We start from the raw sequence: 114131 nt of genomic DNA, 5'->3' as shown, positions 1-114131 counted from the left end.
CCAACCTCGCCATGGCACGCCACCAGCTGACGAGGATCGAGAACGATCTGGAGGTCTGACGGCTGGTGGTCCGACCCCCGGGGAGGCCAGACCCCCGGAGGCCTCCCCGGTGTGGGGCCGGACCGCGCGTCACCCGGCGCGCGGTCCGGCTCACCCCTCGGTTCGGCGTTCCGTCGTGGGGCCGGCCGACCAGACCACCTCGCCACCGGCGAGCCCGTCGCAGACGGCGCCCTCGGGCGTGAGCACGCTCCAGGGCGCGACCACCGCGTGCGGCGGCACCGAGAGCGTGACACCGCCGTCGAACGCCACCTCCAGCCCGCCGGCCATGGTCACCCGGGCGCCGGCGACGGCCCGGCCCACCAGACCCCGCAGCGGACCGGTGGGGCGGAAGGTCAGCCCCGGGTAGTAGTGCTCCACCTCGGACGGCGCGTCGACCCGGAACTCGTGCGCCACCCGCACGGTCACCGGCCCGTCCAGCGTGAGGTCGAGCCGGCCGCCGCCGCTGACCGCCGCCACCCGCCGTCCGGTCAGCACCTCTGCGATCCCGTTCTGCATGCGCCCAGTGTCGCCCAGGAACACCGTTCGGAGCAGTGGACCAGACGAGCACCACGGGACCGCCCCGCGGGTCAGGACACCCGAGGGCGCTCCGGTCGGTCGGCCGGACGGCCCCCGACCAGCTCGGCCGGCCCGCCCGGGCGGTGGCGGGCGGCGAGCGCGGCCGCCGTCCGGGCCCAGGACGACGCCGAGAGCAGGCGCTGTGCCTCCTCCGGGTCGCAGAGCCGCAGTTCCACCAGCTCGTCCTCGGCCAGGACGGCCGATGCCAGCTGCTCCTCCGTCACCGCGCCGCCGTCGAAGACGTAGACCAGGACGGCCGTCTCCCGCCGGCTCGCCGGGTCCGCGGCCCGGCCGGGCAGCCAGTCCAGCGCCAGCAGCCGGCCCGGTTCGCACTCCCACCCCAGCTCCTCGCGGACCTCGCGGCGGGCCGCTGCCCGGGGCAGCTCCCGGTCCGCCTCGATGCCGCCGCCGGGCAGCACCCAGTACGGCTCCTCGCCGCCCGGGCCGTCCCACGGCCGGAGCCGGACCAGCAGCACCCGCCCGTCCTCGGCCGTGAAGAGCGTCCGGGCCTTGGCCCGGATCCGTGGCCGGGTGGCAATGTACGTGGCGCGGTCCAGCGGGGGATCGGCGGCCTCGGGAGTCGGCCGGTCGGCGCCGCCGGTGAGCGCCACGCCCGTCAACCGGGTGTAGGCGACGGGCGGTTCGGCCGCCAGGTGGTCGAGGGTGTGCCCGGCCGGGAGGCTGTCCTCCAGCTCCAGCGGACCGGCCGAACGCGGCGCCCGCAGGCAGGCGCCGACCCGCCGGGAGAGCCGTGGCGGCAGCGCGTGGCCCGCCTGCTCCGGCGTCAGCCACGCCCAGCCGCCGACCTCCGCCGAGTCCGGAGTGAACGCGGCCGCCTGCTCGGGCGTGAGCGGCTCGGCCCAGTAGAGGTGTGCGGCGATCGGCGGCCGGGAGTCGTCCAGCGTCCAGTCGATGCAGGCCAGCGGCCCGAGCCGGGGCGTGAACCCGAGCTCCTCGGCGATCTCCCGGACGGCCGTCCGGCGCGGCGACAGGTCCCCGGGCTCCCAGCCCCCGCCCGGGATCGCCACCGGGTGCTTCCGGTCGTACGGCAGCCGGACCACCAGCACCCGGCCCTGCCCGTCCGGGAAGAGTACCCCGGCGGCGGCCATCAACTCACGCCCCGCACGCCCGTCCTGTGCACCCGCAGGCGATGACGTCACCACTGCGACCACTCCCTCCGCCGGGCCGGGAACGCCCCGCCCGCTGTTTACCACGACATCCGGTCGACCGCCGCGGTTCCCGGACGGCCCGGCCGGCGGCGGGTCTATGACCACACGTCAGGAGCCTAAGCCTCCGTCAGGCCGCTGCCCGCCGGCGCACGAGTCGCACCACGCCGGCACGCCCGGCTCCCGCACGGGTCAGAGGCCGGGCACCGCCTGGCCGGGGAGGTCGGGGATACCGGGGAGGCGGGCCGGGGCGACCGGTTCGGTCGTGCCACCCGGGCCGAGCGAGGCGAGGGCTGCGTCGGCCGCGCGGGCCATCTGCTCGTCGTACCGGGCCGTCGCGCCGCGGAGACGGGCGGCGGTCTCACCCGCGGCCAGCGCGAGCAGCCCCGGCAGCAGATCGGTACTGCGATCGACGACCCAACTGGTGCCGCGGGTGGCCATCCACCACAGGTCGGCCGCCGTGCCGGGCGGCGGCTCGGCGGGCTGGGTGGCGGGCGCGTCGCCCAGCGGACGGCCGGTCTCGGCGATCAGCGCGTGGAAGCCGCGGGCGATCAAGTGGTGCCCCTCGGTACTGGGGTGGAGCCGGTCGACGCTCAGCAGGTGCCGCTTGGCCACCCACGGCAGCTCGGCGACGTGCAGGTGGACGGCCCGGTGGCGGACGGAGAGGGCGTGCACCACGGTGTTCACCGCGCGCATCCGCCGGGCCAGCGGACGTGCGAGTGGTCGGGGCAGCCGCAGCAGCGCGCCCGGATCGGGCAGGCACGCGGTGAGCAGCAGGGCGCCGCTGCCGGACAGTTCGCCGAGCACCGCGTCCAACTCCCTTGCGGTGCGGCCGATGTCGAACCCGGCCCGCAGTGTGTCGTTGCCGCCGACCAGCACGGCCGCCATACCCGGCCGCAGCGCCAGGGCGGCCGGCAGCTGCTCGGTCCGCAGGTCGCCGCTGAGCGCCCCGCTCCGGGCGAGGTTGGTGAACTCGACGCCCGCCTCCGGCGGTGCCAACGCGCCCGCGAGCAGCGCCGCCCAGCCCCGCCACCCGCCGGCCACCGGGTCGCCGACCCCCTCCGTGAGCGAGTCGCCGAGCGCCACGAACCGCACCGGCTCCACCACCCGACCGTCCCCGACCACGACCGCCGTCTCCACCGCGAACCTCCCACACCTCACTGCGGGCGCAGGAAGTCGGCCTGTCCGACTTCCTGCGCCACATGTCTCGTTGCCGTGTCTGTCGTTGCAGCACTTCGGCTGCTGCTCTGCTGCTCTGCTGCGCGCCCGCGTACCCGGCCGGGTGGCCGGGCACGGGGGCGCGGTGCGGGGCCGGCACCGGAAGTCGGCCGGTTCGACTTCTCGTGCGGTGCCCGGTTCGGACGTGCCCGGTACCGGTGCGCGCCCGCTCCTGCTGCTTCCGCTACCGCTGGGCCTGTTCCTGCTGGACGCCGTCCGCTGCGCGGCGCTGTCGCGCGACGGGCGCCGGTTCGGCGCCCTTCGGCTCCGCGCTCTCCTGCGCAGGGCCCCCGGGGGGTGCGCCGTGGGCGGTGAGGAACGCGGCGACCGCGGCCGGCCAGCCGTACTGCTCGGCCTGGGCGCGGGCCGCGGCGCGGCGGGCCCCCTCCGGGCGGTCGAGCAGTTCGCGGACGGCGTCGGCGAACCCCGCACCGGTGTCGTCCGCGGCCACGCCCGCCGGCCCGACCAGCCCGGGGAGGGCCGACGAGCGGCTGACCGCCACCGGCGTGCCGCAGGCGAGCGCCTCCATGGCGGCGAGGCCGAAGGTCTCCACCGGCCCGGGGGCGAGCACCACGTCCGCGCAGCCCAGCAGCCGGGCCAGCGCGTCCCGGCCGGCGACGTGACCGAGCAGGTGCACGGGCAGCGCGAGCCGCGCGGCGCGGGCGGCGAGCCGCGACCGGAGCGGTCCGGTGCCGGCCACCACCAGAACGGCCGGGAGCCCGCCGGCCCGCAGCTCGGCGAGGGCGTCGACGGCCCGTTCGGGGTGCTTCTCGGTGGAGAGCCGCGAGCAGAGCACCAGCAGCACCTGGTCCGGATCGGCGTACCGGGCCCGCTCGTCCGCGCGCTCGGGGGCGGTCGGCGGGCGCAGTGCGGCTAGGTCCACGCCCAGTGGGGCCCGCGCCAGGTTCCGTACGCCCAGCCGGCGGAACTCGGCGGCGGCCCAGTCGGTCGTGCAGATCACGGTGTCGTACGCCCGCGCGGTGCGGGTGTTGAGCCGGTCGCCGGCTGCGCCGGCGAGCGGGGCGGGCAGGCCCCAGGTGCGGAGCAGTCCGGCGGCGCTCTCGTGCGAGACCATCGCCGAGCGGAGGCCGTGCCGGCGGGCCCAGTCGCCGGTCCAGCGCAGGGTGGTGCGGTCGGAGACCTCCAGCCGGTCGGGCGCGAGCCGGGTCAGTTCGTGTGCGACGGCCCGCCGGTCGGTGAGCAGCCGGTAGCCGCCGCTGCCGGGCAGGACCGGCCCGGGGAGGGTGACGACCAGGCCCTGCTCGGTCTCCTGCTCCGTCCGCCGTTCGCCGGGGACGAGGAGGACGGGCGTGTGGCCGGCGGCCCGGTAGCCCGCGCCGAGGTGCCGCAGGGCGGTGCGCAGTCCGCCCGACACCGGGGTGACGAAGTTCGCCACCCGGACGATCCGCAGGGAGTCTCCTCGGCCGGTCATGCCGGCAGGCCCTCGGCCACCGCGGGGGCGTCGGGGGTGGGGGAGCCCACGGTGGGCGCGGCCTGGCCGGCCCCGGGGACGGTTGCGCCGGGGGCGACCGCACTCGGCACGGCTGCCCCGGGCACGACCGCCCCCGCCACGGCTGCGCCCGGCACGGCCGTGCCGCGGTGCTCCGCCAGCACCTCTGCGTAGTGCCGCAGCAGCATGTCCCCGACCGCCTCCCAGGTGCGGGCGGTCACCTCCGCCCGTCCGGCGCGGCCGTAGGCGGCCCGCAGCTCGGGGTCGGCGGCCAGGGTCTCCACCGCCCGGGCGACCGCCGCGCCGTCCCGGGGCGGTACGAGCAGGCCGGTCCGGTGGTGGGCGACCAGGTCGAGCGGGCCGCCGGCGGCCGGCCCGATCACCGGGACACCGCTGGCCATCGCCTCCTGGATGGTCTGACAGAAGGTCTCCAGCGGGCCGGTGTGCACGAAGACGTCCAGGGTGGCGAAGCAGCGCGCCAGCTCGTCGCCGGTGCGGCGGCCGAGGAAGACGGCGCCGGGCATCGCGGCCTTGAGGCCGGGCGCGGACGGGCCGTCGCCGATCACCACCACCCGTACGCCGGGCAGCGCCGAGGCCGCGGCCAGCAGGTCGACGCGCTTCTCGGGCGCGAGCCGCCCGACGTACCCGACCAGCACCTCCCCGCCGGGGGCGAGCGCCCGGTGGAGCGCCTCGTCGCGGTGGCGCGGGTGGAACCGCACGGAGTCGACCCCGCGCGGCCAGAGCTGGACCCGCGGGACGCCGTGCGCGGTGAGGTCCTGCGCGGCCGGGGTGGAGGGAGCGAGCGTCCGGGCCGCGGCGCCGTGGATGGCGCGGATGCGGTGCCAGGCGGCGGCCTCGCCGAGCCCGCGCCCGGCGCGGTACGCGTGCGCGTACCCGGCGAGGTCGGTCTGGTAGACGGCGACGGCCGGGACGCCCAGGCGGGCGGCGACCTGCATGCCGCGCGCGCCGAGCACGAACGGGCTGGCCAGGTGGACCACGTCGGGCCGGTGCCCGGCGATCGCGGCGGTGAGCTGCCGGCTCGGCAGGGCGATCCGGACCTGCGGGTAGCCGGGCAGCGGGACGGAGGGGATGCGGACCACCGGCAGTTCGGCCGTGGTGGACCCGGCCCCGAAGGTGTGCGGCGGGCAGTCGGCACCGCGCGCGGGTGCCGGAGTGACGACGAGGGGCTGATGGCCCCGGCGGACCAGGTGTTCGGCCGTCCGCAGCACGCTGTGGGCGACTCCGTTGACCTCGGGCGGAAAGGATTCGGTGACGATGACGACGCGCATGTCAGTGTTCTGTCCGCGTCCGGCGTGCACCCGGCCAAAGGGATCTGTCGTACAAACGAACGGGGGTCGGCGAATTCCCTCGCTTCGCCGACCCCGCGCCACGCGCGCCCGCACCCGCACCCGGCGGGGCTGCGCGCGGGTCCGGTCAGGCCGTACCCGCGGCCGCCTCCTTGAGCTCCGCGTAGGGCGCGAGCTTCCGGATCGACTCGATGCTCTTGATGCAGTCGTCCCGGCTCTCCTGCGGGTCGCCCGTCACGACGACGGAGCCGTTGCTCGCCTTCAGCCGGAACCGGTGCATGCCGCTCTCGTCGGTGTACAGCTCGAACTTGCCTGCCATGGCAGTAGACACCTCTCGGTCGAGTAGCCCCCTCGCAACGCAACCTAGGGCCAAGTCCCCTCCGCTGCACGCCAGATGATCCATCCGGGGCAACACGGGCCCGGTCGGGGCCGGATCCGCGGGTGGGTCGGGGAACCTCTACCGGGCTCCCCGGCCGCCGGGGCCTGAGCGGCGGGTCAGGTCCGGGCCGTGGCCGGGAGGGGGTCCGTCGCACCGCCGGCGACTTCGACCGTCGCCGTCCCCTCGGCCGGCCGCATGGCGGCCAGACGGCGGAGGCAGGAGCGGCGCTGGAGGAGGGAGAGGCCGGCGACCGCGGTGCCGAGGGTGAGCCAGCCGGCCGGACCGGCGGTCATCACGGCGCCGGTGAGGAGCAGCGGGCCGGCGGACTTCTGGATGGACTGGGACATGCCGGCGACGCCCAGGTAGGAGGCGCGGGAGCGGTCGGGGGCGAGGGAGACGGCCAGCTCCCAGGAGCTGACCGAGCGCATCAGCTCGGCGGCGGTCACCACCGTCGCCGCCGCCAGCAGGGCGGCCGAGGCGGACCAGGCTCCGCCGCCGGTGCCGAGGGCCACGAGGGCGCAGCCGATGAACATCGCCAGGCCGGCGAGCCCCACCGCGCCGGCCGCCCGGTGGGGGCCCTCGGCCTTTGCGGAGAGCCGCAGTTGGAGGAGGACCACCAGCACCGTGTTGAGCACCAGGAAGGCCGGCACCAGGGCGTGCGGGGCGGTGGTGTGCTCGACCAGCCAGAGCGGCAGGCCGACGCCGAGGACGGAGTCGTCGAGGTTCGTCGGGATGTCGAGGAGGACGAAGCGCAGGTAGCCGCGGTCGCGCCAGGGGCGCGGCGCCGGCCCGGCGGGTGCGGGGGCGGTTTCGGAGGCGGGTGCGGGGGCGGCCACCGGGCCGGTCGGCGTCGGGGCGCCCGCTGCGACCCGGCCGGGGGCGGATCGCGGCTCCCGGGTGCGCCAGACCAGCGCGGCGGTCACCGCGAAGGAGAGCGCGTTGGCCAGCACCAGCACCTGGTAGGCGCCGACCGTCCCGACGGCCAGGCCGAGCGCCGCGACCCCGGCGCCCAGGGCGTACCCGGCGTTGGCCGCGCTGCGGGTGAGCGCCTGGTAGGTGGACCGCCGCTCGCCGGCCGCCCGGGTGGCGAACAGCATCTCCAGCGTCTTGGCGCCCCGTTCGGCCAGGCAGGTGACTGCCATCACGGGCAGCAGCGCGGCGAAGCCGTCGCAGGCAAGGAGCAGGCCCATCGTGCCCAGGCGCAGCAGGTGGCAGCCGATCAGCAGCCGCCGGACCGGGAACCGCTCGGCCAGCTGTCCGGCCAGCGGGGAGCCGGCGATTCCGGCCACCGCGGCGATGCCGAGCAGCAGGCCGACCTGCCGCGCGTCGAGCCGGGTCACGAAGGTGAAGTAGAGCACCGAGGAGGCAGCCCACGTCCCGGTGCCGGCCCGGTCCAGGAACTGGGCGAGGAGCATGATCCGCCCGTCCCGTCCGCCCGGCGGCCGGCGCAACTGCGCCAGCAGTCCGTCCCCGCGGTTGCCCATGGTCCGACCCTCCCCGTTCCGTTCGTCCGGGGAGCAGCCTGCCGGACATGAATCTCGACGTCAAGATACTTGATGTCGACATACCCCGCCGGCGGCGGTCGGGGCGACCGGGGACGTCGGCGCATTCGGCCCGGTCGGTCCGAGCGTGGCACGGAGCAGCTTGCGGTCGGGCTTGCCGGCCTCGGTGAGCGGGAGGCGGTCCAGGAGGTGGACGGCGGCCGGCGCGTACATCGCGCCCAGCCGCTCGGTGGCGAGCGCCCGGACCAGCGCGCCGTCGGGGCGGCCGCCGGCCGCGGGCACGACCGCGACGTGCAACTCCTCCGTCCCGTCCGCTCCCTGGACACCGAAGGCGGCGCACCCGGCGACGGCCGGGTGGGCGAGCAGCGCCTCCTCGACATCCGCCGGGTACACGTGGCCGCCGACCACGACCACCATGTCCTTCAGTCGGTCGACCGGGTGGAGGTAGCCCGCCGCGTCGAGGTGGCCGACGTCGCCGGTGCGGACCCAACCCTGTTGCAGCACCTCGGCGGTGAGGTCCGGACGGCGCCAGTAGCCCGCCATCGTCATAGCGGTGCGGACGAAGATCTCCCCGTTCTCGCCCGGGGGCAGTACGGCTCCGGAGGGGCTCCGGATCTCGATCGTCACCCCGGGCGCCGGGCGTCCGGCGGTGATCCGGCCGCCTGGCCCGGTGACGGCGTGCTCCGCCGGTCCGGCCTCGGTGATCGACCCGGCCTCGGTCTGCCCGTACCACCCGTGCAACACGGGCCCGAACAGCTCGGCGGCCCGGCGCAGCCGCTCGGCGGAGGCGGCGGTGCCGCCGTAGAACAGCGCCGACGTCGCGGACGCGCGGGGACCGAGGGGGGACTGGCGGATGGACCTGCCGGCACTGCGGTGCTTCCAGGTGGTGGCCCGGTACGAGCACGTCAGCCGGGCGGCCGAGGAACTGCGGGTGGCCCAGCCCTCGGTGAGCCGGACGATCTCCCGGCTGGAGGCGGAGCTCGGGGTCCGGCTCTTCGACCGCCGGGGCCGCCGGATCCACCTCAACGAACACGGCGCGGCCTTCCTGCGCCGCGTCGATCGCGCCCTTCGCGAACTCGACGACGGAGCGCGCGAGTTGGCCGACGCCGCCGAACGCAACCGCCGGGTGACGCTGGCCGCCGAGACGCTGCTGACCGTCACCGGCCTGCTGGTCCGCTTCCGGGCCGCCCACCCGGGCATCGAGGTGCGGCTGCGCCAGTCGTCCGCCGACGCCATGGCGCGTCGGCTCCGCACCCGGGAGGTGGACCTCTGCGTCGCGTCCCAGCCGCTCGTCGGGCCCGGCCTCGTCTCGGAGCTGCTGCTGCGGGAGGAGGTGCTGCTGGCCGTTCCGGACGGACACCGGCTGGCCGGCCGCGAGGCGGTCCCGCTCTCCGCGCTGGAGGGCGAACCGCTGGTCACCCCGGGCCGGGGGCACTGGCAGCGGGTCCTCGCGGACCGGCTCTTCGCCCGGGCCGGCGTCGAGCCGGTGGTCGTCTGCGAGGGGGACGAGCCCGGCGCCGTCGTCAGCCTGGTCGCCGCGGGTCTCGGGGTGGCCCTGCTCCCGGCGATGGCCCGTACCTCGGAGGTGCGCGGGCCGCTCTCCTGGGTGCGGATCGCCGAGCCCGGCTGCCACCGCGAGCTGCGCCTGGTCCGCGACGGCGGCGCTCCGCACTCGACCGCCGCCCGCCTGTTCGCCGCGTTCGCACTCGACCACTTCCGCACGGTGGGCGCGGCGGCGGCGACGGCCGAGAGCGCAGCCGGGGCCGACGCCGCGGCCGGGGCCGCCGCCGACGCGACCGCCTGATCAGGGAGCAGCCGGCCTCCCGGCGCCTCGCCCCGGGGCCGGTTGTCGGAGGTCGTGGTTAGGCTGGGAGGCTCGCCGTCCCCACCGCCCCGGAGGCCCGCCCCGATGTACGCCCTGCACGCGCTCTGGCGAGCCGACGGCCGCCTCGCGCTCTGGGCGGAGGACGCGGCGGCCTACCGCACCGGGCGGCCCGGCGCAGCCCGGCCCGGCGCGGGCGCGCACCCGTACGCCTGCACGGCGGGGGAGGTCGCCCGGCTGCTGGGGGCGATCGGGCCAGGCCTCGACTGGCTGGCCGGCCAGGCGGACGAACGCTGGACCGGCCTGCTGCTGCCGACCCTCGGCGAGCGGCCCGTCCCCTCGCCGGACCTGCCGGTGGGCAGCGCACCGCGCGGCGTCGCGCTCGGCGCGTGGCGGGTGCCGACGCTGCTGTTCGGCCCCGCGGAGGCGGCCCAGCTGCTGGGGGCGCTGCACGATCCGCGCTGGCCCGGTGCGACGGTGGAGCTGCCCGGCGGCGAGTCCGTCGAGCTCACCTTCGGTGCCTCGCTGCGCTGGCTGTCCGCCGTGCACGACCTCGCCTGGCGGCTGGTCGGGCGGGGGCGGCTGCTGCCCGTCCTCGCCGAGGAGCGGCCGGGCGAGTGGTACGCGCGCTGGCGGCCCGCCCCGGACGCGCCGGCCCGGCGCGAGCTCGCCGCATTGGCCGCGGGCTGTCCGCCGGTCTGCCGGGCCGAGCACCGCCCGGGCGCAGGCCGGCCGGAGGCCCCCGCCGCCGCCCCGACCGGGACCGAGCTGGCCACCGGTCTGCTCGACACCCTCGTCGACCAGGAGGCCCGCGCCGCCCTCGTCGGCCTCGAACCGCCCGCCGAGCCCTGGCTCGTCGCACTCCACGCCGCCGACGGCCGTCTCCGCCGGCCCCCGGCCGCCGACCTGCCGGAGCGCCTGACCGCCTGGGGGGCCGCCCGCCCCGCCGACAGCCCGGTCCGGCTCAACCTCCGCCTCACCGAACCCCTCGGCCCGGACGGCCTCCCGTACGGGGACGACCGCACCGGGGGAGCGGCCCAGGAGGAGGCGGCCCCCGAGACCTGGCGGCTCGACCTGCTGCTCCAGGCTGCCGACCGCCCCTCCCTGGTCGTCCCCGCCGCCGACCTCTGGGCCGAGGACGCGGGGTACGCCGCACTGACGCGCACCGTCGCCGACCCGGCCGCCGCCCTCCTCGCCGAGCTGGAGCGGGCCGCCCGCGTCCACCCGCCGCTGCGCGGTGTGCTGCTGGCGCCCCGCCCCACCGGTGTCGACCTGGACCGTGCGGGCGCCCTGCGCTTCCTGCGTGAGGCCGCCCCCGCCCTCACCCGGGCCGGCTTCGGCGTGCTGCTCCCGGCCTGGTGGCAGCGGCGCCCCCGGCTCGGCCTCGCCCTCGCCGCGGCACCGGCCACCGCCCCGGGCTCGGTGCGGCGCACCGCCCGGGTGGACCGGGACGCCGTGCTGAACTTTCAGTGGCAGCTCTCCATCGGTGAACTGACCCTCACTGAGGAGGAGTTGGCCGAGCTGGTGGCGGCCCAGCAGGGGCTGGTCCGGCTGCGCGGCCGCTGGATCGAGGTGGACCAGGCCCAACTCGCCGCCGCCGTACGCTTCCTGGCCGCGCGAGGTCGCGGCGTGATGGAGCCGGTCGAGCTGCTCCGGCTCGCCCTGGACGACGGCGCCGTGGTGGACGGGCTGCCGGTGACCGCCGTCCGCGCGGCCGGGCCGATCGGGGACCTGCTGGCCGGCCGCCCCGGCCCGGCCGACCGCGTCCCCGAACTGCCCGACGGCTTCACCGGCACCCTCCGCCCCTACCAGCGGCGGGGGTTGGCCTGGCTGGACGCCCTCGGCCGGCTCGGGCTCGGCGCCGTCCTGGCCGACGACATGGGACTCGGCAAGACCGTCCAGACCCTCGCCCTGCTCGCGCTGGAGCAGCAGCGCGGCGCCACCGGCCCCACCCTGCTGGTCTGCCCGATGTCGCTGGTCGGCAACTGGCAGCGGGAGGCGGCCCGGTTCGCGCCGGGGCTGCGCGTCCACGTCCACCACGGCGCCGACCGCTCCGCGCCCGACCGGTCCGCCGACCTGGTGATCACCACCTACGGGCTGGTCCAGCGCGACGCCGCCGAGCTGCGCGCGATCCGCTGGCGGCGGATCGTCGCGGACGAGGCGCAGCACATCAAGAACCCGGCGGCCCGGCAGTCCCGGGCGATCCGCTCGCTGCGCTCCGGGCCGCGGATCGCGCTCACCGGCACGCCGGTGGAGAACCGGCTCGCCGAGCTGCACGCGGTACTGGACTTCGCCAACCCGGGGCTGTTCGGCAGCGCGGAGTCGTTCAAGGAGCGGTTCTCGATCCCGGTGGAGCAGGCCGGGAGCGTCGAGGCGGCGGCCCGGCTGCGCCGGCTGTCCGGACCGTTCCTGCTGCGCCGCAGCAAGAGCGACCCGCAGATCGCCCAGGACCTGCCCGCCAAGCAGGAGTTCACCGTCCGCTGCAGCCTCACCGCCGAACAGGCCGGTCTCTACCGGGCGGTGGTGGCCGATCTGTTGGAGCGGCTGCGCGGCATGCGCGGCGTGGAGCGCAAGGGTGCCGTCCTGGCGGCGATCGGCCGGCTCAAGCAGGTCTGCAACCACCCGGCCCAACTGCTGCACGACGGAACGTCGGTGGCCGGCCGCTCGGGCAAGGTCGAGCGGCTGGTGGAGGTGCTGGAGGAGGCGCTGGCCGAGGGCGACCGGGCGCTGGTCTTCACCCAGTACGCCGAGTTCGGCGCGATGCTGCAGCCCTACCTGCGCGAACGGCTGGGCGAGGACGTGCCGTACCTGCACGGCGGGGTGCCCAAGGGGCGCCGGGACGAGCTGGTCGAACGGTTCCAACGGCCCGACGGGGCAAGGGTCTTCCTGCTGTCGTTGCGGGCGGGCGGGACCGGTCTCAACCTCTCCGCCGCCAACCAGGTGATCCACCTCGACCGCTGGTGGAACCCGGCCGTCGAGGACCAGGCGACCGACCGGGCGCACCGGATCGGGCAGCGCCGCGACGTACAGGTGAGGCGGCTGGTCTGCGTCGGCACGGTGGAGGAGCGGATCGACGACCTGCTGGCCGCCAAGCGCGGTCTGGCCGACGCCGTGATCGGCGGCGGCGAGGAGTGGCTGGCCGAACTGTCCGCCGAGCGGCTGCGCGAGCTGCTCGGCCTGTCCGCCGACGCGATCGGAGAGTGACCCGCCCGATGACCGTCCCCGACCGCCGGCCGTCCGACCGCCGGCCGTCCGACCGCGGGCCCGCACCGGGCCGCGGGCCCGCCCCCGACCAGAGGCTCCCGCCGGGCGACCGCCCGCTCGCGGACTGCCTCGACACCTTCTGGCAGGCCCGCATCCCGGCGGCCCCCGCCGATCCCGCCGTCGGCACCCCTGCGCAGGCACCCGCCGGCAGCCCGGTGCCCGGCACCGTGCTCGCCGAGCTCGGCGCCTCCGGGATCACCGTCCGGGGGCGGCCCCTGGAGGCCGCCCTCGGACCGGCCTACCGGCTCTTCACGGGCGGCGCGTAGCGGCGCCGCCCGTCGCAGCCCTGACCTAGCCGGCCGTCACCGGGTAGTGGTCGGAGAGGTCGTTGTAGGTGTAGCTCTTGCCCCAGCTGCTCACCGTCCACGGCGCGCTGTGGAAGCGGACCACCGTGTTGGTGTAGCTCGCCGGCCGGGCGTGGTCGGTCCGGTAGAGGACGTAGTCCAGGTCCTCCTTGGGCTCACCGGGATACCGGTAGGCGGCGATCGAGTTGTCGACGGTGTCGAAGGAGTTGACCCAGCCGTTGCGGGTGTCGGCCGGCGCGACGCCCGCGTTGGCGAGCAGCGACGGGTACTCGGTGTCGTGCGAGTTGATGTTGAGGTCACCCGTGATGACCACCGGCTCGGCGGCCGGGATGTTCTTGCCGTCGATGAACGACTTCATCGCCTTGAGCTGCGCCGCCCGCACCGCCGCCGGCTCACCGGCGGAGCAGCCGGTGTCGGTGGACTGCAGGTGGGTGCCGACCACGTGGGTGCGCACGCCGTTGACATTCAGCACGGCGTAGACGAAGCCCTTGTTCGACCACCAGTCCGCCCCGCAGGCGTCCTTGAAGATGTACTGCTCCTTGCGCAGGATCGGCCACTTGCTGAGCAGCGTCACCCCGCCGTCCTCCGGCGTGGTGGAGCTGTAGCTGCCGCCGGTGGCGTCCCAGCCGCTGGTCGAGCGGCCGACGACCGGGGTGTGGTACGGGTAGGCGGCCGAGGCCTGCGAGATGAGCAGGTCGGAGGCGGCGTTGTCGAAGGCCTCCTGGAGGACGACGACGTCCTGGCCCTGGAAGAAGTCCGCGGCGGCGATGGCCTTCGCGCGGTAGTCCTGGCCCCAGTTGGGGTAGAGGCTCTTGCTCATCAGGAAGACGTTGTACGTCAGCACCTTGAGCGCGGGCACCGAGCCGGCGGGCACGGTGGCGGCCGAGGCGGTGGGGGCGACGGCCAGCGGGGCGATCAGGCCCGCGGCGACGGCAGCGGCGGCGGCCAGGCGCGAGCCGCGGCGAAGCGTGGAGGGAGTTGGCATGCCCGCAGTGAACGCGCCTCCGGCCACACCTGGCAAGACATCGGACGATCACCGTATGAACTCGGCGGTAACTTAAAGCTGTCTGGCCAACTCGCCTTCCGAATCCACGACTTGCTTGGACAACTTGCTCGGCCACCACATGTGCCGGTCCAGGTCCATGGTGAGGGCGGTGACCAGCACCGACCGCACCACCAGGGTGTCCAGCAGGACGCCGAGGGCCACCGCGAAGCCGATCTCGGCGAAGCCGACCAGCGGCAGCGTGCCGAGCACCGCGAAGGTGCTCGCCAGGATCAGCCCGGCCGAGGTGATCACCCCACCGGTCGCCGCCAGCCCGGTGATCGCGCCCCTCCGGGTGCCCTGGTGGGCGGACTCCTCCCGCACCCGGGTCATCAGGAAGATGTTGTAGTCGATGCCGAGCGCCACCAGGAAGACGAAGACGAACAGCGGGAAGGAGTTGTCCTGGCCCTCGAAGTGGAAGACGTGCTCGAAGAAGAACGCGCTGATCCCGAGCGCGGAGGCGAAGGACAGGACCACGGTGGCGATCAGCACCAGCGGCGCGGTGATCGCGCGCAGCAGCAGTGCCAGGATCACCAGCACCACACCGAGCACCAGCGGGATGATCGTCCGGTTGTCGTTCGTCGCGGCGCGCCCGGCGTCCAGGATCACTGCGGTGCTGCCGCCGACCTTGGCGTCCGCGTCCGGCACCGCGTGGACGGCCGCCCGCACCCGGTCCACGGTGTCCTTGGCGGCCTGGCTGTCCGGTGGATCGGCGAGCGTGGCCTTGAACAGCGCCTCCCCCTCGTGCACCTCCGGCGCCGAGGTCCCCGCGACGCCGGGCGTCGACGTCGCCGCCGCGCGCACGGCGACGACCCCGGCCTCGGTGCTGATCACGGTCAGCGGCGCGCCCGTCCCACCGGGGAAGTGCTGCTGCAGCACCTCCTGGCCGACCACCGAGTCCGGCTTGCCGGTGAAGGTGCCGGCCGTGCTGAGGCCGGTGGCGTTCAGCGAGACCAGGCCGACGCAGCAGGCGGCCAGGGCCAGCGTGGTGCCGATCCACACCTTGCGCGGACGGCGGCCGATCCAGGCGCCGACGTGCGCCCAGCGGCCCGATCTGGTCGGCTCCGGCGTCCCGTACGCGGGCTTGACCGGCCAGAAGACCCACCGGCCGAACACCACCAGCAGCGCCGGCAGCAGGGTGAGCATCGCGACCAGCGCCACCACCACACCGATTGCGCAGACCGGCCCGAGGCTGCTGGTGGAGTTCATCTCGGCGATCAGCAGGCAGAGCATCGAGGCGACCACGGTGGCCGAGGATGCCAGGATGGCGGGCCCGGCCCGGTACAGGGCGAACGCCATCGCCTCGTGCCGGTTCTCGTGCTTTCGCAGCTCCTCCCGGTAGCGGGCGGTGAGCAGCAGGGCGTAGTCGGTGCCGGCACCGAGCACCAGCACGATCAGGATGCCCGCGCTCTGCGCGTTGACGGTCAGTCCGGCGTGGTCGGCCAGCAGGTAGATCACCGCCTGGGAGACGACCAGCGCCCCGGCGGCGGAGAGCAGCGGCAGCAGCCACAGGACGGGACTGCGGTAGGTCAGCAGCAGCAGGATGATCACCACGCTGATGGTGGCGGCCAGCAGAGTGCTGTCGATGCCCGCGAAGACCTCGGCCTGGTCGGCGCCGATCCCGGCGGGGCCGGTGACGTGGGTGACCATGCCCTGGCTGCCGTCGGCGGCGGTGGCGCGCAGGTTGTCCACGGCCGGGCGCAGGTCCTCCCAGCCGCCGGTGCCGATGTCGATCGGCACGATGGTCTGCATCGCCTGGCCGTCGGCGGAGGCCACCGGTCCGACCACCTGGCCCAGGACGTGCGGCGCGGTGGCGAAGGCGGCGGCGTCCCGGGCCGCCTCGACCCGGTCGGCCGGGGTGATCCCGCCGTCGCGCTGGTAGACCACCACGGCCTGCGCGGTGTCCACCGGCTGGAAGGCGCGCTGCTCGTTGAGCACCTGGGTGGACTCGGCGTTGCCGGGAAGCCAGCTGGAGGCCTGGTTGTCCTCGGCGCCGTTGAGCTTGCCGGCGAGCGGACCCGCGACCACCAGCAGCACCAGCCAGAGGGCCAGCACCACCCACTTGCTGCGGCGTCCGCACGGGAGTGCGGCCAGTCTCCGGGTCGGGCTCATCGGAAAACTCCCAGGGGCCTGAGGCGTCAACTCGTTCCAGCCTCTCACCGGCCCGGCGACCCGGCAGCCGGAGCGCGGCCGGGCGGTTCCGGCCCCGCGGCCCGCTCCCCGCCTCCCCGCGGCCCGGCCACCCCGCCGCCGTCAGCGGCGCGAGCGCTGCCCCGGGACGGCCGCCCGCTCCCGCAGCTCCTTCAGCACCCCGATGTCGAGCGCATGGCCCGCCCCCTCCCCGCCGTGCTTGCGGTCCGGGGTCTCGACCACCAGTGGGACGCCGGCCGTCTCCGGGTGCTCGAACAGCTCCCGGAACGGCTCCGCGCCGATCATCCCGGCGCCGATGTTGGCGTGCCGGTCCTTGCGCGCCCCGACCGCGTCCTCCGAGTCGTTGGCGTGGATCAGCCGCAGCCGCCCCGGCCCGGCGGCCGCGACCAGCGCGTCCAGCGCCTCCCGGACGCCGCCCGGCACCGCGAGGTCGTGCCCGGCCGCGAAGGCGTGGCAGGTGTCCAGGCAGACCCCGACCTTCGGGTGGCCGTCCAGCGCGTCCACGTACTCCGCGAGATCCTCCATCCGCGAGCAGAGCGAGCTGCCCTGGCCGGCCGTGGGCTCCAGCAGCAGCCACGGCGCGTCGTCCCCCAGCGCGTCCAGCTCGTCCAGCAGCGGGCGGACGTCCGTGCGGACCTGGGCCATCGCCTCGGCCCGCCGCGACCCGCCGCCCGGCGCCGTCCCGACCGCCGACCCGGTGTGCAGCACCACGCCGAGGGCGCCGATCGCGTGGCCGCGCAGCAGCGAGTGGCGCAGCGAGTCGGCCGAGCGCTCGCGCGTCGCCGTGGTGTCCGAGCCGAAGTTGATCAGGTAGGGCGCGTGCACGTACGCCGGGATGCCCTGCTCGGCACAGGCGGTGCGGAACTCCGCGTCCTGGGCCGGGTTGCCCGGAGGAGTGGCCCAGCCGCGCGGGTTGGCCACGAACACCTGGACCGCCTCCGCGCCCACCCGCCGCGCGTATGCCAGGCCCGTCCCGGCCAGCCCGCGGGCGGCCACCGGCACGTGGGCGCCGATCGGGTTGCGGACGGCGGCCGCCGAGGGCACGGCGGTGGCCGCCGAGGGCGCGGCGGCGGGCGGCAGGACGGCAGCGGTGTTCATGGCTCCGAGCATGCCACGGCGGCCCTCCCGCCCCCGACGCGGGCGACGGCCACAGCCGTCGCGGCGGCCTCCGCAGCGGCCCGGCCCCGCCGCGCCCGGTCGGGTCACCGTCTTGGCCGACGCTCCGTCAGCCCCACAGCCCAGCCCTGGTGGCGGGCCCACCCGTGCGCCCATAGCGTCGATTCGGCCGGACCACCACCGGCCGTCGTCCCCCACACACACCGCGTCACCGCGCCGGAGTCCCGCGGGCGCGCCAGACAGACAGGTCATCACTCATGCCCACGCGACGGGTCCACCACCTCGCCGCGGCCACCGCCGCCGCCACGACCGCCCTCACCACCGTCCTCGCCACCCTGGCCGCCGCGCCCGCGGCCCACGCCGCCGGCGGCCTGCACGTCGTCCGCCCGGGCGAATCGATTCAGCAGGCCGTGGACGCGGCCGCCCCCGGCGACACCGTCCAGCTGCTGCCGGGCACCTACTACGGCAGCGTCCGGATCACCACCCCCGGCCTCACCCTGCGCGGCATCGGCCGGAGCAGCGTGATCGCCCCCGGGAACGCCGCCGCCGGCACCGCCGGCGACACCGTCTGCGCCACCGCCGGCCACGGACTCTGCGTCGCCGGCACCGACGCGGAGCCGCTGCGCGGCATCACCGTCGAGGCCCTCGCCGTCACCGGCTTCCCCAAGAACGGCATCAACATCGCCTCGACCACCGGCATGACCGTGCGCGCGACCTACGTCCACGACAACGTCCAGCAGGGCATCAGCCAGGAGAAGTCGACCCGCGCCGTCATCGTCGGCAACGAGTCGGCCCGCAACGGCCAGTCCGGCATCTTCCTCGCCAACAGCGTGGTCAACGAGGGCGGCGCCACCGACACCGAAGGGACGCTGGTCAGCGGCAACCGGCTCTCCGAGAACCGGATCGGCGTCACCGTCCGCCGGCTGCGCGACCTGAGCATCGAGGAGAACGAGGTCCGCGGCAACTGCGGCGGCGTCTTCGTCGTCGGTGACGAGGGCGTGCCCAAGGCGGGCGCGCTGAGCATCACCCGCAACCGGGTTCTCGCCAACAACAAGTACTGCCCGCCCAACCCGCGGCTCGACTACATCCAGGGCACCGGCATCCTGCTCACCGGCGCCGAGGACACCCAGGTGACCGACAACCAGGTCCGCGACAACGTCGGCGCCTCGTCGATGTCCGGCGGCATCGTGCTCTTCCGCAGCCTGGTCGGCACACCCAACGCCCGGCACGTCATCAGCGGCAACTACGCGGTCGGCAACAGCCCGGCCGACCTGGTCGACGCCGACACCGGCACCACCAACACCTTCGCCCGCAACCACTGCGCGGTCTCCATGCCGGCCGGCCACTGCTGATCCCGTGAGCCCCCGCCACCCCTCCCACCTGCAGAAAGACGGCACATGACCACCACCGCACCCGCCACCACCCCGCAGGCCGCGATGCGCCTGAGGGAGCTCGTCTTCGGCGCCGCCTGCGCCGCCGCCGTCCGCGCGGCCGCCCGGCTCGGTGTCGCCGACGCGCTCGGCGACACCCCGACCGCCGTCACCGACCTGGCGGCCGAGCTCGGCACCGAGCCCAAGCCGCTGCGCCGCCTGATGCGCGCCCTCAGCTGCTACGGGATCTTCCACGAGGTCGGCGACGACCGCTTCGAGCACACCGAGATGTCCCGGCTGCTGCGCGAGGACGCCCCCAACAGCCTGCGCTACATCTCCCTCTGGTGCACCGAGCCGTGGACGTGGGAGGCCTGGCCGAAGCTGGACGAGGCCGTCCGCTCCGGCCGCAACGTCTTCCCCGAGATCTTCGGCAAGGAGTTCTTCGACTACCTGCACAGCGAGGGCGGCGACTCCGCGCGGGTCTTCGACCGGGCGATGACCACCTCCAGCCGGCAGTCCGCGGCCGACTTCGCCGCCTACCTCGACCTGACCGGCATCGACTCGGTGGTCGACATCGGTGGCGGCCAGGGCCATGTACTGGCCAGCCTGCTGGAGAAGCACCCGGCGCTGCACGGCACCCTGCTGGACCTCCCCAAGGTGGTCGCCGGCGCCGACCCCCGGCTCCGCGACGGCGGGGCCTTCGCCGCCCGGGCGCGGCTGGTGCCCGGCGACTGCCGGGTCGACATCCCGGTGCGGGCCGACCTCTACATCATCAAGAACATCCTGGAGTGGGACGACGAGAGCACCCGCCGCACCCTGGCCAACGTGGTCCGGGCCGCCAAGCCGGGCGCCCGCGTCGTGGTGGTCGAGAACCTGGTCGACGACAGCCCCTCGATGCGCTTCACCACGGCGATGGACCTGATGCTGCTGCTCAATGTCGGCGGTGCCAAGCACTCCAAGGAGAGCATGGTGCGGCTGATGGAGGAGGCCGGTCTGTCCGTCGCCGGCGTCCGCGAGGTCAACCCCTACCTGCACGCCTTCGAGGCCACCGTCCGCGGCTGAGCCACCGGCGCCGCGTCACCGGCGCCCGCCGAACCGCCCGCACCGATCGCCGGTGCGGGCGGTTCGGCGCTCCGCCCGTGGCGGTCCGGCGCCGGGAACGGCGGAGCCCCGGCCGGCAGGGGTTCGCCGACCGGGGCCGCGGGGCGGCGGGCTCAGGCCCGCCGCGAGGACTCCAGGTGCGCGAAGACCACCACGTTGTCGAGGTAGTCCTTGCGCTTCTTGTCGTAGGTACCGCCACAGGTGATCAGCCGCAGCTGGGCGTCGGGCGTCTTCCCGTAGACCTTCTGGTCGGGGAAGGCGCTCTTGGAGAAGGTCTCCACCGAGTCCACCGAGAAGACGGCGACCGTGCCGTCCGCGCGCTGCACCTCGACCTTGTTGCCCGGCAGCAGCAGGCTCAGCAGCAGGAAGACCGCCGGGCCCTTGGTGGTGTCCACGTGCCCGGCCACCACCGCGCTGCCGCGCTCGCCGGGGGTCACGCCGTCCCGGTACCAGCCGACCAGGTTCTTGTCGTCCGGCGGCGGCGCGTTGAGCTGGCCGGCCGGGTTGAGCGTCAGCTCCGTGAACGGGGCGTCCACACCGATCTGCGGGATCCGCAGCCGGGTCGGCACGGCCCGCTTCAGCGGGGGAACCGCGGCGCCCTGGGCGGCCTTCGGGGCGGCGGGCGCGGGCGCGGGCGCGGTGGGTATGGGGCTCGCGGACGCGGCGCCGGGCGTCGGGCCGGCGGTGGCCGCCGGGGGAGCGGCCTGGCCCGAGGCGGGCTCCGCCGGGGACCCGGAGTCCACCGAGTTGTAGATCAGCAGCAGACCGGCCGCCGCCGCGCCCATACCCGCGCGCAGCAGCCGGGACGTACCAGGAACCAGACCGGCCATCGTTCCACTCCTCGGCCGTGCGGGACTCTTCTGTCACCACGACTCGCGTCACCACGACCCGGCCGTCACGACCCGGTCGTCACGATCCGGCCGGGGCGACTCGGCCGGGCGACCCGCCGAAGACGGGCCGGCCGGCACCCGTCGGCCGTGACGAGTCGGTGATCACGCGTCGGCCGTCGCGACGAAGCGCCGCTCGTGGCCGATCGGCGGGCCCGGTGGACCCGCGCGCCCCCGCCGCGGACGGCGCGCAGGGGCGGCGGCCACGGCGGGGAGGCGTCGGACGGCGCCGTCGGACGGCGCCCGGCTCAGATCGCGGCGCCGGCCGAGCGACGGCCCTTGCGCAGCGCGATGGCGCCGGCCCCGAGACCGCCGAGCAGCAGGACGGCGCCGGAGGCGAGGCCGCCGCCGGACACCAGACCGCCGCCACCGGTGTGCACACCACCGTGCGGGGCCTTCTCGTCGCCCTTCTCGCCCTTGTCGCCCTTGTCGCTCTTCTCGCTCTTCTCGCCGTAGGAGGAGGAGCCGGACGAGCTGGACGAGCCGGAGGAGCCGGACGAGCTGGAGGAGGTGCCCTTCTCCTGCTTCTCGTCCCAGGTCTTCTGGCCGTCGGGGCTGGCGGCCTTCTCCTGCTTCTCCTGCCAGGTCAGGTTCTTGTCGCCGCCGTCGGCGAAGGCGGCGGGGGCGGTGATGGTCACGGCAGCGGCGGCGATGACCGCCCCGGCGAGCAGCGTGCGTGCAGAACGCATGATGGTGATCCTTCCGGCGCGGAGCCGCGACTGCCGACACGTCGTCGGCCAAGGGGACTCGCGGCGCTGCGCCTGATCCACCGTCAACCACCCTCGGCGCCGTTGCCACCGGAGGAAGGCGGTGGTGGCCGCGGCGGTGCGCCCCTTCGGGTGGTCTCCCGGGCGTGTTCACCCGAGTGCACGGGCGGTCCGGGTGAATCCGCGCCGGGCCCTTGCGCGCGTCGCCCGCCCCGCACTCGTCGCCCGTGCTCCGGGCGCCGGCGGTCCTACCGCGGTCGGCTGTTCCGGAGCCCCGACCTCCCCGTGCCGCGCTCGCCATCGGAGGCCCGGACGTCGCCGGTCCGGGCGCGTCAGGAGGGCAGGGGGAACGACAGGTGCTGGTGCACCATGGCCCACCCGCCGTCCCGCCGCTCGAACACCCGGGTGCCGCGCGACCAGGTCTCCGCGGTCGTGCCGTCCGCCCCGGTACTGCGGATGTGCTCCAGCCCCCAGGTGACGGCGAGGTCGCCGCCGACCCGGACGGTGAGGTCCGGGATGTCCCAGACGACCGGTCCGGGGGAGACGGCCAGCCCGTTGCGGCAGATCTCGCGGACCTCCTCGACACCCCGGTATCCGAGCGGGCCGGCGTGCTCGTAGGAGACGACGTCCTCGGCGACGTGGGCCATCAGTCCGTCGAGGTCCTTGGCGGCGGTCTCCTTCGCCCAGCGGTCGTGGATGGCGCGCACCTCGCGCTCGGCCGCGCCGGACGGCTCTGAGTCGCCGGCTGCGGCGGCCTCCGGCACGGCGTCCGGTGTCGCGGCGGCGTCCGGAGCGGGCTCCGGCGTGGCCTCCGGTGCGACGGAGGTGTCGGGGAAGGAGTGGTGCTCGTGCGTCACCTGCCACTGCCCGTCGGTGCGTTGCAGGCCGAGGGTGAGCCGCAGCCGCAGGGCGGGCCGCTCGGCGAAGTCGCGCTCCGTGCCGCAGCGCAGCAGGGCGTGGGCGAAGGCGACGTCCGCGCCGGCCGTCACGTCGAGCGACTCGATCTCGAACGCCGCCCCGGCGGAAAGCCAGTCGAAGAAGGGCGGCCAGGTCGCACGGTAGGCGTCGAGGCCGCGCACGCCCTCGAACGGGGGCGGGACGTCGAACATCACGATGTCGTCCCGGTGGTGGGCCAGGACGCCGTCGAGGTCGCCGCGCCGCACCGCTGCGGCCCACCGCTCGATCAGACCCCTGACTTCCTGTTCGTCGTCGCGCTGTTCGTTCTCGGTCGGCATGGCGCCGATGCTGTCACCGCTGCCGGGGGCGGCGCCGGGAGGCGCGCGGGCCCGGCCACGCGCCGTCCCGGCGGGTCGGGTGCCGCGTGCGGGCCGTCGCCGGCGGGCAGGATCGCCGCATGGTCGAGATCTCGAAGGACGTCAGGGCCCGGATCGAGGCGGGTCACATCTGGTACCTGGCCACCGTCAACGCGGACGGCTCGCCGCACGTGAGCCCGATGTGGGTGGGGACGGAGGGTGACCTGGTGCTGTTCAACACCTCGGTCGGACGCGTCAAGGAGCGAAACCTGCGGCGCGATCCGCGGGTCTGCCTCTCCTCCGCCGATCCGGCCGACCCGTACGACCGGGTGCAGATCCGGGGGCGGGCGGTGCGGTTCGTCGAGGGGGTGGAGGCGGACCGGACCATGGACCGGCTGGCCGGGGTCTACCTCGGGACGGAGCGCTACGAGTGGCGGGTGCCGGGGGAGCGCCGGGTGGTCGTGCTGGTCCAGCCGACGCGGATCAGCCGGGTGACCGGTGTGGAGCCGTTCCCGCCGGGTGCCCCGGGCAGCCGCGCAGTCGGGTTGGAGTGAGCCGGGCGGACCGGCCGGATCCCCGGGGCGGGGCGTGACCGGACCCCGGGGAACCGGTGGCGCCCGCCCGCGTCTATCTTGATGGTCCACTGACACGAGAGGGAGCGGGCGATGGGCACGGTCGGTCGGAAGGTGGCCGCCGCGGCGGCCGCAGGGGTACTGCTGGGCGTGCTGACGGCCTGCAGCTCAGGGGGGTCGGAGGCGTCCCGGGACGCGGCGAAGGGCGGTGCGTCCGCCACCGCCACCGCCACCGCCGGCGCGGCCTCGGGCCAGGCCTCCGCCGCGGCCTCGCCCGCGGGTGCGGCGTCGGCCCCCGCGGGCGGTGCCACCGCCGCCGGCGGCGCGTCCGCCGCGGCCGGTTCGCCGGGCGCCTCCGGGACGGCCGGGGCGCCTGCGGGTGGTGCATCGACGCCGGGGGCGGGCGGCGGTTCCGGAGCCGGTGGCGCCCTGCCGGCGCCCACCGCGGACTCGGACGCGCTGGTGCTCGACGAGAAGCTCCTCCTGCAGCTGCTGCCCGACGGCAAGGCCATGACCGGCTGGGAGGAGGAGAAGCGGCGGGTCGACTCCGCCGACCACGCCACCACCTGCTCCGGCAGCGGGGCGTGCAGCGGCAAGCCGCTCAGCGGGACGGCCCGCTTCTCGCTCGGCGAGGTGACCGCGCGCTTCGCGATCGACACGCTGCCGACCAAGGCCGCCGCCAAGGAGAAGCTCGCCGAGGTGTACGCGTCGTACGCGGACGGGAGCAGGTACCGGGCGGTGGACATCGTGCCGCTGGGGAGCGAGTACCGCGCGTTCCAGGGCCAGCTGGCCGGCCGGGACGGGGTGAGCATCGTCCTGCGCTCCGGCACGCTGGTCGCCGCTGTGACCACCGAGGGCGGTCCGGCCGACCCGGCGGCGACGCGGAAGCTGGCCGTGATGCTCGTCCAGCGGATCGAGCAGGCCCAGGCGGGCAAGACCCCGGACGCCGCACTCGGCGCGGCCTGAGCCCGCACCACCCCGCCGCCGGCCCCGGCCACCTCCGGGTGCCCGAGGCCCGGACACCTTCCGACGCCCGGACACCTTCCGACGCCCGGACACCGCCGACGCCCGGACACCGCCGACGCCCGGACACCGACGTCCGCCCGACGCCGGTGGCCGGGCGTCGGCGTACCGGCGCGGCGGCGTGGGGAGCGCACGCGGCGGCCCGGGGGCGGGTGCGGCCGCGGGTGGCCGGGTGCCCGATAACACGGCGAGGCCACGTCCGGATGACGAATCGTCACTACTTTGCAGGTTCCGGCCATGTTGAAGGTGGCCGTCCGATGGCCAGATCATGCCCGTCCGGTATTCGGACAATGTGACGCGGATCCTGGTTTGGAATCCGTCCGGTCGGAATGCTGCTGGTCGGACTCCCGGTGGTGGTTCGGTCCGGCGGGGCATCGGGCCGGGGTGGAGCGCGACCGGGCCGGGGAAAGGGTGGAATCCGGCCGTTGTGGCGGAAGGCCGGAAACGAACCGACCGGTTGCCCGGTGTCGAATCGGTAACCGAGAGTCGTACTGATGAACGACATGCCTCGTCCGAACCCCGCCCGCCTGCTGGGTCTGCGCGACTTCCGCCTCCTCCTGTCGGGGGCCGTCGCGGCCCAAGTGGGGAGTCAGGTCACCCTGGTGGCGCTGCCGCTGGTCGCGGTGGTGGAGCTCGACGCCACGCCGTTCCAGGTCGGCCTGCTGACGGCGGCGGAGACCGCGGCCTTCCTGCTGGTCGGCCTTCCCGCGGGCGCCTGGCTGGACCGGATGCGCAAGCTGCCCGTACTGATCCGCGCCGACGTGGTGCGCTGCCTCGCCGTCGGGTCGATCCCGCCGGCCGCCGCCCTCGGCGTGCTGACGATGGCCCAGCTCTACCTGGTCGCCCTGGTCACCGGCGTGGCGACGGTCTTCTTCGACGTGGCCCACCAGTCCTTCCTTCCGGCGCTGCTGCCGAGGGAGCAGCTGGTCGCCGGCAACGGCGCGATCGAGACCGTCCGCTCCTCGGCCCAGGTCGCCGGCCCGGGGCTCGGCGGCGGGCTGGTCCAACTGCTCGGCGCACCGCTGGCGATCGTCGCCGACGCCGTCGGCTACCTCACCTCCGCGGTGGTGCTCGCCCGCATCCGCGCCGAGGAGGAACCGCCGCCCCCGCCGGACCCCGGGCGCTCGCTGCGCACGGAGATCGCCGAAGGCGTCGGGTTCGTGCTCCGGCACCCGCTGCTGCGGGCGATCGCCGCCGCCACCGCCGTCTCCAACCTCTTCGCCGCCGTCCTGATGGCCGTCCAGACGGTGTTCTGGGTCCGGGTGCTGGACCTCTCGCCCGCCGCCATCGGGGTCCTGCTCTCCGTCTCGGCGGTCGGGGGACTGGCCGGGGCGCTCTGCGCGGGCCCGCTGGCCCGGCGGGTCGGACAGGCCCGGCTGATCTGGCTCGCCCCCGTCCTCACCGGACCGTTCGCGCTGCTCTGGCCGCTGACCGGCGGCGGGGCCGGCGTGGTGCTGTTCGCGCTGGCCTCGGGCACGGTGCTGTTCGGCGCGGTGGTCTACAACGTCGCCCAGGTGAGCTTCCGGCAGGGCGTCTGCCCGCCCGGGCTGCTCGGCCGGATGAACGCGACGATGCGCTTCCTGGTCTGGGGCACCCTGCCGCTGGGTGCGCTGCTCGGCGGCGCCGTGGCCGACGCCGCCGGAGCGCGCGCCGCGCTCTGGGTCTGCGCCGCCGGGTTCCTGGTGGTGCCGCTGCCGGTGCTGCTCTCGCCGCTGCGCGGCATGCGGGAGCTGCCGACGGACGCCGGCCCGGCCGAGGCGCACGCCCCCGCAGACGGAGGCTCCGTCGAGGCGGGCGAGGCGGCCGCCCCGGGCGGGCCCGGCAGCGCCACCGTCGAGGCGGCCGCGCCCGCCCCGGAGGACGCCAGACCCGCCCGCTGACCCGCCCGGCCTGCACGTGCCGGCGGCCGCACCGGTCGCCCGGCGGGGCCGCGCTGCCCCCGAGTCCTGCCCCCGATCGGCGGATCCGATCCGCCGACCCGATCCGATCCGCCGAACCGCCGAACCGAAAGCGGAGATCCTTCCGTGCACTCCAGCATCACGGCCGCCTACCTCACCCGGTTCCGCTCCGTCGCCGCCGGCTCCTCCGCCGCCGGCTCCTCCGCCGCCGAATCTGGGGGCGGCGGGCTGCTCCCGCTCACCGGCGCCCAGCGCCGCTTCCTGATCGCCCGGCGGCGCGACCCGCAGAGCCGGACGGACGTCGTGCCGCTGTTCTTCGCCTACCCCCGGGGCACCGTCGACCTGCCGCGGCTGCACCGCGCCGCCGTCCGGCTGGCGGCCTCCCACCCCGCCCTGCGCGGCTCCTTCGCCACCGTGCGCGGCACGCCCGTGCTGCAGCTCGGCGGACCGTCGGTCGCGGTCGAGCGGGCGGAGACCGGCCCGGACGGCACGGCCGAGGAGGCGCTGCGCCGCGCCCTGCTCGACTGGCCGGCCGACGGCCCGGCCCTGCGCCTGCTGCTGGCGGCCGCCCCGGGCGACGAGGAGGAGCTGCTCGCCGTCGCCCTCGACCACGCGGCCTGTGACGAACAGTCGCTCGGCCTGGTCACCGCCGGGCTGGCCGCCGCCTACGCGGAGGACGGGCCGGCCGAGCCGGCCGCGGACGACGGGACGGCGGCCTACCGGGAGACGGTGGAGCTGCAGTTGGCGGCCGAGGACGCCGCCGCGAGCGCCGCCGCGCACGCGTACTGGGCCGCCCGGCTGGGCGGACTCGGCGGGGCCGGCGACACCGGTGACGCCGGCCCGGCGGCCCGGTCCACCGGGATGGTCACCCACCGGCTGCCGGCCGCCACCGGGGCGGCCCGCGGTGCGGTCTTCCCCGCGCTGCTGGACGCCGTCGGGGCCGCCGCCCACCGGCTCGGAGGAGGGGACCGGGCGCTCGCGCTCGGCTACCCGTGGGGCGGGCGGCCGCCCGGAGCCGCACCGGTGGTCGGGTGCTTCCTCAACACCCTGGTGCACCCCGCCGCGGGCCACCGCGCAGATACCGCCCTCGCCGGCCTCGACGAGCTGAGTGCGGCCTGGTGGGACGACCTCGACCACGCCGACACCCCGTTCGACGACGTGGTCCGGGCCGCCCGCTCCGCCGGGGCGCGCTGGTCCGGCGCCCTGGACGGGCTGCTGACCTTCGAGGACCTGCAGCGCCGCCCGCCGCTGGTGCTCGCCGGAACGGCGGGCCGTGAGACCCACCTGGCCGGACGCCCGCTGGCCGCGCCGCTGGCCGTCTCCGCCTCGCACGGCGACGATCTGCTGGTCCGGCTCGCCTGGGACCGCGACCGCTACCCGGACGCCGCCGCCGAGGCCGCCTTCGAGGCGCTGTTGTCGACCCTGCGCCGGCACCTGGGCGGCCCAACGGCCTGAGCCCGGCCGGGACGGCCCGGCGCCGGACCCCGCCGCCACCACCCCCCCCGAACCACCCTTCAGCCCCCGCCGGGCCGCCCGATCCGGGCGCACCCGCCCGGCGGTCGGCCGGCCACGCCCCCACCCCCGGCGCCGGCCGCGACCCGAGCCGGACGGCCACCGCCGCCCGGTTGCACAACCGAACAACCGCCCACCACCACAAGGGAGTTCGTCATGTTCCCGCTCTCCTCCTCGCAGGAGATCGTCTGGCTGCACGAGCAGATGCTGCCCGGCAGTCGCGCCTACAACTTCACCGCCGCCCTCGACCTCTGGGGCCCGCTCGACGCGGACGCGCTGCGCGCCGGAATGGCCGCGGTGCTCGCCCACCACCCCGGCCTGCGGCTGGAGTTGGTGGCCCGGCCGGAGGGTCTGCCCGCCCAGCGGGTCGGCACCCGGACCGAGCCCCGGCTGCGCACCAGCGACCTGGCCGGCGAGGCCGACCCCGAGGTCGCCTTCCAGACCCTGCTCCGGGCCGAGGCCGAGGAGCCGCTGGACACCTCGGCGGCGCCGCTGCTCCGCTGGCACCTCGTGCGCCTCGCCGAGGACCACCACCGGCTGATCCACGTCGAGCACCACCTGATCCACGACGGGCACTCCTTCGCGATCCTGCTCCGCGACCTCTTCACGGTCTACCGCGCACACGTCCTCGGCGAGCCCGCCGAGCTGCCCGCGGCCCGCTCGTACGAGGAGCACGTGCGCACCGCCGAGTCCGCCGCGGCGGACGCCCGGGAGCGCGGACTCGCCTTCTGGAAGCGGGAGTTGCAGGATGCCCCGCTCGACCTCACGCTGCCCGGGCTGGCCCGTCCGGGCGTCGCGCGCCGCCACCGGGGCGGGCAGCTGCGCCAGTCGGTCGGCGCCGACCTGGCCGAGCGGCTGCGCGAGCGGAGCCGGGAGGACGGCCACACCCCGTTCTCCACCCTTCTCACGCTCTTCGCCGAACTGCTGCGCCGCCACAGCGGACACCCGGAGCTGGTGGTCGGCACCGCGGTCGGCAACCGGCCGCAGGGCTTCGAGAGCGCCGTGGGCATGTTCGTCAACACGGTGCCGCTGCGGCTGCGGCTGGACCCGGCCGCCCCCGGCACCGAGGCGGTCGACGAGGTGACCGACGTCCTCTTCCGCGCGCTGCCCCACCAGGACGTCCCCGTCCAGGAGTTGACCCGCGCACTGGGCCGGCACACCAGCGGCGCCGACAACCCGCTGTTCGACGTGATGTTCAGCGCGCACGACGCGCCGCTGCCGGACATCCAGGCACCCGGGCTGGAGGTCTCGCTCTACGAGGGCTTCAACACCGGCACCACCCGCTTCGACCTGGACGTGGTGCTGCTGCCCGACGACCGCCGGGTGGTGGGCGAGAAGCACGGCGCGGCCGGAATGACCCTGGTCTGGGACTACGACGCGGACCTGTTCGGCGAGGAGACCGCCGAACTGCTCGCCGGGCGCCTGCTGGAGCTGCTGCGCCACTACCTCGACCGGCCGCAGGCCCCGATCGCCGAGCTGGCCTCGGCCACGTCCGAGCAGAGCGCCCCCGAGACAGCCCCCGAGCAGACCGCCCCCGAGCAGGAAGCCGCCGCGCGCGCCCTGGCTGCGGCCGCCGTCCTCGACCCCGCCGCCGCCCACGACCCGGCCGCCCTGGCCGTCCTCGCCGGCACCGAGCGGCTCAGCTACGGCGACCTCGACCGCCGGGTCGGCGAGCTGGTCGACCGCCTGCGGGCCGCCGGGGTGATGCCGGGCCAGCCGGTGGCCGCCGTCCTGCCGCGCGGGGTGGACAGCGTGGTCGCGCTGCTCGCCTGCCTGCGCCACGGCGCGGTGTACGCCCCGCTCTCCGCCGAGGACCCGGCGGCCCGCCTCGGCCTGCTGCTGGAGCGGCTGAGCCCGGCGCTGGTCCTCGCCACCCGGCAGAGCGCGCTCGCCCTGCCCGCCGAGGGCGTCACCCCGGCCCTGCTGGACGGCCCGGCGTTCCCCAAGGCCGAGCCGGCCGCCGTCCTCGACGGTGCCGCCTACCTCATCCACACCTCCGGCTCCACCGGCGTGCCCAAGCCGGTCCTGGTCGGCCGGGAGGCGCTGGTCGGCTATGCGGCCGCGATCGCCGGGCGGTACGGGCTGGACCCCGCCGACCGGGTGCTGCTCTTCGCCCGCCCGTCCTTCGACGTGGCGCTGGAGGAGGTGCTGCCCGCGCTGGCCGCCGGCGCCGCCCTGGTGGTGCCGCAGCGCGAGGTGCCGACCGGGCCGGAGCTGGTGGCCGTGCTCGCCGCCCGCGGCGTCACCGTCGCCAACCTGCCGACCAGCTACTACCTCGCCGTCCGGGAGGACCTGGCCGAGGCGCTGCGCGACGGCCGCTGGTCGCCTCGCCTGCTGGTGCTCGGCGGGGAGCGGCTGCCGGCCCGTGCCCTGCGCGGGCTGGCCGGCGCCACCACCGCCACCGTGCTGAACGCCTACGGCGTCACCGAGGCGACCGTCACCTCCACCGTGCACGAGGTCACCGAGGCCGACCTGGCCGAGGACGCCGCCGAGATCCCGCTCGGCACCGAGCTGCCCGGCGTGCGGGTGCACGTCCTGGACGACGGCCTCCACCCGCTGCCGGCCGGCGCCGTCGGGGAGCTGGCGATCGGCGGCGCGCTGCTCGCCGAGGGCTACCTCGGCCTGCCCGAGGTGACCGGGGCCCGCTTCGTGGCGGTGCCCGCGCTCGGGGGCGAGCGGGTCTACCGCACCGGCGACCGCGGCTACCGCGACCTGAAGGGCCGGCTCTGGTTCCTCGGCCGGCAGGACAACCAGGTGAAGCTGCGCGGCTACCGGATCGAGCTGGAGGAGATCGAGGCCGCGGCCTCCGCGGAGCTCGGCGGCCGCTCCTGCGCCGTCGTCCTCCACCACGACGAGGCGTCCGGCCCCCGGCTGCTCGGATTCCTGGAGGGCGCCGAGCAGCCCGACCAGGCCGCCCTGCACCAGGCGCTCGGCCGCCGGCTGCCCGGCGGGCTGGTCCCGGCCGCCTGGACGGCGCTGGACACCATGCCGCTGCTGCCCGGAGGCAAGCCCGACCGCGTCGCCCTGGCCCGGATCGCCGCCGAGGCCGGGCCGGCCGGCGAGCCGGCGCAGGCGCAGCCGCAGGCCTTCACCGACCCCGGACAGGCCCTGGTCGCCGAGGCCTGGCAGGAGGTGCTGGGCCACGACCGCTTCACCGCGGACTCGCACTTCTTCGAGGTCGGCGGCCACTCGCTGCTCGCCGCCCGGCTCGCGGCCTGGCTGGAGCCGCGCCTGGGCAGCCGCCCGCAGCTGCGCACCCTCTTCCAGCACCCCGTCCTGGCCGACCAGGCCCGCGCCCTGACCGGAGCGAACCAGTGAGCACCTCCGCGCTGTCCACCCCCTCCAGCGTCCTCGAAGCCGGCCACCGCGAGCTCGTCGACGCCTTCGAGAGCTTCGTCCGCCGCGAACTCGTGCCGCTCGCTGCCGAGTTGCCCGAGACCGCCGACCAGATCCCGGCCGATCTGCGGGCCTACGTCCGCAAGCGCTCCGCCGCCCTCGGCTTCTACGCCGGCGACTACCCCGAGGAACTCGGCGGCGCGGACATGCCGTTCACCGCCGTCGTGCTGCTCCACCACGCCGCCGGGCGCAGCGGCTGCCCGCTGGCGCCGTACGCGCTGGCCGGTTCGGACGGGCCCAGCCCGCTGCTGCGGCACGGCACCCCCGAGCAGATCGAGCGCCACCTCGTCCCGCTGGTCCGCGGGGAGAAGGCGCGCTGCCTCGCGCTCACCGAGCCGCAGGCCGGCTCCGACGCGTTCCGGCTCACCACCACCGCGGTCCGCGACGGCGACGGCTGGGTGCTGAACGGCCGCAAGACCTTCGTCAGCAACGCCGACCGGGCCGACATCGCCCTGGTCGTCACCGCCACCGACCTCGGTGAGGGCGCCGGCCCGACCGGCGGCGCCACCGCCTTCGTCCTCCCCATGGACCACCCGGGCCTGCGGATCGGCCAGCGCTACGAGGGCATGTCCGGCGAGCCGCTGTTCGAGCTCACCCTGGACCAGGTGCGGGCGCCGATGGACGCGGTGATCGGCGGCGAGGAGGGCGTCGGCGCCGCCACCGCGCTCGCCATGGACAGCCTCTCCCGCGGCCGCCTGGTGGTCGCCGCGATGTGCAACGGCATCGCCGAGTACGCGCTCCGCCTGGGCGTCGAGTACGCCCGGGAGCGGCAGGCCTTCGGCGAGCCGATCGGCAACTACCAGCACGTCCAGGAGCACCTGGTGGCCACCCGGGCCGAGGTGGAGGCCTCCAAGCTGCTCACCCTGGCCTGTGCCCGGCTGGTGGACGACGGCACCGAGGCCCCCGAGAACGCCGCGCTGGCCAAACTGACCGCCTCCGAGACCGCCGTCCGGGCGGTGGACCGCTCGCTCCAGGTGCACGGCGCCACCGGCTGGGTGCGCGGGCACCCGCTGGAGTTCCTGTACCGCTACGTCCGGATGACGACGATCATCGAGGGGACCTCCGAGGTCCAGAAGGTGATCGTCGCCCGGGCGATGGGCCTGGGCTGAGCCGCTCCGCCCTGCGACAACAGCCACGCGACCTTCGGAGAAACCCTCATGACTGATCGTCAGTCCGAGCTCGGCATCGGCTACGGCCGGCCGCACCAGGACGGTGCGGTGCTCGACCTCTTCACCCACTGGGTCCACCGGACCCCGGACGCCCCCGCGCTGGTCGACGGCGCGCGCAGCTGGAGCTACGCCGAACTCGACCGGCTCGCCGCCGAGGCGGCCGAGAGCCTGAAGGACCGGGTGGGCCCCGGCGACCTGGTCGGCGTCTGCCTGGACCACTCGGCCGCGCTGGTCGCCGCCACCCTGGCCGTGGCCCGGCTCGGCGCCGTTCACCTGCCGCTCGGCCCTCGCCCCGGAGAGCGGCGGCTGCAGGCCGTCGCCGAACAGCTCCGCCCGGCCTGCCTGATCGGCGACCCGGAGCTGCTGCCGCCCGCCCACCGGGCCGGCGAGCAGCTGCCGTTGGCGCTCCCGGCGGAGGGGGCGAACGCCGCCGCCACCGTGGTCGCCGCCTTTGCCGCTCCCGCCGCCGAGGCCGACGGCGACGCGGCCGGCGTCCGTGCCCCGGCCGGCACTCACTACGCCGTCCTCACCTCCGGCTCCACCGGCACCCCCAAGGCGGTGGCCGTCGGCGAGTCCGCGCTCGGCGCGCTGCTGCAGTGGTACCGGCAGCTGACCGGCCTCGGCCCCGGCGACCGGCACAGCCTGCTGATCGGCGTCGCCTTCGACCCGCACCTGATGGAGCTCTGGGCCACCCTCACCTCGGGCGCCGCCCTCAGCGTCGCCCCCGACGCCGTCCGGTGGGACCGGTCCGCGCTCACCGACTGGTGGCGCGAGGCCGGCATCACCGTCGCCGTCCTGCCGACCCCGCTCGCCGAGCCCGTACTGGACCGTCCGTGGCCGGCCGGACTGGCCCTGCGTCACCTCTGCATCGGCGGCGACCGGCTGCGCCGCACCCCCGGGCCGGACGTCACCGCCACCGTCCACAACGCGTACGGGCCGGCCGAGGCCACCGTCGTCACCAGCGTCCACACCATGCCGCCGGGCGGTGGCCACGGCACCGACGCGCCGCCGATCGGCCTGCCGATCCCCGGCGTGGTGGTGCTGGTGGCCGGCCCGGACGGCCGGCCGGTGCCGCGCGGGCAGGCCGGCGAACTGCTGGTCGGCGGCCGGGGGTTGGCCATCGGCTACCTGGACGCGGAGCTCACCGCCCGCCGCTTCGTCGAGGCACCGGCCGGGATCGAGGGCGCCGACCGGGTCTACCGCACCGGCGACCGGGTGCTGATGCGCCCGGACGGTGTGCTGGAGTTCCTCGGACGGCTGGACGACCAGGTCAAGGTGAGCGGCGTGCGGATCGAGCCCGCCGAGGTCGAGGCCGCGTTCGAGCGCGACCCGTGGGTGCGGCGGGCCGTCGTGGCGGCCCGGCCCGGCCCGGCGGGCGGCGTGCAGCTGGTCGCCTTCGTCCAGCCCGCGCCGAGCGGGGAGGCGCCGGCCGGCGAGGCGCCCGCGGCGGCCGAGCTGCTGGACGCCGTCCGGCCCTGGCTGCCGGAGCAGGCCGTGCCCACGGCGGTCCGGCTGGTCGAGGCCTTCCCGCTGGACGCCAACGGCAAGGTCGACCGGTCGGCCCTGCTCGCCGCCACGGAGCCGGTCCGCCCGGCCGCCCCGGAGGAGGAGGACGCGAGCCCCGCCGAGCGGACCGTCCTGCGGCTCTGCCGTGAGCTGCTCGGCCGGCCCGACCTCGGCCTCGCCGACAACTTCCTGGACGCGGGCGGGACTTCGATCGTCGCCGCGCGCCTGCTGGCCGCCCTGGAGGAGGAGTGCGGCGTCCGGCTGCGCGCCCCGCAGCTGCTGCGCCAGCCCGACCTGCGCGCCGTCGGGCGGCTGGTCGGGGAACGGCTGCCCAGCGCCGTCGGCTGACGGCCCGGCTGCCCTCCTCCAGGGCCTGTTTTCAAACTCCCGCCTGCCCTCCGGGCGGACGACGGAATTTTGAAACAGGCCCCTGGCCCCGTCCGTACCCCGTAGCAGGGCGCCCCCGGCAGCGACCGGGGGCGCCCGGAAGGGAAGACACCCATGACTGCTCCCACCCGCCTGGGCGGCCCCGCGCCGGAGCGCCCGGCCGCGGCCACCGCCGCCGAGTCCGCCGCCACCACCGTCCCCGCCCTGATCGCCCGGTACGCCGGGCAGCACCCGTGCGCGCTGGCCGTGACCGACGGCTCCATCAGCCTGACCTACCGCGAACTCGTCGACGCCGCAAGCCGGTTGGCCGCCGAGCTGGGCCGCCGCGGAGTCCGCCCCGGCAGCGCCGTCGGCCTGCTCTGTGCCCGCTCCACCCGGCTGGTCGTCGCCGAACTCGCCGTCTGGTGGGCGGGCGGCCACGTCGTCCCGCTCGACCCGGCCTACCCCCGGCCGCGCATCGCCGAGATGACCGGGGACGCCGGCGTCCGGCTCACCCTGGGCGACAAGGCGCTGCTCGCGGACGCCGGACTGGCCGACGACCAGGTCCTCGTCCTGACCGAGACCGGCCCGTCCGAGAGCGGCGCCGCCGGGACCGGCACGGCCGCGGGACCGACGGCCGACGGCCTCGCGGACCGGCCCGCCGCCACCCCGGAGGCGGTCGCCCTGGTGCACTACACCTCCGGCTCCACCGGCCGCCCGAAGGGCGTCCAGGTGCCGCACGCCGCCGTCGCCGACCTGGCCACCGCGCCCGACTCGGTGCGGCTCGGCCCCGGCGACCGCGTGCTCTTCCACTCGCCCGCCACCTTCGACGCCGCCACCTTCGAGCTCTGGGCGCCGCTGGCCCGCGGCGCCGCCGTCGCCGTCTCGCCCGCCGAACGGCCCACCGCCGAGGAACTCGCCCGGGACGTCGAGCGGTTCGGCGTCACCACGGCGTTCCTCACCACCGCGCTCTTCCACCAGCTGGCCGCCCGCAGGTCCCGGATCTTCGGCGTGCTCCGCACCGTCGTGGCCGGCGGCGAGGCGCTGGCCGCCGAGCACGCCGGCGCGGTGCTCCGGGCGTTCCCCTGGCTGACCCTGGTCAACGGCTACGGCCCCACCGAGGCCACCACCTTCGCCACCCTGCACCGGGTGGAGCCGGCCGACTGCGCGGGCCCGGTGCCGATCGGCCGCCCGTTCGGCGGCGCCCGCGCCTACGTCCTGGACGACGCGCAGGCACCGGTGCCGGACGGCACCCGCGGCGAGCTCTGGATCGCCGGAACCCGGCTGGCCCTCGGCTACCTGGGCCGGCCGGAGCTGACGGCCGAGCGGTTCCGGGACCTCCCCGGCATCGGCCGCGCCTACCGCACCGGTGACCTCGCCGTCCGGCGGCCCGACGGCACCCTGGAGTTCCACGGGCGCCTCGACGACCAGGTGAAGGTGCGCGGCTTCCGGATCGAGCCCGGCGAGATCGAGCACGCGCTGCGCGCCTTCCCCGAGGTGGCCGAGGCCGCCGTGGTGGTCCGCCGGGCCGGCCGGGAGGACGCGGCGCTGACCGCCTGCGTGGTGCCGGCCGAGGGCACCCGGCCGGCCCCGGAGGCGCTGCGCCGCCGACTGGCCGAGCGGTTGCCGGCCCACCTGGTGCCGACCGCCTGGACCGTCCTGGACGCGCTGCCGCTCACCGGGACCGGCAAGGTCGACCGCCGGGCGCTCGCCGGGGACGACACCGCACCCGCCCCGGCCGAAGGGGCCGATCCGGCCACGGCGGCCGCGGCCCTGACGCCGATCCAGCAGGTCGTCGCCGAGGCCTGGTCGCGGGCGCTGGAGCGCCCGGTGACCGCGCCCGACGCGGACTTCTTCGCCGAGGGCGGCCACTCGCTGCTGGCCATGTGGGTGGTCGACGACCTGCGCGAGGACCTGGGTGTCGAACTCCCGCTCGGCGACTTCCTCGACCACCCCACGGTGGCCGGCCAGGCCGCCCTGATCGAACGCGCCCTGCTCGCGGCCGACGACGCAGCGCCCGACGACGCAGCGCCCGGCGACACCGAGGCGGGCGAGCCCGCCGCGTACCTCCTGGAGCCGACCCGATGACCTCCACCACCGGCCACCCGGGCGACCACGCCGCCCGCCAGGCCGACCTGCTGGCCCGCGCCCGCCGCCGCTCCGGCGCCGAGCGCGCCCGGACCGCCCCGCCGCTCGCCCACGCGGCCACCGCCGAACCCGCCCCGCTCTCCCACGCCCAGCAGCGGATGTGGCTGATGGACAGCCTCGGCCAGGGCGGCGCCCGCTACCACGTCCCGCTCGCCACCCGGCTGCGCGGCCCGCTCGACCCCGAGGCCCTCGCCACCGCACTGACCGCGCTCACCGCCCGCCACGCCGTGCTCCGCACGCGCTACCGGCAGCGGGACGGCCGGCCCCGTCAGGAGGTCGGCCCGGTCGTCCGGGTGCCGGTCGCCGTGGTCCCCGCCGCCGAGCAGGACGCCCCGGCGCTGCTGCACGAGGAGGCGGCGCGCCCGTTCGACCTCGCCACCGGCCCGGTCCTGCGCGCGCTCGCCCTGCGGCACGCCCCGGACGACCACACCCTGTTGCTGACCGTCCACCACATCGCCGTCGACGGCGGCTCCCTGTCCGTGCTCACCGCCGACCTGGGGGCCCTCTACGCGGCGGCGGTCGAGGGCCGGCCGGCGGACCTGCCCGACCCCGGGCCGCAGTACGCCGACTACGCCCGCTGGGAGCGCGGCCGCGACGCCGAACTCGCGGCCGCGGCCGACGAGCGGGCCGCCCGGCTGGCCGGCACCCGGCCGCTCCCGCTGCTGCGCCCGGTACCGCCCGGCACCCCCGAGCGGCGGGCCGCCCTGCACACCGCCCCGCTCCCGGCCGCCACCCTGGAGGACCTGCGGCAGCTCGGCGCACGCCACGGTGCCACCCTCTTCACCGTCGTCCTCGCCGCGGCCTTCGCCACCCTGCGGATCGCCACCGGCGAGCCCGACCTCACCCTCGGCTGCGCCGGCGGCCACCGCGCCAGGCCCGAACTGCGCCGCCTGGTGGGCCTCCAGGTCAACACTCTGCCGGTCCGCGCGGACCTCTCCGGCGATCCGCGGTTCACCGAGGTCCTGGCGGGCGTCCGGGCGGCCCAGCTGGACGCGCAGCAGCACCAGCACGTCCCCTTCGACCTGGTCGTCGCCAGGCTCGACGCCACCGCCCGCGGCACGGACGGCACCCCGCCGCTCGCCGTGAGCTGCGACGTCGTCCGCCCGGCCGAGCCGCTGGCGCTGCCCGGCCTGACGGCGGAGGCGGTCGAGATCGAGCTCGGGCTGGCCAAGTTCGGCCTCACCCTGCTGGTCGAGGACGGCCCCCGGCCGCGCTGCCTGCTCCAGCACGACCCGGCCGCCCTCGACGCCGAGCCGGCCGGCCGGCTGCTCGCCGGCTTCGCCGAGCTGCTCGCCGCCGTCGCCGCCGACCCGGACCGCCGCCTCTCGGCGCTGCCGGGCACCCTGCTCGCCCCGGCGGCACCCGCCGCGGAGCCCCCGGCAGAGTCCACCGGCACCGGGCCCGGCACCGGGCCGGAGCCGCCGCACCCCGCCGTCGCCGCGCTGCTGGCCGACCCCCGGGTCGCCGACGCCGCCGTGGTGCACCCCGCGGCCGGCCCGGCCCTCGCCTTCGCCGTCGTCCGCGGCCCAGGCGCACCGAGCGGCGCCGACCTGCGCGCCGCGCTGCGCCGCCGGCTCCCGGCGGACCGGCTCCCGGCCGCCGTGACCCTGCTGGACGCGCTGCCGCGCACCGCCGACGGCGGGCTCGACCCCGCCCGTCTCCCCGGAGCGCCCGCCCCGGCACAGCCGTCGGCCGAGACGCCGCGGCTGGAGGCGGTCCGGGACGCCTTCGCCGAGCTGCTGGGCAGCAGGCCGCCGGCGGACGGCGACTTCTTCCAGCTGGGCGGCCACTCGCTGGTCGCCGTCCAGCTGGCCGAGCGCCTGCGCACCCGGGCCGGCCTGCCGCTGACCGGCCTGGACGTGCTGGAGCAGCGCACCCCGCGGGCGCTGGCCGCGCTGCTCGACGAGCGCGCCACCGAGCGCCGGGCGGCCCTGGCCCGGCGCACCGGACCGACGACCGGGACCACCCGGGTCGGGACGGTGCTGCTCACCGGCGCCACCGGAGGGGTCGGCGCCGCGGTGCTGCAGGAGCTGACGGCCCAGGGCCGGCCGGTGCGGGCACTGGTCCGGCCGGAGTCGGCGCACCTGGTGGCCCGCACCGGCGCCGAGGTCGCCGAGGGGGACCTCGGCGATCCGGACAGCCTGCGCCGCGCGGTGGACGGCGTCGACGCGGTGATCCACGCCGCCTGCACCTTCACGGAGCACGCGGTCGACGTCGCCGCGATGCGCGTCCTGGTGGACGGCTGGCGCGGCAGCGGCCCCTTCGTCTTCGTCAGCAGCATCGACGCCTACGGCCGCCCGGCGGCGCACGAGGTCCCCGAGGGCGCGCCGGCCACCGGGCCGGTCAGCCCGTACGGGCAGGCCAAGGCGGAGTGCGAGCGGATCCTGCTGGCCGCGGCCGGTACCGGCGGCCGCGGCCCGGGGGTGGTGGTCCGTTCCCCGCTGGTCTGGGGACCGCACCGGCGGCTGCGCGACCAGCTCCGCTGGGGTGCGACCGGCGCGCTCTACCAGGCCGCCCTGGCGAACCGGCCGATCGCGCTGCCGATGCCGCCGGCGGGCGCCGGCCCGGACCACCACGTGGCCTGCTGGGTGCACGCGGCGGCCCTCGCCCGGGCGGTGGCGGGCTGTGCGGACGGCGGGGCGGGGACGGCCCGCGCGGCCGGCCGGATCGTCAACGCGGTCTCCGGCCACGTCCCCTGGCCCGAGTTCACCGCCGAGCTGGTCCGGCTGCTGGGCTCGTCCAGCCCGCTGGAGGAGACGGCGGACGCGGACCCCGAGCTGCTGCGGCCCTGGCGCTACCGGGCGGACGCGCTCGCCGACCTGCTGCGTCCGGAGCCGGGCGAGGACTGGCACACCGTCCTCGCCGCCATGACCGGCTGAGCCGGGCCCGCACCCGCCGTGCCTCCGGCCCGGCCCCGACGCACGGCACGCCGGTGCCCCGCAGGATCGCCTGCGGGGCACCGGCGTGTGCGGGCGCGTCCGGGCGGCTGCCCGGCGGCACCCGGCGGGGTGCCGGTCGTCCGGGTGCGGGCCGTCCGGCCCCGGTCAGTTGAGGCCGGGACGCTCCCAGCGGTAGAACTCACGCGCCATGGCGTCCTTGGGCTCCCGCCAGGTGGCCGGGTCGTACGCCTGGACGTAGGCGGTGAGGGCGTCGCTGACCGCCCGGAACTCCGGGTGGCCGATCACCTTGGCGACGGCCGGGCCCGGCGGGCGGTCGGCCTCGATCAGGTGCAGGTAGACGTCGCCGAACTGGAACAGGCTCCGCCCGGTGACGCCGATCAGCTGCGGCAGTTCACCGCGGTCGGACTCGGCGAACACCTCGGCGATGCCGTCGGCCGCCCCGGGCTTCATCCGGGCGACGATCAGTGCGCGATGGGTCATCGGACTCACACCTCCGCGGCCTTCTTCTCGACCTTCTCGCGGATCAGCTGCATCTGGATGCGCGAGTTGCGGTTGATGTGGTTGACCATGCCGTCGTCGTCCACCGGTGCGGTCGGCTTCATCGCGAAGTCCTGCACCCAGCGCATCCGGGTGCCGGCCGGGACCTCCGCGTACTCCCAGCGGATGTCCATGAACTCGAACGGACCGGGCTCGACCCGGCGGGCCTGCACCGCGAGCGAGGACCGGTCGGTGGTGCGCTCGGAGACCCAGCTCCACACCTGCCCGTTCTCGTCGGGGTGCATGGTGAGCCGGAAGCGCACGCGGTCGCCGTCGCGCTCCAGCACCTCCACGGACGCGTACTCGCTGAACAGCTGCGGCCAGTTCTCCAGGTCGTTGGTGATCTCCCAGACCAGGTCGAGCGGCGCGGCGATGACGATCTCGTTGTCGGTGTGTCCGGACATCTCAGGCACCAGCCTTCGCGGTGAAGGCGGAGTTGACCAGTTGCAGGAATTCGGCCGGGGTCTTGGCCGACTCGGCGCCGTTGGTGACCTTCACGCCGTGCCGGTTCTCCAGTTCGCCGACCACGCCGAGCAGACCGAGGGAGTCCACGCCGAACTCGTCGAAGCTGGCGCCCGGGCGCTCCAGGTCCACCGGGTCGATCACGACGCCGGCCCGGGCCTGGATCAGCGTGGCCAGTTCGGGATGGGTGAGGGTGTTGCTCACGGGTTGTTCCCTTCCGTAGGTGGGCTCACCGGGTCTGCCGGGTGAGCCGGGTGGGCCAGACGGGGTGCGGTCAGGCCTGCTCGCCGCGCCGGAGCACCAGCGCGGAGTTGGAGCCCATCAGCCCGCGGCTGAGCACCAGGGCGGTGCGCAGTTCGGCCGGGCGGGCACGGCCGGTCACCAGGGCGAGGTCGTGGCAGACCTCGGTGACGTTGGGGGTCGGCGGCACCACGCCGTCCTCCATGGCCAGGACGGCGGCGGCCGTGTCCAGCAGCGGCGCGCCGCAGTAGGCCCGCCCGGTGCCGGACTTGGGCGCGGTGACCGGCACGCGTTCGGCGTACGGGCCGAGGGCGTCGGCCAGTGCGAGTGCCTCGGCGCGGTCGGCGGCCGGGACGCCGAGGGCGTCGGCGAAGACCACGTCGACGTCCTCCGCGGAGATCCGGGCCTGGTCGAGCGCGATCCGGATCGCCGCGGCCAGGCCCTCCCGGGATTCCTCCCAGCGGGAGGCACCGGTGAAGGTCGCGCCGTGTCCGGCCAGATGGGCCCGGACGGCGGCGCCCCGGCGGCGGGCCGTCTCCTCGTCCTCCAGCAGCAGCATCGCGCCACCCTCGGCGGGGGAGAAGCCGGCCGCCGCGGAGGAGAACGGCAGATAGGCCCGGTCGGCCTGCTCGGCGAGGCTGAGCTCGGGGTAGCCGAGCTGGCAGACCATCGAGTACGGCGCCAGCGGCGCCTCGGCGGCGCCGGCCACCACGGCGTCGGTGCCGCGCTCGATGGCCCGGGCGGCGTGGGCCAGGGCGTCAAGGCCGCCGGCCTCGTCGCTGGCCACCACCCCGCACGGGCCCTTGTAGCCGCCGCGGATCGAGACCTGGCCGGTGCTGGCCGCGTAGAACCAGGCGATGGACTGGTACGGGCCGACGAACTGCGGTCCCTGTCCCCAGAGTTGCTGGAGCTCGCGCTGGCCGAACTCGCCGCCGCCGGAGCCGGCCGCGGTCACCACGCCGACGCCGAAGGGCTGCTCGGGGTCGGGGGTGAACCCGGCGTCCGCCACCGCCAGGTCGGCGGCGGCCATCGCGTAGTGGGTGAAGCGGTCGGTCTGCACCAGGAAGCGGCTGTCGATCACCGACGCCGGGTCGAAGTCCCTCACCTGGCCCGCAATTCGCAGGGGGAGGTGCGCGCAGCCCTCCCGGGATATCCGGTCGAGGACGCTCACGCCCTGCGTGGTGGCCTTCCAGAAGGCGTCGGCCCCGACGCCGTTCGGCGCCACCACGCCGAGGCCGGTGACCACCGCCCGGCGGCCCTGTTGACGTGACGTCATGGAAATCACCCCGTTCTGTTCAGCACGACGGCGGACTGGAATCCGCCGAATCCGCTGCCGACCGACAGGATGTGACGGAGCGGCAGCTCGCGCGCGGTGCGCGGCACGTAGTCGAGGTCGCACTCCGGGTCCGGAGTCTCGTAGTTGGCGGTCGGCGGCACCACGCCGTGGGCGAGGGCGAGGGTGCACGCGACCACCTCGATCGCACCGATCGCGCCGAGCGAGTGCCCGACCATCGACTTGATCGAGCTCATCGGCGTCTCGTAGGCGTGCCCGCCGAGCGAGCGCTTCACGGCCGCCGTCTCGTGCCGGTCGTTCTGCTTGGTGCCCGAGCCGTGCGCGTTGACGTAGTCGACGTCGGTGCGGTTCACCCGGGCGTGGGCGAGCGCCTCGTCGATCGCCCGGGACATCTCCAGCCCCTCCTGGGTGAGGCCGGTCATGTGGTAGGCGTTGCCGAAGGTGGCGAAACCGCCGATCTCGCCGTAGATCCGGGCGCCGCGTCGGCGGGCGTGCTCCAGCTCCTCCAGCACCAGGACGGCGCCGCCCTCGCCGAGCACGAAGCCGTCCCGGTGGGCGTCGAAGGGGCGGGAGGCGTGCTCCGGATCGTCGTTGCGCTCGCTGGTGGCCTTGATGGCGTCGAAGCAGGCGACGGTGATCGGCGAGATCGGGGAGTCGGAGGCGCCGGCGATGCAGATGTCGGCGCGCCCCTCCTCGACCGCCTGGAAGGCGTAGCCGATCGCGTCCAGCCCGGAGGTGCAGCCGGTGGAGACAGTCTGCACCGGGCCGTGCGCGCCGGTGCGCTCGGCGACCGTGGAGGCCAGCGTGCTGGGCGCGAACGCCCGGTGCAGCTGGGGCTCGGCCTGTCGGTGGTCGACGTCCCAGCGGTCGCCGCCGGCGCTGACCAGGGCGTAGTCGTGCTCCAGCCGGGTGGTGCCGCCGACCGCCGTCCCGAGGGAGACGGCGATCCGCCACGGGTCCTCCGCGGCCAGGTCGAGCCCGGCGTCGGCGATCGCCTCGTCCGCCGCCACCATCGCGAACTGCACGTAGCGGTCCGCCCGTTGGACCTCCTCGGGGCCCAGCCCGTGCGCCGCCGGGTCGAAGTCGCACTCGGCGGCGATCCGGGAGCGGAACCCGGTGGGGTCGAAGAGCGTGATGCCCCGGGTGGCGGTGCGCCCGGAGGTGAGCAGCCGCCAGAAGGCCGGCACGCCCACACCGCCGGGCGCCACCACACCGATCCCGGTGACGGCGACACGCCGTGTCACGAAGCGACCTTGGCGTGTTCCGGCGGGCCGGAGGCGACGGCCGGTTCGGTCTCCTCGGTGTCGACGTGGCCGAGCTCGGGCCGCGGTGCGAGCGGGCCGAGGTGGAAGACCATCCGGGCCTCGGTGTCGCCGACGTTGCGGAAGCGGTGACGCATGTTGAGCGGGATCATCAGGCCCTGGTTGGGCTTGATCGGACGGGTCTCGCCGTCCAGGTCCACCTCCAGGTCGCCGCACACCACGAACACGAACTCCTCGGAGTACGGGTGGTAGTGCTCGCCGATCCGCTCGCCGGGCTGCACGATGGCCAGACCCATGAACCCGCTGGTCGCGCCGCAGGTGGTGGGGGTGAGCATGGCGCGCAGGTCGCCGCCGCGCCGCCGGTTCTCCGGGGCCTCGTCGACGTGCACGATCCGTGGGTACTGCGTGGTCATGATTGTTCCTCCGAGTGTGGGGTCTGGTCTTCCGGTCCTGCGGGCGGGCTGGTGCGCCGTCAGTCCATCTGCGAGCTGCGGTCGGTGACCGGGCTCATCGAGCGGGCGGCGAGGAGCGCGCTCAGACCGGCGACGGTGCGCAGGTCGCCCTCCGCGCCGAGGTCGAGCAGCCGGCCGAGCACGGTGGCCTCCCGCTCGCCGGCCACGCCGAGCGCGGCGGCCGGGTCGGCCTCGGCGGGCACCCGCAGGTCCACCAGGCGGACCACGACGTCGTCGCGGTGGAAGACCGTGCTCGCCGCGACCGGGCCGGTCGGGTCGGCGGTGGCGAGGTTGTCGTACTCGGCCAGCAGCTCGGCCACCGCCCGCCCGTTGCCCGGCTTCACCGGGTACAGCACGGCGTGCCGGTGCAGCCGGCCGGACGCGGGGGAGCCGGCGATCGCCTGGTGCTCGGCCGGCAGGGCGGCCTTGGCGAAGAAGGCGCGCGCCGACTGCGGGTCGCCCAGCTGCCGGGCCTCCTCCAGGTACGGGTTGATGGCCTCCTCGACGGCCCGGACCTCGGGCTGCATCGCGACGTGGCGCAGCGCGTCGCCGAGGCTGCCGATCACCTCGACCGCCCGGACGACCCGGTTGCCGTGCATGAACAGTGAGGTGCGGCGCAGCCGGGTGGTCTCGTCGACCTCGGCCTTGGGCGAGGTGTAGCCGGAGAGGATCCTGGCCACCTCGTGCTCGCTGCCCGGCTTGACGGTGAAGGTCAGCGCGTGGCGGACCACCCCGTCCGGGCCGGGGGCGGCCTGCGGCGGGCCGACGTGCCCGGGGGTCTGGGTGCGGGGCAGGCCGGGCGGGACCGGCATCGGCGCGCGGGTGCCGGTGGCGCCGGCCGCGGAGGTCTCGCGGAGGATGGAGTAGCGCAGCGAGCGGAACGTGTCGCTGACGCAGCCGTGCATCGGCTTGACCATCTCGCGGTGCGCGGGGCTGTCCACCCACTCCAGGAAGGTCTCCTGGTCCCGCCACTCGCTGGTGATCAGCCACTGCCGCGGGTCGTTGATCGACTGGCAGAGCTGGTCGCTCACATGGCCGGGGACCGAGGCCACCTGGTGGCGCAGCTTCTCGTAGACGTCGAGGAAGCGCTGCTGGGCGCCGTCCTTGATTTCGAGCATCAGCATCACGCGCAGCCGGGTGTCGGTCTCGGCGTGCTGCTGCGCCTGCGGTTCGGACAGAGTCGTCATGATCCACTTTCTGCTTCTGAGCCGCCCGCGAAGGGCCGCGCCGGGCGGCGTCCGGGGGACTGCGCCCGGCGGGGGAGGAGGGCGGTGCGGTGGCGGTCGGCCCTGGCGTTCGGCGCCAGGCCTGAGGTCGATCGTGCGCGGACCCCACGGGTTGCGCGAGATATGCGGGCCATCCGGGCGAAGTGGCGGCAGAACGCCCCCGGCGCGGGGGATGGAAGGACGGGGCCGCTGTCCGTCCGGCCCCGCCGAGGGCGGCGCCGTGCCCCGCAGCCGGGCCGCGAACCCCCGTACAGGCTGGAGCAATTGATGAATCCGAAGGTTGATGACCGGGTGCCGGTCCTGATCGTCGGCGGCTCGCTCGTCGGGCTGTCGGCCTCACTCTTCCTGGGCCGACTGGGTGTCAGACACCTGCTGGTCGAGAAGCACGCCGACACCTCGCATCACCCGCGTGGCCGAGGCAACAACGTCCGCACGATGGAGCTCTACCGGGTCGCCGGGATCGAGCCGGCGATCCGCGAGGCCGCCTCGGTGCTCGCCGCGAACCACGGCATCCTGCAGGCCCCCTCGCTGACCGGCGCGGAGCAGGAGTGGCTGTTCCGGGAGATCGACCCGGGCGGGCGGCTGGCCCGGTTCAGCCCGAGCGCGTGGTGCCTGTGCAGCCAGAACGACCTGGAGCCGGTGCTGCTGCGGTCCGCCCGCGAGCTGGGCGGAGACGTGCGGTTCAGCACCGAGCTGGTCTCCTTCGAACAGGACGCCGAGGGCGTCACGGCGCTGCTGCGCAGCCGGGAGACCGGTGAGGAGCGGACCGTCCGGGCGCAGTACCTGGTTGCCGCGGACGGTCCGCGCAGCCCGGCCCGGGAGCGGCTGGGCATCGGCCAGTCCGGGAAGGGCGAGCTGTTCCACAACGTCAGCATCACCTTCCGGGCCAAGCGGCTGGCCGAGGCGGTGGGCGACCGGCACTTCATCGCCTGCTACCTGACCAACCCGGAGGCGGACGGCGCGCTGCTGCCGGTGGACAACCACGAGGAGTGGGTGTTCCACGCGCCCTGGCACCCGGAGCACGGCGAGCCGCTGGAGGCGTTCACCGACGAGCGCTGCGTCCGGCACATCCGGGCCGCGGTCGGCATCCCGGACCTGGAGGTGGAGGTCACCGGGAAGGCGCCCTGGCACGCGGCCGAGCGGGTGGCCGAGCGGTACTCCAGCGGCCGGGTCTTCCTGGCCGGGGACTCCGCGCACGAGATGTCGCCGACCGGAGCGTTCGGCTCCAACACCGGCATCCAGGACGCGCACAACCTGGCCTGGAAGCTGGCCGCGGTGCTCTGCGGCTGGGCCGGGCCGGAGCTGCTGGAGTCGTACGGGCGGGAGCGGCAGCCGGTGGCGCAGGTCACCGGCGAGCGCGCCTCGGCCCGGTCGGCCGAGCACAGCCACCCCGGGTACGCGGTGGTGCCGGGCGTCGGACGGCAGGCCGGGGTGCTGGCGGTGGCGCTCGGCTACCGCTACCCCGCGGGCGCGGTGGTCGGGACGGACCCGGCCGGTCCGGTGGTGCCGGAGCAGTTCGGGGCCAACGGCGAGCCCGGCAGCCGGGCGCCGCACCAGTGGCTGCTGCGCGCCGGGGTGAAGCTCTCCACGCTCGACCTGTACGAGCAGGCGATGGTGCTGCTCACCGGCCCGGAGGGCGCGGCCTGGCTGGACGGCGCCCGGCGGGCGGCGGACCGGCTGGCCGTCCCGCTGGACGCCTACCGGATCGGCACCGGCGCGGAGGACGACCTGGCACCCGAGCCCGGGGCGGACTTCGCCGAGCTGCACGGGGTGCGCCCGGACGGCGCGGTGCTGGTCCGCCCGGACGGCTTCGTCGCCTGGCGCTCCGAGGGCGCCGCGGCGGACCCGGAGGCGGCGGTGGCGACGGCCCTGCGCGCGGTGCTGAAGATCTAGCGAGCGGGCGCCACCCGCCCCGAGAGCGCACCTTGGGCGAGCGGGCGCCACCCGCCCCGAGAGCGCACCTTGGGCGAGCGGGCGCCACCCGCCCCGAGAGCGCACTTTGGGCGAGCGGGCGCCACCCGCCCCGAGCCGAAGGGGCGCGCCGGTGCCGAAAGTGAGGAGTGACCAGCGAGGTACGAGCGCCGGAGCGACGAGTGTCGGCGCCGGGCCAGAAGCACCCCGGAGACGAGTGGGCGACAAGCGGGGCACGGGCCCGCCGGTGAACCGGCGGGCCCGTGCGTTGGGTGGTGGATCGTCGAGGGGGTGGTGGGGTGCGTCAGTGACCGCCCGCGTCGACGACCTCCACGTCTTCGATGTTCTTCTCGATCACGTCGGCCGGCAGCGCGACCCGGATCGCCCAGAAGTAGATGCCGAGGGCGAAGACCGCGACCACGAGCATGTCCCACCACATCGGGATGTTGCCCTGGCCACCGAAGGTGCCCTGCCAGGAGATCACGCCGAGGCCCACCAGGAAGGCCGGCAGCCACTGGGCGGCCCGCCAGTCCAGGCGCGGGGCGTTCGGCAGGCCCCTGCGGATCGCGTAGACCGCGTAGCCGCCGAGCAGCAGGTAGCCGATCAGGATCGCGAAGCCCAGGCGGTACAGGGTGTCCCAGCCGGACCAGTAGATGATCAGGCTGGCGACCACGAAGGACAGCGGCGAGATGACCGAGCCACCGGGCAGGCGGTAGGACCGCTCGCGGTTGGGCAGGCGGCGGCGCAGCGCGCCGAAGGCGAGCGGGGCGCCGGCGTACATCAGCACGCTCGCGGAGGTGATGAAGCCGACCAGCTCGTGCCAGCTCGGGAACGGCAGGAAGCAGATCACGCCGGTCACGAAGGACATGATCAGGCCGAAGTACGGCACGCCGTTCTTGTCGACCTTCTCGAAGGCCTGCGGCGCGTAGCCGTTCTTGCTCAGGCCGTAGGAGATGCGCGAGGTGGAGGTGGTGTAGATCAGGCCGGCGCCGCCGGGGGAGACGATGGCGTCCACGTAGAGGACGTAGGCCAGCCAGCCGAGGCCGACGGTCATCGCGAGGCCGGCGAAGGGGCGGCTGATGCCCTCGAAGTCCAGGCCGGCCCAGCCGCCGGCGAGGCTCGCGGCGGGGATCGCGGCGATGAAGACGACCTGGAGCAGGACGTAGATCAGGGTGCCGATGCTGACCGAGCCGATGACGGCGCGCGGGATGTCGCGCTTGGGGTTGCGGCTCTCACCCGAGATCTGCAGGGCCTGCTCGAAGCCGAGCAGGGCGAAGATGATGCCGCTGGTGCTGATCGCGGTGAGGACACCCTTGATGCCGAACGGCGCGAAGCCGTGCTCGGTGAAGTTGCCCGGGTGGAAGTTGGTGATGGCCAGGACGAAGATCGTGGCCAGCGGGACGGCGATCTTGAACCACGTGGTGATGCTGTTGGTGCGGGCGAGCACCTTGACGCCGAGGAAGTTGACCGCGACGAAGAGGGCCATCAGGAAGACGGCGACTATGAGGCCGCTGGTGGTCAGCGTCTCGTCGGGCCGCTGCAGGCCCTCGGCGAAGGACCAGTGCGTGGCGTAGTTGATCATGGCGAAGACTTCGATCGGCGCCACGGTCGCCGCCTGAAGCCAGGAGAACCAGCCGAAGGACATCCCCGCCAGGCCGCCGAAGGCGTAGTGCGGGTAGCGGGCGGTGCCACCCGCGACGGGGAAGAGGCCGCCGAGCTCGGCGTGGACGAACGCCAGCAGTGCGATCGCGATGGCGCCGATGCCCCAGGAGATGAGGGCGGCGGGGCCGGCGACCATGGAGGCGTTCTTGGCGCTGAACAGCCACCCGGAGCCGATGATCGAGCCGACCGAGGCCCACATGAGGCCGATCAGGCCGACCTCGCGGCGCAGCGAGCGGTGGTTGGTGGTACCGGAGTCGGTACCGGTGCTCGGCGGGGAGAGCTGGTTGAGGGATGCCATTCGAAATCTCTCTGTGGTGTGGGGGCCCCGGCCATCGGAGCGCGGAGAGTTGCCACACAGTAGGCGTATTCATAGGCCTCTGCACAGATTCCTTTGCTGAATGTTTACCTACTTCGCCCCTACATCGCCGCAGGTAGGGGGCATTCAGTTCATACATGTGTTACGTAACTGATGAGTAGGTTCAGTACTTGAGCGCGAATTGAGGTTCGCTCCGGGATCATGCACTCTTGACGGCGAATCGATTTATAGAAATGGCGGGTCGTGCATAGTGATGCCGACCCGAACGGGTGACGGCTACTGCCGCCGGGGTCGTTCGTCCGCTACGGTATGCGCCACCACCGCGGCACAGCGTCGTGTCCGCGCGCTCTTACTCCCCTCGAAGGTGCGCGCAGATGAAACTCACCCCCCACGAGCAGGAGCGCCTGCTCGTCCACGTGGCCGCCGACGTGGCCCGCTCCCGCCGGGCCCGCGGCCTGCGGCTCAACCACCCCGAGGCGGTCGCCCTGATCACCTCGCACGTGCTGGAGGGCGCCCGCGACGGCCGGACCGTGGCCGAGCTGATGGACTCCGGCCGCAAGGTGCTCACCCGGGACGACGTGATGGACGGGATCCCCGAGATGATCCCGGACGTCCAGGTCGAGGCGACCTTCCCGGACGGCACCAAACTGGTCACCGTCCACGGGCCGATCCAGTGAGCGCCGCCGAGCAGCTGATTCCGGGTCAGATCCTCTACGGCGAAGGCGAGATCGCGCTGAACCTCGGCCTGCCGGTGACCCGGCTGACCGTCCGCAACGGCGCCGACCGACCGGTCCAGGTCGGCTCGCACTACCACTTCGCCGAGGCCAACCCCGGCCTCGACTTCGACCGGGCCGCCGCCCGCGGCCGCCGGCTGAACATCCCCGCCGGCACTGCCGTGCGCTTCGAACCGGGCATCCCGGTGGAGGTCGAGCTGGTCCCGGTCACCGGCCGCCGCGAGATCGCCGGCCTGCGCGGCGAGACGGGAGGGCCGCTCGATGGCTGACCCCGCGGTCGAACGGCCCGCCGGCCGCCCTGTCGCCGGGCGCCCCGCCGCCGGACGCCCCGCGCTGCGCCTCACCCGGGAGCGCTACGCCGACCTCTACGGGCCGACCACCGGCGACCGGATCCGGCTCGGCGACACCAACCTGCTGATCGAGATCGAGGAGGACCGCAGCCGCGGCGGCGACGAGGCCGTCTTCGGCGGCGGCAAGGTCATCCGCGAGTCGATGGGCCAGGCCCGCGCGGGCCGGGCCGAGGGCGCCCCCGACACCGTCGTCACCGGCGCCGTGGTGCTCGACCACTGGGGCGTCGTGAAGGCCGACATCGGCATCCGGGACGGCCGGATCACCGCCCTCGGCAAGGCCGGCAACCCGGAGACCATGGACGGCGTCCACCCCGACCTGGTCATCGGCCCCGAGACCGAGGTGATCTCCGGCAACGGCCGGATCGTCACCGCCGGGGCGATCGATGCGCACGTCCACTTCATCTGCCCGCAGCTGGCCGACGAGGCACTGGCCTCCGGCGTCACCACCCTGGTCGGCGGCGGCACCGGCCCCGCCGAGGGCAGCAAGGCCACCACGATCACCCCGGGCGCCTGGCACCTCGGCCGGATGTTCGCCGCGATGGACGGCCTGCCGGTCAACCTCGGCCTGCTCGGCAAGGGCAACACCGTCAACGAGACGGCGATGCACGACCAGCTGCGGGCCGGCGCGCTCGGCTTCAAGATCCACGAGGACTGGGGCGCCACCCCCGCGGCGATCGACGCCTGCCTGCGGGTCTGCGACCGGACCGGAGCCCAACTCGCCCTCCACACCGACACCTTGAACGAGGCCGGGTTCGTCGGCGACACCCTCGCCGCGATCGCCGGCCGTGGCGTCCACGCCTACCACACCGAGGGCGCCGGCGGCGGCCACGCCCCCGACATCATCACCGTGGTCGGCGAGGCCAACGTGCTGCCCAGCTCCACCAACCCGACCAGGCCGCACACCGTCAACACCGCCGACGAACACCTCGACATGCTGATGGTCTGCCACCACCTCAGCCCGCACGTCCCCGAGGACCTCGCCTTCGCGGAGTCCCGGATCCGGCCCGCGACCATCGCCGCCGAGGACGTCCTGCACGACCTCGGCGCCATCTCCATCATCAGCTCCGACTCCCAGGCCATGGGCCGGATCGGCGAGATCGTGCTGCGGACCTGGCAGACCGCCCACGTGATGAAGGCCCGCCGCGGCGCCCTGCCCGGCGACGGCCGCGCCGACAACCACCGGGCCCGCCGCTACGTCGCCAAGTACACCATCAACCCCGCGGTCGCCCAGGGCCTGGACGGCGAGATCGGCTCGGTCGAACCCGGCAAGCTCGCCGACCTGGTCTTCTGGACACCGGCCTTCTTCGGTGCCAAGCCCGACCTCGTGGTCAAGGGCGGCCAGATCGCCTGGGCGCAGATGGGCGACGCCAACGCCTCCATCCCCACCCCCCAACCCGTCTTCCCCCGGCCGATGTTCGGCGCCACCGGGCGCTCCGCGGCGGCCAACTCGCTCAACTTCACCGCACCGGTGGCGATCGAGCACGGGCTGCCCGAGCGGCTCGCCGAACAGCTGGGCGTGGCCAAGCAGTTCACCGCGATCCGGAACACCCGCGGCGTCACCAAGGAGCACATGGTCAACAACAGCGCCCGCCCGCACGTGCAGGTCGACCCCGACAGCTTCACCGTCACCGTCGACGGCGAGCCCGTCACCCCCGAACCGGCCACCGAACTGCCGCTCGCCCAGCGGTACTTCCTCTTCTGAGCAGCACGCAGCGATGACCGTCGCCGCACTGCTGCTGCTCGCCGACGGGCGGTTCCCCGCCGGCGGCCACGCCCACTCCGGCGGCGCCGAGGCCGCCGTCCGGGCCGGCCGGGTGCACGACACCGCGAGCATGGCGGCCTTCCTCACCGGCCGGCTGCACACCACCGGACTGGTGGCCGCCGCCCTGGCCGCCGCGGCCGCCACCGGACAGGACGCCGTCCTGCTCGACCGGGCCGCCGACGCCCGCACGCCGTCCGCCGCGCTGCGCGCCACCAGCCGGCGGCTCGGCCGCCAGCTGCTGCGGGCCGCCCGCGCCGCCTGGCCGCACCCCGGCCTCGACCGGCTGGCCGCGGAACTCCCGCGCGGCGCCCACCAACCGGTCGCGTTCGGCGTCACCGCGCTCGCCGCCGGACTCACCCCCGTCCAGGCCGCGTCCGCCGCCGCGTACGAGAGCGTCAACGGGCCGGCCACCGCGTGCGTGCGGCTGCTCGGCCTCGACCCGTACGAGGTCACCGCCGCACTCGCCCGCCTCGCCCCGCAGCTCGACTCCGTCGCCGCCGCGGCCGCCGAGTCCGCCGCCCACGGCGACCCGGACGCGCTGCCCGCCGCCTCCGCCCCGCTGCTCGACGTCTACGCCGAGCAGCACACCTCCTGGAAGGTCCGCCTCTTTGCATCGTGACCACGCCGACCCCGTCGACGCCCCCGCCCGCCACACCCACACCGTCAACGGCCCGCGCACCGCCGAGGGTCCGCCGGTCGCCGACGGCCCCCGGACCGCGGACGGCAGCCGCCGGGCCCTGCGGATCGGCCTCGGCGGGCCGGTCGGCTCCGGCAAGACCGCCACCGTCGCCGCCCTCTGCCGCCTGCTGCGCGAGGAGCTGTCGCTGGCCGTCGTCACCAACGACATCTACACCACCGAGGACGCCGAGTTCCTGCTCCGCAACGCCGTCCTGCCACCCGAGCGGATCACCGCCGTCGAGACCGGCTGCTGCCCGCACACCGCCATCCGCGACGACATCTCCGCCAACCTGGAGGCCGTCGAGGAGCTGGAGGCCGCGGTCGGGCCGCTCGACCTCGTCCTGGTCGAGTCCGGCGGCGACAACCTCACCGCCACCTTCAGCCGGGGCCTGGTCGACCACCAGATCTTCGTCATCGACGTCTCCGGCGGCGACAAGATCCCCCGCAAGGGCGGCCCCGGCGTCTCCACCTCCGACCTGCTCGTCGTCAACAAGACCGACCTGGCCCCGCTGGTCGGCGCCGACCTCGACGTGATGGCCCGGGACGCCGCCGCCCAGCGCGGCGAACTGCCCACCGTCTTCTGCTCGCTCACCTCGGCCGAGGGTGTCGCCCCGGTCGCCGCCTGGGTCCGCGAGCGGCTCGCCGAGTGGCGGGCGGAGGCCCCGGCCGGGCAGCGCGCCGACGGGCGTACCGGCCGACCCGCCGGCCGGTGACGGCCGCGCTCACCGCGCAGGCCCGGATCGTCGCCGCACCGGACGGGCGGGGCGGCACCGCCCTGCCCGTCCTGTCCGGCGGCGGGCCGCTCGCGCCCCGCCGCACCCGAGGCACCGGCGGCGCCGCCCACGTCGTGGTCGTCGGCTCGATGGCCGCCCCGCTCGGCGGCGACCGGCTCGCCCTCACCGCCGAGGTCGCCGACGGCGCCGCGCTCACCGTGACCAGCGCCGCCGCCACCATCAGCCTGCCCGGCCCCGGGCCGGCGCACTACGCCGTCGAGCTCACCGTCGGTGCGGACGCCCGGCTGGACTGGCGGCCCGAACCGGTCGTCGCCGCGAGCGGCAGCCACCTCGTCCTGCACACCCGGATCACCCTCGCCGCCGGGGCCCGGCTGCGCTACCGCGAGGAGCAGGTCCTCGGCCGCCACCACGACTGGACCCGCGGCGCCGCCCCCGGACGGATCACCTCCCGGCTCACCGTCCGCCGGGCCGGCCGCCTGCTGCTCGACCAGCAGACCGACCTCGGCGCCGGAGCACCCGGCTGGGACGGCCCCGCCGTCCTCGGCGGCCACCACGCCACCGGCCAGCTGCTCACTGTCGGCCACCCGCCGCCCCCGCCCCCCGGCCCGGGTGACGCCGCCCTGCTGACCCTGCCCGGCCCGGACGCCACCCTGCTCACCGCCGCCGCCCCCGACGCCCTCGCCCTGCGGAGGCTGCTGGGGTAGGGCCCGCGGACCGGGGCGTGGCGCGCCCGCGCCCGCCCCCGGACACGCCCTAGCCTGGGGCGATGACCGATCGCCCGCCCGGTCCGCCGCGACCGGTCCGCTACCACCCGCTCTCGCCGCTGCGCGAGCACCTGCGCGACTCGTTCTGGTTCGCCCCGCTGCTGGCCTGCCTCGGTGCCGTGCTGCTCGCCTCGGCCACGGCCTGGCTGGACGAGCAGGCGGTCTCCGCCACCGTCGCCGAGACCGGCTCGGCCGACGAGCTGATGCGGTTCAACGGCGCGGCCAGGAGCGTGGTCTCCACCGTGAGTTCGGCGATGCTCACGTTCATCGCCGTGGTGTTCTCGATCTCCCTGGTCGCGCTCCAGATGGCCGCCAGCCAGTTCTCCCCGCGCGTGCTCAGGCTCTACGTGCGCAGCCGGCTGACCAAGGCCACCTTCTCGGTCTGCCTCGCCACCTTCCTGTTCTCGCTGCTGGTCCAGCTCAGCTACGACGACTCCACCGACCCGGCCGAGGTCACCGCGGTGCCGCTGTTCTCCGGCCTGACCGCGGTGCTGCTGGTGCTGCTCAGCCTCGGGCTGTTCGTGCTCTACGTCCAGGCGACCATGCGGCTGCTCCGCGTGCCGCACGTCATCGACCGGATCGCCAACGAATCGGTGGCGGTCGTCCGCCAGTACCGGCTGATGCCGCCCGAGGCGCGGCCGCCGGTCGTCCCCGAGGGGGCGCTCACCCTGCTGCACGAGGGCCGGTCCGGGGTGCTGCGCGACATCGACATCGCCCGGCTGGTGCGGATCGCCCGCAAGCACGACGTGGTGCTCCATCTCGTGCCCCGGATCGGCGACTTCGTCACCCCCGGCACCCCGATCGTCCGGGTCGCCGGCGCCGCCGACCGCCCGCCGCGCCCGCGCCGGATCGCCCAGGCGTTCAACGTGGGCGTCGAACGGACGATGCACCAGGACCTCGGCTTCGGCTTCCGGCAGTTGGTGGACATCGCGATCCGCGCGCTCTCGCCGGCCGTCAACGACCCGACCACGGCCGTCCAGGCGGTCGACCGGATCCACCAACTGCTCGGAATGGTGGTGCAGGAGAGCGTCGGCGACCTCTGCTACCGCGACCGGGCCGGCACCGTCCGGCTGGTCGAACCGGTGCCGGACTGGGGCTGCGTGGTCGACCTCGCGTTCACCGAGATCCGCCTCTGCGGCGCCGGCCACCCCCAGGTGACCCGCCGGCTCGCCGCCGCCCTGGACGACCTGCTGCGGATCGCCCCCGAGGCGCGGCGCCGCGAACTCCTGGAGCAGCGCGAGCTGTTGGACCGCGCCGTGGCCGAAAGCCTGGCCGATCCGGACGTCCGCGCCTTCGCCCTGAAGCCCGACCGCCAGGGGATCGGTTAGGAGCTGTCCCGCCGATCTTTTGACTGCCTCGTACTCAGGTCGCTGTCCTGAGTACGAGGCGGATCGATCCCGGGTGATCGACGGCCTTCTGCGCCCGGCGCGGATTCAGGCAGTGGCTGTAGGCCTCAGCCTTTCGCAGTCGGGAACAGCCCCGCGATGATGTGGGGTATGAATGCTGCTGAAGACCCTGTCGCCGCGGTGGCGCGCCTTCGGGACGAGCCGTGGGACCGCAGGTGGAACGACCTTGAGGTGGCGGGCATCGATCTGGTGTCGCTCGACACCAGGCTGGGAGGCTGCACGTACACGTGGGTCGCCAACGGCGGTTCCCTCCACGAGCAGGGAATGGCGACCGTGAGGTTCATCCTCGGCCAGCTTGAGAAGGTCATTCCCGAGCTCACTGAGGATGACAGCCCCCATGTCTGGCATCGGCTGCGCGAGATGGCTCAGCTCGTCGTGGCGCACAACCTCCCCCGGGCCGAGGTGATTTCCTAGAGGCTGTTCGATCGGTCATGTGCGGAGCCAGATGACGAGGCTCGCTGCCGTGACGGTGCCGAGGAAGACGTATCCTCGCTTGTCGTAGCGAGTCGCGACGGCTCGGGAGTTCTTCAGCTTGTTGATGGCCCGTTCGACGGTGTTGCGCTTCTTGTACCGCTCTTCGTCGAAGCCCAGCGGCCGGCCGCCTTGTGATCCCTTGCGCAGGCGGGCGGCCCGGCCGTCAGTCTTCTCCGGGATGGTGTGGCGGATGCCCCGCCGCCTCAGGTACTCGCGGCAGGGTCTGTTGCTATAGCCCTTGTCCGCCGCGACGCTGTTCGGCTTCTTGCGCGGCCTGCCCGACCCGAGTCGGGGAACGCGGGTCTTCTCCAGCACGGGCACGAACTGCGTGCAGTCCGCCCGCTGGCCTGCGGTGATGACCAAGGACAGCGGGCGGCAGCGACCGTCGGTACTCAGATGAATCTTGGTGATGAAGCCGCCGCGCGAACGGCCCAGGCCCTCGCCTCGCTCACCACCTCCACCAGGCGGCCGACGAGGCTCTGCCACGGCGGCTCGTCCTGATGTTCTGACGCCTTGTCCGCCTTTGACGCGCCCGGTGCCGGCGGCGGGTCGGTCCGTGCACCGGCCGCGTGCTGGTGCGCGCGTACGACCGTGGAGTCCACCGAGACGTCCCAGTCGATCTCGCCAACCGCATCGGCCGCGGCCTGGACCTGTTCCAGCAGCCGTTCCCAGGTGCCGTTGGCCGACCACAGCCGGTGGCGCTCGTAGACCGTCTTCCACGGCCCGAACCGCTCCGGCAAATCACGCCAGTGAACCCCGGTCCGGACCCGGTAAGGGATCCCGTCGATCACCTGCCAGTGATCACGCCACCGTCCACACCGACCATTACTCACCGGCAGGAACGGCCGCAATCGCTCCCACTCCGCGTCCGACAGATCACCGCGTTCTCCCCGCCCAATGCCCGACACAACGAGCAAATCAGGCGACAGTCACATGATCGGCCGGACAATGCCTAGCCGGGCGGTGTCGTCACGCGTCCGCTCTTCCGGACAGGGCGAGTTCGGCGACAGGGCAAGCTTCGTCAAATGCCGGGTAACAACGTTACCCGTGGGATACGGTGTTACCGTGAACATGCCTTACCAGGAAGCTCAACGCGCCGGCCAAGCGGCCGTGCGCACCGCGATCCTCGACCACGCCATCGACCTGCTGGTCACGGAGGGGCCGGCCGCGCTGACGATGCGGCGGATCGCCACAGGGATCGGCGCCTCGACCAAGGTCCTGTACACCATGTTCGGTAGCAAGGAAGGACTGGTCGACGCGCTCTACCGGGAGGGGTTCGCCCGCCTGCGGCGGGTGCAGCAACAGGCCTCCCGGACGGAGGACCCGTTGACTCGGCTCAACGACCTCGGGGCCGCCTACCGTGCCCACGCACTGGCCGAACCGGCCTACTACCGGGTGATGTTCGAGCAGGCGGTACCCGGCTTCCGGCCGAGCGCCGAGGCCCTGGGGGCGGCCGAGAGTGCCTTCGACGCCTCCGTGGCCGCCGTTCAGGCGTGCATCGACTCCGGCGTGTTCGGGCCCGGAGACGCGTACGAGATCTCGAAGATTCTGTGGGCAGCGGCACATGGGGCGGTGAGCCTGGAGATCGCCGGCCACTTCCCCCCGGAGGCCGCGGCCCGCCGATTCGACACACTGATGGCGGCGGTGGGGCGGGCATTCCTCGCCGCCGAGCAGCGACAAGGACGGACGTCATGACGATCAACCGTTATCTGTCGGGAAGCTTCGCGCCGGTCACCGAGGAGGTCACCGCGTTCGACCTGCCGGTCACCGGCCGGATCCCGGCCCACCTCAACGGCCGCTATCTGCGAAACGGTCCCAATCCGCTCGGCATCGAGGACCCCGCCGCCCACATCTGGACGCTCGGCGCCGGCATGGTGCACGGCGTCCGCATCCGCGACGGCCGTGCCGAGTGGTACCGCAACCGCTGGGTGCGCTCGTCCTCCGTCGCCGACCGGCTGGGGGAGCCGCGGCGTGGGACTCCCGTCGACGAGCGGCTGGACATGGCGCCGAACGTGCAGGTCGCGGGGCTCGCCGGTCGCACGTTCGCTCTGTTGGAGGGCGGGATCCGGCCGTACGAACTCGGTTATGAGCTCGACACGGTGGGACCCTGCGATCTGGGGGCGACTCCCGAGGGCTACAGCGCCAACGCCCACTCCGTCTTCGACCCGCACACCCGGGAGCTGCACTCGCTCGCCTTTCTGTACGGCTCGCAGCATGTCCAGCACATCGTCATGAACGAATCCGGCGCGGTGATGCGGACCGCACTGATCCATACGCCCGGGAATCCCTACATGCACGACTTCGCGCTGACCGAACACCACGTGGTGCTCTTCGACGCGCCCGTGGTGTTCAGCGCCGCCCGCCTGCCGACCGGAGTCCCCTTCGTCTGGGACGAATCCCACCAGGCGCGGGTGGGCGTGATGCCGCGCACAGGCGGCGAGGTGCGCTGGTTCGAGGTCGCCCCCGGCCTCGTGGGTCACACGCTCAACGCCTACGAGGACGGCACGGACGTGGTCATCGACATCGTCCGGCACCCGGAGGGCTTCGACATCAGGGACTTCGGCACCAGCCGTCCCACCCTGGACCGCTGGCGGGTCGACCTGGTCACCGGAAAGGTTCGAGAAGACCGGCTGGACGACCGCATCCAGGAGTTTCCGCGGGTCAACTCCCGTTGTGTCGCCCGCTCCCACCAGTACGGGTACTCGGCGGCGGTCGAGCTCTACGCGCCGCCCACCGGTCCCGGGGACCCTCGGCCGAACGAGGGGTTCAGCAGTGCGCTGCTCAAGCACGACCTGGTACGCGGTACGACCGAGGCGCACGAGTTCGGCCGGTTCGGGGCTGTGGGCGAGGGCGTGTTCGTCCCCACGGAGTCGCCGGTCGCCGAGGACGACGGTTACGTGATGGCGTACGTGCACGACGCCGAGCGCGGCGCGGCGGATCTGGTGATCCTGTCGGCCCAGGACTTCACGGGCGAACCGGTCGCGAGCGTCCACCTTCCCGTGCGGATCCCTCTCGGCCTGCACGGCAACTGGGTCCCGGGAGACCCGTGGAGCGCCTAGGCCCTTTGCGGGGCAGTGCCGTCAAAGGGGCGAAGGGCGGGGGTGACCAGGTCGGACGGGTCGGTGTTGGCGCCGCAGAGGAGGACGGCGATCCGCTTGCCGTCCTCCTCGTCCAGCTGCTCCAGCGCGGCGTGTGCGGTGGCGGCGGCGTGCTCGACGGCGATCCGGTGCCCGTCCCAGAGGGCCTGTCGGGCCCGGACGATGGCCTCGTCGGGCACCAACACCGAACGCACGCCGTGGTGTCGGGCGGCGTCCACGGCGAGGGCGGTGGCCCGGCGGGCTCCCAGGGCGTCGGCTGCCACCGATGCCACCGGCACGTCCACCGGACCACCCGCCGCCAGCGCGGCGTTCAGTGCCCGGCTGTGTTCCGGCTCCACCGCCACCACGCGGACGCCGTGCTCGCGCGCCGCGGCGGCCACGCCGGCGAACAGCCCGCCGCCGCCGACCGACAGCACCACCGTTTCCAGGGAAGGGAGTTGGGCGAGGATCTCGTCCAGGACCGTCCCCGCCCCGGCCGCGATCAGCGGGTGGTCGTAGGCGTGCGCGGCCAGGGCCCCGGTGGACGTCGCGAACTCCTCGCAGGCGGCCAGCGCCTCGGCGTACTCGCGGCCGACCGGCCGCACCTCGGCGCCGTACGAGCGCAGCCGGTCCACCTTGACGGCGGGTGCCGTTTCTGGGACGAACACTGTGGCCCGGACGCCGAGTTCGGCCGCCGCCCAGGCGCAGGCCAGGCCCGCGTTGCCGCCCGAGGCGATGGTGACGCCGGCGGCCGGCAGGTCGCCGACCTCGGCGTGCGCGAGCAGGAAGTTCTGTGCGCCGCGCGCCTTGAAGCTCCCGGTGTGCTGCAGGTACTCCAGGGCCAGCCAGACCCGCCCGGCGGCGTCCGCGGGCGCCACCGCGACCGGCCGCACCCGGCCGGCGATCCGCTGCCCGGCCGCCCTGACCTCGTCGTACGTCAGCTGGTCCATCCTGCCTGCCCTCCGTCAGATCGGTCCGGGTCGGTCGGTCCGGGTCGGTGGGCCGTGCCACCGCCGCCGACCCTATGCCGTGCGGGCGGCGGCGGGAAGATCGCGATCGCCCGGGCAGGGCACCCGCGTTAGGGTGCCTGCATGCGTTTCGTGATCCTGCCCCCGCCCGTCCGCTAGCGGGCGGCGTACTCCACGGATTCCAGCCCGGCGGCCTCGCCGCCACCGGGCCGATGGCTGCCGCCCGCGCTCATCGCGGACCTCATTCGGCACCCCATCGTGGAGAAACCTCGCATGACCTCTCATGCCGCCGTGCCGTTCCGGCGCGGCCTGATGTCCATCTCGGCCGCCGCCGTCGCCTGGGGCGTCGGTGGGGCGGTGGCCGCCGTCCTGATGCGGGCCAGTGGACTCGGTCCAGTGGCCGTCTGTTTCTGGCGGTTCGCCGTGGCGGCGGGCTGCCTGGCCCTGCTGCCGGCCGGTCGGCGCCGCGGGGGCTCCGGCCCGCTCGGCGCGGCCGTCCTCACCGGGATCGGGCTGGCGGTCAGCCAGTGTGCGTACTTCGGCTCGGTCCGGTACGCGGGCCTCGGCCTCGGCACGCTGATCACCATCGGCGCCGGGCCCGTGCTGACCAGCCTGGGCGCCCGTCTGCTGCTCGGTGAGCGGCTCACCGGGCGGGCGTTGTGCGCGACCGGGCTCGCGCTGGGCGGGCTGGCGCTGCTGGTGGCCGCTCCGGCGGCCGGTCCCCGCCCGGCGCTCGGCGTCGCGCTGGCGGTGCTGGCCGGCGCCGGGCACAGCGGGCTCACCCTGTGGGCACGCGGCGGCGGGTCGGCGCGGGCCACGGCCGGCGCGTTCACCGCCGGCCTGCTCTGCCTGCTGCCGCTCGCGGTGGCCGGCGGAGTCCTGCCCGCGGCGGGCGCCCCGGTGCCGACGGCCGTCGCGCTGCTGTTCCTCGGGACGGTGCCGACCCTGCTGGCGTACCGCTGGTACTTCGCCGGCCTGGCGGTGGTGCCGGGTGCCACCGCCTCCGTCCTGGTGCTGCTGGAGCCGGCGGCCGCGGCGCTGATCGCCACGGCGCTGCTCGGCGAGCCGCTCACACCGGGCCTGCTGCTGGGTTCGGCGCTGCTGCTGGCCGCGATCGCGGCACTGTCCCGCGGATCGGCCTGACACGCCGGGCGCGTCGGCCGCCGCCCGCCGGGCCCGTCGGGGGCGACGGGCCCGGACCGCCCGGTCTCACGAGACCGGGCGGAGCGGGGGCGGGCCCGGGTCGAGGGACCGGAGCACCAGCTCGATCCGGACCCGGGCCGCGCCCGAGCGCTGCAGGGCGGTCGTGACCGCCCGGAGCTCCGCCGGGCCGGTGCAGGCGAGGCGGAGCTCCAGGTCGGCGTCCCCGGCCAGTGCGAGGCCGCTCCGTACCGCCGGGAACTCCGCCGCGAGGCGGTGGAAGTCCAGCGGGACCGGTCCGAAGCTGATCCGGGCCAGCGCGTGCAGCGGCCGGGCGGCCTCCCCGGGGAGTGCGCCGCCGGGGACGAGACGGAGGGCGGTCACCTGGGCTGGAGCTGGGCGGCCCGGGCGGGGGAGAGCGGGGCGGCCGGCCCGGCGACCGGCGGGGCCACCAGGCGCGGGTCCAGGACCAGGGTGTCCACGCCGAGCGGCGCGACGAGCGCGCGCAGCGCAGGTTCGGCGAGCTGGACGGAGGCCTGCTCCGGGCCGAGCAGGGCGGTGAGCGCCTCCGCCGAGACGAAGCCGACCGCGCAGCGGCGGCCGTCGCGCAGGCGGAAGAGGCGGAGGGAGGTGGTGCGTCCGGTGACGGTGACCGGGACGTGCCAGACGACGCGGGCCATGCGGGTGCTCCCGAGTGGTGGAGGGGCCTGCCGGAACTGCTTCTTCGACGCTAGGGCGGCCGCGGGCGCCCGGACGCCGTCCATACGCGGCGTTGACCGAATGAGGCGCCGTGTTGACGGACTTCTGACGCACCGTGGCTTTCGGCCGCCCCCTCGCCGTGGTTCACGCCCCAGGGGAAGGGCTCCCTGGCGGACTCCCTAAATATCCCTATCCGTTCTCGTCGAATGGTAGGTTGCGGTTGTTAAGGGAAGCATGCGAGAGGTGGGCCCCGTGCCGCAGTACTACTCGGTGGAGCAGGTGGCCGAACTGCTGGGCCTGCACGTCCGCACCGTGCGCGGTTACGTCCGCGACGGCCGGTTGCGCGCGGCCAGGATCGGCAAGCAGTACCGGATCGCCCGCCAGGACCTGGAGGCCTTCACCGGCGCGCCGGTCGCCGAGCCGCTCGCCGCCGAGCCGCGCTACGCCGAGGTGTCCGCCGTGGTCCGGATCGAGTCGATCGGCCGGGTCGAGGCCGGGCGGGTGGCCGACACCGTGCTGGCGGCGATCGCCGGCCCGCGGGACGGCGGCCCGCCGCTGCGGGTCCAGGCCGTCCACGAGGCGGACCGCGAGACCCTGCGGCTGGTCGTCCTGGGCGGCCCGGCCGACACCGCGGCCGTGCTCGCCCTCGTCGACACACTGATCAAGGAGAACCGGCATGGCTGAGACCCCCGGCACCACCGAGACGGCCGGCACCGCCCAGACCCGGGGCGCGACCGAGACCCCCGGCACCACCGGGACCCCCGGCCGCACGGTCCTGTGGGTGCCCGCCGAGGGTGCGCCGATCCGCGAGGAGCGCGATGCGACCGACCTGATCGGCGAGGCCTTCGGCCACGGCGCGACCTGGGTCGTCCTCCCGGCCGCCCGGCTGCACGAGGACTTCTTCCGGCTCGGGACCAGGGTGGCCGGCGGCATCGTGCAGAAGTTCGTCAACTACCGGATCGGCCTGGTCGTGCTCGGTGACATCGCCCACCACGTCGCCGCGAGCGACGCGCTGCGCGACTTCGTCCGGGAGAGCAACCGCGGGCGGCAGCTCTGGTTCCTGGCCGACGAGGCCGAGCTCGCGGACCGTCTCGCGGGGGCCGCGGCAACCCCGGTCCGAGGGCCCTCCGCTTGCCCCGCGCCCGCCCCGGGACCACGGTGGAGCTGACCGCCGCCCGCCCCGGGAGGGCGCCCGCGCGCAATCCATGGCGGGGGGAGGTGGAGCGAGGGGGCACCGACGAGATATCTTGACGTCAAGACGTTGGAGACGTGAAGCGGAGTACCGATGACTGACTCGACCATCATCTATACGCACACCGACGAGGCGCCTGCCCTGGCAACGTACTCGTTCCTGCCGGTGGTCCAGGCCTATGCCTCGACGGCGGGCGTGCAGGTGGAGACTCGCGACATCTCCCTGGCCGGGCGGATCATCGCGAGCTTCCCGGAGCGTCTGGAGGAGGGCCAGCGGATCGAGGACGCCCTCGCCGAGCTGGGCGAGCTCGCCAAGACCCCGGGCGCCAACATCATCAAGCTGCCGAACATCTCGGCCTCCATCCCGCAGCTGAAGGCCGCGATCACCGAGCTGCAGGCGCAGGGCTACGCGCTGCCGGACTACCCGGACGACCCGCAGACCGACGAGGACAAGGACGTCCGCGCCCGCTACGACAAGGTCAAGGGCAGCGCCGTCAACCCGGTCCTGCGCGAGGGCAACTCCGACCGCCGCGCGCCCGGCTCGGTCAAGAACTACGCCAAGACCCACCCGCACCGCATGGGCGCCTGGTCGGCCGACTCCAAGACCAATGTCGCCACCATGGGCGAGAACGACTTCCGCTCCACCGAGAAGTCGACCGTGATCGCCGCGGACGGCGCGCTGCGCATCGAGCTGGTGGCCGAGGACGGCACCACCACCGTGCTGCGCGAGAAGGTCCCGGTGCTGGCCGGCGAGGTCGTCGACGCCTCCGTGATGCGCGTCGCCGCGCTGCGCGAGTTCCTGGCCGCCCAGGTCGTCCGCGCCAAGGCCGAGGGCGTGCTGTTCTCGGTGCACCTCAAGGCCACCATGATGAAGGTCTCGGACCCGATCGTCTTCGGCCACGTGGTCCGCGCCTTCTTCCCGCAGACCTTCGCCAAGTACGGCGAGGCGCTGGTCGCCGCCGGTCTGAGCCCGAACGACGGCCTCGGCACCATCCTGAACGGCCTGGACAACGTGCCGCACCTGGGCGCCGAGATCAAGGCCTCGTTCGAGGCCGAGCTGGCCGACGGCCCGGCCCTGGCCATGGTCGACTCGGACAAGGGCATCACCAACCTGCACGTCCCGAGCGACGTCATCGTCGACGCCTCGATGCCGGCCATGATCCGTACCTCCGGCCACATGTGGGGCCCGGACGGCAACGAGGCCGACACCCTGGCCGTGCTGCCGGACAGCAGCTACTCCGGCGTGTACCAGGCCGTCATCGAGGACTGCCGCGCCCACGGCGCCTTCGACCCGGCGACCATGGGCTCGGTGCCCAACGTCGGCCTGATGGCCCAGAAGGCCGAGGAGTACGGCAGCCACGACAAGACCTTCGAGATCGCCGCCGCCGGCACCGTCCGGCTCGTCGACGCCGAGGGCAACGTCGTCCTGGAGCAGGCCGTCCAGCCCGGTGACATCTTCCGCGCCTGCCAGACCAAGGACCTGCCGATCCAGGACTGGGTCAAGCTGGCCGTCACCCGCGCCCGCGCCACCGGCGACCCGGCCGTGTTCTGGCTGGACGAGAACCGTGCGCACGACGCCGTCCTGATCGAGAAGGTCAAGGCGTACCTGCCGCAGCACGACATCACCGGCCTGCAGATCGAGATCAAGTCCCCGGTCGAGGCCACCAAGTTCTCGCTGGAGCGCATCCGCCGCGGCGAGAACGCCATCTCGGTCACCGGCAACGTGCTGCGCGACTACCTGACCGACCTCTTCCCGATCCTGGAGCTGGGCACCAGCGCCAAGATGCTGTCGGTCGTCCCGCTGATGGCCGGCGGCGGCCTGTTCGAGACGGGCGCCGGCGGCTCCGCCCCGAAGCACGTCCAGCAGCTGGTCAAGGAGAACTACCTGCGCTGGGACAGCCTGGGCGAGTTCTTCGCGCTGGCCGCCAGCTTCGAGCACCTGGCCCAGTCCACCGGCAACGCCCGCGCCAAGGTGCTGGCCGACACGCTGGACCGCGCCACCGGCACCTTCCTCAACGAGGACAAGTCGCCGAGCCGCCGCCTCGGTGGCATCGACAACCGCGGCAGCCACTTCTACCTGGCCATGTACTGGGCCCAGGAGCTGGCCAAGCAGACCGAGGACGCCGAGCTGGCGCAGGCGTTCGCCGGTCTGGCGAAGGCGCTGACCGAGCAGGAGCAGACCATCGTGGCCGAGCTCGTCGCGGTCCAGGGCTCCCCGGTCGACCTGGGCGGCTACTTCCAGCCCGACCCGGCCAAGGCCGCGGCCGTGATGCGCCCGTCCGCGACCTTCAACGAGGCGCTGGCCGACCTCGGCTGAGCACGGCCGAGTTGAAGCACCGGGAGGCCCCCGGGTCCGTTGCGGACCCGGGGGCCTCCCCGCGTCGGGTGCGGGGCGCGCCGGGGGCTCACGCCTCCGGGGCGTCCTGCGGGCGGGCGTGGCGGGGGAGCAGGAAGGCGACCACGAAGGTCACCGCGAACAGGCCGGCGGTGAGGCCGTACGTCCAGCCGGCGGCGTGGCGGAAGCCGTCCGAACCGGCCCAGCCGAAGAAGGCGGTCCCGAGCAGCGCGACGCCGATCGAGCCGCCGAGCTGCTGCTGCGCGTTCAGCACGCCGGCCGCCGAACCGGTCTCGGAGTCCTCCACCCCGGCCAGGGCGATGTCGAAGAACGGCGCCATGATCAGCCCGAGCCCGAGGCCGGCGACGGCCAGCGCGGGGACCAGCTCCCAGCTGGTGAGGTCGGCGGCCCAGTGCTCGACCGAGGCCCAGAGCCCGAGCACGCCCGCCGCCGCGACCGCCATGCCGGCGTGCAGCACCTTGCGGCCGTACCGCGGGCCGAGGACGGCGCCGGAGAGGACGGCGCCGAGCACGATGCCGAGCGAGAGCGGGATCATGCTCAGGCCGGAGTGGAGCGGGGTCCAGCCGAGGCCGAGCTGCAGGTAGAGGGTGAAGACCAGCAGCAGGCCGGAGACGGCGGCGAAGAAGACCAGCCCGGTGGCGAGCGCCGAGGTGAAGGCGCGCTTGCCGAACAGCGAGGGCTCGATCAACGGGGTGCCGCCCCGGCGCAGCACCCGCCGCTGGTGGACGGTGAAGAGCCAGAGCACCGGGAGCGAGGCCGCCATGGCGGCGTACGTCCAGAGCGGCCAGTCCAGCTCGCGGCCCTGCACCAGCGGGTAGACGAGGAGCAGGACGGCGGCGCTCAGCACCAGGACGCCCACCGGGTCGAGCCGGCCGGCGCCGGGGGTGCGGGTGGTGCGGTTGGCGGGCAGCACCTTCAGGGCGGCGAGCACCGCGAGCACGCCGAGCGGCAGATTGATCAGGAAGACCATCCGCCAGCCGGTGCCGAACCAGTCGGCGTCGGTGAGGTAGCCGCCCAGCGTCGGCCCGAGCACGGAGGAGAGCCCGAGGACGGGGCCGAACAGGCCGAACGCGGCGCCCACCTCCTTGGGCGGGAACATCGCCTTGATCAGGCCGAGCCCCTGCGGGATCAGCAGTGCGGCGAAGAGGCCCTGGACGGTCCGGGCGGCGATCAGCGTGCCGGCGCCGGGCGCGGCTGCGCAGAGCACCGAGGCGGCGGTGAAGCCGGCCGCGCCGACGACGAACAGGCGCTTGCGGCCGAAGAGGTCGCCGAGCCGGCCGCCGGTGATCAGCAGGACGGCGAAGGCGAGCGTGTAGGAGGCGGAGATCCACTGGATCTGCGCGTCGCTGCCGCCGAAATCGTGCTGGATGGCGGGGGAGGCGACGCCGACGATCGTGGTGTCGAGGAGGTCCATCACCTCGGCGGCGAGGATCACGGCGAGGGCGGCCCACCGCAGCCGGTAGCCGGCCGGCTCGGGCGCGGCCGGCGCGGTGGGGGCGGGAGTGGCGGTCTGACTGGTCATGCGGGGTCTCCGAGTGGATTCAGAGCTGGACGAACCTCGTTCGCCCTAACGAACACTGTTTGACGTGACGAACAGTGTTCTTCCATGGAACAGCGTTCGTGTCAAGTAGGGTGGGGTGCGTCGTCGACCGTGAAGGAGCCCTCCATGACCAGTGCCGCCCCGCGTTCGAGCTGGTCAGGGCAGTGGCAGGAGAAGGAGAAGGGCGGCTCCCGGCGCCAGCCGCTGACCCGTGAGCGGATCGTCGAGGCCGCGCTGCGGATCGTCGACACCGAGGGCATGGACGCGCTGAGCATGCGCCGGGTCGGTCAGGAGCTCGACACCGGCGCGGCCAGCCTCTACGCGCACGTCGGCAACAAGGAGGAGCTGGTCGAGCTGGTCCTCGACCTCGCCTACTCCGAGATCGAGCTCGAACGGCCGGACCCGGCCGAGTGGCAGGAACAGGTGAAGCGGCTGCTGCGCCGCTCGCGGGACGTCCTGCTCGGCCACCGCGACCTGGCCAAGGCCGCCGTGGTCGCCAACGTCCCGATGACCCCGCACGCGATGGACGTCGCCGAGAACATGATCGCCATCCTGCGCGCCGGCGGCCTGGACGAGCAGACCGCCGCGTACGGGGTGGACCTGCTCGGGCTGTACACCACGGCGACCACCTTCGAGACCTCGACCCGCAGCGGCGGGAACTCCGAGGAGTTCACCGACCAGGTCCTGGCGTACTTCGGCACGATCCCGGCCGACCGCTACCCGATGATCACCTCGATGGCCGTGGCGCTCACCCGGAACGTGTGGGGCGAGCGGTTCGAGTTCGGTCTGGACATCCTGGTCGCCGGCCTGGCCCGGCACGGCGGCGGGACCGGCCCGGCGGCCTGACCCGGGCCCGTCCGGGGCTCGCCGGGCCGGAAGACGCAGGAGCCCCCGCCCTGGTCGGGCGGGGGCTCCTGAGGCCGGAGGGGGTGGGGCGGCCGGGGGGCGGAGGGGCCGGCTCAGCCGGCGTCGGCGGCCGGGGCCGCCGGGCGCTGGTTCCGCTTGTCGAGCGAGGCCAGGTAGGCGTTGTACGCCGCCAGCTCGGCGTCGCCGTTGCGGTCCTCGGCGCGGTCCCGCCGGCGGGAGAGCCGCTCCTCCGAGCGCATCCACTGGTAGACCAGCGCGATCAGCACGATCGCGGTCGGGATCTCGCCGAACGCCCAGGTGATGCCGCCGGCCAGCTTCTGGTCGGCCAGCAGGTCGGTGCCGGGCGGGGCGCCCGCCTCGGTGAAGGTGCTCACCAGCTGGTGGCTGCCCATCATCACGGCCACGCCGAAGAACGCGTGGAACGGCATCCCCATGAACAGCTCGATGATCCGCATCACGTGGCCGGGCCGGTGCGGGCCCGGGTCCACGCCCATGATCGGCCAGAAGAACGCCAGCCCGGCGGCCAGGAAGTGCACCATCATGAAGATGTGCCCGAGCCGGTACTGCATCAGGAAGTCGAACAGCGGGGTGAAGTACACCCCGTAGAGGCTCGCGATGAACAGCGGAATGGTGAACGCCGGGTGCGAGATCACCCGGACGTAGGTGCTGTGCAGCAGCGCCACCAGGAGCTCGCGGGGGCCGCGCGGCCGGCCCTTGCCGGCCGGCCGCAGCGAGCGCAGTGCCAGCGTGATCGGCGCTCCGAGCAGCAGCAGGATCGGCGACAGCATGGAGAGCACCATGTGCTGCATCATGTGCGCGCTGAACAGCACCATGCCGTAGTCGTTGAGCCCGGTGCAGGTGACCAGGATCACCGAGCCGACGCCCGCGACCCAGCCGACCGTCCGGCCGATCGGCCAGCGGTCGCCGCGGCGGTACAGCCGGACCACGCCGGTCACGTACAGCGCCAGGGCGACCAGGCTGCCGATCAGGAAGACCCAGTCGGGGGACCAGGTCATGACGTTGGAGAGGGAGAACGGTCCCAGCTGCGACATCCCGCCGTGGTGGTGCATCCCTGACATTCCGTCGCCCATCGGCGGGTCCTGCTTTCCCTCGTCGCGGCCCCTGGGTGGGTCCGGTTCGCCCGTTTTGGTTCGCCCTACAGCCTAGGCGGGCCTTACTCCGCCCCTCCCCCCGGCCCCCTTCCGGCGGCGCGCCGGGCCGGGAAGGGTCGGGGGCGGACGGCACCGGTCCCACCCGGGCCGGATGCGCGGGCCGGGCCGGGACGGTCGTCCGGCTCACCGGTCGCGCCTCAGGTCACCACCGCACGCTGCTCGGCCAGGTAGGGCCGGTGGGCGCGCTCCGTGGCGATGTCCCGGAGGGCGGTCATGGCGTGCAGCACGTCGGCGTGGGACACGTAGAGGGCGTTGACGCCGAAGCGGAGCAGGTCGGGGGCGCGCATGTCGCCGATCACCTCGCGATCGGCCAGGGCCCGGACCAGGGCGTAGGCCTCGGGGTGGCGCAGGGCGACCTGGCTGCCGCGCCGGTCCGGTTCACGTGGAGTCGCGGCAGTGAAACCCTCCGTGGCGAGCAGGTCGTCGGCGCAGTCGAGCAGGAAGCCGGTCAGCGAGAGGCTCTTGGCACGCAGCCGGGCCGGGTCGACGCCGTCGAAGACGGTGAGGGCGGCTTCCAGCGCGAGCAGGGAGAGCATCGGCGGGGTGCCGATCCGTGCGCGGGCGATGCCCTCAGCGGGACGGTACTCCTCGGTGGGGTCGAACGGGTCGGCGTGGCCGTTCCAGCCGGTCAGCGGGTGGTCGAAGCCGGCCTGGTGGCGGTGGGCGACGTAGAGGAAGGCCGGGGCGCCGGGGCCGCCGCACAGGTACTTGTAGCCGCAGCCCACGGCCAGGTCGGCGCCGAGCGCGTCCAGGTCGAGGGGCAGCGCTCCGGCGGCGTGGCAGAGGTCCCACACCGCCAGCGCGCCCGCGTCGTGGGCGGCCCGGGTGACGGCCGCCGGGTCGGTCAGCCGGCCGGTGCGGTAGTCCACCGGAGCGCCGAGCACGGCGGCCACCTGCGCGCCCTCCCGGGACAGCAGGTCCGCCAGCGCGTCGGCCGGCACCGCACGGAGGCGGAGGCCGTGGAGCCGGGCGACGGAGGCGGCGAGGTACCGGTCGGTGGGGAAGTGGTCCCGGTCGACGACCAGCAGCGGCCGGCCGGGGCGGAGCCGGACCGCCGCGCTCAGCGCGTTGAACAGCTGCACGCTGGTGGAGTCGCCGACCACCACCTGCCCCGGGGCCGCGCCGATCAGCCGCCCGACCGCGTCGCCGACCCGCAGCGGGGCCTGCCACCAGGCGTGGTCGTTCCAGGAGCGGATCAGGCCGGTGCCCCACTGCCGGTGCACCGCGTCCGCCAGCACCGGCGGGACGGCCGCGGGCAGGGCGCCGAGCGAGTTGCCGTCCAGGTAGACGACGCCCGGCGGGAGCAGGAAGCGCTCCCGCAGGCCGGCGAGCGGGTCGGCGGAATCCAGCGCGGCGGCCCGGGCGGCGAGGCGTCCGGCGGGGCTGCTCATGCCGTGCTCCCGGCGCTCCCGGCGGCCTTCCCGGGGGTGAATTCCGCGGTCAGCCGGTGCAGTTGCTCCGCGACCGCGCGGGCGCCCGGCGCGCCGGGCTCGATCAGCGTGTAGTGGCCGGTGTCCGGCAGCACGACGACCTCCAGGTCCCGGTGGACGGCGGCGTAGTCGGTGAACTGGTCCAGCGGCACCTCCTCGTCGACCGCGCCGTGCAGCAGGACGGTGCGCACCCCGGTGGTGCCCGGCCCGCGAAGCAAGGTGACCGGGTCCACCAGCGGCAGCCGGCCGGGTGCGGCCTCCGGGCCGCCGAGCAGTTGCAGGGCCGCGTCCTCGCTGAGCCGGTCGCGCACGGTGGCTTCGAGGTCGGTGAGCGGGGCCAGCGCGAGGATCGCGGTGGGCGGCTCGGTGCTGTGCCACGGAGAGTCGGCCGGCAGCAGGGCACGGGCCCCGGCCCAGAGCGCCAGGTGCCCGCCCGAGCAGTGCCCGGCGAGGACGTACGGCCGCCCGGCCGGGAGGGTGTCCACGATCCGCGCGATGTCGTCGAAGGTCTCGGGGTAGCCGCCCGCGCCGCCGGAGCGGCGGAAGCCCGGCAGCAGGGTGGTCAGCCCCTGCTCCGCCAGGTAGGCGGCGAACGGCGTCAGGTGCATCCGGTCGTAGCGCCAGTAGCCGCCGTGCAGCAGGATCACCAGGGGGGCGTCGTCGTGGCCGCCCGCGGCCGGCCACAGGTCGTAGACCTGGTGCGGGTGGTCGCCGTAACGGCGGTGGACCGGGGCCAGCACCGGCCGGAGGGCGAGCACCCGCCGTTCTTCCTCGGCGGCGAAGGCGGAGACCGTCCGGGCGGCCGGCGCGGTCGTCGCGGCGGTCGGGTCGGGCATCGGGTCGGGTATCGGGTCAGACATCGCTGCGCACCGTCCAGAGCTCGGGGAAGACCCGGCGCCGCGCGCGGCGGTCCAGCCAGTCCAGCCCGGAGGTGCCCGCGCTGCCAGGCCGGGCGCCCATCGCACGCCGCACCACCAGCAGGTGATCGGTGCGCCAGCGCTCGACCGACTCGGCGATGTCGGTGAGCAGTTCGGCCAACCGCAGGAGCGGATCGTGCTGCGGTCCGCGGTAGATCCGCCGCCACACGTCGACGACGCCCTCGTCCGGCTCGTACTCCTGCGTGACGTCCCGCCGGAGCACGGCCTGCGGTACCTCGTGGCCCTGGGAGTGCAGGTAGCGCAGCACCTCGTCCCAGAGCGAGGGGGCGTGCAGGTGCTCAGCCAGCTCGGCGTGCTCCACCGGGTCGCCGCGGTGGGCGTCCAGGATCGCGTCGGACTTCTCGCCGAGCAGGAACTCCATCATCCGGTACCGGACGGACTGGGCGCCCGAGGCCTTTCCGAAGGCGGCCCGGAAGCCGTTGAAGCGCATCGGCGTCAGCGCGGCCAGCGGCGTCCAGCTGGCATTGAGCGACAGGTGGGCACGGCGGCTGCGCTCCAGCGCGTCCAGCGCCGCGATCAGGTCCTGCTTGGCGAACGCGTCGCAGGCCGCGCGCCACTCGTGCACGATCAGCTTGAACCACAGCTCCATCACCTGGGTGGTGACCAGGAAACCCATCTCGTCGGGCGCGTCGGTGAACGGCTGTTGGAGCGAGCCGAGCACCGAGGCGTGCACGTAGTCCTCGTACGGCGAGGTGCCCGCGAAGACGGCCAGCTCGGCGGCGTCCCCGGGGACGGGCGTTCGGTTGATCATCTGTGGGCTCCAGGGTGTCAGAGGCCGAGGTGGACGCCGCCGGTCGCGTCGATCCACTGGCCGGTGATCCAGCGGGCGTCGTCACCGGCCAGGAAGGCCACCACGTCGGCGATGTCGGCGGGCGCGCCGAGCCGGTTGAAGGCCGAGTGCGCGGCGAGGGCACTGCGGATCTGCGGGTCGGCAAGGGTCGGGTTGATCGCGGTCTCCGTGAAGCCGGGTGCGACGGTGTTGACGGTGATGCCGCGCGGGCCCAACTGCAGGGCCAGGGCCGGGGTGAGGACGTCCAGCGCGCCCTTGGTCATCGTGTAGGCGGCGATCGCGGGGTAGGCGATCCGGGCCGCGCCCGAGGAGATGGTGACGATGCGGCCGCCGTCGCGCAGCCGGGGCAGGGCGCGCTGGAGGATGAAGAACGGCGCGCGGGTGTTGACGGCGAAGACCCGGTCGTAGTCCTCCTCGGTGACGTCCGTGATGGACTTGGGCAGCGTGACGCCCGCGTTGTTCACCACGATGTCCACCCCAGCCGGTGCGCCGAGCGCCTCCAGACCCCGGTCGAAGCCGTCCCAGACGGCCTCGGCGTCGCCCGGCACCCCGAGCTCGGCACGCAGGGCGAAGGCCCGGCCGCCGTCCGCCTCGATCTGCTTGACGGTGTCCTGCGCGGCCTCGTGGTCGTGGCCGTAGTGCACGGCCACCAGTGCGCCCTCGGCGGCCAGCCGCAGCGAGATCGCCCGGCCGATGCCGCGGCTGCCGCCGGTCACCAGCGCGGTCCGGTCGGCAAGTCTGGTCGAGGTCATGTCGGTTCCTCTCTGCGCCGGCCCCGCCGGGGCCGGCGTTCGGGACGCCCGGGGTCTCAGGCGTCGAAGTCGAGTTCGATCGCGTCCGTCTGCGGACGGGCGCGGCAGGTGAGGGTGTAGCCGGCCGCCACCTCGGCCGGGTCGAGCGCGTACTGGCTGTCCAGTACCGCCGAGCCGGAGACCACCCGGGCCCGGCAGCTGCCGCAGAGCCCGACCCGGCAGGAGTACGGGGCGTCCGGCCGGACCCGCAGCACCGCGTCCAGCAGCGTGCGGTCACCCGGCAGCATCCGGGCGCCGGCGGTGTGGCCGCCGAGCCGCGCGGTGACCTGGACGCTGCGGCCGGCCGGCGGCACCGGAGCCGCGGCGGGCGTCCCCTCGGGCGAGAAGAGCTCCAGGCGGATCTGCCGCTCGGCCGCGCCCGCCTCGGCGAGCGCGGTCCGGGCCAGCGTCACCAGCCCCCACGGCCCGCACAGGTAGAAGGCGGTGGCCGCGTCGAACTCGGTGCCCGGCGCGGACAGCAGGCGCCGCAGCCGGTCGCCGTCGAGCCGGCCGGAGAGCAGCTCCGCCTCCCGGCGCTCCCGGGAGAAGACCTGGAGCACGGTGAACCGGCCCAGGTACGCGTCCTTCAGGTCGGCCAGCTCGTCGGCCAGCAGCAGCGAGCCGGCGCCGCGGGCGGCGTACAGGAGTGAGACGCGGCAGCGCGGGTCGTCGCGCAGCGCGGCCGCGGCCATCGCCAGCAGCGGGGCGATGCCGGTGCCGCCGGCCAGCAGCACGTGGTGCGCGACCGGTGCGGAGGCCAGCTGGAAGGTGCCGGCCGGCGGGGAGACCTGCAGCCGCTCTCCCACCGCCAGGCGGGTCGTCGCGTACGCGCCGAAGCCGTCCGGGCTCGCCCGCTTGACGATCAGCCGGAGCCGGCCGGGGTCGAACGGCGGCGGGCAGACCGAGTAGCAGCGCCGCAGTTCGCCCCCGTCCTGCCGGTGGCGGATCACCACGTGCTGGCCGGCGCGGTGGGAGAAGGCCTCGGCCAGCCGGTCCGGCACCGCGAGGGTGATCGCCACGGTGTCGTCGGTGAGGTGGTCCAGCCCGCTCACCGCCAGCGCGTGCCACCCCTGCGGCGCGGCGGGCCGGCCGGTCTCGTCGATCATGCTCAGCACTTCGCCTCACCCCGCCCTGAACTGCGCGAACGTCTCGCGGCAGGCCGTGCACAGCAGGATCGACTGGCAGCGGGTGGCCCCGAACGGGCTCAGCGGCCGGGTGGCCGGTGAGCCGCAGTGCGGGCAGGACGGCCCTAGCTCCAGCGTCACCTGCCGGGCCCCGGCCCCGGACGGGCGGCCCGGCGGGGCGATCCCGTGCTCGGCGAGCCGGCGCCGGCCCCGCTCGGTGATCCGGTCGGTGCTCCAGGCCGGGACCAGCACCCGGTGCACCCGGCCCGCCGGGTGGCCGGCCTCGGTGAGCACACCGCGCACCGCCTGCTCGATGACCTCCATCGCCGGGCAGCCCAGGAAGGTCGGGGTGAGCTCCACCTCCGGCGTGCCGTCCGCGCCGGTCCGGACCGCGTGCACGACGCCCAGATCGCCGAGGGTCACCATGGGCAGCTCCGGATCGGGCAACTCCTCGACGGCCGAGCGCAGTTCGGCCAGTGGCAGTTCGGCCGGTCGCGGATCGGCCGGCAGCTGCTCGGCCGGACGCCGCTCCGGCGGCTGCGGCGGCCGGGTGGCCGTGGCGCCCGCGCGGGCCGGTTCCGGGGTGCTCACCAGACACCTCCCGGGTACTGGCGGTGGACCGACTGGAGCTCGGCCAGCAGCAGCCCGAACTCCTCCGAGTGGCGCCCGTCCCGGCCGCCGCCGGCCGACCAGGACGGCTCGGGCACGCACAGGCCCGCCCGGGACACCACCTCGGTCACCTCGCGCTGCCAGCGTTCGCGCACCCGGTCCGGGGCGGGGACCAGGCCCGCCGCGTCCAGCCGCGCCACCGCCTCGTCCGCCTCGAACAACTCGGCGGCGTACGGCCACATCAGGTCCAGGCCGTCCTGCATCCGGCGGCGGCTCTCGGCGGTGCCCAGGCCCAGCCGGACCGTCCAGCCGTCGGCGTGCGCCCGGTGGTAGCCCACCTCCGTGGCGGCGCGCCCGGCGAACGCGGCCAGCCCGGGGGCCGCGCAGCTCGCCAACTCGGTGTAGTACAACCGCGCGTAGTGCGTGTAGAGCAGCTGCCGGGCCACCGTGACGGCGAAGTCGCCGCCCGGGAGCTCGGTGAGCAGCGTGTTGCGGAACTCGCGTCCGTCGCGCAGGTACGCCAGGTCGTCCTCGCTGCGGCCGGTGCCGTCCAGGTGGCCGCTCATGGTCAGCAGGACCCGGGCGTGGCCGAGCAGGTCCAGGGCGATGTTGGACAGCGCCAGGTCCTCCTCGATGGCCGGCGCCCGGGTGATCCAGGCGCACAGCCGCTGGGCCAGGATCAGTGCGTCGTCACCGAGGCCGAGCGCGCAGCGGGCGAGGTCCTGCTCCCGCGCCACCGTCGCCCCGGCGGCGGTACCGGCCGTCGTGTCAGCGGTCACGGCCCGCTCCCTCCGTGGACCCGGCCGGCTCCGGCGACTCCGCTGAATCGGCCGGTTCCGGCGACTCCGGCGACGCGGAAGGCTCGAACGCCTCGAACGCCTCGAACGCCTCGGGCGGATCGGACGGCTCGGAGTGCTCGGCCGGTTCGGGGCCGCCCAGCGGCGCGTAGTGGCCGGGGTAGCGGTACGGCTTGGCCGCCGCGCCGGCGAAGTACGGGTCCTTCTCCTGCGGCGAGACCGCGTGCACCTGGTCCGAGCGGACGACCCACAGGGACTGCGGTTCGCCGCGGCGGGCGAACAGGTCCCGTGCGGTGGCCAGGGCCAGCTGCCGGTCCGCCGCGCGGACCGAGCCGACGTGCTGGTGTGCCAGCCCGCGCCTGGCGCGCAGGAACACCTCCCAGGACGCCGGCGCGCCGCCGTTGCCGCCGGTCATGACGCCACCTCCACCGTCTCGTCGCCGCCGCGGCTCGCGTACGCCTCGGCCGCCTCCCGCACCCAGGCGCCGTCCCGGTGGGCCGCCTCCCGGTGCGCGAGGCGCCGCCGCGCCCAGTGGGTGCCCTCCGCCAGCGCCCGCCGGTAGCAGGGCCAGTCGATCGGGCCGAAGTCGTGGTGGCCGCGCCCGGCGTTCCAGCGGATCGCCGGGTCCGGCAGGGTCAGGCCCAGGCTCTCGGCCTGCGGCACCACCAGGTCCACGAAGCGCTGGCGCAGTTCGTCGTTGGTGTGCTGCTTGATGCCCCAGGCGATCGCTCGCCGGGAGACCGCCGAACCGACCGCCACGCCCGCGCCGCCGGCCTCGGTGTCCGGTGGGCCGAACATCAGCGCGACCGCGGGCAGCCACCAGCGGTTCACCGCGTCCTGGGCCATCCGGTGCTGCTCCGGCGTGCCCCGGCTCAGCGACAGCAACTGGTCGTAGCCCTGCCGCACGTGGAAGGCCTCCTCCTGGCAGACCCGTCGCATCGCCCGCGCGTAGGGGCCGTAGGACGTACGGGTCAGCGGTGCCTGGTTGACCACCGCGGCGCCGTCCGTGAGCCAGGCGATGGCGCCGGTGTCGGCCCAGGTCAGCGCCGGGTGGTCGAAGGTCGCGGCGTAGCGCTGCTGGCCGCGGTGCAGTGCGTCCAGCAGATCGGCGCGGTCCACGCCCAGGGTCTCGGCCGCCGAGTACAGGTACATGCCGTGCCCGGCCTCGTCCTGCACCTTGGCCAGCAGGGCCGCCTTGCGGTGCAGGGACGGCGCGCGGGTCAGCCAGGCGCCCTCCGGCTGCATGCCGATGATCTCCGAGTGCGCGTGCTGGGCGATCTGCCGGATCAGCATCCGCCGGTAGCCGTCGGGCAGCCAGTCGCGGGGCTCGACGGTCTCGCCGGCCGCCACCAGCGCCTCGAACTGTGCGAGCAACTCCTCCTCGTCCTGGCGTGGTTGCCCGCTCTGCTCGCCCCGCCCGGTGGCCGGCGCCCGAAGCGTCGGCTGATGCCCGCCGGTCATGTTGGCCACTCCCTCAGCTCCCCTGCCGGTCCGGGCGCCGCGTCGTCGCGACCGGCGCCTCCGAAACAGAAAGAGGCGCCGATCGGCGCGGGCTATCCCCCGGGGCAGCGGATCCGTGGCGTGACGAAGGTCACTCGCCGGGTGGGGAGTGCCAGGCCGGTGGCGTCCCTCCTTCCAGAGGTGAGAGCAGTGCCAGGAGCCACGCTCGCGGCGGACGGGCCGAGGGCGGAGTGAACCGGCGCACGAAGCGAACGAGCGCACAGCGAAAGGGAAACCATGAGCCTGATCAGGTCGATGCTGGTGGAACTGACCGGCACCTCGGAGTACACCGACGGCATCGGTGACGACGTCGACCTCGCGGCCAGCGGCATCGACAGCGGGGACCTGGTGCGCCTGGTCCTGCTCATCGAGCAGCGCACCGGTGTGGAGGTCACCGCCGAGGACATGGAGAAGCTCGCCACGATCGGTGACTACGAGCGCTTCGTCGAGGAGCGGAGCGCCGCCCTGCAGTCCGGCGGCGCGTGATGTGGCTCAGCCAGCTGACGGACCGCAACCGGCAGTGCTTCCCCGACCGGGTGGCGCTGGTGGACGAGCACCGCTCGGTGACCTGGTCCCAGTTCCACGAGCGCACCGTCCGCCTCGCCCGGGGGCTGGCGGCTCTCGGCGTCGCCCCCGGCGACCGGGTGGTGGTGCTCTCGCTGGACCGCGTCGAGGTGCTGGAGACCTACTTCGCGCTGGCCCGGCTCGGCGCGCTGTTCGTCCCGCTCAACCACAGCCTCACGGTGCCCGAGGTGGCCGAGATCGTGGAGCGGGTCGAGCCGGCCGCGCTGATCGGCGAGACGGCGTTGCTGGAGCGCTTCGCCGGCCTCCCGGCGCCCCGGCGGATCGCCCTGGACGAGCCGGCCTTCGCGGAACTCGGCGCGGACGCCGCGGAGTTCGAGCTTCCGGAGGTCGCCGACACCGACCCCGTCGCGATCCTGCACACCTCGGCCACCACCGGTCGGGCGAAGGGCGTGGTGGTGGACCAGCAGTCGTTCCGGGCCATCGCGCTCGGCTGGCTGGCCGTCAGCAGGCCGGCGGAGGACATGGTGCTGGTCAACTGCTGCCCGCTCTACCACGGCAGCATGGTGGTCACGCTGACCTACCTGGCCGCCGGCGCCACCGCCGTGCTGATGCCCGGCTTCACCCCGCAGCGCGCGCTGGCCGCGGTCGAGACCCACCGCGCCACGCACATCTGGCTGGTCCCGCAGATGCTGCGCTTCATGCTGCAGGCCAAGGCCGTGGAACGCACCGAGCTGGGCACCCTGCGCGAGGTGATGTACGGCGCCGCGCCGATGCCCCGCGAGGTGTACGTGGCGGCCGCCGAGCGGCTGGGCTGCGGGTTCCGGCAGGTCTACGGGATGACCGAGGTCGGCGGCCCGTTCGTCACCCTCGGCCCGGAGGAGCACCCGGCCCCGGACGCGGTGGGCGAGATCATCCCCGCCGGCCGGGTCGTCCCCGGCATGTCCGTGCGCGCGATCGGCGCGGACGGGCGGGAGGTGGAGCCGGAGGCGATCGGCGAGATCGTCGTGCGCGGGCCGGGCGTCATGCACGGCTACCTGCACAACCCGGACGCCACCGCCGAGGTCACCACGGCGGACGGCTGGATCCGCACCGGCGACCTCGGCCGGATCGACCGGACCGGCCGTATCCACCTGGTCGACCGCACCAAGGACCTCATCCTGCGGGCCGGGCAGAACGTCTACCCGTCCGAGATCGAGCGGGCGCTGCTGCAGCACCCGGCGGTGCAGGACGCGGCCGTGGTCGGCGTGCCCGACGCCGACTACGGCGAGGTGCCGCTGGCCTACGTGGTGGCCGGGGCGGGGACCGGCCGCGCCGAGCTGCAGCGCCACCTGGCCGAGCGGCTGGCGCCGTACAAGCGCCCGGCGCGGATCGAGTTCATCGAGCAGGTGCCGCGCAATCCGGCCGGAAAGATCGTCAAGAAGCTGCTCCGGGCGTGACCGCGGAGCTCGTGCGGCGGCAGGTCCTGGACGACCTGCCGCCGCTTCGCGCTGCACTGGCCGCCCACGGCCTGTCCCTGGGCTGGGCTGTGGCCGAGGCCGACGGGGACGGGGACGGCCGGGGCGACGGGGACGGCTGGGCCCACGGGGCCGACGGTGCAGAGCCCCTGGACGCCGCACCCGCCGGGCCGAGCGAGGCACAGGCCGCGGCCGGGATGCCGCCGACCCGGCGCCGCGAGTTCCTGGCCGGCCGGTGCGCGGCGCGGCGGGCCCTGCGCGCGGCCGGCGGCCCGGTCGGCGAGATCGGGCGGGCCGGGCGCCGACCGCTGGCGCCGGCCGGCTGGACGCTGTCCATCAGCCACTCGGCCGGGCTCGCGGTGGCCGTCGCCGCACCGCTCGACCGGCACTCCGCGGTCGGCTGCGACCTGGAGTTGCGCCGGCTGCCGGCCGCCGCGGCACGGCTGGTGCTGACCGGGCCGGAGCGCGCCTGGGTCGGCGACGCCGGTGCGCCGACGGCGGAGCACCGGCTGCTGGCCCTGTTCTCCGCCAAGGAGGCGGCCTTCAAACTGCTCTGCGGCCTGCAGCCGGAGACCTTCGGCGCGCTCACCGTGGCCCGTCTGAACGCCGACCCGCTGCCGGCCGGCGCCCGGCCGCGGGCCTTCCGCCTGCGGCCGCGCCTGCCGGGCCTGCCGGGAGCGCCGGGCACACCGCCGCCCGCGGCGCTGGTACGGGTCGGCGCCGCGGGCGACGGGGTGTTCTGCTGGACGGCGATGCCCCCCGAGCCGGACAGGAGCTAGCGTCCGGCGTTGACCAGCACGGCCATGTTGCCCGGCGGGTGCTGGTTGTCGTGGATGAGCTGGTGCGCCAGCCCGACCTCCTCGAAGTCGAAGGTGCGCGACAGGCACGGGTCGATGTGCCCCTGCGCGATCAGCGCGGAGACCTCCCGCGCCTCCCGGGCGCTGGCCACGTGCGAGCCCTGCAGGCGCTTCTGCCGCATCCACAGGAACCGGAGGTCCACGTCGCCGTTGTAGCCGGTGGTGCCGCCGCAGATGACCACCATGCCGGCGTTGTCGCACAGGTACATCGAGGTCGGGATGGTGTCCTGGCCGGAGTGCTCCAGCACGATCCGCGGCGCCCGCCGCTCGCCCAGCACCTCCCAGAACCGGCGGCCGAACGCCCGGGCCCCCTTGAGCCAGTGGGCCGTCGCCTCCTGGTCGGTGGCGTCCGGGAGGCGCCCCCAGTGGTCGAAGTCGCGCCGGTCGATCCAGCCCTTGGCACCCAGACGGACGCAGAACTCGCCGCGCTCCGCGCTGGAGACCACCGCCACCGGGATGCCTCCGGCGTGCCGGACCAGCTGGATCGCGATGCTGCCCAGACCGCCCGCACCGCCCCAGATCAGCACCGGGTCGCCGGGCCGGACCGCGTGCGGCTCCCAGCCGAACAGCTGGCGGTAGGCGGTGGCCGCGGTCGCGAGGTAGCAGGCGGCCTCGGCCCAGGACAGCCGGGCGGGCTTGGGGTGAAGCTGGTAGTCGCCCACCACCGCGAACTGCGCGAAGGAGCCGTAGTTCTCCTCGTAGCCCCACACCCGCTGGCTGGCGGAGGTGGCCGGGTCGGCACCGAGCCGGATGTCCTCGGCGTGCTCGTCCCAGGTGCTGGCGAGCACCACCACCTCGTCGCCGGGCCGGAACTGCTGCACCCCCTCGCCAGTGGCCCAGACCACGCCGGAGAGGTCGGAGCCGCCGATGTGGAAGTCCTCGGTGGCGCCCTGCTTCTGCCGGGCCGCGATCACGTCCAGCGGGTAACCCTGCGCCGCCCAGACGTTGTTGTAGTTGACGCCGGCCGCCATCACCTTCACCAGCACCTGGTTGCGGCCGATCGGCGGCACGTCCACCACCTCGGTGCGGAAGGCGTCCGCGGGGCGGCCGTAGCGCTCCTGGCGGATCAGCGAGGCGTACATGCGCCGCGGCGTCCGCCCCAGCTCGGGGGCGTCGCCCAGTTCGTAGAGGTCCTTCTCGGCGAAGGGGACCTGGCTCGGCTGGCTCACCGGGAGACTCCTCGGGTGGTGGTACCGGCGTGGATGGTGGCGGGGCGGGTGGCGGCGGCCGTACGCTCGGCGGCGGCCAGGCAGGCGCGGTGGGAGGCGGCCGGCATGGCCTGCCGCCAGCCGGCCGGGAGCTCGGCGAAGACCGGCCAGAGCGAGTGCTCACCTGCGGCGTTCACCAGTAGCAGGTGCGACGCCTCGTCGCCGCGGTCCTCGAACGGACTGCACACGGTTCTCTCCTGTCTCACAAGGTCGTTCACGACTTCAGCGCGGCGGCCAGCACCGCGCCGATCTCGGCCATCGGCTCGGGTTCGGTCATGCCGTAGTGGCTGCAGGCGACCGGACGGTCGTGCAGGGTGCCGGTGATGTACGCGCGCCAGGCCTCGGCCTTGCCGGGGGCCAGCGACGGGTCGTCCGCCCCGTCCGGGGCGGGCAGGTCCGCGCCGGCGGTGAAGAAGAGCGCGTCGCCGTCGAACACCCCGGGCGCGAAGCCGGGCGCGATCCGCAGGTTGTTGCGCATCACCTCGGCGATCCGTTCGGCCTCCGCCCCGGTCACCGGCGACGTCCCGCCGTCGGCCCCGGACAGCCGCGCCAGCACCCCGGCCACGGCCGGCGGCGCTCCGTCACCCGGCTCCAGACCCGCCACCCGCAGCAGCAGCGCCGCCACCTGGGACTCGATCTGCTCCGGCGTCCAGTGCAGGCCGTACGGCTGCGGCGCGTCCAGCATCGCCAGCAACTCCACCTGCTCGCCCTGCCGTTGCAGGGCGCAGGCGATCGCGTGCGCCACGAAGCCGCCGTACGACCAGCCGAGCAGCCGGTACGGGCCGTGCGGCTGCTGCTCGCGCACCAGCGCCACGTACGCGTCGGTCATCGCCGCGGCGTCGGCGGCCGGCGAACGCCGCCCGTCCAGCCCGAGGGCCTGGATGCCGTAGACCGGCTGGTCGGCGCCGAGGTGGGGCAGCAGCCCGGAGTACCGCCAGGACACGCCCGCCCCCGGGTGCACGCAGAACAACGGGTTCTGCTCACCCTCGGCGCGCAGCGGCAGCAGCGGCGCGAAGGCCTCGGGACCGCCGCCGCGGCCCGCGGCCGTGATCAGCCGGGCCACGGTCGGGGCCGACAGCAGCGCGGCGGCCGGCACGTCCAGCACCCCGGCCTCGCGCAGCCGGCCGACCAGCAGCACGCCGCGCATCGAGTCGCCGCCCAGGTCGAAGAAGTTGTCGTCGACGCCGATGCCCTCGACGCCCAGCACCACCTCCCAGGCCTCGGTGACCGCCTGTTCCAGCGGGGTGCGCGGCGGCACCTGCTCGGTCGTCAGGTACGGGCGCGGGGAGCGTCCGGCGGGCGTCCCGGCCGGGGCGTCCGCCGCCCCGGCCGGGCGGGCCCCGGGGGCGTCGATCCAGTACCGCCGGCGGTCGAACGCGTAGCCGGGCAGCGGGACCGGACGCACCTGCTCGGCCGGGTCCGGCCCGGGCAGCGCGGCCACGCCGGCGCTCCACAGCCGCCCGAGCGCGGCCGCCAGCACCTGCTCGTCCGGGCTCTCGGCCTTCGCGTGCCGCATCGTGGTCACCCCCACCACCGCGGCCTGCTCGCCGAGCGCGGAGCCGGCCAGCTTCAGCAGGGTGTCCCCGGGGCCGATCTCCACCAGCACCGGGTTGCCGCCCTCCCACAGCGTCCGGACGCCGTCGGCGAACCGCACCGTCTGCCGGGTGTGGGCGACCCAGTGCTCCACCGAGCCGGCCTGCGCGTCGGTGACCCAGTCGCCGGTGACGTCGGTGACGTACCGGATGCGCGGCGGGCGCAGCGGGACGGCGCGCAGGTGCCCGGCCAGCTCGCCGAGCGCCGGGTCCAGCACGGCGGAGTGCGCCGCGGCCGGCATCCGCAGCCGGCGGAACGTCACCCCGGCCTCCGCCAGCCGCCGTTCCAGCTCGGCCACCGCGGCCACCGGACCGGCGGCCGTGCAGGCGGCCGGGCCGTTGACGGCGGCCAACGAGACGCCCTCGGTCAGGAACGGCCGCAGCTGCTGCTCACCCAGCGCCACCCCGACCGTGGCGCCGCCGCAGGCGGCGATCAGCCGGATCCGCTCGTGGACCAGGGGCAGCATCTCCTCCGGGGTGAACACCCCGGCCAGGCAGGCGGCCGTGTACTCGCCGAGCGAGTGCCCGATCATCGCGTCCGGGCGCACCCCGCGCTCGGCGAGCTCCGCGGCCAGCGCGTACTGGGTGACCACCAGCGCCAGGAACGCCTCGGCGGACGCCGGGTCCACCTGCTCGAACAGCGCGGTGCGCAGGTCCCCGCCGAGCCCCGGCCGCAGGATGCGGGCGCACTCGTCCACCGCGTCCCGGTACACCCCGCCGGCGCGGTACAGCCCGGTGCCCATGCCCACGTACTGGGTGCCGCCGCCGGGGAACAGGAACGCCACCGGCCGCGGTGCGCCGTCCGCCACCTCCACCGGCTCGGGCAGCGGCGCGCGCAGCGCGGCGACCGCCTCCCGGGCGCTGCGCACGGCGACCGCCGAGCGCAGCCGCATCCCCGGCCGGTGGCCGGTCAGCGTGTGGGCGACGTCGGCCAGCCGCAGCCCGGGGTCGTCCGCCAGCCGCCGGGCCAGCGCGTCGGCCTGGCCGCGCAGGGCGCCCGGGGTGCGGGCCGACAGCGGCAGCACCCGCCAGCGCGCCTGCTCCGGCGCCCGGGAGTCCGCCGGGACGGCCGGCGCCTCCTCCAGCACCACGTGCGCGTTGGTGCCGCCCACGCCGAAGGCGCTCACCGCGGCGCGGCGCGGGTGCGGGCCGGCCGGCCAGTCCTCCAGCGCGGTCGGGACCCGGAACGGGGTGGCGGCGAAGTCGATCAGCGGGTTGGGCCGCTCGAAGTGCAGGCTGGGCGGGACCTGCCGGTGCTCCAGGGCGAGGACGGCCTTGACGAAGCCGGCGATGCCGGCCGCCGCGCCCAGGTGCCCGATGTTGGTCTTCACGGAGCCCAGCGCGCAGTAGCCGCGCCGGTCGGTGCTGTGCCGGAACGCCTCGGTGAGCGCCGCGACCTCGATCGGGTCGCCCATCGCGGTCGCGGTGCCGTGCGCCTCGACCAGGCCGACGGTGTCCGCGGTGATGCCGGCCGCCAGCTGCGCGGCCAGCACCGCCTCGGTCTGGCCGGCCGGGCTCGGCGCGGTGAAACCGACCTTGCGGCGGCCGTCGTTGTTCACCGCCGAGCCGCGCACCACCGCCCGGATCCGGTCCCCGTGGGCGACCGCGTCCTCCAGGCGCTTGAGCACCACCACACCCACCCCGTCGCCGGAGGAGGTGCCGGCCGCGTCCGCGGCGAAGGCCCGGCAGTACCCGTCCGGCGAGAACGGGCCGCCGGGCACCCAGCGGTAGCCCAGCAGGGCCGAGGGGTTGACCGACACCGCCCCGGCCAGGGCGGTGTCGCAGCGGTAGTCGATGAGGTCCTGGCAGGCCTGGTGGACGGCCACCAGGGCGGTGGAGCAGGCGGTCTGCAGCGACAGGCTCGGCCCGGTAAGCCCCAGCTCGTAGGAGACCCGGGTGGCCAGGGTGCCCAGCGAGTTGCTGGTGGCCGCGTGCACCAGGGCGACCGAGCCGGGCCGGCCGGCGTACTGCGGGTGCAGGTGCGAGGGGTAGTAGCGGCTGTCACCCGCCCCCGCGTACACCCCGACCTGCTGTTCGCCGAAGCCGCCGGCGTACCCCGCGTCCTCCACCGCGTGGTAGGCGGTCTCCAGCAGCAGGCGCTGCTGCGGGTCCACCACGGCGGCCTCGGTCGGGCTGTAGCCGAAGAACGCGGCGTCGAACAGGTCGATGCCCTCCAGGGCGGAGACGGTGCGGACCAGGTCGGGGTCGGCCAGGTCCGCCGGGTCGCCGCCGGCGGCGAGGAACTCCTCGTCGCCGACCTGCCGCATGGAGTCCCGGCCGGCGGCCAGGTCGGCCCAGAACTCGGCGACGTCGGCCGCGCCCGGGAACCGGGCGGCCATGCCGATCACGGCGATCAGCGGTGGGTCGTCCTCCGTGGTCGGGTCGTCGGTGGTCAGGTGCTCGTCAGCCATGGTTGTCGCCCTTCTGCTGTGCGGTGGTACGGCGGGCGGCCTGTGCGGTGCGCCGCCGCTGGTTCTGCAGGCGGGCCCGGTCCAGCGCCGAGGGGGCGCCCGGGGCCGTCGGCCCGGCGGGCCGGCCGGCGGTGGCGGTCTCCGGCGCACCGGTGGCGGTCTCCGGCCCGCCCGGGGCGGGCGAGGTGCCGTCGGGGGTGCGTACGCCGCTCGCGGCGAGGTGCCGGGCCAGGTCGCGCACCGTCGGGTGGCCGAACAGGTCCACCACCGTCAGGTCGGTGCCCAGCGCCTCGTTCACCCCGGCCTGCGCGGCCACCAGCAGCAGCGAACTGCCGCCCAGGTCGAAGAAGTTCTCCTCCCGGCCGATCCGCTCCCGGCCCAGCACCCCGGCCCAGAGCCCGGCGATGGTCTCCTCCAGCCGGTCCGCCGCGTCCGCCGCGCCGTCCGGGGCCCCGGACGCGCCGGGCTCGGCGGACCCGGCGGCCCGCAGCACCCAGTGCCCGTCGACGGCCAGCCTCCGGGCCGCCTCGCCGGCGCCCGTGCACACCGCGCCCAGGTCCGCGCCGTCGGCCAGCACCACCCGCCCGGCCAGCCGCTGCACCGGGCGGGCCGGGCCGGCCAGGTGCGCGCGCACCCAGGGCGCCGTGCGGTCCGCGCCGATCAGCAGGTGCGGCTCGGCCGTCGAGGCCGCCAGGTCGTACGAGCGCAGGGCCGCCACCGGATCGAGGGCGCGGTAGCCGCGGGCCTCGGTGAGCGCCGCCAACCGGTAGCCCTCGCTCATCCCGCGCCCCTTCCAGGCGCTCCAGGCCAGGCTGCGCACCGGGCGTCCGTCGCGCCCGTGGCACACCGCGAGCGCGTCCAGGAAGGCGCAGCCCGCCGCGTAGGACGCGTTGAGCGAGCCGCCGAAGAAGCCGTTGACCGAGGAGAAGGCGGTGTAGGAGGCGTCCAGCTCCGCGGCCAGCCGGTACAGCACCCAGCCGCCCTCGACCTTGGCCGCCAGCGCGGACCGCCAGCGCCCGGGGTCCAGTTCGGTGACCGGCGCCTCGTCCCGCTCGCCGGCCAGGTGCAGCACGCCGGCCAGCGGCACCGACCACGCGTCACGCGCCCGGTCCACCGCGGCCCGCAGCTGCACCGGGTCGGTCACGTCGGCCGCCTCGTAGCGGACCTCGCCCAGCGCGCACAGCCGCCGGTACGCGGCGAACCGGTCGGCGGCCGGGCCGTCCGCGGCCGGCTCGCGCTCCCGGCCGGACTCGTCGGGCAGCGCGGTGCGGCCGACCAGCAGCAGCCGGGTGCCGGTCGTGCGGAGCAGGTGGGCGGCCAGCTCCGTGCCGACCCCGCCCAGGCCGCCACTGACCAGGACGAAGCCGGGCGCGTCGGGGTCGGCGGCCCGCCCGGCCGCCGGCTGCTGCGTGGTCAGTGCCTGCCCGGCCGGCGGTTGTTCGATCAGCAGCTGCCCGGCCGGTGGCTGTTCGGGCAGCGGCGCCAGCCGGCGCAGGTGGCGCACGCCCGACCGGTGGGCGACCTCCGGCTCACCGGGCGGCATCGCCAGCTCGGTCACCAGCGCTTCGGCCGCCGCCTCGGCGTCGACGTCCGCCGCCAGATCGAGGTGGACGGCGCCGAGCCAGGGCAGCTCCTCGCGCAGCGTGCGCAGCAGCCCGCCGGCGGCCGCGTGCAGGTAGCCGCCCCGCTCGGCCGGCAGCACCGGCTGGGCACCGGCGGTGACGAAGAGCAGCGGCAGCGGGGCGGTGCGGTGCCCGGCCCGGGCGGCCAGCGCCCGGGCCAGCGCGAGCAGCGACTGGGCGCCGTCGCGCTGCGCCTCGACCAGCTCCGCGACGCTGTCGGGCTCGCGGTCGGCGCCGTCCAGCGCCCCCAGGTGCAGCACGGCGTCCACCGCGCGGCCGTCCTGCGCGAGCCGGTCCAGCAGCCGCGCCAGGTCGGGCTCGTGGTCCGGTCGCACCCGGTAGCGGGCCGCGTCGGCGCGCTCGAAGCCGGGGCCCGCCGTCACCACCGTGCAGCGGTCGTCCGCCGCCCGCAGCCCGGCGGCCACCCGCTCCGCCACGGCGCCGGCCCGCTCGCCGCGGCCGGCCAGCACCAGGGTGTGCCCGGGGGTGTCGCCCGGCGCGCGGTTCGGCCGGACGGGCTGCCAGACCGGGCGCAGGAACCAGTCCGGGACGGTGGCGGCAGTGCCCAGCAGCTCCTCCGCCTGCCGCAGCACCTCGTCGAACTCACCGGCCTCGAACCGCTTGCGCAGCTGGGTGCGCTGGATCTTGCCGATCTCGGTCTTGGGGATCGCCGCCGCCGGGATCGGCAGCAGGTGGGCCGGGCTCACCCCGATCTCCCGCGTCACCTTGCCGCGGATCTCGCGCAGCGCCGCGGCGGCGTCCACCCCGTCGGCCAGGTGGACGAAGAGCGCCAGCTCGTCGGTGCCCGCCGCCGGATCGGGGCGCACCGCCACCGCAGCGGTGAAGCTGCGCACCACGGTGGCGAGTTCCTCGACGCAGGCCTCGATCTCGTGGCTGTAGTGGTTGACGCCGTTGACGATGATGACGTCCTTGGCCCGGCCGGTGATGTACAGCTCACCGGCGCGGAGGAACGCCAGATCGCCGGTGTCGAACCAGCCGTCCGCGGTGAACGACTCGGCGTTGGCCCGGGCGTTGTCGTGGTAGCCCGAGGTCACCGAGGTGCCGCGGACCTGGAAGCGGCCGACCTCGCCCTCGCGCAGCACCCGGTCGGTGCCGTCCACGATCCGCATCGCGAACCCGGGGTACGGCCGGCCGCAGCTGACGAAGGACTCGTCGGCCCCGGTCGGCTCGCCCGGCAGGCTGACGTCGGTGACCACCGAGCAGGTCTCCGACATGCCCCAGCCCGGGTGCATCACGTCCTGCGGCAGGCCGAACGGGCGCAGCACGTGCAGGAAGCCGCGGGCGGTGGCGGCCACCACGACCTCGCCCGCGTTCATCACCAGCCGCATCGGCGAGAGGTCCCAGCGGCGGCCGGCCATCCGGCCGGCGTGCTCGGCCAGCAGGCCGAAGGCGAAGTTGGGCGCCCAGGTGACGCTCACCCGGTGGCGGTCGGCCAGGTCGAGCCAGCGCAGCGGGTCCTGGAGCAGCCAGCCGGTCGGCGCATGGACCTGGCGGCAGGTCAGGTAGACGTCGCGCAGGTGGAACATCACCACGCCGGTCACGTGGTCCAGCGGGATCCAGTTGAGCGAGACGTCGGCGGCCGACAGGTCGTTGGTGAGGGCGGCGGCCGCCGATCGGGTGAGCACGTTGCGGTGGGTCAGCCGCACCGCCTTGGGCAGGCCGGTGCTGCCCGAGGTCATCAGCATCAGCAGCAGGTCGTCCGGCTGCGCCCGGTACCAGTCCGTGTCCTCCGGGCCCCGGCGCAGCGCGTCCACGGTGGCCAGCCGCAGCTGCGGCCAGCCGCGCCGCTCGGCCAGGCCGCGCAGCCCCGGTTCGGCGGCCGTGGTGGTGACCACCGGCGGCATGTCCAGCATCCGCCAGATGCCCTCCAGCTTGGTCAGCGCCGCCGACGCGGCCTCGTAGGAGGCGGGCACGGTCAGCGGGACGGCCGTGATGCCGCCCAGGATGCAGCCCCACAGGGCAGCGAGGTAGTCCTCGGTGTCCTCGCACTGCAGGATCACCCGGTCGCCGGGGCGCAGCCCGAGGGCGCGCAGCCCGCCCAGCACCCGGGAGGCCTCCGGGACCAGCGAGGCGTAGCTGCGCCGGGTCTCCGAGCCGTCCGCGCGGACGTGCACCACCTCGGCGTGCTCCCCGGCCGCGGCGGCGCGGCGCAGCGCCGCCGCCCAGCTGTCCACCGAGGGCTCCGGCAGCTCGGGGCCGGTGCTCACAGCCAGCGGTGCGTCCGTGGTGGCCGCGGCCTCGGCCGGCTGCTCCGCCACCGGGCGCCGCCGGTTGACGGCCGGACGCCGGGTGCCAAGCTCCTCGGGCGCGTCCTCCAGGCCGACGGTGGCCGCGCGGACGCCGGGCAGCGCAGCCAGGGCGCGCTGCCACTGTTCGGCGGTCACCCGGTCCACCGGCGGCAGGCTCAGCAGCGCGGCGGTGTCCAGCGCGCCGTCGGCCTCGTACGGCAGGGTGCCGACCGCGGTCACCCGGGCGTCGGTGCCGAGCGCCCGGGCGGTCTGCTCGGCGGCCCCGGCGCGGGCGGGCACCGCGAACAGCCGTGGCAGGCCGTCCGGTTCGCGGACGGCGGCCGCCGCGTACAGCCCGCCGGCGGCCAGTGCGGCGCGCTCCAGCGCCGCCGGGCCGGGGGCCGGATCGGCCGCACCGTGCGGGGGCGGTGGAGCGGGCAGCGCGCCGAGCCGCTGCGCCGGGTCGGCGGCGGCCGCGGCCAGCAGCCCGTGCAGCGCCTGCGCCAGGCCCTCGGCCGTGGCGGCGTCGAACAGCTCGGTGGCGTACTCCAGGTGGCAGTCCAGTCCGGCCGGGGCGCCCTGCTCGTCGGTCCGCTCGACCACGTCGAGGAACAGGTCGAACTTGGCGGTGCCGGTGGCGGTGGGCCGCAGCGGCGCCGTGGTCGGGCCCAGCCGGAGCACGGCCTCGCCCGCGTTCTGCAGCGCCAGCATCACCTGGAACAGCGGGTGCCGGGCCGGGTGCCGGGGCGGGTTGAGGGCCTCCACCAGCAGTGGGAACGGAACGTCCTGGTGGTCGTAGGCGGCCAGGTCGACAGCCCGCACCCGGGCCAGCAGGGTGCGGAAGTCCGGGTCGCCGGAGGCGTCGGTGGGCAGCACCAGGGTGTTGGTCAGCAGGCCGACCAGGTCGTCCAGGGCCGGGTCGGTACGGCCGGCGACGGGCGTGCCGATCGCGACCACCGGGCCGGCGCCCCACCGGGTGAGGAGCGCGCCCAGCGCGGCCTGCAGCACCATGAACAGGCTGGCCTCGCCGTCCTCGGCGAGCCGGACCAGCGCCCGGTGCAGTTCGGCGTCCACGGTCAGCGTGCGGGCCGCGCCCTCGCCGGGCCGGGCGCCCCGGGGCCGGTCGGCGGGCAGCCCCGCGTCCTCCGGCAGGCCGGCCAGCGCCTGGCGCCAGAAGGCCAGTTGCTGCTCCAGCAGGTCCGCGCCGTCCGGCGGCGGCGCGAGCAGGCGGCGCTGCCAGAGCGCGTAGTCGGCGTACTGCACCGGCAGCGGGCGCCAGTCCGGGCCCCGGCCCGCGACCCGGGCGGCGTAGGCCGCGGACAGGTCGTCGGCCAGCGGGCGCAGCGACCAGCCGTCACCGGCGCAGTGGTGCAGGACCAGGACCAGGACGCGGTCCTCGCCGGTGCCCAGCAGCCAGGCGCGCAGCGGCAGTTCACCCGCCAGGTCGAAGCGGTGGCGCAGGGTGGCGGTGAGCTGCGCGGCGACCTCCTCGGCCGGGCAGTCGACCTCGGTCAGCTGCGGGGCGCGCTCCCCGGCGGGCAGCACCAGCTGCCGGGGCCGGCCCTCCGTCCCGACCAGCAGGGTGCGCAGGCTCTCGTGCCGGTCGGCCAGGTCGGCCAGCGCCGCCCGCAGCGCCTCGACGTCCGGCTCGCCGGCCAGCGGGACCACCAGGGGGATGTTGTAGGTGGCGCCGGAGGCGTCGATCCGGTTGAGGAACCACATGCTCTCCTGTCCGTGGGAGAGCGGCAGCAGCTCGGGACGCGCGGTGGGCACGAGCGGCGGGCGGGCCTGCGACCGCGGACCGCCGGGCGTCAGCCGTCCGGCCACCCCGGCGGGCGTCGGGGCGTCGAACAGCGCCGCCACCGGTACCTGTTGACCGGTCTCCAGGCGCAGCCGGGAGAGCAGCCGGGTGGCGCTCAGCGAGTGGCCGCCCAGGGCGAAGAAGCTGTCGTCGCGGCCGACGCTGCCCTCCGGCAGGCGCAGTACCTCCTCGAACAGCCGGCAGACCAGGGTCTGTTCGGCGGTGTCCGGGGCCCGGCCGCCGGCCGCGGCGGCGAAGTCCGGCGCCGGCAGCGCGGCCGCGTCCAGCTTGCCGTTGCCGGTCAGCGGCAGCGCCTCCAGCAGCACGCAGGTGGCCGGGACCAGGTGTTCGGGCAGCAGCCCGGCCAGGTGGGCGCGCAGCGCGGCCGGGTCGGGCCGCTCGCCGGGCGCCGGCACCGCGTACGCCACCAGCACCCGGTCGCCGCCCTGTTCGCGGGCGACGACAGCCGCCTGGGCCACCGCGGGGTGACCGACCAGGGCGGCCTCGATCTCGCCCGGCTCGATCCGGAAGCCGCGGATCTTGATCTGCTGGTCGGCCCGGCCGCGGTACTCCAGGGTGCCGTCCTCGGCGCGCCGGGCGAGGTCGCCGGTGCGGTACATCCGGGAGCCGGGGGCGCCGAACGGGTCGGCGACGAAGCGCTGGGCGGTCAGCCCCGGCCGGTCCAGGTAGCCGAGCGCCAGGCCGGGCCCGGCGACGTACATCTCGCCCACCGTGCCGGGCGGCACCGGCTGCAGGCAGTGGTCCAGCACGTACACCCGCAGGTCGGCGAGCGGGACGCCGATGGTGCCCCGCGGGTTGGGCTCCTCGACCGCCTCCCGGGTCACCCGGTGGTGGGTGACGTGCACCGTGGTCTCGGTGATGCCGTACATGTTGACCAGTTCCGGGCGCCGGTCCCCGTACCGGTCCAGCCAGGGGCGCAGGTGTGCGGCCTCCAGCGCCTCGCCGCCGAAGACGACGTGGCGCAGGGCGAGGGGCGCGGCCCCGGCGGGAGCCTCCTGGTCGGCCTGCACCAGCTGGTGGAAGGCCGAGGGCGTCTGGTTGAGCACGGTGACGTGCTCGCGCCGCAGCAGCTCCAGGAAGTCCCCCGGCGCACGGGAGACCGCGTACGGGACGACCACCAGGCGGCCGCCGTGCAGCAGTGCGCCCCACAGCTCCCAGACGGAGAAGTCGAAGGCGTAGGAGTGGAAGAGCGTCCACACGTCCTCGGGTCCGAACGCGAAGTGCCCGGAGGCGGCGAACAGCCGCAGCACGTTGCCGTGCGGGACCGGCACGCCCTTCGGCCGGCCGGTCGAGCCCGAGGTGTGGATGACGTACGCCACGGTGTCCGGGGTGAGCGGCGCGGTCCGGTCGGCGTCGGTGAGGTCGGCGGGGGAGAGCGCGGCGAGCTCCCGCTCGACCTCCGGGGCGCCGAGCACCACGGGCGGCGGGCCGTCCGCGGGCAGCTTCCCGGCGCTGCCGGCCTCGGTGACGGTGAGCAGCGGCGCGGCGTCCTCGGTCACCAGGCGCAGCCGCTCGGCGGGCTGGGCCGGGTCCAGCGGCAGGTAGCCGGCGCCGGCCTTGAGCACGGCGAGGACGGCGGTGACCAGCTCGGCGGTGCGCGGCAGGGCCAGCGCCACCAGGCGGCCGGGGCCGGCGCCGCGGGCGGCCAGCAGCCGGGCGAGCCGGTTGGCCCGGTCGTTCAGCTCGGCGTAGGCCAGGGTGCCGTGCTCGTCGGTGACGGCCGGCGCCTGCGGGGCGCGGGCCGCCTGCTCCTCGAACCGGGCCGGCAGGGTGCCGCGGGCCGCTTCGGTGAGGGCGGCGGGCAGCGGCGGCGCCGGGGTGAGCTCGGGCAGCTGCGCCTGCTCGTGCGGCAGCAGCAGGGAGGTGCGGGCGAGCGGCAGGCCGGGTTCGGCGGTGGCCAGTCGGTCGAGCAGCTGCACGAAGCGCTGCTGGTGCGCGGTCAGTTCCTGCTCGGTGTACACCGCGGGGTTCGCGTCGAAGGCCAGCCAGAGCCCGGGACCGTCCTCGGCGGGGCGCACGTTGATCTGCAGGTCCTCGATCGCGCCGCCGGTGAGGTGGTGCGAGGTGGACGGGTGCTCGGCGAAGCGCAGGTCCTCGCTGAACGGGATCAGGTTGACCACCGGCCCGTACAGCCGCCGGCCGCCGTCGAGCAGGCCCAGATCACGGCGCAGGTACTCGCCGCGGTAGAGCTGGTTGCGCCGCAGGGCGGCCAGCTCGGCGGCGACCTCGCGCACCAGGCCGCCCACGGTGGTGCCCGGGGTCACCGTGAGCCGCAGCGGCAGGATGTCGGAGGTGGTGCCCGGGGTGCGCAGCGCGGCCGAGCCCAGGCGGCTCATCGTGGCCAGCCCGAGCACCAGGTCCTCCGCGCCGGTCGCCCGGTGCAGGTAGGCGGCGACTGCGGCCACCAGCAGGTCGGTGCGGGAGGCGCCGAACCGGCCGGCGGCCGCCGCCAGGCCCTCGGCGTCGGGCAGCACGGTGGCGCGGCGGCGGAACGGGTAGACCGGCGGCGCGGTGCGCGCGCTCAGCCGCACCGGCGCGGGCGCGTCGGCGAGGCGGTCGGTCCAGTACGCGCGGTGCCGGGCGAAGCGCTCCGAGGAGCGGTACTCGGCGTCGGCCTCCAGCAGCGGGCCGATCGGGCCGAACGGACCCGGCGGGATCTCGCTGCCCGCAGCCAGCGCGCTGTAGGTCTCGGCCAGCCGGCGGGCCACCAGCTTGTAGCTGTAGCCGTCCAGCAGGATGTGGTGGGCGCGCAGGGACCACGCGTAGTGGTCGGTGCCCAGCGTGAACAGCGCGTGGGTGAACAGCGGGCCGCTCTCCAGGTCCACGGGGTTGGCCAGGTCGGCGCGGATCCACGCCTCGGCCGCGGTCCGCGGGTCGGGCTCCGCGCTCAGGTCGATCCGGTGCAGCGGCCAGTCGGCCGGCTCGGCGGGCAGCACGCAGCACGGTCCGTCCGGCGTGTCGCGGAAGCGCAGCGCGAAGGTCTGGGCCTCCGCCACCGTGCGCCGCAGGGCGGTCTCGAAGAGCGCCGGGTCGATGCGGCCGTGGATCTCGACGTACTCGCCGGTGTTGTAGGCGCCGTTGGCCGGGTCGAGCCGCTGGGCGAACCAGATTCCTTCCTGGGCGCCCGACAGTGGCCGGAGTTCTTCCTCGTGGACTGACATTGCACCAACCTTCAGCGCGGAGCGGGAATACCGCAGGAGAGACCGACCGGTGTGCTTGAGCAGGATGTCGAGGCGCGCGGGGAAAGCTGCCGGCGTGCCCGCGGAAAGCTCAAGAATGAGAAGGGTGAATTCGGGCTGAACGGGGCCCGGCGTGGAGAGACGTCGCGCTGGTGAATGCATTGGCGACGGTGATCATTCAGGCCTCATTATCAGGAGCCCAACTTGTCGGGTCAAGGTCAACTTTGGGTGGTGGCGGGCGGGACAAATATGGACAAGACATGCATTCGACCAGCTCGGATGTGGAACCTCCGGCTCCCGTGCCGGGCCGGATTTGGCCGAGAACCCGCCGGAAGACGCGATTCGGCCATGTCTCGGAGGCGACCTTGGCGCATAGGTGACCAGGTGAAAAGCTGAGCGCGCGGACCCCTTCGGCGGGTCCGCCGCAGCTACGGGGGACACGAATTTTGCTGCGGAAATCCGGATTCGGTTGAACCTGATCGGCTCGCCGTCCGTAGGACCGAACAGTGCGCCGTGCCACAGCTCGAAAGGCTCACCATGCAGCGCTTGCTATGCCCCGTGGAAACGCTTTACGTCGGCCAGCGGAGCCGGGCCGTCATTTCCTGCGCGGTGTCGGGCGGGGTCGACCCGCAGGTGCTCACCGCAGCCTTCGCGGACCTGACCGCCAAGCACCCGCCGCTGCGCTGCCGCATCGCCCGCGAGGACGCCGGATTCGTCCTCCAGGAGCTCGACACCCCGCCCCGCCTGGTGGTGCGGGAGAACACCGGCGACGGCTACGCCGACGAACTCAACGCCCCGCTGCCGGTGGGCGGCCCGCTGGTCCGCGCCACGCTGCTGCGCGGGGCCGGCACCGACACCGTGGTGCTGGTCATCGACCACACCGTCACCGACGGCCACAGCGCCATCGCCCTGCACCATGCCCTCTGGGAGCGCTACGCGCAGCTGCTCGCCGCGCCCGGCACGCCCCCGGAACCCTGGTGCACCGACTGGCCGGCGCCGCTGACCGAGCAGCTGCCGCCCTGCCCCGAGGAGGAGGTCGCCCGGTACTTCGACCGCCGGGTGGCCGCCGCCAAGGCCCGCCCGGTCGAGCTGGTGCCCTACGACGCCGCGGGCGGGGCCGAGGGCGGCCGGATCGAGATCGCCGGACTGCGGCTCGATGCCGGACGGACCGTCCAACTGCGCAGCACGGCGGCCGCGTTCGGCGTCTCGGTGCACGGCCTGGTGGCCGGCGCCCTGCTGGTCGCCGCCCGGCGACGGCTGCCCGGTGAGGGCCCGCGGACGCTCGGCTGCCTGTCGCCCGTCGACCTGCGCTCCCGGATGACGCCCCCGGTGCCGCGCGAGCTGATGATCGCCGCCGTCACCTCCAACGTCCAGGCGCTCGACGTCGCCCCGGACAGCGGGCCGGTGGAGCTGGCCCGCACGGTGACCGGCGGGCTGCGCCGGGCCCTGGAGGACGGCGAACCGTCGCTGGAGGTGCGCATCATGCCCCGGGTGGGGGAGTTCCCGCCGCTGATGGCCGGCACCGTGATCGCCACCAACATGGGAGCCGTCGCGGCGCCGCCGCTGCCCGAGGGACTGGAACTGCTCGACGTACGGCTGGTGCCGGCGCGGGAGCAGTACTTCCCGCAGGCCGGGCGCAGCCCGCTGATGGCCTGTGTGACCACTTTCGACGGGCGCCTCGCGGTGGAGTTCCCCTACTGGACCGAGTGCTTCAGCGGCCCCTTCATGGCGGCCCTCCGGGACGACGTGCAGTCCGCGCTCCTTGAGCTCGCCGCGCTCGGCGGGTCGACCGGGAGCGCCGCGTCTTGACGGCGGTCGACACGAGCCCGGCCGCGACCGCGGCACAGCTGCTCGCGCGGGCACAGGCCGGCGACCGGCAGGCGGTCAACGACCTGCTGGCCCACATCGCGCCCTACGTCTCCCGGGTGTGCACGCCGATCGCCAGGCGGCACGGCCCGGACGCCGTCCAGGAGGCCCTGCTCGCGGTCTACCGCGGTGTGCACGGTCTGCGGGACACCGGGGCGTTCTACGGCTGGGTGCGCGCCATCGCCGTCCGCGAGGCGGTGCGCGCCGCCCGGCTCTCGGTGGCCTCCGCCGCGGACGCGCTCCCCGAAGTCACGCAGACCGCCGACCCGCTGGACGTGGTGCACATCGACGACATCCTGGAACGCCTCTCCCGTCAGCACCAACAGGTGCTCTCGCTCAGGGTGTTGGGCCTGAGCGAGGAAGAGATCGCGCGCACCCTGCAGCTCCCGGTCGGCACCGTCCGCTCCCGCCTGCACCGGGCCCGGCGCCGCTTCCGCCAGCACTGGAACGCCACTCCGGTCTGCTGACCGCGGCGGCGCGGCCGACGGCGCCCGGGGCCGGACCTGCAGCAGAAGCCGCACGCCCGGCGGAGGCCGTACGCCCGGCCGAAGCTGTGCACACCGCCGAGCGCGCCGCCCCCGGGGAGCGGTTCCGTCCCCGGGCGCGGCACGCCACCGGCGGGTGGGTCAGACCTGGATCTGCTGGATGTCCGCCGCCGTGCTGGTGAACCCGTTGGTCGAGATGATCCTCAGCTGGACCTGCTGGCCCGGGCGGAACTGGCTGTGGTCGACCTGGATCACCGGGTCCTTGAGGCCGACGCCGATCGTCTGCCAGGTGGCGCCGTCGTCGGTGCTGACCTGTGCGGCGAAGGTCTGGCCGGGCTCCGGCGCCTTGTCGAAGTCCAGTGCCAGCCCGAACGCCCCGTCGTCGGCCCCGGTGTGCCTGGCGGCGCGCAGGGCCGGGGGTGCGGCGGCGGCGCGGAAGGTGTCCACGACCTGCCCGCCGACGACCAGCTCGATCGCCTCCGGGCTGGGGCCGACCGGCACCACGGCGTCGACCAGGCCGGTCCGGTCGGCTCCCGGGGCCAGCTCGGACGCCAGCTTGGCCGGCACCCGGATCTCGCGCGGCGGCCCGCCGTCCGCCTGCTTGATCCGCAGGACCACCGGGGTCTCCCCGTTCGGTCCGGCTTCGCCGGAGACGGAGGGCCGGGCGGCCAGCGGTGACACCGGGTTGACGAAGCGGATGCCGCCCTCACGCTTGGTGAGGTTCACCGTGGCGACGACGCTGACGAGTTGCTCGGCCGGCGCCGCCGCGCCGCCCGTCCGGGCGATCGGCCCCGCCTCCGGAGCAGCCGCACGGGTGACCGACAGTTGCGGGAACCGTTCGTCGGGGCGGCCGCCGGCCGGCGCGGCGGGCCCGGCGACCGGGACGACCGAGAGCGCCGCCGGGGCACCCTCGGGCAGTGGGGCCGGGACGGCCGGCGGGCCCTCGGGTACCGGCGCACCGGCTGTGAGCGCGTCCTCGTCCGCCAGACGCCGGCGGATGGCCTCGTAGGTGTAGCTGCTGATCCACTGGCGGTCGCAGTAGGTCATCACGTCGTGCCACTGCACCCCGGGCCGCGCCCGCATCGGCAGGTTCAGTGCTTGGTCGCCGACGTCGAATCCGATGAAGGTGTCCGGTGAGTCGGCGAGCTGCCCGTTCTGGAAGGGGTAGTCCTGCAGGTCGTCCGGACTCTCCCCGCAGAACCCGGGGTGCCGACGGCCGTAGGTGTGGCCGAGTTCGTGGCCTCCGTACCAGTCGCTGTAGGCGCCGTCGAAGTCCCAGCCCCAGTCGGCCGCTCCGCACGGTGACGACGCGACGGTCGCCGGGTCGGGCGCCGCGGGGATGCCGGAGGCGCAGCCCCGCATGAAGAACCCGCCGTCGGCCGCCTGGCCGAGGTAGTGGGTGCGCGGATCCCCGCCCGCGCTGATGTCCAGGGCGCGGATGGCGGCGAGCTGCGCGTTGGTGTCCTCGCAGGTGAACGGAGCCGGGGCGACCACGTCGATGACGGTACGTGAGCTGATGACGTCGGGCACCGGGTAGGCGCGCCTGAGCCAGCTGACCAGGGCTGCGAGGTCGAGCTCCCGGGGGGTGTAGGTGACCGACGGGCTCCCCTGCCGGTAGCGCAGTCCGAAGACGCGGATCCGCAGCGGCGAGGCGGGGTGGAACCACACCGTCGGGCCGACGGCCGCCCCGCCGAACGGGACGGCGGCCCCGGTGAGGACGTCGCTGAGGATCAGCTCGCTCACCTGGAGCGGTCCCTCCGCCGTGAGGGTGGACGGCAGGAGGAAGTTGAGACTGAGGCCCGCATCGGCGCGGCGGGTGGCGAGGTCCTGGTTGTCGGCCGGGTCGAGGGAGACGACGTTGAGTGAGGTGAGGGTGATGGGGGGAACGGTGGGTGACCGGAGCAGCTTCACGGCGCCTCGGGCGGAGGCGATCCCGCCCGTGCTGCCGCTCACGTACACGCGGATGACGGTGACCTTGCCGGCGATCAGGGTGACGCTGTGCTGGAGGTCCTGGACCGACTGGGTGATCTCGGTGGCGTCCCATACGGCTTGCGTCTGTGTTGGCATGACTGAGCCCCTCGGACGAGTGGTCGGGCTCTTTCAGGCTATGCCGGGCAGAGGCCCCCCGCCCGTTCGGCGGCGTCGCCAGAACGGGCTCAACGGCCAGCGCCGCTCCTGGTCGTACGCGTACGTATGGTTCCTCCGGTAGGCGTCCGCGACGCCGTTCAGGAACGCCGTGTAGTCGGTGAGGGCGGCCGCCGCGCGGGCCGGGGATGCCAGGCACGCGGCCACGGTCTGCCCGGCGCGGGCGCCGGTGTGCAGCGCGGTGAGGATGCCCTGCGAGGAGATCGGGTCGAAGGCGAGCGCGGCGTCCCCGGCCGCCACCCAGCCCGGACCCGCGGCCGGGCCCAGCCGCACGCCGTGGGCGGGTGTCCAGCGCGGCACGGGGGTTGCGGCGGGGTCGTAGCCGTCCAGGCGCCGGCGGACGTGCTCGGTCCGGGTGACGCCGTACCAGAAGCCCTGCGGGGTGCGGAGGGAAGGTGCGGCGAGGTCGGGGTCGGTCAGGTGGGCGACCAGGCGCCCGGCCGGTACCCGGGTGGTGTACCACCAGCCGTCGGGTGCCGCCTCGACGAGCGTCCGGGCCTCCGCGTCAGCCGGGCCCGTGCCGCCGGCCGTGTGCCGGCCGGGGAGGACGGCGTAGACGGCGACGAGTCGGTCCTGCCGGTGGCGGCGGCCGTGCCGGCGGCCGATGACGCAGCTCCGCCCGGTGGCGTCGACCGTCCAGCGGGTGTGCAGCTCCGCCACGGTTCCGGCCCCGCTGCCGGCCCCGCCGTCATCACCGGTTCCGTGTTGACGGACGGTCAGCCGGCCGCCGGACCGCGCGAGCAGGGTGGCCCGCCGCAGCTCGGCGCCGGCCGCCACGGCCGCGTCCCGGAGGAAGGCGTCGAAGCGGAGCCGGTCGAGGTGCCAGCCGTGCCCGTACGGGTCGAAGAGGTGGCTGATGCCGTGCAGCGCCGGCGAACCCCAGGCGGCGTAGGTGCCCGTGGACGCGGGGTGCCCGGCGGCGAGGAAGTCGTCCAGCAGCCCGAGGTCGCGCAGCAGCGGCCGGGCGGCGGGCGGCAGCGACTCCCCGATCTTGAACGCGCCGCTTCCGGCGGGCTGCGCGGGGCGCCCGCCGGGGTCGAGGAGCAGGACGCGCCGACCGGCGGCCGCCAGGACCAGTGCCGCGACGGAGCCCGCCGGGCCGCCGCCCGCCACGACGGCGTCGACGGGCCCCGGCGGGCACAGGGGGTTCGTCACCGGTCGCGCCGCAGGCGCTTGACCTTGTCGATGTACCCCGCCGAGACCTCCTCGTCGGGCAGCTCCGCCATGGTGACGGCGGTGGCCATCGCGGCCTCGCCGAGCACCGGGTCGGCGCCGAGCGGCACGTGCAGGGCGACCAGGTTGCGCAGGGCCGGCGGTGCGGGCTCCAGCGGGAAGGTCACCTCGGACTCGACGAGCAGCTCCGCCGGGAGGCGGGGGTCGTCGGTGGGCCCGGGGCGGCGCTCGACCACACCGAGCCGGCCGAAGTCCGTCACCATGGCGTTGATGGCGTCGATGTAGCGCGGGGGGAGCCAGCGGAGCCAGGCCCGCCGGTTGCCGAACGCGGCCAGGCGTTCCTCGATCGGCCGGGAGGCGTCCATGACGATCGCGTACTCCTCCTCGGCGATCACGTGGTTGGGCACCCGGGCCGGCCAGAAGGTGGGCAGGTACGGGTCGTAGGTACCGAAGCCGGAGAGGTACTCGTAGCCGGACCGGCAGCTCGCGGTGTCGGTCTGCCAGGGCACCGCCATCCACCTGGTCAGGTCGCCGGGCCGCTGGGCGTAGAGCGGGCCGTCGAAGGAGAGGGCGATCTGCGGGGTCAGCGTCGGGCCGTAGGCGGCCGGGGGCGGCAGCGCGGGATCACGCAGGCGCACCCGGAAGGGGCTGCTGTACAGCGTGGTGTGGCGCATCGGCCAGGTGAGTTCGCAACCGGGGTGGAAGGCGTCGGCGAGGCAGAACGAGAGCGCCGCCCGGTCCAGGGTCCGGGGCCGCTCGGCGAACGGGACGTCGTCGAGGGAGGCCGGTGGTGCGGCCTGCTGGTCGAAGTCGGCGACGAAGTCCCCGCGGGCCCAGCGCTGCAGGAGGCGGTACTGGAGCGGGGAGAGCGTCACGTGCTGGCGCACCGACTGGGCCGGTACGTTCATCGCATCGCCGTATACGCCCGGCCACGGCACGGGGGAGAGGCCGTCACGGTCGTAGTTACGGATCGTGAGCCAGACCTGACGGCGCAGCTCCCGCTGGACGGGCGAGGGGTCCGCCAGCGCGGCGAGGCGCGCGGGGGCCAGGAGGTCCTCCCGCCCACCGTGCCCCAGCTGGACGGCCACCCCCTGGTTGACCCACTGGAGGTCGCACAGGCGGCGCAGCACGGGCAGCACGTCCCGGGTGAACGACGGCCGCGGCGGCTCGGGGAGGAGGCCGGCGGTGACGAAGGCGTCGCGGACCAGGTCGTACATCGTGCGCACCGAGGTGAGCTCGGGCGCGTAGTTGGGGGGTGCGGTGACCACCCAGCCCGGTTCGACCGGGATCGGCCGCCCGTCGATGCTGACCTCGGCGGTGACCGGGCCGTCGGAGACGTCGTCGTGCCAGCCGTCGTTGTTGGCGAAGGTGTCGGCGGGGGTGTCGGTGGCGGACGCGGAGACGCCCCGGCCGCCGAGGAAGAGGAGCCGGCCGCTCCCGTCGGTTCGCAGCTCCCCGAGGTAGACGGGCCGGTCCATGAAGGTGCCGGTGTCGAAGGTGTGCTCGGGACCGCCGGACCGGTTGCGGCCGCGCACCGACCGGGGGCCGGGGTCGATGACCAGGCGGTCGCGCCGGTCGGCCGGGACCTTGGGGTTGCGCAGGTTGCTGTCGTCGGTGCTGTCCGCCTCGGGGATGTCGAGGGCCAGCTGGAACTGGTACCAGGCGGCCTTCCGGTTGGCGACGTGCACCGTCCAGCGCAGGTCCGCGTTGTCGGCGGTCAGCTCGGCCACCGGCTCGCCGGCCGCGTTGTAGCCGTAGACGCGGAACCGGACGGCCTGCCGCTTCAGGGCGCCGGTGGCGTCCTTGTAGCTCCCGGCCGCCAGCGGGGCCGGCTGGTCGACCTCGGGGGCGAGGACGTACTCGTCCGCGCTGTCGCCGACCCGGGCCACCCCGATCGCCGGGTGCACGGCGGCCCGGACGATCCGGGTGTCGCGGCCGGGCGGCGGCGTGATCTGCGCGCGGGCCGGGCCGGGTTCGGCCGCCGGCACGCCGTTGACGTCGCGGCGCTGCTCGGCCGACGCCTGGTAGACGGTCCGGCGGACCTCGGAGATGCTGCCCACCGGGCGGTGCTCGGCGAGGGCGTGCCACGGGTTGAAGGCGAGGTTCTCGCCGTAGGCGGCCTGGCCCCGCGCGGTGACGTCCTGCTTCCGCAGGGTCAGCCGGGCCACCGTCACCGGTTCGCTCTGGGCCTCGTCCCACCGCACGGTGGCCCGGTCCAGCGGCATGCGCTGCGGGTCGGTGCGGAACTGCAGCTTCAGGTCGAAGGCCGCCGTGCCCGCCGCGAGCCGGTGGCGCAGGTCGGCGCCCAGGTACGTGGGGTTCTCGTCGGGCGGCACCGCCGCCGGGTCGCCCGGCGCGCAACCGGCGGGCACCAGCTTGTACTTGACGAAGCGCTCGGGACCGAAGGCGTAGGGGAGCACGCTCCAGTAGTCCGTGGTGAGCACGCTCTCCTCGAACCGGGCCATCGCGTCGAGGATCTCCCGGGTGACCGGGTGGTCCTTGAGGTACTGCTCGTAGTCGCCGTCGACGACACCGGCCTTGGTGAACTCGCACATGTCCTGGGCGGTGTCGACGAAGAACACGTCGTGGTTCTGGAGCAGGAGGTCCTGGGTGCCGGCCTCGGTCTCGCCGTCCAGCAGCTTCGGGCCGGGCACGCCGAACAGTTTGACGCCGATGCCCAGGGTGGTGTCGAGGTCGGGGCTGCCGGGCACGGTGTCGCTGGAGAAGCGCACCCAGGCGGCCAGGCCGTCGGGCCGCTGGTGGGCGGTCCTGAGGAACCCGACGCGCAGGTCGGGCGGCAGGTCGGGGGAGACCGTCAGCACTCCGCGGGCGACGCCGTGCGGCTTGAGGAACACCGGCCGTCTGACCGGGTCCTGGCCGCGGGACATCCGGGCCCCCTGGGTCAGGTCGACGAACATCTGCTTCAGGGCGGCGGCCGCGTCCTCGGCGCAGCCCGGCAGTGGCGGAGGGCCGGCGTTCCCGGCGTTGCCGTCGTTGCCGTCGTTCTCGGCGAAGGACGCGGGGGTTCCGATCATGCTGTGCTCCGATCCGTGCAGCGGTGTGCCGGGCCGGTGGTCCGAAGGCATGCGCCTGCGTCCACCCACCCGATCCAGCGTGCACAGACCAGTGGTTCCCGGCGCGCCGAGGTACGCCCGAACCGAGCACACGACCGGGCCGCGGCAGGGCGGCTCACTCCAATCGGCCAGCAGCGGTCGCATTCCGCGAGCCCGGGGTCGCACCGTCGTCGGGGGCCCCGGCGTGCGGAGGCCGCCGGGGCTTCGTCGGTCGACCTCCGAGGCCGGTCGTCAGGTGCCCGAGGCCGGCACGAGGGTGTTCTCGTTGCGGCGGCCGGCGGCGAAGTCGTCGATGTTGCGGGCGGTGGCCTCGATGATCTGGCCGACGGCGGTGCTGGTGAAGTAGGCCTGGTGGCTGGTGACCAGCACCTGCGGGAAGGTGACCAGGCGGGCGAGGGTGTCGTCGGTGATGCCCTGGATGGATCGGTCGGTGAAGAAGACGCCGGTCTCCTCCTCGTAGACGTCCAGGCCGACGCCGGAGAGCCGGCCGGCGCGCAGGGTCTCGACCAGGGCGGCGCTGTCGACGAGGCCGCCGCGGCTGGAGTTGACCAGGATGGCGTCGTCCTTCATCCGGGCCAGGGCGGCGGCGTCGATCAGGTGGTGGGTGGCCGGCAGCAGGGGGACGTGCAGGCTGATCAGGTCGGAGCGGCGGAGCAGTTCGGGAAGCTCGGTGTAGGTCATGCCGAGCTCCAGGCAGTCCGGGTTCGGGGCGATGTCCCAGCCGAGCAGCTCGGTGCCGAAGCCGGCCGCGATCCGGGCGAAGCAGGCGCCGATCTTGCCGGTGCCGATCACGCCGACGGTCATGCCGTGGACGTCGCGGCCGAGCAGCCCGTCGAGGCGGAAGTCGAACTCGCGGGTGCGGACGGCGGCGCGGGTGAGCCGCCGGTTCACCGCGAGCGCCAGCGCCCAGGCGTGTTCGGCTACTGAGTAGGGGCTGTAGTGGGAGACCCGCGCGATGGTGAGGCCGAGTTCGGCGGCGGCGTCCAGGTCGATGTTGTTGAAGCCGGTGGAGCGCTGGGCGATCAGCTTGGTGCCGCCGGCGGCCAGGACGGTGAGCGTCCCGGCGTCGAGCACGGCGTTGACGCTGCTGCTGACGACCGGGTGGCCGGCGGCCAGCGGAGCGGTGTCGCGGTTGAGGAAGACGTCCAGGCAGCGCAGCTCGTGCCGCCCGGCGAAGGTCCGCTCCAGCAGCGGCCGTTCGTCGGTCTGGACGCCGTACGCGAGGATCTCCATCGACTGGTTCCTTCCGTGGTCGGTGGGCCGGTCCACCGGTCACGCTAGCCGCTGCCGCCGCGTGCCGGGCGGGAACGACACCGGCCCCCGAGCGGGTGCTCGGAGGCCGGTGCGGTGGTGCGGCTGGCGCGGACGGGTCAGATGACCGTCTCGGCCTCCACATAGCGCTCCTGCGGGACGGTCTTCAGCTCGGCGACGGCCTCCGCCAGCGGCACCAGGTTGATGTTGGTGCCCTGCAGCGCGGTGATGTGCCCGAAGGCGCCCTTGTGGACGGCCTCGATGGCGTGCCAGCCGAACCGGGTGGCCAGCACCCGGTCGTACGCGGTCGGCGTGCCGCCGCGCTGGGTGTGGCCGAGGATCACCGGGCGGGCCTCCTTGCCGAGCCTGTGCTCCAGCTCGCGGGAGAGCTGGGTGGCGATGCCGGTGAACCGCTCGTGGCCGTAGATGTCCTTGCTGCCCTCCTCCCAGTGCATGGTGCCGGGCTCGGGCTTGGCGCCCTCGGCGCAGACCACGATCGCGAACTTCTTCTGCCGGTCGAAGCGCTCGCGGACGACGGCGGTGAGCTTCTCGATGTGGAACGGGCGCTCCGGGACGACGATCGCGTGGGCGCCGGCCGCCATGCCCGCGTTCAGCGCGATCCAGCCGGTGTGCCGGCCCATGACCTCGACGACCATGACGCGCTGGTGCGACTCGGCGGTGGTCTTCAGCCGGTCCAGCGCCTCGGTGGCGACCGAGACGGCGGTGTCGAAGCCGAAGGTCACGTCGGTGCAGGCGATGTCGTTGTCGATGGTCTTCGGCACGCCGACGATCGGCAGGCCGGCGTCGCTCATCAGCTTGGCGGCCTTGAGCGTGCCCTCACCGCCGATCGGGATGACGGCGTCCAGACCGAGGTCGGCGCAGTACTGCTTGGCCCGCTCGACGCCGTCGCGCAGGTGGCTGGGCTGCACCCGGGAGGACCCGAGGATGGTGCCGCCCTGAGCGAGGATGCCGCTCACCGAGTCGAGGGTCAGGGGCCGGTGGTGGCCCTCCAGGAAACCGCGCCAGCCGTCCTCGAACCCGATGATCTCGTCGCCGTGGTCGACCACCCCCCGGTGGACCACGGAACGGATCACGGCGTTCAGGCCGGGGCAGTCACCGCCGCTGGTCAGCACTCCAATACGCATTGCTTTGCAACTCCCGAGCAGAACCGAGGAACGGCCGGACTACAGGCTGGGACGACGAACCGTCACCGTAACGGCCCGATCCCGCACCGTGGTGACGGGGAGGCGACCGTGGGGTGAAGGGCCGACCGATTCGGACATAACGCCCGAAAGCGGCCGGGGAGTCGAGCATACGGCCCCTGCGTCCGGCCGGGCAGGGGCCGACGCGGGAGCGGCGCCGTCGGCGCCCCCGCGCGGAAGTGCAGCCTGCTGCCGAGGAGGGTGTGCAGCCGGCAGCCCCATTGTGGTACGTCCGGGCCCGCCGGTGGGCCGGGTGACCGCATCGCGGGCACCCGGTCCGGGCGGGGCGGCGTACTACGCGGGGCGCGAAGTGGCCGCGATGCGCTCGGCGCGCAGCGCGTCGTACCAGGTGGTGTCGGCCGGCGGCAGGGCGTTGACGTCCAGCGCCAGCTTGATCAGCATGTCCGCCACGGCGGGGTTGCGGGCCAGTACCGGGCCGTGCAGGTAGGTGCCGAAGACGGTGTCCCGCCAGGCGCCCTCGGTGCCGTCCCCGGTGCCGTTGCCCCGGCCGACGGTGACGTTGGCGAAGGGCTGGACGCCCTGGCCGAGGTGGGTGACACCCTGGTGGTTCTCGAAGCCGGTCAGCTGCGGCAGGCCCAGGCGCGGGTCCACGTCGGCGAGCACGTCGCCGACACAGCGGGCGCCCTCGCCGCGGGTGGTCCAGACGTCGAGCAGGCCCAGGCCGGGCTCGCGCTCGCCGAGGTCGTTGACGAACTCGTGGCCCATGATCTGGAAGCCCGCGCAGACGCCGAAGATGATCGCGCCGTTCTCGGCGGCCCGGATCAGGCCGCTGTCGGCGCGCAGCCGCTCGGCGGCCAGTCGCTGCGGGCGGTCCTCGCCGCCGCCGATCAGGTAGATGTCCCCGCTGGTGGGGATCGACTGGTCGGAGCGGACGTCGATCCGGGTCACGTTGAGGTGGCGCTGGCGGGCCCGGCGCTCCACGACCAGGGCGTTGCCCCGGTCGCCGTAGGTGCTGAGCAGGTCCGGGTAGACCCAGACCACGCGCAGGCTGCTCTCACTCATCCTCGAAGGCCTTCCGTCACGCTCACTCGATGGGGCTGCTGGGCCGGCATCAGCCGGCCACGACCTTCCGCAGCTGCTGGAAGGCGGTGTAGTTGGCGATCGCCTCGATCCGGCCGGGCGGCGCCATCCGGACGGCCTGCTCCAGCGAGTCCACCACGTGGAACTGCAGCCCGGCGACCTCCAGGCGGACGGCCAGGTCCAGCTTGCGCTGGCCCATCACGAACACCGGGTGCCCGGCGAGGCGCTCGTAGTCGACGTCCCAGAGCCACGAGGTGTCGGTGCCGTCGGCGTCGAGGGCGTTGACGGAGAGGATGACCGGAGCCGGGGGGCCGTCGATCAGCGAGAAGGTCTCCAGCCAGCCGGCCGGGTTCTTGGCCAGCAGCAGCCTTATGTCGCGGCCCTGGTACTGCACCACGTCGTAGCGGCCGGCCACGGCGGTGACCGAGCGCATCCGCTCCAGCGCGACCTGGGGGGCGACGCCGAAGACGGCGGCGACCGCGGCCGAGCTGGTGGCGTTGGCCAGGTTGGCGCGGCCGGGCAGCTGGAGCTGGATCGGCCAGGCGCCGCGCTGCGGGTCGATCACGTGGGTGCCCTGGAGCGCCCAGTGCGGGTTGGGACGCCGGAAGCCGCAGTCCTGGCAGAACCAGTCGTCGCCGGGGCGCTGCATCACGCCGCCGCAGGCGGGGCAGGACCAGGCGTCCTCCTTCCAGGCCTGGCCGGCGGCCACCCAGACCACCTTCTTGCAGGAGGAGGCGGCCCAGGTCACCAGCGGGTCGTCCGCGTTGGCGATGACCACGGCCTCGGTGTCCTGGAGGCCCTCGCGCCACTTCTCGGCCATCATGCGCGTCTCGGCGGCGCGGTCGAGCTGGTCGCGGGAGAGGTTGAGCAGGGCGATCGCCTTGGGGCGGGTGTCGCGGGCGACCCCGGCCAGGTACTTCTCGTCCACCTCGATGACGCCGAAGCGGGCGTCCGAGCCGCCGGCCAGGGCGGAGGTGATGCCGGCCGGCATGTTGGCGCCGAGGGCGTTGGAGACCACCGGGCCGGCGGCGCGCAGCGCCTCGGCGATGAGTCGGGTGGTCGTGGTCTTCCCGTTGGTGGCGCTGACCAGCACCACGTCCAGGTGGTCGGCGAGGGTGGCGAGCAGATCGGGGTCGAGCTTGAGGGCGACCTTGCCGCCGATCACCGAGCCGCTTCCGCGGCCGGCCTTGCGGGACACGGCGGCGGCCACCCGGCCGGCCGTCACCGCGATCTTGGCGCGGGCGGGCAGCGAGGCGTCGCGTGCGCCTGTGGGCTCCGGTTCGGTGCCTGCCATGCTCAGTGGTTCCTCCTTGCTGCGGCACCGCCCGGGGGCCGGATAACGAGCCGTCGGGCGGCGGGGACGGGGCCAGCCTACCGACTCCGCCGGCCGGCTCCATGCTCCGGACCCCGCGCCGCCTGCTGCGACGGCCCCGGCCGCCCCCTCGCGGAGGCCCTGACGCGACGTCAGGAAAGACGGTGTACGGAGGGGCCTTTCGCCGCTGGGGACGCTGATCCGGGGCCTGCCGGTTCCCCGTGGCGGGTGTGCGGCGGGCCGGACGGCGGGGTTCGCCGTCCGGCCCGAGGGGTCCGCGTGAGGATGTAGTGAAGAAACGATAACCGGCTGGTTGGTTGCCGGGTGATCGGCTATCGAACCGCCGGGTAACCCCGCCCGGCCGGGGCCGCCGGGTCGCGCCCCGGCAAGATCCACGAGGCGTGTCCCGCTACGGAGGCGGGCCCTACCGCCCCGGGCGGGTCGGCCAGGGGACGGGGAGCTGCTCGGCGGCCTCCGCCAGGTGTGCGGTGATCACCAGGGTGCCCTCCTCGACCTGGTAGTCCAGCGGCGCGGCCAGCCTGCGCATGGTGGAGATCAGCCCGGTGTTGGACGACTGGGTGACGGCGTAGACGGTCTCCACCCCCGCCTCCAGGGCCAGTGCGGACATCCGCCGCATCAGGTCCAGCCCCAGCCCGCGGCGCTGCCAGGCGTCCTCGACCAGCACCGCGACCTCGGCGCTGTCGTCGTCCCACATCAGGTGCCCGAGGGCCACGATCCGGCCGTCCGCCGCCTCCACGGCCAGGGTCTGGCCGTGCCGGGCGTCCAGCAGGTGGTCCAGGTAGCGGTCGGCGTCCCGGACCGCGCCGTGGTAGCGCTTGCGCAGGGTGTCGGGAGAGCAGCGGTGGTGCATGGCCAGCGCCGCCTCCTTGTCGCCGGCGTCGGCCCGCCGCACGGTCAGGTCGGCGCCGGCGGGCAGCGTCAGCCGGGCACGGACGTCCGGGACCCGGGGGCCGAGCAGGGTGTCCAGCTCGACCAGGGCCTTCGCCCGGGCGAACTCGGTCGGGGTGAAGGGCAGCCGGGGGCGGCTGAGCTCGATCAGGTCGCCGGACGGCAGCGGCAGCCGCAGCACGTGGCCGTCCACCCCGGCGGCGGCGCGCCCGGCCCCGCCCGGGTACTGCCGGATGGTGCACTGCCCGAACAGCTGGCGCAGGGCGACCGGCAGCTCGGCGGCGTCCAGCGCGGTGCGGGTGGCCAGCGCCAGTACGTGGGTCGGCCCGTCCACCAGGTCGTGCGCGTCGGCGGGCGCGCTCCAGATGTCGTGCCCGCCGGCCGAGGCCACCAGCGCGGCCAGGTCGGCCCGGGTGAACGAGCGCGGGGCACGGACGAAGAACTCGTCCACGGTGCCCTCGGGCAGTGGGTGGGACTGCATCGAGACGATGTTGACCCGCCGCTCGGCGAACGCCGTGCAGACCCGGGCCAGGCTGCCGGGGGAGTCCTGCACGGTCGTGCGGATCCGCCAGAGCGCGGTCTCCTCGAAGTCGTCCAGCGGCCCCTTCAGCGGCCCCTCCGACGGCTCGGCCGCGGCGGACTCCGCGGCGCCCGGGGGTGCGGGCGTGTCCGGCGCGGGCGGGCCGTGCAGCTGGTGCCGGTGCGACCACCAGGCGTGGAAGAGCGCCGTGGCGACCAGGGCGGCCGCGGAGGCGGCGAGCACCACCGGGCCGTCCGGGCCGTGCACCACGACCTTGGCCACCAGGTCGGCGGCGGTCACCGAGAGGAAGACCGCGGCGAGCTCGACGGTGTCGCGGCGCCAGCGGTGGCTGCGGGCACCGCGCCGTTGGGCACGGGAGGGGGTCGGCGTCTGCGGGGATCGGGTCGTCAGCTTCTCCGTGCGCTCCATGCCATCAATCTGCCGCCCCGGTGTTTCACGATCACGAATCCTCCGTGTCCGGTCGGTTAATGGTCTGCAGGTCGGCGGCGGCCGCCTTCACCTCGGCCAGCAGGAGGGCGAGGTCGGCCTCGATGGTGGCGGCGTTGAGGAGGCAGGCGCGGAGCATTTCGCGCTCGCCGAGGCGCGCGCCGGTGACGAAGACCCGGCCGCGGCGCTGGACCGCCGCCGGCAGCTCGCGGTTGAGCGCGTCGGCGGCGGCCTCGTCGAGCCCGGCCGGCCGGTACCGGAAGGCCGTGATGGAGGTCTGCACCTCGGCGAGCAGCTCCAACTCGGGGTCGGCGGTGACGAGTTCGCCCAGGTGGCGGGCCAGCGCGGTGCACCGGGCGATGTCCCGGGCGAGGCCGTCGCGGCCGCGGTGGGCGATGGTGGCCCAGACCTTGAGGGCGCGGAACGGGCGGGTCTGCTCGGTCCCGTACTCGGAGAACCAGCCGAGCGCGCCGGCCGCCTCGTCGCGCAGGTAGGAGGGGACGAGGCTGAAGGTGCCGCGCAGCTCCTCGGTGTCGCGCACCAGTGCGCAGCCGCAGTCGACCGGGACGCCCAGCCACTTGTGCGGGTCGAGGGCGAGCGAGTCGGCCCGCTCCAGGCCTGCGTAGCGGTGGGCGATCGCCGGGTCGAGCCGGCCGAAGGCCCCGTACGCGCCGTCCACGTGCAGCCAGAGGCCCTGCTCGGCGCAGAGGTCGGCGATCGGGTGGAAGGCGTCCACGGCGCCGGTGCCGACCGTGCCGGCCGAGGCGACCACCAGGAACGGCAGCAGGCCGGCGGCCCGGTCGCGCTCGATCGCGGCACGCAGGTCGGCGGTGTCCAGTCGGCCGTCGGGGCCGGTGGCGACGGTACGCAGGTGCCGGCTGCCGAGGCCGAGCAGCTCGGCGGCCTTGCGGACGCAGGAGTGGGTCTCGCCGGTGACGTAGCCGACCAGCGGCGGCAGGCCGGCCAGGCCGTCCTCGCGGACGTCCCACCCGGCGGCCCGGGCGGCGCGGTTGCGGGCGGCGGCCAGGCAGACGATGGTCGCCATCGAGGTGCCGGAGGTCAGCAGCCCGCCGCCGGCGGGGTGCGGGAAGCCCACCAGCTCGGCGATCCAGCGGACCACCGCCCGTTCCAGGTGGACGTCGGCGTGGTCGCCGCCGGCCGAGCTGGGGTTCATCGCGGCGGCGGCGAGGCCGGCCAGCACGCCGGCCGGGGCGGGGGCGGAGTTCACCCAGCCGAAGAAGCGCGGGTTGCCGTTGCCCATCGGGTACGGCAGCACGTCCCGCTCGACGGCCGTGAGCAGCTCGGTGAGTGCGGTGCCGCCGGCCGGGAGGGGCGCGTCCAGCAGGGCGGCCCGGGCGGTCTCGTCCATGGGCTGCCAGACCGGGCGGGCGGGCAGGCCGTCGAGGTAGTCGGAGACCAGCTCGGCGGCGGCGTGCGCCGCGGCGCGGAAGTCGTCGGCGGCCGGCGGGGCGGTGCGGACGTCGTCGGCGCGGGTGCCGCGGAGGTCGCGGAGGTCGTCAGGGGTCACGGCGGGCTCCCAGGAGGTGCGGGCCTGGTGGCGCGGCGTCCTCGGCGCACCCGATCACCGCGATCCTACGGAAAGGGGCCCGCGCCGTGCGGCGCGGGCCCCTTTCCGTAGCGGGTCAGTCGAGCGAGGCGGAGAGGCCGCTCGCGGAGCGGCAGTAGCCCTGCATCTCCTTGTTGGTGATCTTCCCGCAGAGCCGGCCGGCCGCGCCGGCTTCGGTGTAGTTCACCGTGTAGTAGCTGACCAGGCCCTCGGCGCAGGCCTTGCGCTGCCAGCCGTCCGCGGCGGTCGCGCACTGCTGGGCGGCCCAGTCCTCGCGGTCCAGGTTGTACTTCATGGTCCGCGAGCCGACGCCGCGGCTGCAGTCGACGGCGCCGCCGGAGGCCTTGCCGGCCAGGCACCACTTCAGTGCGTCGGCGTAGACCTCGGGGTGGTTCGGGTAGTCGTGCGAGGAGAGGTAGAAGGTCGGCGCGTAGAAGAAGCAGGCGGACTGGAACAGCGCCGGCTGGTCCTTGCACGGGTAGAGCGGATCCTGGGCGAGCTTGTCGGCGGGCAGGTTCGCCTTCGCCTTCTCGTCCTCCTCGTCCGGGCCGAAGAGCTGCATGAACAGGCCCTCGGAGCAGCGGATCCGGTTCTGGTCGGTGGTGAACTTGTTGCACAGGTCGCGGGCCTTGGCCACGTCCTGCTTGGCGACGAACATCGTGCCGTGGCCGACGCCGTGGATGCACGGGCCGCTGTTCTTGGGGGCGCAGAGCTTCAGCAGGTCCACCTCGGGCTGCTGCGAGGCGTTCAGCATCTCCTCGACCGCGCCGTGCAGGTAGCCGGCCGCGCAGGTCTCGTGCGGGAAGGAGATGACCTTCTGGAAGTCGGCGTTGAACCGCTTGACCGCCGCGTGCCCGAGCTCGTGCGCGATCGGGTGGCAGAACCGGACGGTGTACGGCAGCTGCTTGGTGATCTTGTCGAGGTCGGCCAGCGCGACGCCGGGGTCGGTGGCCTCCATCTCGGACATCAGCTTGTTGCGCAGCGTCGAGCGGGTCCACACCGCCGGGTCGCCGGTCGGTGTGGCACTCGCGCCGGTGGCGGTGGCGCCGCCGGAGGGCGGTGCGCCCGAGCCCGTCGCGCCGGTGGCCGCCGGGGCCACGGCCGCCGAGGTGGTCGAGGGCGTCCAGTCGGTGACGGCCACCGAGCCGAGGCCCAGGACGCCCAGCAGCAGGGCGGTGAGAATCGCGAATGCTCGCGGTTGCATGACGGAGATCCCCCGGCGGATCGATGCGGACGGTTCGCTCCCCATCCTGACGGCACGCGGGTCGGATTCCGTGTTTTCGGCCGCCATTCGGGAGGTGTCGGCGACGCTACCGCACGTCGCGCCGGCCGATCGAGGCGGGATGGCCCGGGGCCGGCCGTCACCCGTACGGCGGCACCCGGCCGCCGTACGGGCTGAGGTTCGGTCAGAGCTCCAGCTCCACCCGGTACTCGGTCAGCCAGGTGTTGAGGTCCAGGGCCAGGTCGACGCCGAGCCGGACGGACTGCGGGTCGGTGTCCGGGGCGAGCGCGTCGGTGAGCGCCCGGCGGTCCAGCAGGCCGAGCACGGGCGCGGTGCCCTCGTCGGCGAGGGCGGCCAGCTCGGCCCTGAGCAGCGCCGGGTAGTGCGGGTCCTGGACCACCGGGTACGGGGCCTTGGGCCGCTGGGCGACCTCCTCCGGCAGCAGGTCCTTGACGGCGGCGCGCAGCAGGCTCTTCTCCCGGCCGTCGAAGGTCTTCATCCACCAGGGCGTGTTGAAGACGTACTGGACCAGCCGGTGGTCGCAGAACGGCACCCGGACCTCCAGGCCGTTGGCCATGCTCATCCGGTCCTTGCGGTCCAGCAGGATGCAGACGAAGCGGGTGAGGTTGAGGTAGGAGATCTCCCGCATCCGCCGCTCCAGCGGGTCGGCGGCGGGCAGGTGGGGGACTTCGGCCAGCGCCTCGCGGTAGCGGGCCCGGCGGTACTCGTGCACGTCGAGCTTGGCGACCAGCCCCGGGTCCAGCAGCTGCTCGCGCGGCCCGGCGCCGGCTCCGGCGAGCTGGCTCAGCGCGCCCGCCCAGGGGAAGTCCTCGGCGGCCACCATCCGCGGGTCGTGGAACCAGCGGTAGCCGCCGAACAGCTCGTCGGCGGACTCGCCGGAGAGGGCCACGGTGGAGTGCCGGCGCACGCCGCGGAAGAGCAGCAGCAGCGAGACGTCCATGTCGCCGAAGCCGCCGGGGACGTCCCGGGCGCGCAGCACGGCGGCCCGCTCGGCCGGGTCGGTGAGCGCGCCCGCGTCCAGCTCGATCACGCTGTGGTCGGCGCCGACGTGCCGGGCGAGCAGCTGCGCGAACGGGCCGTCCGGGGTGGAGCGGACCTCGTCGGCCCGGAAGTGCTCGCTCTGGCCGGTGAAGTCGACGGCGAAGGAGCGCACCGGACCGGCCCCGGCGGCGCGCAGCGCCCGGGCGGCGAGCGCGGTGACGGCGCTGGAGTCGAGGCCGCCGGAGAGCAGTGAGCAGAGCGGGACGTCCGCCTCCAGCTGGCGGTGGACGATGTCGTCGAGCAGGGCCCGGACGGTGGTCACCGTGGCGTCCAGGTCGTGGGTGTGCTCGCGGGCCTCCAGCGCCCAGTAGCGGCGCACCGAGACGCCCTCGCGCCGGATCCGGACCACGTGGCCCGGCCGGACCTCGGCGACGCCCCGGTAGATGGTGCGCCCGGGCGACTTGGTGACGGCGAACATCTCGCGCAGCCCGTCGAGGTCGACCACCGGCCGGACGGAGGGGTGGGCGAGCACGGCCTTGGCCTCGGAGCCGAAGACCACGCCGTGCCGGGTGGGGTGGTAGTAGAGCGGCTTGACGCCCATCCGGTCCCGGACCAGCAACAGCTCCTCGGTGCGGGTGTCCCAGACGGCGAAGGCGAACATGCCGTTCAGCCGCTCGGCCAGCCGCTCGCCCCACTCCAGGTAGGCGTGCAGGACGACCTCGGTGTCGCTGCGGGTGCGGAAGCGGTGGCCGGCGGCCTCCAGCTCGGCCCGCAGCTCGCGGTGGTTGTACACCTCCCCGCTGTAGGTGAGGGCGGCCAGCACCCGGCCGTCGTGCTCGACCGTCATGGGCTGGGTGCCACCCTCGATGTCGATCACGGCGAGGCGGCGGTGGCCCAGGGCGGCGTGCCGCTCCAGGTGGACGCCGCCGGCGTCCGGACCGCGGCAGAGCTGGGTGGCCGTCATCGCGTCGAGCACTGGCCCTTCGACGGTGAGGTCGCGGTCGAAGGCGACCCATCCGGTGATCCCGCACATCAGCAAGCCTCCGGTTCTTCCGAGGCGCGTCCGTGGAGGGCGCTCCTCTCCGATGCGTATGCGAAGAGTCACGCTACGTGTCGAGCCGGTGTTGCTACAAGGGGTTCGGCGGCGGTCCGGCGGCGGCCGGGCGGCGGTCCGGCGGCGGTCCGGTGCTGGGTGTCGGGGTGCAGGCGGGCCGGGCTTTGAGCTGAATGCGGCAAGTCCTGCCCGAATTCGGGCAGGATCTTTGATCTCCGCGCCCTGTGCGGCCTAGAGTCCCGAGTTGTGTCCAGCGCTCCCGGTTCCTCGCACCCTCAGTCCCACCCGCACGAGGAGCTGCTCGCCCACCTCACCCGGACCAGCCCGCTCGGGCCCCGGGAGGCGGCGAGGGTGGTGGCGGAGGTCCTGGCGTACTTCTCCGAGACCGCCGAGGAGTACGTCCGGCGCCGCCACGGCGAGCTGCAGGCACGCGGCCTGACCAACGAGAAGATCTTCGCCCGGCTCGCCGAGGAGCTGAAGGCCCGGCGCGTCGCCGCGCCCGGGCTCTCGGCCCGTCAGCTGCGCCGGATCGTCTACGGCTGAC

General features: G+C 75.0%; 87 protein-coding genes and 3 pseudogenes (1 of these 90 only partly in view). 37 read left to right on the top strand and 53 right to left on the bottom strand.

What is annotated here, in order from left to right:
- A protein-coding gene (locus ACIPSC_RS20875) for a hypothetical protein (RefSeq protein WP_400827396.1) crosses the window boundary here: on the top strand, window positions 1–59 show its final stretch. It extends 316 nt beyond the left edge of the window; 59 of the gene's 375 nt are visible here — the last part of the coding sequence; its start codon lies off the left edge, out of view; its stop codon occupies window positions 57–59.
- Between the two features lie 91 nt (window positions 60–150).
- Here the strand turns inward: ACIPSC_RS20875 and ACIPSC_RS20870 are convergent, their stop codons facing one another.
- The 8 genes from ACIPSC_RS20870 to ACIPSC_RS20835 all read right to left on the bottom strand — a co-directional run bounded on the left by ACIPSC_RS20870 (window position 151) and on the right by ACIPSC_RS20835 (window position 8492).
- Window positions 151–555: a DUF6188 family protein gene (locus tag ACIPSC_RS20870; RefSeq protein ID WP_400827395.1), complete on the bottom strand. Its 405-nt coding sequence runs from the start codon at window positions 553–555 to the stop codon at window positions 151–153.
- A 71-nt stretch (window positions 556–626) separates the two neighbouring features.
- Window positions 627–1724 carry an NUDIX domain-containing protein gene (locus ACIPSC_RS20865; protein ID WP_400827394.1) on the bottom strand — a complete coding sequence of 366 codons (1098 nt, stop codon included), beginning with the start codon at window positions 1722–1724 and terminating at the stop codon, window positions 627–629.
- A gap of 249 nt (window positions 1725–1973) precedes the next feature.
- On the bottom strand, window positions 1974–2921 hold the full coding sequence (locus ACIPSC_RS20860; protein WP_400827393.1) for an SGNH/GDSL hydrolase family protein: 948 nt from the start codon (window positions 2919–2921) through the stop codon (window positions 1974–1976).
- A 262-nt stretch (window positions 2922–3183) separates the two neighbouring features.
- Window positions 3184–4431 (bottom strand): glycosyltransferase, encoded by a 1248-nt coding sequence (locus ACIPSC_RS20855; RefSeq protein WP_400827391.1) that lies wholly within the window; start codon window positions 4429–4431, stop codon window positions 3184–3186.
- Complete coding sequence (locus ACIPSC_RS20850; RefSeq protein WP_400827389.1) at window positions 4428–5738, bottom strand: glycosyltransferase family 4 protein; 1311 nt, start codon at window positions 5736–5738, stop codon at window positions 4428–4430. The genes ACIPSC_RS20855 and ACIPSC_RS20850 overlap by 4 nt, the downstream gene beginning before the upstream one ends.
- A 145-nt stretch (window positions 5739–5883) precedes the next feature.
- Window positions 5884–6075, bottom strand: a complete 192-nt coding sequence (locus ACIPSC_RS20845) for a DUF1508 domain-containing protein (protein ID WP_238864516.1) — start codon at window positions 6073–6075, stop codon at window positions 5884–5886.
- Window positions 6076–6251: 176 nt separating this feature from the next.
- Window positions 6252–7619 carry an MFS transporter gene (locus ACIPSC_RS20840; RefSeq protein WP_400827388.1) on the bottom strand — a complete coding sequence of 456 codons (1368 nt, stop codon included), beginning with the start codon at window positions 7617–7619 and terminating at the stop codon, window positions 6252–6254.
- 60 nt (window positions 7620–7679) lie between these two features.
- Window positions 7680–8492 (bottom strand): class I adenylate-forming enzyme family protein, encoded by an 813-nt coding sequence (locus tag ACIPSC_RS20835; RefSeq protein ID WP_400827507.1) that lies wholly within the window; start codon window positions 8490–8492, stop codon window positions 7680–7682.
- Between ACIPSC_RS20835 and ACIPSC_RS20830 the strand changes: the two genes are divergently transcribed.
- From ACIPSC_RS20830 to ACIPSC_RS20820, 3 genes are all read left to right on the top strand, one after another.
- Window positions 8491–9441 carry a LysR family transcriptional regulator gene (locus ACIPSC_RS20830; RefSeq protein ID WP_400827386.1) on the top strand — a complete coding sequence of 317 codons (951 nt, stop codon included), beginning with the start codon at window positions 8491–8493 and terminating at the stop codon, window positions 9439–9441. The two genes, ACIPSC_RS20835 and ACIPSC_RS20830, sit on opposite strands and share 2 nt — an antisense overlap.
- A gap of 105 nt (window positions 9442–9546) precedes the next feature.
- Window positions 9547–12663, top strand: coding sequence for an SNF2-related protein (locus ACIPSC_RS20825; protein ID WP_400827385.1), 3117 nt, complete (start codon window positions 9547–9549; stop codon window positions 12661–12663).
- An 8-nt stretch (window positions 12664–12671) separates the two neighbouring features.
- Window positions 12672–12989, top strand: a complete 318-nt coding sequence (locus ACIPSC_RS20820) for a hypothetical protein (RefSeq protein ID WP_400827384.1) — start codon at window positions 12672–12674, stop codon at window positions 12987–12989.
- Window positions 12990–13014: 25 nt separating this feature from the next.
- On the opposite strand, the gene sph is transcribed toward ACIPSC_RS20820, so the two are convergent.
- From sph to ACIPSC_RS20805, 3 genes are all read right to left on the bottom strand, one after another.
- Entirely contained in the window at window positions 13015–14013 is a 999-nt protein-coding gene (gene sph, locus ACIPSC_RS20815) for a sphingomyelin phosphodiesterase (RefSeq protein ID WP_400827383.1), read from the bottom strand.
- 72 nt (window positions 14014–14085) lie between these two features.
- Window positions 14086–16182, bottom strand: coding sequence for an MMPL family transporter (locus tag ACIPSC_RS20810; protein WP_400827382.1), 2097 nt, complete (start codon window positions 16180–16182; stop codon window positions 14086–14088).
- Between the two features lie 141 nt (window positions 16183–16323).
- Window positions 16324–17319 (bottom strand): deoxyribonuclease IV, encoded by a 996-nt coding sequence (locus tag ACIPSC_RS20805; protein WP_400827381.1) that lies wholly within the window; start codon window positions 17317–17319, stop codon window positions 16324–16326.
- Window positions 17320–17594: 275 nt separating this feature from the next.
- Here ACIPSC_RS20805 and ACIPSC_RS20800 point away from each other — a divergent pair, with 275 nt between their 5' ends.
- A complete protein-coding gene (locus tag ACIPSC_RS20800) occupies window positions 17595–18689 on the top strand; it encodes a nitrous oxide reductase family maturation protein NosD (protein ID WP_400827380.1) in 1095 nt (364 codons plus the stop codon).
- 45 nt (window positions 18690–18734) lie between these two features.
- Window positions 18735–19769: a methyltransferase gene (locus tag ACIPSC_RS20795; RefSeq protein ID WP_400827379.1), complete on the top strand. Its 1035-nt coding sequence runs from the start codon at window positions 18735–18737 to the stop codon at window positions 19767–19769.
- A gap of 152 nt (window positions 19770–19921) precedes the next feature.
- On the opposite strand, the gene ACIPSC_RS20790 is transcribed toward ACIPSC_RS20795, so the two are convergent.
- From ACIPSC_RS20790 to ACIPSC_RS20775, 4 genes and pseudogenes are all read right to left on the bottom strand, one after another.
- Window positions 19922–20638 carry a class F sortase gene (locus ACIPSC_RS20790; RefSeq protein WP_400827378.1) on the bottom strand — a complete coding sequence of 239 codons (717 nt, stop codon included), beginning with the start codon at window positions 20636–20638 and terminating at the stop codon, window positions 19922–19924.
- A 305-nt stretch (window positions 20639–20943) separates the two neighbouring features.
- Entirely contained in the window at window positions 20944–21384 is a 441-nt protein-coding gene (locus ACIPSC_RS20785) for a hypothetical protein (RefSeq protein WP_400827377.1), read from the bottom strand.
- 350 nt (window positions 21385–21734) lie between these two features.
- Window positions 21735–22106: pseudogene (locus tag ACIPSC_RS20780) on the bottom strand (YybH family protein); the annotation flags it as partial.
- Between the two features lie 108 nt (window positions 22107–22214).
- Window positions 22215–22637, bottom strand: a pseudogene (locus ACIPSC_RS20775) (YybH family protein); the annotation flags it as partial.
- A 119-nt stretch (window positions 22638–22756) separates the two neighbouring features.
- On the opposite strand from ACIPSC_RS20775, the gene ACIPSC_RS20770 reads away from it, so the two are divergent.
- The 9 genes from ACIPSC_RS20770 to ACIPSC_RS20730 all read left to right on the top strand — a co-directional run bounded on the left by ACIPSC_RS20770 (window position 22757) and on the right by ACIPSC_RS20730 (window position 39124).
- Window positions 22757–23209: a PPOX class F420-dependent oxidoreductase gene (locus ACIPSC_RS20770; RefSeq protein ID WP_400827376.1), complete on the top strand. Its 453-nt coding sequence runs from the start codon at window positions 22757–22759 to the stop codon at window positions 23207–23209.
- Between the two features lie 111 nt (window positions 23210–23320).
- On the top strand, window positions 23321–24193 hold the full coding sequence (locus ACIPSC_RS20765; protein ID WP_400827375.1) for a hypothetical protein: 873 nt from the start codon (window positions 23321–23323) through the stop codon (window positions 24191–24193).
- Between the two features lie 551 nt (window positions 24194–24744).
- A complete protein-coding gene (locus ACIPSC_RS20760; RefSeq protein ID WP_400827374.1) occupies window positions 24745–26130 on the top strand; it encodes an MFS transporter in 1386 nt (461 codons plus the stop codon).
- A 144-nt stretch (window positions 26131–26274) separates the two neighbouring features.
- Window positions 26275–27603, top strand: coding sequence for a condensation domain-containing protein (locus tag ACIPSC_RS20755; RefSeq protein WP_400827373.1), 1329 nt, complete (start codon window positions 26275–26277; stop codon window positions 27601–27603).
- A gap of 213 nt (window positions 27604–27816) precedes the next feature.
- Window positions 27817–30978 (top strand): amino acid adenylation domain-containing protein, encoded by a 3162-nt coding sequence (locus tag ACIPSC_RS20750; RefSeq protein WP_400827372.1) that lies wholly within the window; start codon window positions 27817–27819, stop codon window positions 30976–30978.
- A complete protein-coding gene (locus tag ACIPSC_RS20745; protein ID WP_400827371.1) occupies window positions 30975–32165 on the top strand; it encodes an acyl-CoA dehydrogenase family protein in 1191 nt (396 codons plus the stop codon). Before ACIPSC_RS20750 ends, ACIPSC_RS20745 begins: the two co-directional genes overlap by 4 nt.
- 48 nt (window positions 32166–32213) lie before the next feature.
- Window positions 32214–34079: a non-ribosomal peptide synthetase gene (locus tag ACIPSC_RS20740; protein ID WP_400827370.1), complete on the top strand. Its 1866-nt coding sequence runs from the start codon at window positions 32214–32216 to the stop codon at window positions 34077–34079.
- 153 nt (window positions 34080–34232) lie between these two features.
- Complete coding sequence (locus tag ACIPSC_RS20735; RefSeq protein WP_400827369.1) at window positions 34233–36185, top strand: non-ribosomal peptide synthetase; 1953 nt, start codon at window positions 34233–34235, stop codon at window positions 36183–36185.
- Complete coding sequence (locus ACIPSC_RS20730) at window positions 36182–39124, top strand: condensation domain-containing protein (protein WP_400827367.1); 2943 nt, start codon at window positions 36182–36184, stop codon at window positions 39122–39124. The genes ACIPSC_RS20735 and ACIPSC_RS20730 overlap by 4 nt, the downstream gene beginning before the upstream one ends.
- 165 nt (window positions 39125–39289) lie before the next feature.
- Here ACIPSC_RS20730 and ACIPSC_RS20725 read toward each other — a convergent pair whose 3' ends face one another.
- The 7 genes from ACIPSC_RS20725 to ACIPSC_RS20695 all read right to left on the bottom strand — a co-directional run bounded on the left by ACIPSC_RS20725 (window position 39290) and on the right by ACIPSC_RS20695 (window position 44579).
- On the bottom strand, window positions 39290–39625 hold the full coding sequence (locus ACIPSC_RS20725; RefSeq protein WP_400827365.1) for a TcmI family type II polyketide cyclase: 336 nt from the start codon (window positions 39623–39625) through the stop codon (window positions 39290–39292).
- Between the two features lie 5 nt (window positions 39626–39630).
- The gene (locus ACIPSC_RS20720) at window positions 39631–40086 is read right to left on the bottom strand and encodes an SRPBCC family protein (protein ID WP_400827364.1); all 456 of its coding nucleotides are present in this window, start codon (window positions 40084–40086) and stop codon (window positions 39631–39633) included.
- Between the two features lies 1 nt (window position 40087).
- A complete protein-coding gene (locus tag ACIPSC_RS20715; RefSeq protein ID WP_400827363.1) occupies window positions 40088–40348 on the bottom strand; it encodes an acyl carrier protein in 261 nt (86 codons plus the stop codon).
- Window positions 40349–40418: 70 nt separating this feature from the next.
- On the bottom strand, window positions 40419–41660 hold the full coding sequence (locus ACIPSC_RS20710) for a beta-ketoacyl synthase N-terminal-like domain-containing protein (RefSeq protein WP_400827361.1): 1242 nt from the start codon (window positions 41658–41660) through the stop codon (window positions 40419–40421).
- Between the two features lie 5 nt (window positions 41661–41665).
- Window positions 41666–42922 (bottom strand): beta-ketoacyl-[acyl-carrier-protein] synthase family protein, encoded by a 1257-nt coding sequence (locus ACIPSC_RS20705; protein ID WP_400827360.1) that lies wholly within the window; start codon window positions 42920–42922, stop codon window positions 41666–41668.
- Window positions 42919–43353 carry a cupin domain-containing protein gene (locus tag ACIPSC_RS20700; protein WP_400827359.1) on the bottom strand — a complete coding sequence of 145 codons (435 nt, stop codon included), beginning with the start codon at window positions 43351–43353 and terminating at the stop codon, window positions 42919–42921. The genes ACIPSC_RS20705 and ACIPSC_RS20700 overlap by 4 nt, the downstream gene beginning before the upstream one ends.
- Before the next feature lie 59 nt (window positions 43354–43412).
- Window positions 43413–44579, bottom strand: a complete 1167-nt coding sequence (locus ACIPSC_RS20695; RefSeq protein WP_400827357.1) for a SchA/CurD-like domain-containing protein — start codon at window positions 44577–44579, stop codon at window positions 43413–43415.
- Window positions 44580–44885: 306 nt separating this feature from the next.
- Here ACIPSC_RS20695 and ACIPSC_RS20690 point away from each other — a divergent pair, with 306 nt between their 5' ends.
- A complete protein-coding gene (locus ACIPSC_RS20690; protein ID WP_400827355.1) occupies window positions 44886–46511 on the top strand; it encodes an FAD-dependent oxidoreductase in 1626 nt (541 codons plus the stop codon).
- A gap of 322 nt (window positions 46512–46833) precedes the next feature.
- Here ACIPSC_RS20690 and ACIPSC_RS20685 read toward each other — a convergent pair whose 3' ends face one another.
- On the bottom strand, window positions 46834–48489 hold the full coding sequence (locus ACIPSC_RS20685) for an APC family permease (RefSeq protein ID WP_400827354.1): 1656 nt from the start codon (window positions 48487–48489) through the stop codon (window positions 46834–46836).
- A gap of 392 nt (window positions 48490–48881) precedes the next feature.
- Here ACIPSC_RS20685 and ACIPSC_RS20680 point away from each other — a divergent pair, with 392 nt between their 5' ends.
- The 8 genes from ACIPSC_RS20680 (at window position 48882) to ACIPSC_RS20645 (ending at window position 55349) form a co-directional block, all read left to right on the top strand.
- Window positions 48882–49184: an urease subunit gamma gene (locus ACIPSC_RS20680; protein WP_238864500.1), complete on the top strand. Its 303-nt coding sequence runs from the start codon at window positions 48882–48884 to the stop codon at window positions 49182–49184.
- 14 nt (window positions 49185–49198) lie between these two features.
- Entirely contained in the window at window positions 49199–49510 is a 312-nt protein-coding gene (locus ACIPSC_RS20675) for an urease subunit beta (protein ID WP_400827506.1), read from the top strand.
- Window positions 49503–51293 carry an urease subunit alpha gene (locus ACIPSC_RS20670; RefSeq protein ID WP_400827353.1) on the top strand — a complete coding sequence of 597 codons (1791 nt, stop codon included), beginning with the start codon at window positions 49503–49505 and terminating at the stop codon, window positions 51291–51293. Before ACIPSC_RS20675 ends, ACIPSC_RS20670 begins: the two co-directional genes overlap by 8 nt.
- A 13-nt stretch (window positions 51294–51306) precedes the next feature.
- Complete coding sequence (locus ACIPSC_RS20665; protein ID WP_400827352.1) at window positions 51307–51972, top strand: urease accessory protein UreF; 666 nt, start codon at window positions 51307–51309, stop codon at window positions 51970–51972.
- Window positions 51962–52744, top strand: coding sequence for an urease accessory protein UreG (ureG, locus tag ACIPSC_RS20660; RefSeq protein WP_400827351.1), 783 nt, complete (start codon window positions 51962–51964; stop codon window positions 52742–52744). The genes ACIPSC_RS20665 and ureG overlap by 11 nt, the downstream gene beginning before the upstream one ends.
- Window positions 52741–53469 (top strand): urease accessory protein UreD, encoded by a 729-nt coding sequence (locus ACIPSC_RS20655; RefSeq protein WP_400827350.1) that lies wholly within the window; start codon window positions 52741–52743, stop codon window positions 53467–53469. Before ureG ends, ACIPSC_RS20655 begins: the two co-directional genes overlap by 4 nt.
- A 62-nt stretch (window positions 53470–53531) precedes the next feature.
- Window positions 53532–54857: a DUF2254 domain-containing protein gene (locus ACIPSC_RS20650; protein ID WP_400827349.1), complete on the top strand. Its 1326-nt coding sequence runs from the start codon at window positions 53532–53534 to the stop codon at window positions 54855–54857.
- A 168-nt stretch (window positions 54858–55025) separates the two neighbouring features.
- Window positions 55026–55349, top strand: a complete 324-nt coding sequence (locus ACIPSC_RS20645; RefSeq protein WP_400827348.1) for a hypothetical protein — start codon at window positions 55026–55028, stop codon at window positions 55347–55349.
- A gap of 15 nt (window positions 55350–55364) precedes the next feature.
- Here ACIPSC_RS20645 and ACIPSC_RS20640 read toward each other — a convergent pair.
- A protein-coding gene (locus tag ACIPSC_RS20640; RefSeq protein WP_400827505.1) for an IS5 family transposase occupies window positions 55365–56308 on the bottom strand; the annotation gives its coding sequence in 2 pieces (ribosomal slippage) (window positions 55365–55919 and window positions 55922–56308; 942 coding nt in all).
- Between the two features lie 172 nt (window positions 56309–56480).
- Here ACIPSC_RS20640 and ACIPSC_RS20635 point away from each other — a divergent pair.
- On the top strand, window positions 56481–57104 hold the full coding sequence (locus tag ACIPSC_RS20635) for a TetR/AcrR family transcriptional regulator (RefSeq protein ID WP_400827503.1): 624 nt from the start codon (window positions 56481–56483) through the stop codon (window positions 57102–57104).
- On the top strand, window positions 57101–58468 hold the full coding sequence (locus ACIPSC_RS20630) for a carotenoid oxygenase family protein (protein ID WP_400827346.1): 1368 nt from the start codon (window positions 57101–57103) through the stop codon (window positions 58466–58468). Before ACIPSC_RS20635 ends, ACIPSC_RS20630 begins: the two co-directional genes overlap by 4 nt.
- Here the strand turns inward: ACIPSC_RS20630 and ACIPSC_RS20625 are convergent.
- Window positions 58465–59436, bottom strand: coding sequence for a serine/threonine dehydratase (locus tag ACIPSC_RS20625; RefSeq protein ID WP_400827344.1), 972 nt, complete (start codon window positions 59434–59436; stop codon window positions 58465–58467). The two genes, ACIPSC_RS20630 and ACIPSC_RS20625, sit on opposite strands and share 4 nt — an antisense overlap.
- A 291-nt stretch (window positions 59437–59727) precedes the next feature.
- Here ACIPSC_RS20625 and ACIPSC_RS20620 point away from each other — a divergent pair, with 291 nt between their 5' ends.
- The gene (locus tag ACIPSC_RS20620) at window positions 59728–60597 is read left to right on the top strand and encodes an EamA family transporter (protein WP_400827343.1); all 870 of its coding nucleotides are present in this window, start codon (window positions 59728–59730) and stop codon (window positions 60595–60597) included.
- Between the two features lie 66 nt (window positions 60598–60663).
- Here the strand turns inward: ACIPSC_RS20620 and ACIPSC_RS20615 are convergent, their stop codons facing one another.
- On the bottom strand, window positions 60664–60978 hold the full coding sequence (locus ACIPSC_RS20615; protein WP_400827342.1) for a hypothetical protein: 315 nt from the start codon (window positions 60976–60978) through the stop codon (window positions 60664–60666).
- Window positions 60975–61274, bottom strand: a complete 300-nt coding sequence (locus ACIPSC_RS20610) for an SAV_915 family protein (RefSeq protein ID WP_400827341.1) — start codon at window positions 61272–61274, stop codon at window positions 60975–60977. The genes ACIPSC_RS20615 and ACIPSC_RS20610 overlap by 4 nt, the downstream gene beginning before the upstream one ends.
- Before the next feature lie 271 nt (window positions 61275–61545).
- On the opposite strand from ACIPSC_RS20610, the gene ACIPSC_RS20605 reads away from it, so the two are divergent.
- From ACIPSC_RS20605 to ACIPSC_RS20595, 3 genes are all read left to right on the top strand, one after another.
- Window positions 61546–61977: a helix-turn-helix domain-containing protein gene (locus ACIPSC_RS20605; RefSeq protein WP_400827339.1), complete on the top strand. Its 432-nt coding sequence runs from the start codon at window positions 61546–61548 to the stop codon at window positions 61975–61977.
- Complete coding sequence (locus tag ACIPSC_RS20600; protein ID WP_400827337.1) at window positions 61970–62461, top strand: DUF4180 domain-containing protein; 492 nt, start codon at window positions 61970–61972, stop codon at window positions 62459–62461. The genes ACIPSC_RS20605 and ACIPSC_RS20600 overlap by 8 nt, the downstream gene beginning before the upstream one ends.
- Before the next feature lie 117 nt (window positions 62462–62578).
- Complete coding sequence (locus ACIPSC_RS20595) at window positions 62579–64801, top strand: NADP-dependent isocitrate dehydrogenase (protein ID WP_400827335.1); 2223 nt, start codon at window positions 62579–62581, stop codon at window positions 64799–64801.
- Window positions 64802–64889: 88 nt separating this feature from the next.
- On the opposite strand, the gene ACIPSC_RS20590 is transcribed toward ACIPSC_RS20595, so the two are convergent.
- The gene (locus tag ACIPSC_RS20590; protein WP_400827334.1) at window positions 64890–66362 is read right to left on the bottom strand and encodes an MFS transporter; all 1473 of its coding nucleotides are present in this window, start codon (window positions 66360–66362) and stop codon (window positions 64890–64892) included.
- Window positions 66363–66506: 144 nt separating this feature from the next.
- Here ACIPSC_RS20590 and ACIPSC_RS20585 point away from each other — a divergent pair, with 144 nt between their 5' ends.
- Window positions 66507–67226, top strand: a complete 720-nt coding sequence (locus ACIPSC_RS20585) for a TetR/AcrR family transcriptional regulator (RefSeq protein ID WP_400827332.1) — start codon at window positions 66507–66509, stop codon at window positions 67224–67226.
- A gap of 113 nt (window positions 67227–67339) precedes the next feature.
- Here the strand turns inward: ACIPSC_RS20585 and ACIPSC_RS20580 are convergent, their stop codons facing one another.
- The 10 genes and pseudogenes from ACIPSC_RS20580 to paaA all read right to left on the bottom strand — a co-directional run bounded on the left by ACIPSC_RS20580 (window position 67340) and on the right by paaA (window position 76359).
- On the bottom strand, window positions 67340–68317 hold the full coding sequence (locus ACIPSC_RS20580) for a cytochrome c oxidase assembly protein (protein ID WP_400827501.1): 978 nt from the start codon (window positions 68315–68317) through the stop codon (window positions 67340–67342).
- Between the two features lie 239 nt (window positions 68318–68556).
- Window positions 68557–69810 (bottom strand): kynureninase, encoded by a 1254-nt coding sequence (gene kynU, locus ACIPSC_RS20575; protein ID WP_400827331.1) that lies wholly within the window; start codon window positions 69808–69810, stop codon window positions 68557–68559.
- A complete protein-coding gene (locus ACIPSC_RS20570) occupies window positions 69807–70709 on the bottom strand; it encodes an alpha/beta hydrolase family protein (RefSeq protein WP_400827330.1) in 903 nt (300 codons plus the stop codon). Before ACIPSC_RS20570 ends, kynU begins: the two co-directional genes overlap by 4 nt.
- A complete protein-coding gene (locus ACIPSC_RS20565) occupies window positions 70702–71538 on the bottom strand; it encodes a tryptophan 2,3-dioxygenase (protein WP_400827329.1) in 837 nt (278 codons plus the stop codon). Before ACIPSC_RS20565 ends, ACIPSC_RS20570 begins: the two co-directional genes overlap by 8 nt.
- Before the next feature lie 17 nt (window positions 71539–71555).
- Window positions 71556–72329: an SDR family oxidoreductase gene (locus tag ACIPSC_RS20560; protein ID WP_400827327.1), complete on the bottom strand. Its 774-nt coding sequence runs from the start codon at window positions 72327–72329 to the stop codon at window positions 71556–71558.
- Between the two features lie 56 nt (window positions 72330–72385).
- The gene (locus ACIPSC_RS20555) at window positions 72386–73474 is read right to left on the bottom strand and encodes a 2Fe-2S iron-sulfur cluster-binding protein (RefSeq protein WP_400827326.1); all 1089 of its coding nucleotides are present in this window, start codon (window positions 73472–73474) and stop codon (window positions 72386–72388) included.
- A 15-nt stretch (window positions 73475–73489) separates the two neighbouring features.
- A complete protein-coding gene (gene paaD, locus ACIPSC_RS20550; RefSeq protein ID WP_400827500.1) occupies window positions 73490–74002 on the bottom strand; it encodes a 1,2-phenylacetyl-CoA epoxidase subunit PaaD in 513 nt (170 codons plus the stop codon).
- A gap of 77 nt (window positions 74003–74079) precedes the next feature.
- On the bottom strand, window positions 74080–74880 hold the full coding sequence (paaC, locus tag ACIPSC_RS20545) for a 1,2-phenylacetyl-CoA epoxidase subunit PaaC (RefSeq protein ID WP_400827324.1): 801 nt from the start codon (window positions 74878–74880) through the stop codon (window positions 74080–74082).
- A gap of 157 nt (window positions 74881–75037) precedes the next feature.
- Window positions 75038–75313, bottom strand: a pseudogene (paaB, locus tag ACIPSC_RS20540) (1,2-phenylacetyl-CoA epoxidase subunit PaaB); the annotation flags it as partial.
- Window positions 75310–76359, bottom strand: a complete 1050-nt coding sequence (paaA, locus tag ACIPSC_RS20535; protein WP_400827323.1) for a 1,2-phenylacetyl-CoA epoxidase subunit PaaA — start codon at window positions 76357–76359, stop codon at window positions 75310–75312. The gene paaA and the pseudogene paaB, both read right to left, overlap by 4 nt.
- 276 nt (window positions 76360–76635) lie before the next feature.
- Here paaA and ACIPSC_RS20530 point away from each other — a divergent pair, with 276 nt between their 5' ends.
- Genes ACIPSC_RS20530 through ACIPSC_RS20520 form a run of 3 tightly spaced genes read left to right on the top strand, consistent with a single transcriptional unit; the run spans window position 76636 to window position 79156 of the window.
- Window positions 76636–76884 carry an acyl carrier protein gene (locus tag ACIPSC_RS20530; protein ID WP_313766810.1) on the top strand — a complete coding sequence of 83 codons (249 nt, stop codon included), beginning with the start codon at window positions 76636–76638 and terminating at the stop codon, window positions 76882–76884.
- A complete protein-coding gene (locus tag ACIPSC_RS20525; RefSeq protein WP_400827499.1) occupies window positions 76884–78359 on the top strand; it encodes a class I adenylate-forming enzyme family protein in 1476 nt (491 codons plus the stop codon). Before ACIPSC_RS20530 ends, ACIPSC_RS20525 begins: the two co-directional genes overlap by 1 nt.
- The gene (locus ACIPSC_RS20520; protein WP_400827321.1) at window positions 78356–79156 is read left to right on the top strand and encodes a 4'-phosphopantetheinyl transferase superfamily protein; all 801 of its coding nucleotides are present in this window, start codon (window positions 78356–78358) and stop codon (window positions 79154–79156) included. Before ACIPSC_RS20525 ends, ACIPSC_RS20520 begins: the two co-directional genes overlap by 4 nt.
- Here the strand turns inward: ACIPSC_RS20520 and ccrA are convergent.
- The 4 genes from ccrA to ACIPSC_RS20500 form a co-directional block, all read right to left on the bottom strand.
- Complete coding sequence (gene ccrA / locus ACIPSC_RS20515) at window positions 79153–80316, bottom strand: crotonyl-CoA carboxylase/reductase (protein ID WP_400827498.1); 1164 nt, start codon at window positions 80314–80316, stop codon at window positions 79153–79155. The genes ACIPSC_RS20520 and ccrA overlap by 4 nt on opposite strands.
- Before the next feature lie 83 nt (window positions 80317–80399).
- Window positions 80400–80630, bottom strand: coding sequence for an MbtH family protein (locus ACIPSC_RS20510; RefSeq protein ID WP_400827320.1), 231 nt, complete (start codon window positions 80628–80630; stop codon window positions 80400–80402).
- A gap of 26 nt (window positions 80631–80656) precedes the next feature.
- Entirely contained in the window at window positions 80657–84445 is a 3789-nt protein-coding gene (locus tag ACIPSC_RS20505; RefSeq protein WP_400827319.1) for a type I polyketide synthase, read from the bottom strand.
- Window positions 84438–93299, bottom strand: a complete 8862-nt coding sequence (locus ACIPSC_RS20500; RefSeq protein WP_400827318.1) for an amino acid adenylation domain-containing protein — start codon at window positions 93297–93299, stop codon at window positions 84438–84440. The genes ACIPSC_RS20505 and ACIPSC_RS20500 overlap by 8 nt, the downstream gene beginning before the upstream one ends.
- Window positions 93300–93875: 576 nt before the next feature.
- On the opposite strand from ACIPSC_RS20500, the gene ACIPSC_RS20495 reads away from it, so the two are divergent.
- The gene (locus tag ACIPSC_RS20495; protein ID WP_400827317.1) at window positions 93876–95126 is read left to right on the top strand and encodes a protein kinase; all 1251 of its coding nucleotides are present in this window, start codon (window positions 93876–93878) and stop codon (window positions 95124–95126) included.
- Window positions 95123–95650, top strand: coding sequence for an RNA polymerase sigma factor (locus tag ACIPSC_RS20490; RefSeq protein WP_400827316.1), 528 nt, complete (start codon window positions 95123–95125; stop codon window positions 95648–95650). The genes ACIPSC_RS20495 and ACIPSC_RS20490 overlap by 4 nt, the downstream gene beginning before the upstream one ends.
- Before the next feature lie 159 nt (window positions 95651–95809).
- Here ACIPSC_RS20490 and ACIPSC_RS20485 read toward each other — a convergent pair whose 3' ends face one another.
- From ACIPSC_RS20485 to asnB, 11 genes are all read right to left on the bottom strand, one after another.
- Entirely contained in the window at window positions 95810–97735 is a 1926-nt protein-coding gene (locus ACIPSC_RS20485; protein ID WP_400827314.1) for a hypothetical protein, read from the bottom strand.
- A gap of 33 nt (window positions 97736–97768) precedes the next feature.
- Complete coding sequence (locus ACIPSC_RS20480; RefSeq protein WP_400827312.1) at window positions 97769–98968, bottom strand: FAD-dependent monooxygenase; 1200 nt, start codon at window positions 98966–98968, stop codon at window positions 97769–97771.
- Window positions 98965–102021 (bottom strand): LodA/GoxA family CTQ-dependent oxidase, encoded by a 3057-nt coding sequence (locus tag ACIPSC_RS20475; protein ID WP_400827311.1) that lies wholly within the window; start codon window positions 102019–102021, stop codon window positions 98965–98967. Before ACIPSC_RS20475 ends, ACIPSC_RS20480 begins: the two co-directional genes overlap by 4 nt.
- Window positions 102022–102291: 270 nt before the next feature.
- Entirely contained in the window at window positions 102292–103293 is a 1002-nt protein-coding gene (locus ACIPSC_RS20470; protein WP_400827309.1) for a 2-hydroxyacid dehydrogenase, read from the bottom strand.
- A 137-nt stretch (window positions 103294–103430) separates the two neighbouring features.
- Window positions 103431–104456, bottom strand: coding sequence for a 6-phosphofructokinase (locus ACIPSC_RS20465; protein ID WP_313766818.1), 1026 nt, complete (start codon window positions 104454–104456; stop codon window positions 103431–103433).
- Between the two features lie 351 nt (window positions 104457–104807).
- Window positions 104808–105536, bottom strand: a complete 729-nt coding sequence (locus ACIPSC_RS20460) for a type 1 glutamine amidotransferase (protein ID WP_400827307.1) — start codon at window positions 105534–105536, stop codon at window positions 104808–104810.
- 49 nt (window positions 105537–105585) lie between these two features.
- On the bottom strand, window positions 105586–106848 hold the full coding sequence (locus ACIPSC_RS20455) for a MurT ligase domain-containing protein (RefSeq protein ID WP_313766820.1): 1263 nt from the start codon (window positions 106846–106848) through the stop codon (window positions 105586–105588).
- A 442-nt stretch (window positions 106849–107290) separates the two neighbouring features.
- Entirely contained in the window at window positions 107291–108724 is a 1434-nt protein-coding gene (locus ACIPSC_RS20450) for a GNAT family N-acetyltransferase (protein ID WP_400827305.1), read from the bottom strand.
- 31 nt (window positions 108725–108755) lie between these two features.
- Window positions 108756–110270 carry a pyridoxal phosphate-dependent decarboxylase family protein gene (locus ACIPSC_RS20445; RefSeq protein ID WP_400827303.1) on the bottom strand — a complete coding sequence of 505 codons (1515 nt, stop codon included), beginning with the start codon at window positions 110268–110270 and terminating at the stop codon, window positions 108756–108758.
- A 115-nt stretch (window positions 110271–110385) separates the two neighbouring features.
- A complete protein-coding gene (locus ACIPSC_RS20440) occupies window positions 110386–111513 on the bottom strand; it encodes a hypothetical protein (RefSeq protein ID WP_400827302.1) in 1128 nt (375 codons plus the stop codon).
- Window positions 111514–111715: 202 nt separating this feature from the next.
- Entirely contained in the window at window positions 111716–113566 is a 1851-nt protein-coding gene (gene asnB, locus ACIPSC_RS20435; RefSeq protein ID WP_400827301.1) for an asparagine synthase (glutamine-hydrolyzing), read from the bottom strand.
- A 267-nt stretch (window positions 113567–113833) separates the two neighbouring features.
- Here asnB and ACIPSC_RS20430 point away from each other — a divergent pair, with 267 nt between their 5' ends.
- Entirely contained in the window at window positions 113834–114130 is a 297-nt protein-coding gene (locus ACIPSC_RS20430) for a hypothetical protein (RefSeq protein WP_400827299.1), read from the top strand.
- The last annotated feature ends 1 nt before the right edge of the window (window position 114131 follow it).

Source organism: Kitasatospora sp. NPDC090091 (assembly GCF_044747365.1).
Lineage (GTDB): Bacteria > Actinomycetota > Actinomycetes > Streptomycetales > Streptomycetaceae > Kitasatospora.
Note: the sequence above shows the minus strand (reverse complement) of the source record. Positions and strands in the feature narration are given on the sequence as shown.

Excerpts from the sequence above, each read along its gene's own strand:
- ACIPSC_RS20870 (WP_400827395.1), bottom strand. The coding sequence starts at position 555 with ATGCAGAACGGGATCGCAGAGGTGCTGACCGGACGGCGGGTGGCGGCG.
- ACIPSC_RS20865 (WP_400827394.1), bottom strand. The coding sequence starts at position 1,724 with ATGGCCGCCGCCGGGGTACTCTTCCCGGACGGGCAGGGCCGGGTGCTG.
- ACIPSC_RS20855 (WP_400827391.1), bottom strand. The coding sequence starts at position 4,431 with ATGACCGGCCGAGGAGACTCCCTGCGGATCGTCCGGGTGGCGAACTTC.
- ACIPSC_RS20850 (WP_400827389.1), bottom strand. The coding sequence starts at position 5,738 with ATGCGCGTCGTCATCGTCACCGAATCCTTTCCGCCCGAGGTCAACGGA.
- ACIPSC_RS20845 (WP_238864516.1), bottom strand. The coding sequence starts at position 6,075 with ATGGCAGGCAAGTTCGAGCTGTACACCGACGAGAGCGGCATGCACCGG.
- ACIPSC_RS20840 (WP_400827388.1), bottom strand. The coding sequence starts at position 7,619 with ATGGGCAACCGCGGGGACGGACTGCTGGCGCAGTTGCGCCGGCCGCCG.
- ACIPSC_RS20830 (WP_400827386.1), top strand. The coding sequence starts at position 8,491 with ATGGACCTGCCGGCACTGCGGTGCTTCCAGGTGGTGGCCCGGTACGAG.
- ACIPSC_RS20825 (WP_400827385.1), top strand. The coding sequence starts at position 9,547 with ATGTACGCCCTGCACGCGCTCTGGCGAGCCGACGGCCGCCTCGCGCTC.
- ACIPSC_RS20820 (WP_400827384.1), top strand. The coding sequence starts at position 12,672 with ATGACCGTCCCCGACCGCCGGCCGTCCGACCGCCGGCCGTCCGACCGC.
- sph (WP_400827383.1), bottom strand. The coding sequence starts at position 14,013 with ATGCCAACTCCCTCCACGCTTCGCCGCGGCTCGCGCCTGGCCGCCGCC.
- ACIPSC_RS20810 (WP_400827382.1), bottom strand. The coding sequence starts at position 16,182 with ATGAGCCCGACCCGGAGACTGGCCGCACTCCCGTGCGGACGCCGCAGC.
- ACIPSC_RS20805 (WP_400827381.1), bottom strand. The coding sequence starts at position 17,319 with ATGAACACCGCTGCCGTCCTGCCGCCCGCCGCCGCGCCCTCGGCGGCC.
- ACIPSC_RS20800 (WP_400827380.1), top strand. The coding sequence starts at position 17,595 with ATGCCCACGCGACGGGTCCACCACCTCGCCGCGGCCACCGCCGCCGCC.
- ACIPSC_RS20795 (WP_400827379.1), top strand. The coding sequence starts at position 18,735 with ATGACCACCACCGCACCCGCCACCACCCCGCAGGCCGCGATGCGCCTG.
- ACIPSC_RS20790 (WP_400827378.1), bottom strand. The coding sequence starts at position 20,638 with ATGGCCGGTCTGGTTCCTGGTACGTCCCGGCTGCTGCGCGCGGGTATG.
- ACIPSC_RS20785 (WP_400827377.1), bottom strand. The coding sequence starts at position 21,384 with ATGCGTTCTGCACGCACGCTGCTCGCCGGGGCGGTCATCGCCGCCGCT.
- ACIPSC_RS20770 (WP_400827376.1), top strand. The coding sequence starts at position 22,757 with ATGGTCGAGATCTCGAAGGACGTCAGGGCCCGGATCGAGGCGGGTCAC.
- ACIPSC_RS20765 (WP_400827375.1), top strand. The coding sequence starts at position 23,321 with ATGGGCACGGTCGGTCGGAAGGTGGCCGCCGCGGCGGCCGCAGGGGTA.
- ACIPSC_RS20760 (WP_400827374.1), top strand. The coding sequence starts at position 24,745 with ATGAACGACATGCCTCGTCCGAACCCCGCCCGCCTGCTGGGTCTGCGC.
- ACIPSC_RS20750 (WP_400827372.1), top strand. The coding sequence starts at position 27,817 with ATGTTCCCGCTCTCCTCCTCGCAGGAGATCGTCTGGCTGCACGAGCAG.
- ACIPSC_RS20740 (WP_400827370.1), top strand. The coding sequence starts at position 32,214 with ATGACTGATCGTCAGTCCGAGCTCGGCATCGGCTACGGCCGGCCGCAC.
- ACIPSC_RS20735 (WP_400827369.1), top strand. The coding sequence starts at position 34,233 with ATGACTGCTCCCACCCGCCTGGGCGGCCCCGCGCCGGAGCGCCCGGCC.
- ACIPSC_RS20730 (WP_400827367.1), top strand. The coding sequence starts at position 36,182 with ATGACCTCCACCACCGGCCACCCGGGCGACCACGCCGCCCGCCAGGCC.
- ACIPSC_RS20725 (WP_400827365.1), bottom strand. The coding sequence starts at position 39,625 with ATGACCCATCGCGCACTGATCGTCGCCCGGATGAAGCCCGGGGCGGCC.
- ACIPSC_RS20720 (WP_400827364.1), bottom strand. The coding sequence starts at position 40,086 with ATGTCCGGACACACCGACAACGAGATCGTCATCGCCGCGCCGCTCGAC.
- ACIPSC_RS20710 (WP_400827361.1), bottom strand. The coding sequence starts at position 41,660 with ATGACGTCACGTCAACAGGGCCGCCGGGCGGTGGTCACCGGCCTCGGC.
- ACIPSC_RS20700 (WP_400827359.1), bottom strand. The coding sequence starts at position 43,353 with ATGACCACGCAGTACCCACGGATCGTGCACGTCGACGAGGCCCCGGAG.
- ACIPSC_RS20695 (WP_400827357.1), bottom strand. The coding sequence starts at position 44,579 with ATGACGACTCTGTCCGAACCGCAGGCGCAGCAGCACGCCGAGACCGAC.
- ACIPSC_RS20690 (WP_400827355.1), top strand. The coding sequence starts at position 44,886 with ATGAATCCGAAGGTTGATGACCGGGTGCCGGTCCTGATCGTCGGCGGC.
- ACIPSC_RS20685 (WP_400827354.1), bottom strand. The coding sequence starts at position 48,489 with ATGGCATCCCTCAACCAGCTCTCCCCGCCGAGCACCGGTACCGACTCC.
- ACIPSC_RS20680 (WP_238864500.1), top strand. The coding sequence starts at position 48,882 with ATGAAACTCACCCCCCACGAGCAGGAGCGCCTGCTCGTCCACGTGGCC.
- ACIPSC_RS20670 (WP_400827353.1), top strand. The coding sequence starts at position 49,503 with ATGGCTGACCCCGCGGTCGAACGGCCCGCCGGCCGCCCTGTCGCCGGG.
- ACIPSC_RS20665 (WP_400827352.1), top strand. The coding sequence starts at position 51,307 with ATGACCGTCGCCGCACTGCTGCTGCTCGCCGACGGGCGGTTCCCCGCC.
- ACIPSC_RS20650 (WP_400827349.1), top strand. The coding sequence starts at position 53,532 with ATGACCGATCGCCCGCCCGGTCCGCCGCGACCGGTCCGCTACCACCCG.
- ACIPSC_RS20645 (WP_400827348.1), top strand. The coding sequence starts at position 55,026 with ATGAATGCTGCTGAAGACCCTGTCGCCGCGGTGGCGCGCCTTCGGGAC.
- ACIPSC_RS20635 (WP_400827503.1), top strand. The coding sequence starts at position 56,481 with ATGCCTTACCAGGAAGCTCAACGCGCCGGCCAAGCGGCCGTGCGCACC.
- ACIPSC_RS20630 (WP_400827346.1), top strand. The coding sequence starts at position 57,101 with ATGACGATCAACCGTTATCTGTCGGGAAGCTTCGCGCCGGTCACCGAG.
- ACIPSC_RS20625 (WP_400827344.1), bottom strand. The coding sequence starts at position 59,436 with ATGGACCAGCTGACGTACGACGAGGTCAGGGCGGCCGGGCAGCGGATC.
- ACIPSC_RS20620 (WP_400827343.1), top strand. The coding sequence starts at position 59,728 with ATGACCTCTCATGCCGCCGTGCCGTTCCGGCGCGGCCTGATGTCCATC.
- ACIPSC_RS20610 (WP_400827341.1), bottom strand. The coding sequence starts at position 61,274 with ATGGCCCGCGTCGTCTGGCACGTCCCGGTCACCGTCACCGGACGCACC.
- ACIPSC_RS20600 (WP_400827337.1), top strand. The coding sequence starts at position 61,970 with ATGGCTGAGACCCCCGGCACCACCGAGACGGCCGGCACCGCCCAGACC.
- ACIPSC_RS20595 (WP_400827335.1), top strand. The coding sequence starts at position 62,579 with ATGACTGACTCGACCATCATCTATACGCACACCGACGAGGCGCCTGCC.
- ACIPSC_RS20590 (WP_400827334.1), bottom strand. The coding sequence starts at position 66,362 with ATGACCAGTCAGACCGCCACTCCCGCCCCCACCGCGCCGGCCGCGCCC.
- ACIPSC_RS20585 (WP_400827332.1), top strand. The coding sequence starts at position 66,507 with ATGACCAGTGCCGCCCCGCGTTCGAGCTGGTCAGGGCAGTGGCAGGAG.
- ACIPSC_RS20580 (WP_400827501.1), bottom strand. The coding sequence starts at position 68,317 with ATGCACCACCACGGCGGGATGTCGCAGCTGGGACCGTTCTCCCTCTCC.
- kynU (WP_400827331.1), bottom strand. The coding sequence starts at position 69,810 with ATGAGCAGCCCCGCCGGACGCCTCGCCGCCCGGGCCGCCGCGCTGGAT.
- ACIPSC_RS20570 (WP_400827330.1), bottom strand. The coding sequence starts at position 70,709 with ATGTCTGACCCGATACCCGACCCGATGCCCGACCCGACCGCCGCGACG.
- ACIPSC_RS20565 (WP_400827329.1), bottom strand. The coding sequence starts at position 71,538 with ATGATCAACCGAACGCCCGTCCCCGGGGACGCCGCCGAGCTGGCCGTC.
- ACIPSC_RS20560 (WP_400827327.1), bottom strand. The coding sequence starts at position 72,329 with ATGACCTCGACCAGACTTGCCGACCGGACCGCGCTGGTGACCGGCGGC.
- ACIPSC_RS20555 (WP_400827326.1), bottom strand. The coding sequence starts at position 73,474 with ATGATCGACGAGACCGGCCGGCCCGCCGCGCCGCAGGGGTGGCACGCG.
- paaA (WP_400827323.1), bottom strand. The coding sequence starts at position 76,359 with ATGACCGGCGGGCATCAGCCGACGCTTCGGGCGCCGGCCACCGGGCGG.
- ACIPSC_RS20530 (WP_313766810.1), top strand. The coding sequence starts at position 76,636 with ATGAGCCTGATCAGGTCGATGCTGGTGGAACTGACCGGCACCTCGGAG.
- ACIPSC_RS20525 (WP_400827499.1), top strand. The coding sequence starts at position 76,884 with ATGTGGCTCAGCCAGCTGACGGACCGCAACCGGCAGTGCTTCCCCGAC.
- ccrA (WP_400827498.1), bottom strand. The coding sequence starts at position 80,316 with ATGTACGCCTCGCTGATCCGCCAGGAGCGCTACGGCCGCCCCGCGGAC.
- ACIPSC_RS20505 (WP_400827319.1), bottom strand. The coding sequence starts at position 84,445 with ATGGCTGACGAGCACCTGACCACCGACGACCCGACCACGGAGGACGAC.
- ACIPSC_RS20500 (WP_400827318.1), bottom strand. The coding sequence starts at position 93,299 with ATGTCAGTCCACGAGGAAGAACTCCGGCCACTGTCGGGCGCCCAGGAA.
- ACIPSC_RS20485 (WP_400827314.1), bottom strand. The coding sequence starts at position 97,735 with ATGCCAACACAGACGCAAGCCGTATGGGACGCCACCGAGATCACCCAG.
- ACIPSC_RS20475 (WP_400827311.1), bottom strand. The coding sequence starts at position 102,021 with ATGATCGGAACCCCCGCGTCCTTCGCCGAGAACGACGGCAACGACGGC.
- ACIPSC_RS20470 (WP_400827309.1), bottom strand. The coding sequence starts at position 103,293 with ATGGAGATCCTCGCGTACGGCGTCCAGACCGACGAACGGCCGCTGCTG.
- ACIPSC_RS20465 (WP_313766818.1), bottom strand. The coding sequence starts at position 104,456 with ATGCGTATTGGAGTGCTGACCAGCGGCGGTGACTGCCCCGGCCTGAAC.
- ACIPSC_RS20460 (WP_400827307.1), bottom strand. The coding sequence starts at position 105,536 with ATGAGTGAGAGCAGCCTGCGCGTGGTCTGGGTCTACCCGGACCTGCTC.
- ACIPSC_RS20455 (WP_313766820.1), bottom strand. The coding sequence starts at position 106,848 with ATGGCAGGCACCGAACCGGAGCCCACAGGCGCACGCGACGCCTCGCTG.
- ACIPSC_RS20450 (WP_400827305.1), bottom strand. The coding sequence starts at position 108,724 with ATGGAGCGCACGGAGAAGCTGACGACCCGATCCCCGCAGACGCCGACC.
- ACIPSC_RS20440 (WP_400827302.1), bottom strand. The coding sequence starts at position 111,513 with ATGCAACCGCGAGCATTCGCGATTCTCACCGCCCTGCTGCTGGGCGTC.
- asnB (WP_400827301.1), bottom strand. The coding sequence starts at position 113,566 with ATGTGCGGGATCACCGGATGGGTCGCCTTCGACCGCGACCTCACCGTC.